This window comes from Facklamia lactis (genome assembly GCF_015863205.1).
Classification (GTDB): domain Bacteria; phylum Bacillota; class Bacilli; order Lactobacillales; family Aerococcaceae; genus Facklamia; species Facklamia lactis.
Genome location: NZ_JACBXQ010000006.1, coordinates 115,344 through 212,917 on the forward strand (window position 1 = coordinate 115,344; position 97,574 = coordinate 212,917).

Annotated in this window: 92 protein-coding genes, 1 tRNA gene, 1 pseudogene, 1 riboswitch and 1 other annotated feature (1 of these 96 only partly in view); of the genes and pseudogenes, 43 read left to right on the forward strand and 51 right to left on the reverse strand. The window is 34.9% G+C overall.

The window, feature by feature from the left end; genetic code table 11:
• From HZY91_RS09835 to cysS, 22 genes are all read right to left on the reverse strand, one after another.
• Positions 1 to 269: the beginning of an ABC transporter permease gene (locus tag HZY91_RS09835; protein ID WP_197116085.1), read on the reverse strand. The gene continues 661 nt to the left of window position 1, outside the view; the window shows 269 of its 930 coding nt (coding positions 1–269); its start codon is at positions 267 to 269; its stop codon lies beyond the left edge, outside the window.
• 61 nt (positions 270 to 330) lie between these two features.
• Positions 331 to 1,851 carry an ABC transporter substrate-binding protein gene (locus tag HZY91_RS09840; RefSeq protein ID WP_197116086.1) on the reverse strand — a complete coding sequence of 507 codons (1,521 nt, stop codon included), beginning with the start codon at positions 1,849 to 1,851 and terminating at the stop codon, positions 331 to 333.
• 410 nt (positions 1,852 to 2,261) lie between these two features.
• A complete protein-coding gene (accA, locus tag HZY91_RS09845) occupies positions 2,262 to 3,029 on the reverse strand; it encodes a carboxyltransferase subunit alpha (RefSeq protein ID WP_197116087.1) in 768 nt (255 codons plus the stop codon).
• On the reverse strand, positions 3,030 to 3,908 hold the full coding sequence (locus HZY91_RS09850; RefSeq protein WP_197116088.1) for an acetyl-CoA carboxylase carboxyltransferase subunit beta: 879 nt from the start codon (positions 3,906 to 3,908) through the stop codon (positions 3,030 to 3,032).
• A gap of 3 nt (positions 3,909 to 3,911) precedes the next feature.
• Complete coding sequence (locus tag HZY91_RS09855; protein ID WP_197116089.1) at positions 3,912 to 5,291, reverse strand: acetyl-CoA carboxylase biotin carboxylase subunit; 1,380 nt, start codon at positions 5,289 to 5,291, stop codon at positions 3,912 to 3,914.
• A 10-nt stretch (positions 5,292 to 5,301) separates the two neighbouring features.
• Complete coding sequence (gene fabZ, locus HZY91_RS09860; protein ID WP_197116090.1) at positions 5,302 to 5,766, reverse strand: 3-hydroxyacyl-ACP dehydratase FabZ; 465 nt, start codon at positions 5,764 to 5,766, stop codon at positions 5,302 to 5,304.
• A gap of 10 nt (positions 5,767 to 5,776) precedes the next feature.
• Entirely contained in the window at positions 5,777 to 6,241 is a 465-nt protein-coding gene (gene accB / locus HZY91_RS09865) for an acetyl-CoA carboxylase biotin carboxyl carrier protein (RefSeq protein ID WP_328752646.1), read from the reverse strand.
• 5 nt (positions 6,242 to 6,246) lie between these two features.
• Positions 6,247 to 7,479: a beta-ketoacyl-ACP synthase II gene (gene fabF, locus HZY91_RS09870; RefSeq protein WP_197116091.1), complete on the reverse strand. Its 1,233-nt coding sequence runs from the start codon at positions 7,477 to 7,479 to the stop codon at positions 6,247 to 6,249.
• A gap of 13 nt (positions 7,480 to 7,492) precedes the next feature.
• On the reverse strand, positions 7,493 to 8,215 hold the full coding sequence (gene fabG, locus HZY91_RS09875) for a 3-oxoacyl-[acyl-carrier-protein] reductase (protein ID WP_197116092.1): 723 nt from the start codon (positions 8,213 to 8,215) through the stop codon (positions 7,493 to 7,495).
• Entirely contained in the window at positions 8,212 to 9,159 is a 948-nt protein-coding gene (locus HZY91_RS09880; protein WP_197116093.1) for an ACP S-malonyltransferase, read from the reverse strand. Before HZY91_RS09880 ends, fabG begins: the two co-directional genes overlap by 4 nt.
• Positions 9,160 to 9,176: 17 nt before the next feature.
• Entirely contained in the window at positions 9,177 to 10,142 is a 966-nt protein-coding gene (gene fabK / locus HZY91_RS09885) for an enoyl-[acyl-carrier-protein] reductase FabK (protein ID WP_438940313.1), read from the reverse strand.
• 23 nt (positions 10,143 to 10,165) lie between these two features.
• The gene (locus HZY91_RS09890; RefSeq protein WP_197116095.1) at positions 10,166 to 10,390 is read right to left on the reverse strand and encodes an acyl carrier protein; all 225 of its coding nucleotides are present in this window, start codon (positions 10,388 to 10,390) and stop codon (positions 10,166 to 10,168) included.
• Positions 10,391 to 10,409: 19 nt separating this feature from the next.
• On the reverse strand, positions 10,410 to 11,345 hold the full coding sequence (locus HZY91_RS09895) for a beta-ketoacyl-ACP synthase 3 (protein WP_197116096.1): 936 nt from the start codon (positions 11,343 to 11,345) through the stop codon (positions 10,410 to 10,412).
• Positions 11,345 to 11,809, reverse strand: coding sequence for a MarR family winged helix-turn-helix transcriptional regulator (locus HZY91_RS09900; RefSeq protein ID WP_197116097.1), 465 nt, complete (start codon positions 11,807 to 11,809; stop codon positions 11,345 to 11,347). The genes HZY91_RS09895 and HZY91_RS09900 overlap by 1 nt, the downstream gene beginning before the upstream one ends.
• Positions 11,810 to 11,971: 162 nt before the next feature.
• A tRNA-Lys gene (locus HZY91_RS09905) sits at positions 11,972 to 12,044 on the reverse strand.
• Positions 12,045 to 12,118: 74 nt separating this feature from the next.
• Positions 12,119 to 12,688 (reverse strand): energy-coupled thiamine transporter ThiT, encoded by a 570-nt coding sequence (gene thiT, locus HZY91_RS09910; protein ID WP_197116098.1) that lies wholly within the window; start codon positions 12,686 to 12,688, stop codon positions 12,119 to 12,121.
• A gap of 47 nt (positions 12,689 to 12,735) precedes the next feature.
• Positions 12,736 to 12,835: riboswitch (TPP riboswitch) on the reverse strand.
• Between the two features lie 119 nt (positions 12,836 to 12,954).
• A complete protein-coding gene (locus HZY91_RS09915) occupies positions 12,955 to 13,482 on the reverse strand; it encodes a QueT transporter family protein (RefSeq protein WP_197116099.1) in 528 nt (175 codons plus the stop codon).
• A 144-nt stretch (positions 13,483 to 13,626) separates the two neighbouring features.
• Positions 13,627 to 14,238: a sigma-70 family RNA polymerase sigma factor gene (locus HZY91_RS09920; protein WP_197116100.1), complete on the reverse strand. Its 612-nt coding sequence runs from the start codon at positions 14,236 to 14,238 to the stop codon at positions 13,627 to 13,629.
• A 21-nt stretch (positions 14,239 to 14,259) separates the two neighbouring features.
• Positions 14,260 to 14,796: an NYN domain-containing protein gene (locus HZY91_RS09925; RefSeq protein WP_197116101.1), complete on the reverse strand. Its 537-nt coding sequence runs from the start codon at positions 14,794 to 14,796 to the stop codon at positions 14,260 to 14,262.
• A gap of 13 nt (positions 14,797 to 14,809) precedes the next feature.
• Positions 14,810 to 15,577 (reverse strand): 23S rRNA (guanosine(2251)-2'-O)-methyltransferase RlmB, encoded by a 768-nt coding sequence (gene rlmB / locus HZY91_RS09930; protein WP_438940312.1) that lies wholly within the window; start codon positions 15,575 to 15,577, stop codon positions 14,810 to 14,812.
• A gap of 47 nt (positions 15,578 to 15,624) precedes the next feature.
• Complete coding sequence (locus tag HZY91_RS09935) at positions 15,625 to 16,050, reverse strand: Mini-ribonuclease 3 (protein WP_197116102.1); 426 nt, start codon at positions 16,048 to 16,050, stop codon at positions 15,625 to 15,627.
• 3 nt (positions 16,051 to 16,053) lie between these two features.
• A complete protein-coding gene (gene cysS / locus HZY91_RS09940) occupies positions 16,054 to 17,481 on the reverse strand; it encodes a cysteine--tRNA ligase (RefSeq protein WP_197116103.1) in 1,428 nt (475 codons plus the stop codon).
• 167 nt (positions 17,482 to 17,648) lie between these two features.
• Here cysS and HZY91_RS09945 point away from each other — a divergent pair, with 167 nt between their 5' ends.
• On the forward strand, positions 17,649 to 17,867 hold the full coding sequence (locus HZY91_RS09945) for a hypothetical protein (RefSeq protein WP_197116104.1): 219 nt from the start codon (positions 17,649 to 17,651) through the stop codon (positions 17,865 to 17,867).
• Between the two features lie 87 nt (positions 17,868 to 17,954).
• A complete protein-coding gene (locus HZY91_RS09950) occupies positions 17,955 to 19,433 on the forward strand; it encodes an aldehyde dehydrogenase family protein (protein ID WP_438940309.1) in 1,479 nt (492 codons plus the stop codon).
• A gap of 56 nt (positions 19,434 to 19,489) precedes the next feature.
• On the opposite strand, the gene lplA is transcribed toward HZY91_RS09950, so the two are convergent.
• From lplA to HZY91_RS09995, 9 genes are all read right to left on the reverse strand, one after another.
• Complete coding sequence (gene lplA / locus HZY91_RS09955) at positions 19,490 to 20,497, reverse strand: lipoate--protein ligase (protein ID WP_197116105.1); 1,008 nt, start codon at positions 20,495 to 20,497, stop codon at positions 19,490 to 19,492.
• 105 nt (positions 20,498 to 20,602) lie between these two features.
• Entirely contained in the window at positions 20,603 to 21,799 is a 1,197-nt protein-coding gene (locus tag HZY91_RS09960; protein WP_197116106.1) for a dicarboxylate/amino acid:cation symporter, read from the reverse strand.
• A gap of 227 nt (positions 21,800 to 22,026) precedes the next feature.
• The gene (gene gltX / locus HZY91_RS09965; RefSeq protein ID WP_197116107.1) at positions 22,027 to 23,502 is read right to left on the reverse strand and encodes a glutamate--tRNA ligase; all 1,476 of its coding nucleotides are present in this window, start codon (positions 23,500 to 23,502) and stop codon (positions 22,027 to 22,029) included.
• An 82-nt stretch (positions 23,503 to 23,584) separates the two neighbouring features.
• Entirely contained in the window at positions 23,585 to 24,685 is a 1,101-nt protein-coding gene (locus HZY91_RS09970; protein WP_197116108.1) for a PIN/TRAM domain-containing protein, read from the reverse strand.
• Positions 24,686 to 24,714: 29 nt separating this feature from the next.
• Positions 24,715 to 26,097 carry a DNA repair protein RadA gene (gene radA / locus HZY91_RS09975; protein ID WP_197116109.1) on the reverse strand — a complete coding sequence of 461 codons (1,383 nt, stop codon included), beginning with the start codon at positions 26,095 to 26,097 and terminating at the stop codon, positions 24,715 to 24,717.
• On the reverse strand, positions 26,097 to 26,675 hold the full coding sequence (locus HZY91_RS09980; RefSeq protein WP_197116110.1) for a dCTP deaminase/dUTPase family protein: 579 nt from the start codon (positions 26,673 to 26,675) through the stop codon (positions 26,097 to 26,099). The genes radA and HZY91_RS09980 overlap by 1 nt, the downstream gene beginning before the upstream one ends.
• Before the next feature lie 316 nt (positions 26,676 to 26,991).
• The gene (locus HZY91_RS09985) at positions 26,992 to 28,455 is read right to left on the reverse strand and encodes an alpha-amylase (RefSeq protein ID WP_197116111.1); all 1,464 of its coding nucleotides are present in this window, start codon (positions 28,453 to 28,455) and stop codon (positions 26,992 to 26,994) included.
• Between the two features lie 86 nt (positions 28,456 to 28,541).
• A complete protein-coding gene (gene glnA, locus HZY91_RS09990) occupies positions 28,542 to 29,882 on the reverse strand; it encodes a type I glutamate--ammonia ligase (protein ID WP_197116112.1) in 1,341 nt (446 codons plus the stop codon).
• A gap of 34 nt (positions 29,883 to 29,916) precedes the next feature.
• On the reverse strand, positions 29,917 to 30,282 hold the full coding sequence (locus HZY91_RS09995; protein ID WP_197116113.1) for a MerR family transcriptional regulator: 366 nt from the start codon (positions 30,280 to 30,282) through the stop codon (positions 29,917 to 29,919).
• Between the two features lie 206 nt (positions 30,283 to 30,488).
• On the opposite strand from HZY91_RS09995, the gene HZY91_RS10000 reads away from it, so the two are divergent.
• The 4 genes and pseudogenes from HZY91_RS10000 to HZY91_RS10010 all read left to right on the forward strand — a co-directional run.
• Complete coding sequence (locus tag HZY91_RS10000) at positions 30,489 to 31,493, forward strand: C39 family peptidase (protein WP_197116114.1); 1,005 nt, start codon at positions 30,489 to 30,491, stop codon at positions 31,491 to 31,493.
• A gap of 63 nt (positions 31,494 to 31,556) precedes the next feature.
• Positions 31,557 to 32,429, forward strand: a complete 873-nt coding sequence (locus tag HZY91_RS10005; protein WP_197116115.1) for a cation diffusion facilitator family transporter — start codon at positions 31,557 to 31,559, stop codon at positions 32,427 to 32,429.
• Positions 32,430 to 32,478: 49 nt separating this feature from the next.
• A complete protein-coding gene (locus HZY91_RS11235; RefSeq protein WP_438940308.1) occupies positions 32,479 to 32,634 on the forward strand; it encodes an adenylosuccinate synthetase in 156 nt (51 codons plus the stop codon).
• Positions 32,635 to 33,049 (forward strand): annotated as a pseudogene (locus HZY91_RS10010) (adenylosuccinate synthetase); the annotation flags it as partial.
• Between the two features lie 118 nt (positions 33,050 to 33,167).
• Here the strand turns inward: HZY91_RS10010 and HZY91_RS10015 are convergent.
• The 14 genes from HZY91_RS10015 to dnaA form a co-directional block, all read right to left on the reverse strand.
• Positions 33,168 to 34,352, reverse strand: a complete 1,185-nt coding sequence (locus HZY91_RS10015; RefSeq protein ID WP_197116116.1) for an acetyl-CoA C-acetyltransferase — start codon at positions 34,350 to 34,352, stop codon at positions 33,168 to 33,170.
• A 38-nt stretch (positions 34,353 to 34,390) separates the two neighbouring features.
• Positions 34,391 to 35,233 (reverse strand): DUF536 domain-containing protein, encoded by an 843-nt coding sequence (locus HZY91_RS10020; RefSeq protein WP_197116117.1) that lies wholly within the window; start codon positions 35,231 to 35,233, stop codon positions 34,391 to 34,393.
• 108 nt (positions 35,234 to 35,341) lie between these two features.
• The gene (gene dnaB / locus HZY91_RS10025; protein ID WP_197116118.1) at positions 35,342 to 36,715 is read right to left on the reverse strand and encodes a replicative DNA helicase; all 1,374 of its coding nucleotides are present in this window, start codon (positions 36,713 to 36,715) and stop codon (positions 35,342 to 35,344) included.
• Positions 36,716 to 36,729: 14 nt separating this feature from the next.
• Positions 36,730 to 37,188, reverse strand: a complete 459-nt coding sequence (gene rplI / locus HZY91_RS10030; RefSeq protein WP_197116119.1) for a 50S ribosomal protein L9 — start codon at positions 37,186 to 37,188, stop codon at positions 36,730 to 36,732.
• The gene (locus HZY91_RS10035) at positions 37,188 to 39,191 is read right to left on the reverse strand and encodes a GGDEF domain-containing protein (protein ID WP_197116120.1); all 2,004 of its coding nucleotides are present in this window, start codon (positions 39,189 to 39,191) and stop codon (positions 37,188 to 37,190) included. Before HZY91_RS10035 ends, rplI begins: the two co-directional genes overlap by 1 nt.
• 125 nt (positions 39,192 to 39,316) lie before the next feature.
• Positions 39,317 to 39,550 carry a 30S ribosomal protein S18 gene (rpsR, locus tag HZY91_RS10040; RefSeq protein WP_197116121.1) on the reverse strand — a complete coding sequence of 78 codons (234 nt, stop codon included), beginning with the start codon at positions 39,548 to 39,550 and terminating at the stop codon, positions 39,317 to 39,319.
• Between the two features lie 23 nt (positions 39,551 to 39,573).
• Positions 39,574 to 40,146 carry a single-stranded DNA-binding protein gene (gene ssb, locus HZY91_RS10045; RefSeq protein WP_197116183.1) on the reverse strand — a complete coding sequence of 191 codons (573 nt, stop codon included), beginning with the start codon at positions 40,144 to 40,146 and terminating at the stop codon, positions 39,574 to 39,576.
• 37 nt (positions 40,147 to 40,183) lie between these two features.
• Complete coding sequence (gene rpsF, locus HZY91_RS10050; protein WP_197116122.1) at positions 40,184 to 40,483, reverse strand: 30S ribosomal protein S6; 300 nt, start codon at positions 40,481 to 40,483, stop codon at positions 40,184 to 40,186.
• Positions 40,484 to 40,635: 152 nt separating this feature from the next.
• Positions 40,636 to 43,263 (reverse strand): DNA gyrase subunit A, encoded by a 2,628-nt coding sequence (gene gyrA, locus HZY91_RS10055; RefSeq protein WP_197116123.1) that lies wholly within the window; start codon positions 43,261 to 43,263, stop codon positions 40,636 to 40,638.
• 40 nt (positions 43,264 to 43,303) lie between these two features.
• Entirely contained in the window at positions 43,304 to 45,223 is a 1,920-nt protein-coding gene (gyrB, locus tag HZY91_RS10060; protein ID WP_197116124.1) for a DNA topoisomerase (ATP-hydrolyzing) subunit B, read from the reverse strand.
• A complete protein-coding gene (gene recF / locus HZY91_RS10065; protein ID WP_197116125.1) occupies positions 45,204 to 46,349 on the reverse strand; it encodes a DNA replication/repair protein RecF in 1,146 nt (381 codons plus the stop codon). Before recF ends, gyrB begins: the two co-directional genes overlap by 20 nt.
• A 10-nt stretch (positions 46,350 to 46,359) precedes the next feature.
• Complete coding sequence (yaaA, locus tag HZY91_RS10070; protein ID WP_197116126.1) at positions 46,360 to 46,590, reverse strand: S4 domain-containing protein YaaA; 231 nt, start codon at positions 46,588 to 46,590, stop codon at positions 46,360 to 46,362.
• 201 nt (positions 46,591 to 46,791) lie between these two features.
• Positions 46,792 to 47,940 carry a DNA polymerase III subunit beta gene (gene dnaN / locus HZY91_RS10075; protein ID WP_197116127.1) on the reverse strand — a complete coding sequence of 383 codons (1,149 nt, stop codon included), beginning with the start codon at positions 47,938 to 47,940 and terminating at the stop codon, positions 46,792 to 46,794.
• 157 nt (positions 47,941 to 48,097) lie between these two features.
• Positions 48,098 to 49,441 carry a chromosomal replication initiator protein DnaA gene (gene dnaA, locus HZY91_RS10080; protein WP_197116128.1) on the reverse strand — a complete coding sequence of 448 codons (1,344 nt, stop codon included), beginning with the start codon at positions 49,439 to 49,441 and terminating at the stop codon, positions 48,098 to 48,100.
• A gap of 520 nt (positions 49,442 to 49,961) precedes the next feature.
• On the opposite strand from dnaA, the gene rpmH reads away from it, so the two are divergent.
• The 7 genes from rpmH to HZY91_RS10115 all read left to right on the forward strand — a co-directional run bounded on the left by rpmH (position 49,962) and on the right by HZY91_RS10115 (position 57,119).
• Positions 49,962 to 50,099: a 50S ribosomal protein L34 gene (gene rpmH / locus HZY91_RS10085; protein ID WP_197116129.1), complete on the forward strand. Its 138-nt coding sequence runs from the start codon at positions 49,962 to 49,964 to the stop codon at positions 50,097 to 50,099.
• A gap of 127 nt (positions 50,100 to 50,226) precedes the next feature.
• Positions 50,227 to 50,574 carry a ribonuclease P protein component gene (gene rnpA / locus HZY91_RS10090; protein WP_197116130.1) on the forward strand — a complete coding sequence of 116 codons (348 nt, stop codon included), beginning with the start codon at positions 50,227 to 50,229 and terminating at the stop codon, positions 50,572 to 50,574.
• A gap of 17 nt (positions 50,575 to 50,591) precedes the next feature.
• Positions 50,592 to 51,425 carry a membrane protein insertase YidC gene (gene yidC, locus HZY91_RS10095; protein ID WP_197116131.1) on the forward strand — a complete coding sequence of 278 codons (834 nt, stop codon included), beginning with the start codon at positions 50,592 to 50,594 and terminating at the stop codon, positions 51,423 to 51,425.
• A 20-nt stretch (positions 51,426 to 51,445) separates the two neighbouring features.
• Positions 51,446 to 52,426: an RNA-binding cell elongation regulator Jag/EloR gene (gene jag, locus HZY91_RS10100; RefSeq protein WP_197116132.1), complete on the forward strand. Its 981-nt coding sequence runs from the start codon at positions 51,446 to 51,448 to the stop codon at positions 52,424 to 52,426.
• A 153-nt stretch (positions 52,427 to 52,579) separates the two neighbouring features.
• Positions 52,580 to 54,088, forward strand: coding sequence for a PTS system trehalose-specific EIIBC component (gene treP, locus HZY91_RS10105; RefSeq protein ID WP_197116133.1), 1,509 nt, complete (start codon positions 52,580 to 52,582; stop codon positions 54,086 to 54,088).
• A 16-nt stretch (positions 54,089 to 54,104) separates the two neighbouring features.
• Positions 54,105 to 55,775, forward strand: coding sequence for an alpha,alpha-phosphotrehalase (gene treC / locus HZY91_RS10110; protein WP_197116134.1), 1,671 nt, complete (start codon positions 54,105 to 54,107; stop codon positions 55,773 to 55,775).
• Positions 55,776 to 55,889: 114 nt separating this feature from the next.
• A complete protein-coding gene (locus HZY91_RS10115; RefSeq protein ID WP_197116135.1) occupies positions 55,890 to 57,119 on the forward strand; it encodes a GerMN domain-containing protein in 1,230 nt (409 codons plus the stop codon).
• A gap of 49 nt (positions 57,120 to 57,168) precedes the next feature.
• Here the strand turns inward: HZY91_RS10115 and treR are convergent, their stop codons facing one another.
• A complete protein-coding gene (treR, locus tag HZY91_RS10120; RefSeq protein WP_197116136.1) occupies positions 57,169 to 57,885 on the reverse strand; it encodes a trehalose operon repressor in 717 nt (238 codons plus the stop codon).
• 218 nt (positions 57,886 to 58,103) lie between these two features.
• Here treR and mnmE point away from each other — a divergent pair, with 218 nt between their 5' ends.
• Genes mnmE through mnmG form a run of 3 tightly spaced genes read left to right on the forward strand, consistent with a single transcriptional unit; the run spans position 58,104 to position 61,882 of the window.
• Positions 58,104 to 59,480 (forward strand): tRNA uridine-5-carboxymethylaminomethyl(34) synthesis GTPase MnmE, encoded by a 1,377-nt coding sequence (gene mnmE / locus HZY91_RS10125; RefSeq protein ID WP_197116137.1) that lies wholly within the window; start codon positions 58,104 to 58,106, stop codon positions 59,478 to 59,480.
• A gap of 9 nt (positions 59,481 to 59,489) precedes the next feature.
• On the forward strand, positions 59,490 to 59,981 hold the full coding sequence (locus HZY91_RS10130; RefSeq protein WP_197116138.1) for an NUDIX hydrolase: 492 nt from the start codon (positions 59,490 to 59,492) through the stop codon (positions 59,979 to 59,981).
• Positions 59,981 to 61,882 carry a tRNA uridine-5-carboxymethylaminomethyl(34) synthesis enzyme MnmG gene (gene mnmG / locus HZY91_RS10135; RefSeq protein WP_197116139.1) on the forward strand — a complete coding sequence of 634 codons (1,902 nt, stop codon included), beginning with the start codon at positions 59,981 to 59,983 and terminating at the stop codon, positions 61,880 to 61,882. The genes HZY91_RS10130 and mnmG overlap by 1 nt, the downstream gene beginning before the upstream one ends.
• A gap of 156 nt (positions 61,883 to 62,038) precedes the next feature.
• Here the strand turns inward: mnmG and HZY91_RS10140 are convergent, their stop codons facing one another.
• Positions 62,039 to 63,490 (reverse strand): AcpB/EbpR/MafR family transcriptional regulator, encoded by a 1,452-nt coding sequence (locus HZY91_RS10140; RefSeq protein WP_197116140.1) that lies wholly within the window; start codon positions 63,488 to 63,490, stop codon positions 62,039 to 62,041.
• A 724-nt stretch (positions 63,491 to 64,214) separates the two neighbouring features.
• Here HZY91_RS10140 and rsmG point away from each other — a divergent pair.
• The 8 genes from rsmG (at position 64,215) to HZY91_RS10180 (ending at position 72,060) form a co-directional block, all read left to right on the forward strand.
• Complete coding sequence (rsmG, locus tag HZY91_RS10145; protein WP_197116141.1) at positions 64,215 to 64,940, forward strand: 16S rRNA (guanine(527)-N(7))-methyltransferase RsmG; 726 nt, start codon at positions 64,215 to 64,217, stop codon at positions 64,938 to 64,940.
• Between the two features lie 11 nt (positions 64,941 to 64,951).
• Positions 64,952 to 65,716: a ParA family protein gene (locus tag HZY91_RS10150; RefSeq protein ID WP_197116142.1), complete on the forward strand. Its 765-nt coding sequence runs from the start codon at positions 64,952 to 64,954 to the stop codon at positions 65,714 to 65,716.
• A 28-nt stretch (positions 65,717 to 65,744) separates the two neighbouring features.
• A complete protein-coding gene (locus tag HZY91_RS10155) occupies positions 65,745 to 66,587 on the forward strand; it encodes a ParB/RepB/Spo0J family partition protein (protein WP_197116184.1) in 843 nt (280 codons plus the stop codon).
• Positions 66,588 to 66,611: 24 nt separating this feature from the next.
• Complete coding sequence (locus HZY91_RS10160) at positions 66,612 to 66,821, forward strand: DUF951 domain-containing protein (RefSeq protein WP_197116143.1); 210 nt, start codon at positions 66,612 to 66,614, stop codon at positions 66,819 to 66,821.
• A 17-nt stretch (positions 66,822 to 66,838) separates the two neighbouring features.
• Complete coding sequence (gene ychF / locus HZY91_RS10165) at positions 66,839 to 67,939, forward strand: redox-regulated ATPase YchF (protein WP_197116144.1); 1,101 nt, start codon at positions 66,839 to 66,841, stop codon at positions 67,937 to 67,939.
• A gap of 12 nt (positions 67,940 to 67,951) precedes the next feature.
• On the forward strand, positions 67,952 to 68,725 hold the full coding sequence (locus HZY91_RS10170) for a DUF1129 domain-containing protein (RefSeq protein ID WP_197116145.1): 774 nt from the start codon (positions 67,952 to 67,954) through the stop codon (positions 68,723 to 68,725).
• Positions 68,726 to 68,901: 176 nt separating this feature from the next.
• Positions 68,902 to 70,377 carry an IMP dehydrogenase gene (gene guaB, locus HZY91_RS10175; RefSeq protein ID WP_197116146.1) on the forward strand — a complete coding sequence of 492 codons (1,476 nt, stop codon included), beginning with the start codon at positions 68,902 to 68,904 and terminating at the stop codon, positions 70,375 to 70,377.
• A gap of 267 nt (positions 70,378 to 70,644) precedes the next feature.
• A complete protein-coding gene (locus HZY91_RS10180; RefSeq protein ID WP_218958251.1) occupies positions 70,645 to 72,060 on the forward strand; it encodes a serine hydrolase in 1,416 nt (471 codons plus the stop codon).
• A 36-nt stretch (positions 72,061 to 72,096) separates the two neighbouring features.
• On the opposite strand, the gene HZY91_RS10185 is transcribed toward HZY91_RS10180, so the two are convergent.
• Positions 72,097 to 72,897 carry a DUF4097 family beta strand repeat-containing protein gene (locus tag HZY91_RS10185; RefSeq protein WP_197116148.1) on the reverse strand — a complete coding sequence of 267 codons (801 nt, stop codon included), beginning with the start codon at positions 72,895 to 72,897 and terminating at the stop codon, positions 72,097 to 72,099.
• Between the two features lie 198 nt (positions 72,898 to 73,095).
• Here HZY91_RS10185 and msrA point away from each other — a divergent pair, with 198 nt between their 5' ends.
• From msrA to HZY91_RS10255, 14 genes are all read left to right on the forward strand, one after another.
• On the forward strand, positions 73,096 to 73,614 hold the full coding sequence (gene msrA, locus HZY91_RS10190) for a peptide-methionine (S)-S-oxide reductase MsrA (protein ID WP_197116149.1): 519 nt from the start codon (positions 73,096 to 73,098) through the stop codon (positions 73,612 to 73,614).
• Between the two features lie 180 nt (positions 73,615 to 73,794).
• Complete coding sequence (gene rpmG / locus HZY91_RS10195) at positions 73,795 to 73,947, forward strand: 50S ribosomal protein L33 (RefSeq protein ID WP_197116150.1); 153 nt, start codon at positions 73,795 to 73,797, stop codon at positions 73,945 to 73,947.
• A gap of 20 nt (positions 73,948 to 73,967) precedes the next feature.
• Entirely contained in the window at positions 73,968 to 74,153 is a 186-nt protein-coding gene (secE, locus tag HZY91_RS10200) for a preprotein translocase subunit SecE (protein WP_197116151.1), read from the forward strand.
• A gap of 122 nt (positions 74,154 to 74,275) precedes the next feature.
• Positions 74,276 to 74,809 carry a transcription termination/antitermination protein NusG gene (gene nusG, locus HZY91_RS10205; RefSeq protein WP_197116152.1) on the forward strand — a complete coding sequence of 178 codons (534 nt, stop codon included), beginning with the start codon at positions 74,276 to 74,278 and terminating at the stop codon, positions 74,807 to 74,809.
• 23 nt (positions 74,810 to 74,832) lie between these two features.
• A complete protein-coding gene (locus tag HZY91_RS10210; protein WP_197116153.1) occupies positions 74,833 to 75,615 on the forward strand; it encodes a TspO-related membrane protein in 783 nt (260 codons plus the stop codon).
• 162 nt (positions 75,616 to 75,777) lie between these two features.
• On the forward strand, positions 75,778 to 78,009 hold the full coding sequence (gene nrdD, locus HZY91_RS10215; protein WP_197116154.1) for an anaerobic ribonucleoside-triphosphate reductase: 2,232 nt from the start codon (positions 75,778 to 75,780) through the stop codon (positions 78,007 to 78,009).
• Positions 77,991 to 78,560: an anaerobic ribonucleoside-triphosphate reductase activating protein gene (nrdG, locus tag HZY91_RS10220; RefSeq protein WP_197116155.1), complete on the forward strand. Its 570-nt coding sequence runs from the start codon at positions 77,991 to 77,993 to the stop codon at positions 78,558 to 78,560. The genes nrdD and nrdG overlap by 19 nt, the downstream gene beginning before the upstream one ends.
• A 109-nt stretch (positions 78,561 to 78,669) precedes the next feature.
• Positions 78,670 to 79,602: a CPBP family intramembrane glutamic endopeptidase gene (locus HZY91_RS10225; protein WP_197116156.1), complete on the forward strand. Its 933-nt coding sequence runs from the start codon at positions 78,670 to 78,672 to the stop codon at positions 79,600 to 79,602.
• Between the two features lie 214 nt (positions 79,603 to 79,816).
• Entirely contained in the window at positions 79,817 to 80,242 is a 426-nt protein-coding gene (rplK, locus tag HZY91_RS10230; protein WP_197116157.1) for a 50S ribosomal protein L11, read from the forward strand.
• A gap of 81 nt (positions 80,243 to 80,323) precedes the next feature.
• A complete protein-coding gene (gene rplA / locus HZY91_RS10235; protein WP_197116158.1) occupies positions 80,324 to 81,013 on the forward strand; it encodes a 50S ribosomal protein L1 in 690 nt (229 codons plus the stop codon).
• A gap of 47 nt (positions 81,014 to 81,060) precedes the next feature.
• Positions 81,061 to 81,184: a sequence feature (ribosomal protein L10 leader region), on the forward strand.
• Between the two features lie 37 nt (positions 81,185 to 81,221).
• Entirely contained in the window at positions 81,222 to 81,758 is a 537-nt protein-coding gene (gene rplJ / locus HZY91_RS10240; RefSeq protein ID WP_197116185.1) for a 50S ribosomal protein L10, read from the forward strand.
• Positions 81,759 to 81,821: 63 nt separating this feature from the next.
• The gene (rplL, locus tag HZY91_RS10245; RefSeq protein WP_197116159.1) at positions 81,822 to 82,199 is read left to right on the forward strand and encodes a 50S ribosomal protein L7/L12; all 378 of its coding nucleotides are present in this window, start codon (positions 81,822 to 81,824) and stop codon (positions 82,197 to 82,199) included.
• 283 nt (positions 82,200 to 82,482) lie between these two features.
• On the forward strand, positions 82,483 to 83,595 hold the full coding sequence (locus tag HZY91_RS10250) for a hypothetical protein (RefSeq protein ID WP_197116160.1): 1,113 nt from the start codon (positions 82,483 to 82,485) through the stop codon (positions 83,593 to 83,595).
• Positions 83,596 to 83,610: 15 nt separating this feature from the next.
• On the forward strand, positions 83,611 to 84,576 hold the full coding sequence (locus HZY91_RS10255; protein WP_197116161.1) for a hypothetical protein: 966 nt from the start codon (positions 83,611 to 83,613) through the stop codon (positions 84,574 to 84,576).
• Positions 84,577 to 84,613: 37 nt separating this feature from the next.
• Here the strand turns inward: HZY91_RS10255 and HZY91_RS10260 are convergent, their stop codons facing one another.
• The gene (locus HZY91_RS10260; protein WP_197116162.1) at positions 84,614 to 85,168 is read right to left on the reverse strand and encodes a thioredoxin family protein; all 555 of its coding nucleotides are present in this window, start codon (positions 85,166 to 85,168) and stop codon (positions 84,614 to 84,616) included.
• A 1-nt stretch (position 85,169) separates the two neighbouring features.
• Positions 85,170 to 86,027, reverse strand: a complete 858-nt coding sequence (locus HZY91_RS10265) for an HAD family hydrolase (protein ID WP_197116163.1) — start codon at positions 86,025 to 86,027, stop codon at positions 85,170 to 85,172.
• Positions 86,028 to 86,122: 95 nt separating this feature from the next.
• Between HZY91_RS10265 and HZY91_RS10270 the strand changes: the two genes are divergently transcribed.
• The 5 genes from HZY91_RS10270 to rpoC all read left to right on the forward strand — a co-directional run bounded on the left by HZY91_RS10270 (position 86,123) and on the right by rpoC (position 96,541).
• Complete coding sequence (locus tag HZY91_RS10270) at positions 86,123 to 86,740, forward strand: class I SAM-dependent methyltransferase (RefSeq protein WP_197116164.1); 618 nt, start codon at positions 86,123 to 86,125, stop codon at positions 86,738 to 86,740.
• A 117-nt stretch (positions 86,741 to 86,857) separates the two neighbouring features.
• A complete protein-coding gene (locus HZY91_RS10275) occupies positions 86,858 to 88,204 on the forward strand; it encodes a TrkH family potassium uptake protein (protein ID WP_197116165.1) in 1,347 nt (448 codons plus the stop codon).
• A gap of 18 nt (positions 88,205 to 88,222) precedes the next feature.
• Positions 88,223 to 88,885 carry a potassium channel family protein gene (locus tag HZY91_RS10280; RefSeq protein WP_197116166.1) on the forward strand — a complete coding sequence of 221 codons (663 nt, stop codon included), beginning with the start codon at positions 88,223 to 88,225 and terminating at the stop codon, positions 88,883 to 88,885.
• A 340-nt stretch (positions 88,886 to 89,225) separates the two neighbouring features.
• Positions 89,226 to 92,783 (forward strand): DNA-directed RNA polymerase subunit beta, encoded by a 3,558-nt coding sequence (gene rpoB, locus HZY91_RS10285; RefSeq protein ID WP_197116167.1) that lies wholly within the window; start codon positions 89,226 to 89,228, stop codon positions 92,781 to 92,783.
• 110 nt (positions 92,784 to 92,893) lie between these two features.
• A complete protein-coding gene (gene rpoC, locus HZY91_RS10290) occupies positions 92,894 to 96,541 on the forward strand; it encodes a DNA-directed RNA polymerase subunit beta' (protein WP_197116168.1) in 3,648 nt (1,215 codons plus the stop codon).
• A gap of 45 nt (positions 96,542 to 96,586) precedes the next feature.
• Here the strand turns inward: rpoC and HZY91_RS11215 are convergent, their stop codons facing one another.
• Entirely contained in the window at positions 96,587 to 97,270 is a 684-nt protein-coding gene (locus HZY91_RS11215) for a prepilin peptidase (protein WP_197116169.1), read from the reverse strand.
• Positions 97,271 to 97,574 lie beyond the last annotated feature (304 nt).

The window sequence follows — 97,574 nt, forward strand, 5'->3', positions numbered from 1 at the left end:
ATAGCTACCGACGATTTGGTGATATAAGAAGTTCCTAAATCGAACTTAGTAAAAATGTTTGTAATGTATCTTCCAAATTGAACCAAAAAAGGATCATCAAGTCCCATTTCAAGTCGAAGAGCTTTAACAGCTGCTTCTGATGCAGATGGACCTAATGCATTTCTAGCTGGATCTCCGGGAGTAATATATAAAAGGGCAAAAACAATAAAACTGACCCCGAGAATAACCGGAATTAAGTATAATAACCGCTTAATAATATATTTAATCATTCATTTACACCTTCTTTTATATTTAGAGGAGATGTTCCCATCTCCTCTACTAAAATTACTATTATTCGGCACTCTTAGTAACCGGTGCGAGTTGATACCAACCAAAAGGAGATAGTTTTAAATTTTGAATTTCCTTTTGAGCACCCACTGTTAATTCCTTATTATGTTCCGGAACCCAAGCCGTTATTTCCATTAACTTCTCTTGTACCTGCCGATATAAATCTTCCCGCTCTGAATCTTCTTTAGCAAAACGTGCTTCTTCCAGTAATTTATCAATTTCTGGATCATCTAAATAGATATAATTTCCACCTTCACCTGCAGAAGATGAATGGAAACATGGATAAAGGAAAGTATCTGGATCCGGTGAATCCGCCGTCCAAGCAATCTCAAACATTTCTTGTTCACCTTTTTTTAATAACTCATTAAATGCTGACCATTCCAATACATTAATCGATACATCGATTCCAACCTCCGCTAACTGTTCTTTCATAGCGGTTGCCATATCGATTCGGTCCTTATTCTCATTGGTTGAAATAGACGTTGAGAAGCCATCACCAAAACCAGCTTCCTCCAAAAGTTTTTTTGCTTTTTCTACATCTCTTGCTCTTGGTTGCATGCTATCCGAAATCGAATATTGTAAGGTTGGTGACATTACACCAGAAGCTGTTTTACCTAACCCTCGGAAAACAGCCGATACAATCGAATCTATATCAATTGCATAAGAAATAGCTTCACGAACTTTTGGATCGTTGAACGGCTCTTTTTGAGTATTAAATCCTAAATATGTTGTTCCATAGTCAAACGATTTAAGTAATTGTAGTTTTTCATTACCTTCTATTTTTTCCATATCATTAGCAGCAATATCATAGGCAATATCAACACCACCTGATTCTAATTCAATCACACGATTACTTGGTTCAGGAATGACACGGAATAATAAAGTTTTATAAGCCGTTTTTTCTCCGTGATAATCTTCATATCTTTCTAATTCAATGGAATCAGCTTTTGTCCATTTGACAAATTTTACAGCCCCTGTTCCAACTGGTTGACGAGTATAATCATCTCCAGCATCTGTAACAGCCTTCTCATTAACAATATATCCTCCTGGATGGCAAAGAGCTGCTAGTATCCCTGAAAAAGGTTCTGTTTGTTTAAACTCAACGGTATAATCATCCACTGCTTTTAAACTATTAATATCAATTGTTTCAAATAAATGTTTCACATTTGGTGCTTCAATAGCCCTCTTAAGTGAAAAAACGACATCTGAAGCCTTCAGTTCCTCACCATTATGAAATTTTATGCCTTGTTTTAATTTAAAAACATACGTTGAATCATCAGGTTGCTCAATACTCTCAGCTAAACTTGGCTCTGCCTCACCATTCTCATTAATTTTTACTAAACCTTCATATATTTGATTCATAATATGACTTGATTGATTATCGTTGGTAGCAACAGGATCTAAAGATATAGCGTCTCCAGAAGTTGCAACCGTTAAGGTCTCTCCACCACCTGCACCAGAGCATCCTGCAACATTGAATATAGCTAATACTAATAAGACTAATAGACCTAATTTTCTTTTCATCTGTCTCCTCCTAAAATTTTATAATCGATCAAAATTTTCAATAAAATGTTTTTTTACTCACCCTTTCCGCCTGTATTGTAACCGCATTCAACAAGCATATGTTACAATTAGCACAAGGTTTTGTCAACGCTTTCACAGCTAAACTAATCATATTCTAATACTATACGAATTTTAAAACTTTAAAATTTTATAAATTAGAAGCGAGTTAAAACTTGCACAAGATTGTCATGTTAATTTATTATAAATTAATATACATCAATAAGTTTTTATTTTCTTAAAAGGCAAACTAAAAAGAGGAGCCCTTATTTAAATAAGGACTCCTCTTTCTTTAATATTTTATTCTTACTGCTCATTCGATTTTATTTTCATTTAAATTAAAATCCCTCTAGTTTATAAAAGGCAATTCACATTTAAAATTTTCTAAAACGATCATATCGTTTAATAATTCGATCTTGTACGGAGATCTGCTTTAATGACGAAAACTTTTTGATGATTTCTACTGATAAATATTCAAGAAGTTGTTTCTTAGTATGGGCACTTTCTTGTATAATTCGATCAATCACTTTTAAATCAAGTAAATCTTCTGCGGTTAACTTCATAATTTCTGCTGCTTGAGGTGCTAGTGAGGAATCTTTCCATAGAATTGACGCAAAACCTTCAGGAGATAGAATCGAGTAAATTGATTTTTCTAACATCCATACCTCATCTGACAAGGCAAATGCAATAGCTCCACCAGACCCTCCCTCACCTAGAATAATAGCTAATGTCGGAACTGTCAGCTGAGCCATTAACTTAAGAGATCCAGCAATGGCTTCACCAATCCCAGCATTCTCAGATTCAGGAGTAGCATCTGCACCAGCAGTATTAATCAGGGTTAGTATGGGGCGATTGAACTTCTCAGCTTGTCGCATTAATCGTTGAGCTTTGCGATATCCAGCTGGTCTTGCCATACCAAAATTACGCTCCATATTATCGAAAAGATTCTCTCCCTTTTGAATACCAATAATCGTGATCGCTTGATCTTCTACCAGACCCACTCCTCCAACAACTGCTTGATCATCACCTGAGAGACGGTCTCCATGCAATTCGATAAAATAATCACATAGATGATCAATTATTTCTTTGGCATTAATTCGATCAGATTGTCGTGCTTGCAATACAATTGAATAAGCATCCATCTATTCCTCCTCCTTTATGTCAAGTGAATGAATAGTTAACAATTGCCTAATCACTTCTTTTTGAAGATCACGTGAAACAATCGAATCAATGAAACCATTCTTTAAAACCGTTTCACTCTCTTGAAAACCATGCGGCAGTTCGGCATGAATTGTTTGTTCAATAACCCGTTTCCCTGCAAACCCAATGGTTGCCTTTGGTTCAGCAAGTATAATATCTGCCTGGTTAGCAAAAGAAGCGGTCACCCCACCGGTTGTAGGCTGCGTCAAAACGGCCAAATAAAATAATCCAGCCGCATCATGCTTGGCTACAGCTTGAGATACTTTAGCCATCTGCATTAAAGAGATAATTCCTTCTTGCATTCTAGCTCCGCCCGATGCAATATATAAAACCACTGGTAATCGTTTCTCAATCGCTTTTTCAAATAAACGAGTCAGCTTCTCTCCCACAATATGGCCCATTGAAGCCATAATAAAACGGGAATCCATTACCCCTACAGCAATTGTTTGCCCTGCAATTTTTCCTAATCCCGTGACAACTGCTTCTTGTAAACCCGTATTCTCTTGTTTATCTTTCAATTTATCCATATAATCAGGAAAATTGATTGGATTCACTAAATCTATTTCGGCATCCAATTCTTCAAAAGTCTCCGAATCCAATAGCCAGTCAATTCGATCATAGGCAGGAAATTGTAAAGGATAATGGCATTTTCTACAAGTTCGATCTTCTGGGAGATCCTTTCTTACTAGTGCTTTCTTACATCCCGGACATGTAAAAGTAGCTCCATCAGGTATTTGTTTGATCCTTTGCTGGTAATTATCAGGCTGACTAGGGTTTAAACGGATACTATTTTTATATTTATTTTTTCGAAATAACGCCATCCGCTAGTCTCCCTTCTTTAAATCTGCTAACCACTGTTCTAGAAAATCATTTTCTAGCCACTGAGTATGAAATTCCCCACGTTGAACTTGTGGGTCTTGAGCAAGTGCCTCAAGTAAATCGACATTCGTTTCAACGCCTTCAATTACAAACTCCGTCAGCGCTCGATTTAATAGTGCCCAAGCCTGTTCTTCTGTTTGCTGATGAACAATAATTTTTGCAATCATCGAATCATAAAAAGGTGATAAATATGAAGGGGCATAAATACCTGTTTCCACTCGTAATCCTAGCCCTCCTGATGGTAAATTAAGAGCCTTAATCTGTCCACTAGAAGGTTGAAAGTGAGTGAAAGGGTTTTCGGCATTAAGCCTTGCCTCAATTGATACCCCTGAAAATTTTATATCCTCCTGTTGATAGGCTAATTTTTGATCCGCAGCAATCTTAATTTGCTCTTTGACAATATCAATTCCCGTAATCATCTCTGAGATAGGATGTTCTACTTGTAAACGAGTATTCATCTCCATAAAATAGAAGTTACCTGCTTGATCAAGTAAAAACTCTATCGTTCCAGCATTTCGATATCCAATTGTCTGAGCAGCCTTTACAGCAGCCTGACAAATTTGATACCGAATATCTTCACCAACAGATAAGGCAGGAGCTATTTCAATGACTTTTTGATGCTTTCTTTGTAAAGAACAATCCCTTTCCCCCAGATGGATCACATTTCCATAGTGATCAGCCAATAACTGCACTTCAATATGCTTAGCAGCATCAATTACCTTTTCAATATATATATCTTGATTCCCATAAATACTCTGAGTTTCATTTTGAGCTTGTTCAAATAAACGCTCAAAGTCATCAGCCTGATCGACCCTTCTCATTCCCTTACCGCCGCCTCCATCAGCAGCTTTAATCATCACAGGATAGCCGATTTGGTCAGCCAACTCTTTACCATTTTTTACAGAATAAATAAGTTCTTTAGATCCTGGCGTCACAGGAACCCCCGCTTCGATCATGGTTTGACGAGCATTATACTTATTACCCATTAATCGCATCACTTCACAACTAGGGCCAATAAAGGTAATACCAACTTGCTGACACATTTCCACAAAATCATATCTCTCCGATAGAAATCCATATCCCGGATGGATCGCATCTACTCCCGTTACAATTGCAGCACTCAATATCGCAACAGGATTTGCATAGGAATCGAGACTTTTTGCTGGACCAATACATATTGCTTCATCTGCCAATTCAGTATGCATCGCTTCACGATCTGCTTCACTAAAAATGGCCACTGACTCAATCCCTAATTCTCGTAATGCTCGGATAATTCGAACCGCAATTTCTCCACGATTGGCTACTAAGACTTTATGGAATCTCATCTTAACACTCCTATGCTTGATCTAAATCTGAAATGATAAAGGTCATTAAGGCTTCAGAGACTACTTCACCTCTTTGATTAGTAATAACCCCTTGTCCTTGTCCCATTCTTTTTTTCAGCTTAACGATATCGACTGTCACTGTTAAACAATCCCCAGGCACTACATTTTTACGGAATTTTACTCTATCCAACGCTGCTAAGAAAGCAATTTTCCCCTTAAAATTATCACTCTTGAGTAAAGGAATCGATCCGACTTGAGCCATTGTTTCAATCTGAAGAACTCCTGGCATAATCGGATTACCTGGAAAATGTCCTTGTAAGTAGGACTCATTTGCGGCTACATTCTTACGAGCCACAACCCGCTCCTCTGGAATTAATTCCTCTACACGATCCACAAAAAACATCGGATAACGATTTGGTATAATCTCCATCACTTCTTGGGCTGTCAATACTGGCTCTTTCATTACTTCGGTCATCTTTATCCTCCTAGGCTTGAATTCGAACTAGAACCTGTTGATACTCTACAACTTCTTCGTTCTCCACGCATATCTCTACCACTTGGCCTGAGATTGGGGCAGGTATTTCATTCATCATTTTCATCGCTTCAACAATACAAATAGTTTGCCCTGCTTCAACTTGATCTCCTACTTTAATAAAAGCTGGCTCTCCGGGCTTAGCTTGAAAATAAACAATTCCAACAATAGGTGAGGTGACTGCTTGCTCATTACTTGATTGAACCTCAACATCAAAAATCTCTTTTTCTCCATTGGTATTGTGAATTAAAGACGGTTCTTCAGTATGATAGGGTTCCACATTATTATCTGAATGACTCGTCAATTGAGGAACTTCTTTCGCTAAGATAAGCTCTGTTCCATCTTGTTTGAATGACAAATATGCTAAACTTGATTGATCAATTCTTTCTACTATTTCTAGTAATTCTTTCTGATCCACTCTACTTATTCCTCCCAGCGTTTAAAAATTAAGACCGCATTATGTCCACCAAATCCTAATGATGTAGACATTGCATAGCTCAACTCAGCTTGACGCCCTTGTTCAGGTACGTAATCCAAATCACATTCTGGATCAGCCTCTTTTAAACCTAGTGTAGCGGGTACAAAACCTTCTTGCAATGCTTTAATAACCGCAATAGCCTCTACACCCCCTGCAGCTCCTAATAAATGACCAAAATGGCCCTTAGAAGATGAAACAGGAATTTGATAAGCATGATCTCCTAAAGCATATTTTATTGCCACTGTTTCGCCAGAATCATTAGTGGGAGTAGACGTTCCATGAGCATTAATATAATCGATGTCTTCTGCAACAATTTCGGCTTGTTTCAGTGCCATCTTAATAGCTTCTCCGGCTCCGGAACCATCTGGACGTGGAGCCGTCATATGATAAGCATCTGAATTAGCGCCGTATCCCACCAATTCAGCTAATATTTTGGCACCTCGTGCTTTAGCGGATGTTAGTGATTCCATAAAAAGGACTCCTGCCCCTTCTCCCATGACAAAACCATCACGATCTTTATCAAAAGGACGAGAAGCCGTTTCTGGATCAGAGTTAGTCGAGAGAGCTGTTAATGCCGCAAAGCCCCCTAAACCAATTTCATTGATCGTCCCTTCTGTTCCGCCAGCAATGCAAGCATCAAGTAAACCACACTTAATTTTTAAGAAAGCTTCTCCAATTGAATTTGTTGCCGATGCACAGGCAGTAACAATATCTAAACTTAATCCTTGCGCTCCTAATTGCATCGAAATATTCCCTGCTGCCATATTTCCAATTGTCATCGGAACAAATAAAGGAGGTATCCGCTTATGTCCTTTCGCTAACATTTTAGTGATCCCATTTTGAATTTCAACTATCCCACCAATTCCAGACCCCACAATAACGCCAACTCGAGAAGCGTTTGCCTTAATATCATAAGCCGCCATTGCGGTAGCCTCATGAGCTGCAATAATTCCATATTGAGTAAACCAGTCCATTCTTTTCGCTTCTTTTCGACTAAGAATCGGCTCAGGATCAAACTCTTTTACTTCGGCAGCCACTTTGACCTCCCAATCAGAAACATCTATTTTTGTGATAAAATCAATTCCTGATTGGTTGTTTTTCATACTTTTCCAAAAATCATTCACACTATTGCCGATTGGTGAAACGGTTCCTAAACCCGTTATAACAACTCTTTCCATTTCGCTTATCTCCTTACATTCTCATGCCGCCGTTTACTTCAATTACTTGTCCTGTCACATAGGAACTTGATATTAAATAGTTAACCGCGATCACAATATCCTCAACGGTTCCTAATCTTTTTAAAGGTATATATTCAAGCATTTGATTTTTAACTTTCTCACTCAATTGATTAGTCATTTCTGTTTCAATATAACCTGGGGCAATACAATTTACACGAATAGTACGAGGAGCTAATTCCTTAGCTAATGATTTTGTCATTCCAATGATACCAGCTTTTGAGGCTGCATAGTTCGCCTGCCCTGCATTCCCTGTGAGGCCAACAATGCTCGCCATATTAATAATTAAGCCTGATTTTTGCTTAATCATTTTCTTTGCTGCGTGCTTAGCCATATTAAAGCTTCCATATAAATTTGTTTTGACAACACTGTCAAAATCCTCGGGAGTCATCTTTACAAACAATCCATCTCGGGTAATTCCCGCATTGTTAACCAAAAGATCTAACCGTCCGTATTTTTCATGTACCAAATTTATCATTTTTTCTGCTTCATCATAATTACTAACATCCCCTATTAAGTAGTCTATCGTTTTTTCTGCATCTTTAAATTCTTCTTTAACAGATGACTCAATAGGTTGAAGTCCGTTCATCACTACTTGATGACCCTGTTTAGCTAAAGACTTCGCAATCGCTAGACCGATCCCACGAGCGGATCCTGTTACCAAACAAACTAAACTCATTTTGATTGCTCCTCTTGTATAAATGCTTTGATTTTTGCTACATCCTCAATTTTATCAACTGTCAGAGTATTGATAGATACTCGATCACGGCTCAGCATTTTAACTAAAGTATCTCCTGGACCAATTTGTATCAAATGGGTAATTCCTTTACTGATCATTAAATCAATCGTTTGTTTCCATTGCACAGGAGACACTAAATGCTGTGTCAAAAGTTTTTTTACTTTATCAGGTTGGTGAATAGATAAATCTGTATTGGATATCACTGGAATTTGAGATGATTCAAAGTGATAGGTTTGGAGTATTTCGTGATATTCATTCTGTATTGGAGCCATCAGCGGAGAATGAAATGGTCCCTCAACCTTTAAAGGAATAACCCCTTTAATACCTGTTTTTTTAGCCACTTTTCTCAATACCTTTAAATGCTTCTGACTACCCGCTACAACAGTTTGTGTAGCAGCATTGAAATTTGCTAACCACAATTCATCACATTCTGTGTGATCCACAAGTCTCTGCACTAGCTCTGACTTTATACCCACAACTGCGACTAAGCCACTTGGATAGCTTTCTGCTATCTTTGAACAATGTGCAGACATTAGTTCTCCTCGCTTAACAAGCAGATCAATTCCCTGTTCAAAGGTCAGCATTCCACTAGCCATTAAAGCACTATATTCACCTAAACTTAAACCAGCCATATAAGAAACGGCTGGCAGTTGAGGTCTAATTGCTTGATAAATAGCCATGGAGACACTTGCTATCGCAGGTTGAGCATTTCTAGTTTCGGAAAGTACATTACCACCTTCCTTCAGCCAATTGATTAAAGGCAATTGACTAATGACTTGAGCTTTCTCAACAACCCTCAAGCTTTCAGGATATTCTTGTATAAAATCAAGCCCCATTCCCGGATAATGTGCTCCTTGACCATTAAAAATAATTCCTAAAGACATACACGTCCTCCAATTTATTAATCAGCAATATATTTTAAATAACAATCACTCATTGCTTCTTTACAACCTGCCATATAAAACTGGATCGTCTCCGCTACTGAGGCCTCTTCATTAATTAAACCTGCTATCTGGCCGGCCATCATCGAACCCCCGTCCACATCTCCTTCAACAACCGCCTTACGTAACGCCCCTTTACCTAATTCGGCTAAACGCTCTAGATCTGGGGAGACTTTACTTGTTTCTTCCTTCTCAGCTTGTAGATATGTTTTGGTTAAACGATTACGCAACACTCTAACAGGGTGCCCTGTAATATGACCTGTAATCACTGTATCTACATCTGAAGCTTTTAGAATAGCTCGCTTAAAATTTTGATGGGCATTCGATTCATGAGCCACCACAAATCGGGTTCCTATTTGAACAGCAGAAGCACCTAACATCATTGCGGCGGCCATTGCGCGACCATCGCCAATTCCACCAGCAGCAATGACGGGGATTGAGACAGCATCTACTACTTGCGGTAATAAGGCAAGTGTGGTGGTCTTCCCAATATGTCCTCCCGCTTCCATACCTTCAATAATTACAGCAGAAACACCTATACGCTCCATTCTTTTGGCCAAAGCTACTGACGCCACTACTGGAATCACCGATATCCCATGCTCTTTAAAACGCTGCATGTATTTCCCAGGATTTCCTGCCCCAGTTGTAATAATTTTTATACCAGAGCTCAGCAAATAATCAACTACTTCTTCAACATGTGGATTCAGTAGCATAACATTTACTGCAAAAGGTTGATCTGTTCTAGCAAACATTGCTTCAATTTTATCCTTTACACGTTCAACTGGATCATGACCTGTTCCAACGACTCCCAAGCCTCCGGCATTTGAAACAGCAGAAGCTAGATCAGCATCTGCCACCCAAGCCATCGCACCTTGAACAATTGGATATTTAATTCCTAATAGTTCTGTAATAGGTGTTTTCATTATTATTTCCTTTTCATTGCGATTAACTATTTTTGTGCTTCAATATAGTTGACAAGATCTGATACCGTTTGGATATTCTCATCGGTATCAATTGTGATATCTAACTCATCTTCAATCTCATTGATCACTTGGAACAAGTCTAAACTATCCGCATCCAGATCATTTTCAAAGTTTGTTTCCAATAAAATTTTATCTGCTTCTACTCCTAATTCCTCTACGATAATTCCTTTAATTGTTTCAAATGTTGACATCATATTTTCCTCCAAATTTTTATAATTTAAATGATTGGTGTCCCCAGGCGAGTCCTGCACCAAAGCCTGTAAGAACAACCTGTTGTTTTCCCTCTAAACGAACTTTCTTTTCTTGAACAAGTTTATCTAATAAAACAGGAATACTAGCTGCTGATAAATTGGCAACACTTGCTATATTAGAAGGGATTTTTTCTTTCTCGATAGACAGCTTCTGCTCCATCAAATCTAACAATCGTTGGTTCGCTTGATGAGCAATCAAATAGTCAAAACTAAGTTGATGTTCTTCTATAAAATCTTTCAAAGTTGGAATCACTTGTCGCATGACAAAATTAAAAACTTCGCGACCTTTCATTTCCATAACAGCATTATTTTGGCAATAACTTACATCTACAGTAATGGCTCTTTCAGAATCTGCTTGTGCCAATTGTTGACTACAAAATTCGGGTAAAGCTTTGCCATTATTTTCAATTAGCAAACCCCCCGCCCCATCGCCGAACAATATAATTGTGGATCGATCATCGGGATTAAGGATTTGACTCATTTTTTCAATTCCTAAGACAAGAGTATAACCTTCCGTATACTGCTGTGATAATGCGTTAGCTACTTCTAAAGCCATGACAAAACCACTACAGGCTCCATTAATATCAAACCCCCAAGCGTTCTCAGCACCTATTGCCGCAATCAATTGATTAGCAAGAGAAGGGGTCGGTAAATAAGACGACATAGAGGCTACAACCACTAATTTTATATCAGAAAGCTGGCTTGACTGAACAATCTTTTTAGCCGCATTAATTCCCAAACTAATGAGACTTTCTTCAGCCCAATAACGACTTTTGATTCCCGTTCGTTGCTGAATCCAATCATCATTAGAATCTATCTGAGTTCGTTGAATCAACTTATCATTAGTTATTTTGTTACCTGGTAAGAAAGAACCAGTCTGTATAATATGCCCCATTATTGAAGCTCCTCTTCAGCTTGAAGGTCTATTTCTTGTAGGAAGCTATATAAATTTTGCAACCCTTTAATTAAAACAGTTGCTTCTTCATTTTTCATTCCAGTAATGGATCGTTCGACCATTTTATGATGGAATTTAGCATGCAATCGATAAAGTAGTTTTCCCTTTTTTGTCAGCCTTAATGTTATCACTCTTCGATCTTTTGGATCAGCCTCTCTGATAACATAATCTTTTTTTACAAGATTACGAATTGAAACAGACACGGTTCCAGCAGTCACTCTCAGCTTTTTAGCTACTCCAGATGTTGTATTGCCGAACAGTCCAATTGCTTCAATAGTATGCATTTCTTTGACCGATAAATCTGAAAAATCACTCGATTGAAGAGAACTTTCTTCAATAATCAGTACCTGATTAAAAATATCTACTAGGTACAAATTGATTTCCCTAAGAAGGTCTTTTTCCAAAGCATCACCTCAATTTTGTTTGTTTGAACATCAAACTATTTGATAATCAAAATTCTACACCGGGATTTATTTTTTGTCAAATCATTTAATATTTTTATGATTTATAAATAAATTGTTATAAAAAAAAGCATCACATCCCAAAGGATATGATGCTTAAAATACTGACCCGTGCAGGATTCGAACCTGCGACCCACTGATTAAAAGTCAGTTGCTCTACCGACTGAGCTAACGAGTCTTTGCTGAATAAAATACAACAAAAAATATTATACAATGATCCATTAAATAAATCAATAAATAATCGATATTTCTTTAAATATTAGAGGGCTTTATTGTATCCTCTTTAAAAATGATAGGTGCCACCGCATAAATAATCACTAGAACAAGCGCCGAAATAATTGCAGTAAGAAGTGCGCTGGCTCCGTTCATCACAAATGAAAAATAAAGTGGCGACCATCCTTCTGGTGCATATTCGCCCCAATATACAACACCTGCTATAAAATGCCAAAAGAAACGAGCAAAGGTTCCAATTAAAACTGATAATATCAGATACAATGGTTTTCTTTTTGAACTTGAATGAAATTTATCAGCTATTAATCCTGCAAAGCCCGCAAACACAAAAGCAATAATATATTCAATAAAAGCTTGTAAAGCTCCGAGTATCATAACATTACCGGTTACAAAATGTAATAACCCCCAGATAAGTCCGGCTAGTAAACCAGCTTTTGTACCCGCTCGTAATGAAGTAATTGTCAAGGGAACCATTCCCAACGAAATTGTTAAAGATGTCCCGATCGTAGTCGGTAGCATAGAAAGTACCATTGCAACAGCTGCAAATATGGCCGCTTGAACCATTACCAAAACTCTTGTATTTTTTCCCATAAAAAAATCTCCTTACTTATTGGCAAAGTAAAGAGAGGCGGGCATAGTAATCCCACAAAAGTAATTCCTACGGACGCCTTAACGTCATCAGGTTCGAGGGTCAGGATCGAATCCACTCTCAGCCATCTGGCTCCCCTTTACTTAGCATTTATATTTATTTAATTTTACTATATCAAAGTTTTTATAATTTGTATAGTTGATTTCACAAAGTAATAGAACTCCTTTTCGATTAATAGTCCTCATACTAATCGTATTGTATCAGTTTATTATCTGGTTAAATCAACACGAAAACTCACAATATATATCAGACTACCGCCTGCGAGCAAACTAATGGCTTCCACTAAAACCATGCTCAAATAAATACTCCAAAAAGCCTGCCAACCTGCCCCTAACATGACAACTAATAAAGCAATCGTGAACATTGAAAGTGAGAAAACAATGCCCAACACGAAATACTGAATCAACATGGAGTTAATCTGATAAGAACATCGTTTCTTGATATAAGGAGTCAGCTTCTCTGCGATATAAGCTCCCATAAACAAAAAAACAAAACTTGATAACGACCCAACAATCATATCATAGACACCGTAAGAAAAAGAATTAACAATAAAAACACCCAACGTTATTCCATAAATATGACGTTTATTATATAAGGCTAAAAAATTTAAACCCTCACTAATTCTTAACCCCACTTTAAAAGACAGAGGCCCAAGAATCAGAGTTAGCACAATATAAAGACTAGCGACTAATGCAATCTTTGCCAGAGTAGAAACAGACGGACTTTCTTTTTTCATATACATTCTCCTTTATAGAATAAAATTCTATTAATAACTATGACCAAAGGACTTTTGGGTGGCTATATCCACCGAAGAATCATAGTGCTCCGAAGGAGCAAGAAGTAGTATATCACAGAAAGTCATCTCAGAGTATCCATTCAATTAATTATTAATAATTTTTTTAAGTTTATCTTTTGCTCGTCGAATGGCATGTCGCACTTGATTTCTATCCATTCCCTTTCTTTCGGCAATCTCTCGTGTTTTTAAGTTTTCATCTACATAATAATGCATGACTTCATATTCAAGTGGACTGAGGCTTTCTACAAAATGCTGAGAGTCTTCTTGAACAATAAATTGTGCTTCTGGGGATTCCTGCATCTGATAATTTGAACAGATAGAAGTATTTTTTGCATTTTTTGCTGCTTCTGACATACTTTCGTGTTGAAAAGAAGACTCTATCCATTCATTTCCTTTTTTTCGTCGCTTATCCGCACGGATTAAGTTATAAACATAGTTTCGATAAACACAAGCAAAATAAGGCGCAAAGTAAGGTCCCATCTTAGGGTCAAATCGTTGAATAGATAAATATAGCTGTAACATTCCCTCTTGTATAATGTCCTCAGGCGAACAACCCTCAATTGTTACAGAATAGGCAACTTTTTTAAATAACGGCATAAAGCGCTGAACCAGTAATCGAAAAATTATTTCATTGTGAATATCTTTTTGCAATGCTAGAATCAGCATTTCATTAGTATAATGATCAAATTTTTCCATTTCTTGCTCCATCTCCTTCATTTATTCATTCTTATTAAGCTGGTCTCTTAATTCATCTAACAACCTCATTTGCTCCACTTCCCATGGACTTCTCCTTCTAAGTCGAGCAGAATAATAATCCTTAACTTCTTGTCGGATCTGTTTCTTAGAATAATTAATTTCCAGCAACAGTTCCATCGCAGACATTCTTAATGCACCACGTTGAAAAATTAGCCATTGTTCGGCCATATCACTCGTTGCCACAACTACTCGATTCACTGGACTGATCCATTGACTTACTTCTCGTTCAATATAGGAATCCGCCGTTTCTCCTTCTTGAGTAAAAACAACTGACAGATGATATCGGTTATACGTTTTCGTAATACCTGGAACGAACTGGGCATCAAATACCACTATAATCGTAATATCTCGATACTTCCGATAATCAGAAAGTGCAAATAACAGCTGATCTCGTGCTTCAGCAATTTCATCTTTTTTCTGAAGTTGGGCTAGCTCTGGCCAAGCCCCGATCATATTATATCCATCCACAAACAATATTTCTCGACGCTTGTATTTCACTATATCACCTGCCTTACTTCAAACGATTTCTAGCCACTTCATACATCAGCACAGCTGCAGCCACTGAAGCATTCAAGCTTTGTACATGACCTATCATTGGAATTGTAACCTTTCCATCCGCTGTCTTAGCCACTAAATCTGAAACGCCTTGACCTTCATTTCCTATCACAAGCGCTAAAGGACCTGAACTATTCCACTTCCTCATATCCTCTCCAATCATATCGGTTGCGAAGACCCAAACCCCTTCACTCTGAAGCTTTTGGATTGTTTGCGAAAGATTAGTCACTCTTATGATCGGAACATGTTCAATAGCTCCGGTCGATGTTTTAGCTACTACATTGGTTAAGCCCACAGCCCTTCTTTTAGGAATAATGATGCCATGGACTCCGACTGCATCTGCAGTCCGAATAATTGAACCTAAATTATGTGGATCTTCAATACCATCTAAAATGATTAAAAACAAATCCTCATCTTGACTTCTAGCAAGATTAAATGCATCCTCAAGTTGAGAATATTCAAAAGGTGGTGTTGCTACCACTACTCCTTGGTGGTTCCCTCCATCTGACATTTCATCCAGCTTACTTTTAGGCACTTCTTGGAAAACGATTCCATTCCGCCGAACCAAATCCATTATACTCCCAATTTGTTCACCAGCAAGCCCTTTTTGCAAAAAAAGTTTATTTACCTGTTTACCAGAAGACAGATAACTTAAAACACTATGCTTACCATAAATAAACTCATCATTGAATTCAATGTTATCTCTTTTTTCGTGATTTAAAATTTGTTTTTCAGCAAATTTACCTTTTTGATGTTTAACTCTCTTCGGCACTATTCTTCACTCCCATGATCAATGTAATCAATCGCATATTTAATAAGCATAGCAATACGTTCTTCTTGATTAGTGATATGGAGCCAACCCAAGATGGCTTCAAAACCTGTAGCTTGTCTATATTCCCCAATAGAAGCATTTTTTGCCTTTGTATTTGCTTTATGATTTCTTCCTCGTTTATAAATCGCTATCTCCGCTTCAGTCAGAAAATCATCCCTTTTGATCCAACTTTGAATAACTCGCGCTTGTCCTTCAGCAGACACATATTTTACAGCTGCCTTATGTAATTTATTAACTTGAGTAAAACCTTGTTGAATAACATGTTGACGAATAGCCGTTTCATATACAGCATCACCCAGATAAGCGAGTGCTGCTCCATTTAGTAAAGTGAAAGGAGTCCTATTGATCTTTTTTTCTTCTGACACTCTTTAACCTCTCTTCCACGTAGTGCCTTGCGGTGTGTCATCTAGTAAGATATTTTGAGCTTTTAATTGTTCTCTTATTTCATCTGCTCTAGCAAAATCTTTATTTTTTCTAGCCTGATTGCGTTCCTCTATCATCGCTTCAACTTCAGCATCTAGAACCTCATTATCTTCTAAATCTAATCCAAAAATATCTAATAATTTTACTATTTCCAAGTAAAATCGATCTAGAATATTTCTTTCTACCTCTGAAGAATCCAAATATCGGTTCGCTATTTTTACCATTTCAAATATAGCTGTCATACCATTAGCAGCATTAAAGTCGTCATCCATTGCTTCTTCAAAGACCATCTTTTGCATTTCAAATTCTTTTATGACGTGAAGAGATAAATCATTAAATTCTGAATCTTCCTTTAAGTGTGCTTTTCGATTACTCAAACGTCTTAATACTTCTTTCAATCGACTAACAGATTGTTCCGCATTTATTAAGGCATTGCGGTCATAACGTAGCGGACGGCGATAATGAACGGTTGAAAGTAAGTATCGTACAACCATTGGATCAGTTTCTTCTAATAAGTCTCGTAGCAAAACAAAATTACCCAATGATTTGGACATTTTCTCATCGGTTTCTCCATAAGTCACAAAGCCATTATGCATCCAGTAATTAGCAAAAATATGGTCCGAATGCGCTTCTGATTGTGCAATTTCATTCTCATGATGGGGAAATTGTAAATCTTGTCCTCCTCCATGAATATCGAGTACTTCGCCTAAATACTTGGTTGACATCACAGAACACTCAATATGCCAACCGGGTCTCCCAAAACCCCAAGGAGATTCCCACGAAATTTCATTCTGATCCTTCGTCGCTTTCCAAAGCGCAAAATCTAAAGGACTCTCTTTACGTTGGTTTTCTTCATCATTTAATCGTTGACTTGCTCCTTGACGTAAGTCTGCTATCGATTGATCAGACAATTTACCGTAGGTTTCAAATTTGTCCGTACGAAAATAAACATCACCTTGGCTTTCATAAGCATAACCTTTTTCAATCAGGACTTTGATATATTGAATAATTTCTGGAATATTATCCATAACTCTCGGATGAATATTAGCAGGCTTGACATTAATCGCCTGCGTATCCTCTTGATAAGCAGCAATATATTTATCAGATAGCATTTTAGGCGTAAGCTTTTCTTCTTTGGCAGCTTTAATGATCTTATCATCCACATCTGTGAAATTACTTACATAATTCACTTCATAGCCTCTATATTCTAAATATCGGCGAATAATATCAAACGCAACAGCTGAACGTGCATTCCCTATATGAATATAATTATATACAGTCGGTCCACAGACATAGAAATTAACTTTTCCTGCTTGCTGAGGGATAAACTCTTCTTTCTGACGGGTTAAGGTATTAAAAATACTAAGTGCCATACTCGACCTTCTTTCTTCAAATAACTTGTGCTTTATTATAGCATCATTTAGCAGAGCTTTCGAATTATGGTCGAAAAAAGTGTTATTACAAGACCTTTTAATAAATCTTTGGTATATTAAAAATGTAACAAGTTGGTATTTATAGTTAATTTAAGGAGGATCTTATGATGAAAAATAAGCAGCTTCTATTTACCCCATTTGCTTCTCATGCTAACAAGTTAATAAATTATAATACACTAAGTCTTGATCAGGGCACAGCTTCCGCCTCTCATCAAGACTTATTATCTTTTTATAGAGGAAACAATTTAATAGCAAACCGCTTAATCAATTTCATTAAGCGTGGCTTTCCGCCGGAGGTGATCCTTTTATCTACACCCTTCCCCTAAAATTTAAAGGCCTTAAGCAAAGCGCTTTCAAAAAAATGAAAGATTCATTATAATATCATTAACTATTCTTAAGAAGGGATTGATATAGTGAACATTCGACAAATTATAGATGACAAATATCCTTTATATATTGATGGTAATTGGACTGAGGGGACGGGACAAGATTATATCACTGCCTATAATCCCGCTACCCATGAAGAGTTATCACAATTTATAGATGCAACGAATGAGGATGTTGATCAAGCGGTCGAAGCCGCAAGAAAAGCTTTTAGCACTTGGAGTATAACAAGTGTTAAGGAGAGAAGCTCTATTTTATTAGCGATTGCAGATCGTATCGAAGAGAATGCTGAACGTTTTGCTCAGATTGAAAGTTTAGATAATGGTAAACCTATTCGAGAAACATTAGGAGCCGATATCCCCTTAGCGATTGACCACTTCCGATATTTTGCTGGGGTCATTCGAGGCGAAGAGGATCAGGTTAAACTGTTAGACAATCAGACCATGTCGATGATTCTTAGAGAACCAATTGGAGTAGTCGCTCAAATAGTTCCTTGGAATTTTCCCTTTCTAATGGCCGCTTGGAAAATTGCCCCAGCTTTAGCAGCTGGAAATACAATCGTTTTTAGCCCATCTTCTTCAACCTCTCTTTCAATTCTTGAATTAACTAAAATTTTACATGAAATAGTACCAAAAGGTGTCTTTAATCTCGTAACAGGAAGAGGGTCCAAATCAGGCGATTACTTACAGCATCATAAAGGAATTGATAAGATTGCATTCACCGGATCAACTGAAGTCGGAAGAGGAATAGGGATTTCTGCCGCTGAAAATCTAATCCCTGCAACCTTAGAGTTAGGTGGAAAATCAGCCAATATATTCTTTGAAGATTGTGATATTGAGAAAGCAATTGAAGGAGTGCAATTAGGTATCTTGTTTAATCAGGGGCAAGTGTGCTCTGCAGGTTCAAGAATATTTGTCCAAGAAAGCTTCTATGACCAATTTATGGAAAAAATAATTACAGCTTTTAAAGAGGTTAAAGTTGGTAACCCAATTGAAAAAGAAACGCAAATGGGAGCTCAAATCAATGAGAAGCAAATTGAAACAATCGAAAAATATATTAAAATTGGACAAGAGGAAGGAGCTAAAATTCTTATTGGTGGCGAAAGATATCAGGAAGGGCCATTAGCTAAGGGAGCTTTCTTCCAACCAACCCTACTAGAAGCCACAAATGAGATGCAAGTAGCACAAGAGGAAATATTTGGTCCAGTAGGTACCATTATCAAATTTAAAGATGCTGATGACGTAATTCAAATGGCCAATGATAATGAATATGGACTCGGTGGTGGAGTATGGACATCTGATCTTAACACAGCTTTCAAAGTAGCACGAGAAGTTAGAACAGGGCGTGTATGGGTCAACACCTACACACAATTTGAGGCTGGCGCGCCTTTTGGTGGCTACAAAAATTCAGGTATTGGCCGCGAAACTCATAAAATGATTTTAGATGCCTATACGCAAACAAAAAATATTTATATCGATTTATCTGGTAAAGGTGCTGGACTCTATTAAATAGTATAAAAAAGGTAGGTTTAAAACCTACCTTTTTTTATTTTTTTGATTAGCCTTTATGAGAAGATCAACTCTACAAGCTCTTCAGCGGTCACATCGCCCAAATATTGTTTTAAATTAATGTTTGTCAAAACCTCTTTGACAGCATTTTTCTCAAATTTTACACCTCTTAAGGCATTTTCCACATCTTCGATTTCTCCCAGACCAAAGAAATCCCCATAAATTTTAACGTCTTCAATCATTACTTTATGCGTTTTAAAGCGCATATCAACAAAACCAAATGGAAATTTTTTAGCAACTTTGATATCGAACTTAGGCGAATGACCATAATTCCAGTCCCAATTACCAAAACGTTCTTCCCGAATTTTGTATACGGCTTTCCAATCTTCCTCTGTCAAATGATATTCTTTGACATTTTCACGCTTGTCAACTTTAAAAATTTCCAATAATAATTTATCTCGAAACTCTTCTGTTGTCATATCTTTATATTCATCATCCACATAAGGTTTCAAATTTGTCACGCGTGACCGAACAGATTTGACACCTTTTGATTCAAATTTTGCTTTGTTTGGTTTTAAGGCATTGTTAACTTCGTCTAAATCTGAGTCAAATAAAATCGTTCCATGAGCAGTCATACGTCCATTTTTTGCATACATTGCATTCCCTGAAAACTTTTTGCCATCTACTAACAAATCATTTCGGCCAAGCAATTCAGCAGTTCGGGCACCCATCTTATGTAAAGCCTCTATCACTGGTTGAGTAAATGCTTTGAAATCACGAAAAGATCCATCATCATCTTTGATAAAACAAAATGAAAAGTTTCCTAAATCATGATAAACGGCTCCCCCACCTGACATTCTTCGTACAACCGTTATATCTTTTTCCTCCACATAGGGTTGATTGATCTCTTCAAACGTATTCTGATTACGACCAATTATGATGGATGGAGAGTTAATATAGAATAGCAAAATAGGCTCATCAACTAAACGATTTTCAACTAAATAAGTCTCTAGAGCAATATTAACACTTGCATCATAATTATCACCATTATCAACAAAATACATACGCGTCCTCCTTTAATTTAATAATTATATTATGACATTTTTTTCTATTAACTCAAGAGACAAAAAAAGCCCTCTATAATATTCCTAGAGGGCTGGTTTACTAAATTATTTATTTATAATTTTATCTTGGTATATCTTATCAATGAAAACGGCAATCGCGTTATCACCTGAAACATTCGCTGCTGTACCAAAAGAATCTTGAGTTAAATATAAACTGATCATTAATTGCTGCATGGCATCCGTTGCAATTCCAACCATCGGCAAGAAAGGAAGAGCAGACATAATCGCTCCACCCGGAGCTCCTGGTGCTGCAACCATTGCAATTCCCAACATAGCAATAAATCCAAGAATCATTCCATATCCATGTGGTAAATCATACATTAACAACAATGCTGTAGAACAAGATGTAATTGTAATCATCGAACCAGCTAAATGGATTGTAGCACATAAAGGAACAACAAAATTACGAATTTGTTCTGAAACTCCATTATTCATTGCACATTCAATATTAACAGGAATTGTTGCAGCCGAAGATTGGGTTCCCACAGCTGTCATATAACCAGGAATCTGATTTTTTATTAAAGCAAATGGATTCTTCCCTGCGTAAGTCCCAAACACAATGAACATTAAAGATATATATAAGATATGCATGATAATTACAACTAGGAAAACTTTCCAGAAAATTGAAAGAACCGCAAATACTGAACCTGAACGAGACATATTTGCAAAGTTTCCTAAGATATAAAATGGTAATAAAGGAACAATGACCACTTCAAGAACTTTAACAATTATCTTTTCAAATTCATCAATTCCTTTATATAAAATTTCTCCTGATCCAATCCCACGTAACCACGAAATTGATAACCCCATCATAAATGCTAATACAATTGCAGCCGTTACATCAATAAAAGGCTCCAACGGAATTGTAAAAAGTGGCTCAACTCCTCCACCTGCTTCGGTGATTTTCTCTACTAAATCAACTGTAATAAAACTTGGAAATAAATTAATTGCTACAAAATAAGCAATGGTTCCTCCAATTAAAGTTGAAATGTAAGAGGTTAAAGCTGTAATTCCTAACAACTTACCTGCTCCATCCGTCAAATCAGCAATTCCTTTAGTAACTAATCCAATGATCATCAAAGGAATAAAGAAGCTTAAGAATGAACTAAATAAAGACGACAATGTCACTAAAATTCTAATAAACCATTCAGGTATAAATGATAATTGACCTATAATAATCCCGATAATTATTGCAATAATTAAACGGGGAACTAATCCGATTGTTATTTTCCTTTTTGACATATTTTTCTTCCTTCCATAACATTAGTATAACCGAAAGCGCTTTCCGAATATTATTATGGCATATTTTACAAATAAAAGGAAGCTCTTTTTAATAAAATTAACATTAAATTAAAAAGAGACTCATAAATTGTTAGTATATGTGATTCTTCTTCTAATATAAAAAAATCGTACTAGAATAACAAAGAACAGAAAATAGTATCTCTATTATTCTAATACGATTAATATTTTTAGATTTGATCAAGCACTTGTTTAATGTGATTAATCGCTTTATCTCGACCTAATACTTCAATCATTTCCGGTAGCTCAGGGCCATGCATTTGACCTGAAACCGCAATACGGATTGGCATAAATAGCTTTTTCCCTTTAATACCAGTAGCTTTTTGAATTTGCTTCGTCAAGGGCTTGATATTTTCGCTCATAAAGTCATCATTTGATAAAATGGTCAATTTATCCAGCATTGCTTCAATAACAACCGGTGCTGTCTCATCAGCTAAAATTTCTTTAGCTTCCTCACTCAACACCAACGTATCATTAAAGAATAAAGAAGAAGCCTCAACAATTTCCGCACCATAAGAGATTTGATCGTGGTATAAACTCACTAATTTTCGAACCCAGCTCAATTCAGACTGATTCGGTGAAGTACTTACTTTACCTGCTTCCTGCAAATGAGGTAATGCAAGCTCTACTACCTTGTCCAAATCAGCTGCTTTCATGTAAGTATTGTTAATCCACTCTAGTTTCTTTTTATCGAAAGAAGCAGGGGAAGTTGATAATCGATCTGGATCAAATTGTTCAATTAATTCAACTGGTAAAAAGATCTCTTCCTCACCTTTAGGTGACCACCCTAATAGTGCAATAAAATTAAACATCGCTTCTGGCAGATAGCCGAGATTACGATATTGCTCTATAAATTGTAAAATTCCACCATCGCGTTTAGAAAGTTTCTTATTAGTCTCTGCATTAATAATTAGAGTCATGTGCCCAAATTCTGGATAATCCCATCCGAAAGCATCATATATCATCATTTGCTTTGGAGTATTGGCGATATGGTCATCTCCTCGAAGCACATGGCTAATCTTCATGTAATGGTCATCAACCGCTACAGCAAAATTATATGTGGGCATCCCATCTTTCTTCTGAATCACCCAATCACCTGATATATTTTTTGATTCAAAAGTAACAGGCCCCTTAACAATATCGTTAAATTGATACGTCACATCTTTAGGTACTCTAAAGCGTATCGCTGCCTTTCTACCTTCAGCCTCAAATGCATCCTGCTCTTCCTTCGTTAAATGAGCGTGTTGCCCACCATAATGAGGCATTTCACCTCTAGCCTTTTGTTCCTCTCGTTCAGCTTCTAATTCTTCTTCAGTCATATAGCACTTATATGCAAGATTTTTTTCGATCAAACTATCAATTAAAGGCTGATAAATAGATAATCGCTCTGATTGGCGGTATGGTCCATATTCTCCTGGATTGACCGCTGATTCATCCCAATCAATTCCAAGCCAAGTTAAATTATCTAGTTGACTTTGTTCCCCACGTTCAATATTACGTTTAGTATCTGTATCTTCAGTACGTATGATAAATTCCCCACCTTGTGAACGGGCAAATAAATAATTAAATAAAGCAGTCCGAGCATTCCCTATATGCAATTCACCTGTTGGACTTGGGGCATAACGCACACGAATCTTATCACTCATCAAATACAATCTCCTTTAATCATAGTCTAGTCATTACCTACTCTATTGTAACGCTTTAAATATACTGATTCAATTGCTGTTCTTAGTCAATAATTTTAGCAAAGATCATTCGTCCTGCAGCTGTCTGTAAGGAAGAAGTAACAGTTACATTTAGCCATTCATTCATATGATCTAGTCCTTCTTCAACAACTACCATTGTGCCATCATCTAAATATGCTACACCTTGGCGACGTTCTGTACCGGATTTCAATATCTGAACACGTAAATCTTCACCCGGAATTAAGGCAGGTTTTACCGCATTTGCTAATTCATTAATATTAAGAACCGGCACATTTTGAAATTCACTCACTTTATTTAAATTATAATCATTAGTGATGAGTGATCCTTGTAATTCTTTAGCTAATCTAACGAGTTTTGCATCAACCTCTGGAACATCCTCATAATCTCCCTCGAATATTTGAATATTCACGGCTTTTTCTTTCTGCAACCCATTCAATATATCCAAACCTCTGCGACCTTTTGTTCTCTTTAAAGAATCGGAGGAATCTGCAATATGTTGTAATTCAGCAAGAACAAAATGAGGAACAATTAAAATACCTTCTAAGAATCCTGTTTTTAAAATATCTGCAATCCTTCCGTCAATGATAACACTTGTATCAAGAATTTTATAAGAACTTGCCACTACTTGTTCATGCTGATCTTCTTTTATACTGTGAACGATAGTCTCATTATTATTTTTAGCGACTTTTTGGTTAGATTTAGAGAAAAAACTTAAAATTTCGTCTCGCCGATTCATAGTAACCTGATAGCCTATTAAGCCCCCAGAAAGAGATAAAATAAGCGGAAGAATAGAGGAAAGAATAATAATATTCAAAGAAGCAATAGGGAGCGCAATTAAATACCCCACTAAGACTCCAAGCAATAATCCTATTCCTCCGATAATTAAATTGGAAGTTGGCTGTTTCTCAATGATTTTAACGACTCTTTGAATAAAGTGTTTAATGACAGGTGCCAAAAGAAAACCGAATAAAGTAAAAATAAGACCAAAAATTAAAGCATTCCACAATGGATTGGCCAATAGTTGATTATATACATTCAAACTACGCCATAGAGTCGGTCCTACAGTAAAACCAAAGCTTAACCCGATAATCACTGCAATCAATATTGTTATCTTTTTTATCATTGTATCACCTCCTTTAAATAAAATTTTGTTTATTTTGGAAAAATTAATCGAATTGCATTTTGAATAGTTTTAACCGGGATAATTTCAAGTTGTAATGCAAGGTCATTTAAGCCTTTTAAATTATTATACGGAATAAAAGCCCGTTTAAACCCAAGTTTATTAGCTTCTTTTAACCGATCTTCGATTTGAGAAACCCGCCGAATCTCACCAGTGAGTCCAATCTCCCCCATAAAAACATCATCCACTCTAGTTTCTCGATTCCAGTAACTTGACGCTATACTTACTGCAATCGCTAAATCAATCGCAGGCTCATCTAATCGAACTCCACCCGTTGTTTTAAAGAAAGCATCCTGATTCTGTACGAGTAAGCCACAATGTTTCTCCATTACTGCTAATAACAATGACACTCTTTGATACTCAATACCTGAAGCTGTTCTTTTGGCATTTCCATATACTGTAGGGGTCATTAACGATTGAATCTCCGCCAAAATTGTTCTCGTTCCTTCTAAAGCGGCTACAACTGTTGATCCAGTGGAACCAGATAACCTCTCCTCTAGAAAAAGTTCAGAAGGATTTACTACTTCTTTCAAACCCCTATCTTGCATTTCAAAAACCCCAATTTCATTAGTCGATCCAAAACGATTTTTGACGGCTCGCAGAATTCTAAAACGATTATGACGCTCTCCTTCAAAATATAATACCGAATCCACCATATGCTCAAGCATTCTAGGACCTGCTATGTTTCCCTCTTTCGTAACATGTCCAACAATAAAGATAGCGATTTGATTGTCTTTAGCAGCCCTCATCAAGACACTCGTTGCCCCTCGTAATTGTGAAACGGATCCAACAGTTCCTTGATTATCAGGCACTGACATCGTTTGAATGGAATCAATAATGACCACATCTGGCTTAATCACCGAAATCTCATGTGCAATCACTGCCAAATCAGTTTCTGACAGTAAATAAAAATCATCTCCATGTAATTCCAAACGTTCTGCTCTTAACTTAATCTGTGAAAGACTCTCTTCTCCAGACACATATAAAACGGTTTGCTCATGATTAGCTAGCTGCACTGATACCTGCAACAACAACGTTGATTTACCAATCCCTGGATCCCCACCAATTAAAACTAATGAACCTGGCACTACACCTCCACCTAGTACACGATCAAATTCATCAAATTTTGTCGATAACCTTTTTTCGATTTGAGTGGGAATCTGATTTAACTTATATGCCTTACCGTTTTGATGATTCCCTGAAGTTGTGACAGAAATCGAATTCTGAGATAAAACGGTTGGCGCGATCTGTTCTTCCATTTGATTCCAAGCTCCACAGTTCGGGCATTTTCCTAACCATTTAGGCGTTTCATAACCACAGGCTAGGCACTCATACATTGTTTTCATCTTTGCCATTACTCGACTCCATTTTCTTGAACATTCTCTTGATCTGAGGAACCAAAACCACCCACTCTTATATCTTGAGATGCTTGATCGTTATCCATTAATAAATATTTAGTAAAAATAGCTTGAGCTATCCGTTCTCCTTTTTTGATGGTTCTACTCTTAATCCCATAATTAATTAATTGAACATAAATATGTCCTTCGTTATTCGGATTACCATAATAATCTGCATCAATAATACCAATACCATTCGGTAAACTTGTAAAATGACGATAAGATCCAGAAGAACGGTTCACAATTTTTAAATATTCATCTTCTTGCATGTATGCTTTTAATCCTGTCGGAACTAATGTAGCATGCCAGATTTGGTCATCATATGCGTCTTCTAGAGCTTTTTCATCAGAAATAAGGGCTTTAACTCCTATTTTTTTCAAAAAATAGACCAACAATTTTTCCCAATAAGAAGGCAAGACGACCGTTTCTGCTGCAGCAAGATCATAACCGGCCGATAATCTAGTTTGTCGTTTTGGTAACTCTATATCGTGGTCTTGATAACTTGATATAATTTCAAAACCTCTCTTTTTATGCATCGAAGTCCTCCTCTTTAACATTAACTTCTTTATCATAGCAAATTTTTACTTGTAACCCTAGATAGTTTATGTTTTTCATAAAAAAATCATATATATTTATAATTAATTTGTAAGCGTTTCAATTATATTATACTTAGATTTCTGTAATAATACAGGGTAAATATCCACTTTATTTATTATTATTTATTAGACTTAATTGACCTATCAAATGAATGTAAAGATTATTCTTTTAATCATCCATTTTCACATCTAAAAAAAGAAACCGATTCTCAAAGTGAATTGGTTTCTCAATAAACAATAAAATTAATAGCTCTTATTAAATACTCTCCTGACTAACCCAAACAGATACTGATCCAGCTCTAACTGGAAAATTCGCGTTTCCATTTTCATCTAATTCAATTACTGCATCATGATTGCCCAAAAAATCAACAAATTTCTTATGGGCATTTAAACTTCCCATACTCATCGACTTAAATCCTTCTTCTCCATTTGTCATCACTACCGCTGAACCGTCAGGATGCTCATCAGTCCCTAACCGAGTCCAGCCAATTGTATTCCCATGATCGAAATAATCCACTTGATCTCCATAAGCATAACGAAGCCTTAGTTGTAAAAGTGGATCAAGTTGTTCTTGAAAGGCATCTTGGTGATCTCCATACCCTTCACCATAATAATCACCATAAAATAAAGTAGGAATGCCCCCCATTCGTAATAAAATCAAGGCATATGCATGTTGAATAAACCAATTTTCTACAGGTGATTGAAGTGATTGTCCTGATTGGGTATCATGATTATTTACAAAGGTAACAGCCACCATAGGATTATCTTTCACCAACGTGTTATCAAAAATTGTTCGCATATCATATGAATTACCACTTTTACTTGCTTCATACAGATTCATATGCAAAGAAACATCAAAAAGATCAAATTCATAGTCTATAGAAGCAAGATATTCCATATTGGCTGTAAAATCAGGATTCCAATACTCTCCAAAGACAAAAAAATCTGGACCAAATTCATTAATTAATGTTTCTATAAATTCACTGATAAAGGTTAAATCAATATGTTTAATCGCATCGAGTCTAAAGCCTTCAAAACCAGTCTCTTTAACAAACCAGCTTGACCATTCTTTCAAATGTTCAACAACTTCTGGATGATTAAAGTCAACATCCGCAAACATTAGATAGTCATAATTACCAAATTCACTATCAACAACTTCATTATCTGCCCAGCCTTTATTATCTCCTAAAATCATATAAATGCCCATCTCATCATTTCCCGCATCATAATCAATGCCTGAAAAATGATACCAATGCCACTCAAAATCATTATAGGTTTGTTGTCTTCCTGGAAAATTAAAATACGTCCATGCTTCAATGTCATACGGTTCTGAGACAGACTGCTGACGATTATTTGGATCCATTTTTAAAACTTTAAATTTTTCCTTACCGTCTGCATTTGCTTTATGATTTAAGACAATATCTGCAATAGGCCGAATTCCTTTTTCTTTTAGAGCTTTAATTGCGTGCAAGAGCTCCTCTTTATTTCCATACTTTGTCCGAATATCGCCTTTTTGTTCAAATTCGCCGAGGTCCCATAAATCATAAATACCATACCCGACATCATCAGTGGAAGTAGCCTTAAATACAGGTGGAAACCATACATTATTAACTCCAATTTGGCTTAAATGCTCTGCGTCATCTGCTAATCTTTTCCAATGCTGTCCATCATTAGGAAGATACCATTCAAAATATTGCATTATTAAGGAATTTTTTTCCATTCTAATTATCTCCTTTATCAGATACATCTATCTATATCAAAACACAAAAGCCCTCTTTTGTCATATAAAACAAAAAAGGGCTATTTTTAATATGTTTTAAAATACTTGTCCATTTCCCATTCTGAAACATGTTTTTGATAAGATTTGTATTCCATTGTTTTACTCGTAATAAAATTTTGAGCGATATGTTCACCAAGCGCTTCTAATATAATAGGAGCAGATTTCAACTCTTGTAAAGCTTCTCTTAAAGATCCCGGTAAATCTTCAATTCCTTCTTCTAACCTCTCCTCATGACTCATCGCATATATATTTCGATCAATTGGACGAGGGGGCTCAATTTTATTTTCTATCCCATCAAGCCCTGCTTGCAATAAAACAGCTAGAGCTAAATAAGGATTAGCAGATGGATCCACACTACGAATCTCAACACGAGTTGAATTTCCTCTTGAAGCTGGTATTCGTAATAATGGAGAACGATTTTGAGTTGACCATGCAATATACACAGGAGCCTCATAGCCAGGAACTAATCGTTTATAGGAATTAATAGTAGGATTGCAAATAGCCGTATATGCACGAGCGTACTTCATCATTCCACCTATAAAATAATGGGCAATTTCGGATAAGCCTGAGTCAGATGTTTCATCATAAAAAGCATTCCCATTCTGGTTAAACAACGATAGATTACAATGCATTCCTGAACCTGCTATACCATAGATTGGTTTAGGCATAAAAGTAGCATGTAAATGATGCCGTCTAGCTACAGACTTCACAATTAATTTAAAAGTTTGAATGCTATCGCAAGCCTGAACAGCATCCAGATACTTCCAATCAATCTCATGTTGACCTGGAGCTACTTCATGATGACTCGCTTCAATTTCAAAGCCATGATCTTCTAATTCTAATACGATATCACGTCGACAATTCTCTGCTAAATCGGTGGGTGCTAAATCAAAGTATCCGCCATTATCATTTAAAATTTTTGTCATATCACCACTGTCATCTAACTTAAATAAGAAAAATTCAGGTTCAGGTCCAAGATTAAAATGAGTAAAACCAAGTTCATACATCCTCTTTAACACACGCTTTAAATTCGAACGCGGATCTCCTGGAAAAGGTTGACGATGTGGTAACTCTACATCACAAATAAGTCGTGCAATTTTCGCGTCTTGTTCTGTTTCCTTCCAATCAAAAACTAGCCATGTATCGAGATCTGGCACTAAATACATATCACTTTCTTCAATACGAACAAAACCTTCTATCGATGAACCGTCGAACATCATATTATTATCCATTGCCTTATTTAATTGCGAAAAAGGTATTTCTACATTTTTTATCATTCCATTGATATCAGTAAACATTAAACGAATGAAACGCACATTCTGTTCCTTAGCATCTTTTAAAATTAATTCACGCGTCCATTTTTTCATCAATCTGTCCTTTCAATTCTTGGCTATCTAACGTTTATAAGTGCTGTTCAAGATCAACATCGTTCATAAAACGATTCTGAGCTTCCATCTCATCATGCAAAATCCTTCTCACATCCGCATCTGTCAATGGACTATTTAATTTTCCTTGACTCATTTGATTTTGAATCATTTTCTTTTGTACACCTTTTAATGTCATCCCCTCTTCCATCAAATCACTGATATCTAAAATTCGATCAATATCATTCAGTGAATACAATCGACGGTTCGTTTCACTTCTTTTAGGTTCAATTAAATTGTATTCTTCATAGTATCGAATTTGCCTTGCGGTCAACCCTGTAATTTCCATTACAGTCCCAATTGGAAAAACAGCCAATGATTTACGAATTTTCTTTGCTACCATACCCTCACTCCCTATGCATGTGTTTATATTATAAAAAAAATTAGGAAAAACCGTCAAACATTTAATTACATTGTATGTGACATAATCTAACATTTTTTTATAATTTGCTGTAACCTAACTTTAAAACTTTTTTTATGTGCTTTTTTTATAAGATATGCTATTATAGTTAAGAAATTCCTGAATTAGATCTTAATAGGAGGAAAGGTATGCGAAATAATCAACAACTCATCAATCGCATTGCAACAATCATTTCATTTGCAGTGATCATTGGCGGGGTGTTATTAATTATATATCTAGGGCGTTTAACCGCAGAGAATAATGCTATTATTACAGAGTATCAACATAATAATAATGAGAATCCTACTGTTAGTCATGACGATTCAACTGAACTTGCTCAAGAACAGATTAGTGAAGAATCGTCTGATCCAGATGAAGAGCTAAATAGCAACCACGCAATACCTAATCAAGCTCCACAAATCAAAGAGGACAATTTTCTTGCTTTATTAGAAAATGTAGACATAGAACAAGATTCACCTGCTGATCTTTCTGATTCTATTCAAGATATTCTCCAAACCAGATATAATAATGACCTCCTTGATGCTCAAAAAGATATTGTTCAGGCGATTGAATCAGAAAATTTAAATCCTGAAACAATGGGGGATTATTTCTTACCCACCAAACCAGCCGAATATACAAATGACAACGACGACCAATTAAATGTTCCTCTTTATCTACAAAACTCTCCCCAATGGGGAGAACTCCATTATGGATCTAACGGTAGTCAGTCACTAGCTGAAAATGGATGTGCGATCGTTTCCTTAGCTATGATGGATTCCTATTTAAGTAATAAAAAAATAGACCCAAAAGATGTGCTAGATTGGGCAGGGCAAGATTACTATGTCGATAACGAAGGTACCTCATGGCAAATTTTTCACGAGTATGCTGTAGACCATGGCTTAACCTTTGAAAATCATGGAAACGATTTTCATTCAGCAATAACCGCCCTTCAAAATGATCAAATCGTCATTGCTTCTGTTGAACCGGGATACTTTACCGAAGTGGGTCATATCTTGGTGATTCGTGGATATAAAGACGGTAACGTCTATGTCAATGATCCAAATGATGATCCTGAAAAAATGTATAGTATTCAAGCTATTCCTGAACAAGTCTTTCTTGAAGAGGGAGTTAATTACTGGTCATACTCAAAATAAATTTAAAGACATCTATCATGATGTCTTTTTTTATCATATTATATTCTATTTAGGAGGAAAATTATGAACAAACAATCCAACAATTCATTATCCTATGCATCTCATGGTGCTAGCTTAGGAATTTTTGTATACATAATACTTGCTATTAGTAAATTAATGGTTGGTTATCTATTCAAATCTACTTCACTACAAGCCGATGGTTTAAATAACTTTTCTGATATTATTGCTTCTGCTTCTGTTTGGATTGGCTTAAAGATTGCCCAGAAGCCTGCCGATCGGAACCATAAATTTGGCCATGAAAAATACGAAGTTTTATCTAGTTTTATTGTTGCTTTATTAATGTTGATCATAGGTATGCAAGTTATTTCCAATGGATTGATTCAGATCATCAACAATAATGCGAGTCAAACAAGTATTCTTGTGGTAACAGTGACGATTTTCTCCATTATCACTCTATTCTTTACTCAATCATTCCTTCATAAACTTGCCACAAAAACTAATTCTATTGGCTTAAGAGCAACTGCTAAAGATATGCGGAATGATATGCTTATCTCTATCGGTACTTTACTAGGCTCTATTGGTATCCATTATGGTTACCCCATCCTTGATACAATTATCTCTTTAGTTGTGGGTATCTTAATCCTATCTTCTGCAGTTGAAATTCTAAAAGCCTCTTCTTTTACACTTTCAGATGGTTTTAATCCGCAATTATTATTAGAATATGAAAAAACAATCCTCGAGCACTCTTCAGTCAAATCCATTAATAACATCCGAGCTAGAATGGGAGGGCAACAAATTTATCTTGATGTCACCATCGGTCTGGATCCAAACATGAGTGTGGCTGAATCTCATAAAGTCACTGAAGAATTAGAAAAAGCTCTTTTAATCAATCATCAATTAAGAGATATCGATGTTCACGTTGAACCCTTTGAATAACAATATCATAATGAATTATTGATAAAAATAATCAGAAAGAGGAAAACATATGAGTTCTGTAGTTGTTGTTGGAACCCAGTGGAGCGATGAAAGTAAAGTAAAAATCACTTATTTTCTCAGTGAAAATGTAGAAGTTATTGCACGTTATCAGGGTAGCGATAATGCAGGTCATACGATTAAATTTGATGAACAAACTTTTAAATAGATTCGCAATATTAGAAAAGAATATGGTACTACCATACGCCGTCCTCGTCGTGGTGGTTGATTTGATAGTGTGGTAATGCGTCATTCACAGAGGGACTCAGGTATTACTAATCTTTCATTGAACTCTATTGAAGCTCTTAGTGGCCTTGAAACTGTAAAAATCTGTACTTCTAGTGGAGATACGATTGAATATTACCCAGCTCGCTTAAAAATATAAAAGATTGTACCCCTCTATTTATGAGGAATTACCATGATAGACTGAAGAGATTACTAAAGCAACAACTTTTGTGGAGTTACCACAAAATGCCCAAAACTATGCTCGCCATATTAGTGAACTTGTAGGAGTAAAAAATTCTATCCTATCGGTTGAACCTGATCGCAATCAAACAATAATTCTGTCTGGAGTATTTAGATAATCACCGTATAAATATTTTAAAAACAGGGCTCTTAAAATTTATTTAAGAGCCCTGTTTTTTATGAATAAAATAAAAAGTCAAAATATATCATTCAACTTTCCATTATATTCGTTCTGATTTATCTTTTAATAATAATAGCATTTCCTTGGCCCCCACCTATACATAAAGTAGCAAGACCATAGTCAACCTGACGTTTAATCATCTCATGAACTAAACTAACTACTATCCGAGTGCCACTACATCCAATTGGATGGCCTAAAGCTATGGCTCCCCCATTTACATTTACTTTCTCTTCAGAGATTCCCAATTGATCTCGAACACAAATAGCCTGAGCCGCAAAAGCCTCATTAGCTTCCACTAAGTCCATATCTTCAATCGATAATTTCGCCTTTTCAAGTGCTTTCTTACTTGCTAATATAGGACCGATCCCCATTATTTCAGGATTTACTCCTGATTTTCCAGTTGAAATAATAGTAGCAAGTATATCAAGACCCAACTCTTTCGCTTTAGATCGTGTCATCATAATCAATATAGCTGCAGCATCATTTATTGTTGAAGAATTTCCAGCTGTTACCGTCCCATTTTGTTTAAAAGCTGGACGCATTTTTTCTAAGCTTTCGCTTGTTTGATTAAATCTTATTCCTTCATCTTCCTTAAAAACAATCTCTTCTCCTTTTCGTTGTGGTACTTTAATAGGAATAATTTCGTCTTTGAACTTTCCAGCATGAAAGGCTTGTTCTGCTTTATGCTGACTACGAAGCGCATATAAATCCTGACTTTCTCGACTAATATCATAACTTTCTGCAATATTTTCTGCCGTGATTCCCATATGATAGCCTTCAAAAGCGTCCGTTAGTCCATCTTGGATCATTGTATCTAAAAGTTGACTATGCCCCATTCGTGTTCCCCATCGAGCATTTTCTATAATGTAAGCAGCCTGACTCATATTCTCTGTTCCACCTACTGCTACTATCTGATTTTCGCCTGTTAAAATTGATTGATAACCTAGCATAATAGATTTCATTCCTGAGCCACAGACCTGACTAACAGTATATGCTGAAACTTGGTTAGGAATTCCGCTTTGAATCGCAATCTGTCTTGCAATATTTTGACCTAAACCGGCCGAAAGAACATTCCCAATAATGACTTCATCGATCATTGCAGGATCTAAACTTATTCTAGAATATGCTTCATAAAGAACTTTCGAACCTAATTCAACAGCAGAAATATCTTTTAAACTGCCACCAAATTTTCCGATAGAGGTGCGAAAAGCTGAAACAATCACAACATCTTTCCCAGGCATACAAACCTCCATAATTCTTAATATAATGATAATTAACTTTACTTTGAAAATAATCGCTGAAGCCATGTTTTATTAATAACAGGATTAATATTTTCAACCGTTTTTTCCTCTTCTTCTGTATTATCTTCACTCACTGGATTTTCAAAATTATGTATCATTTTATAATTCATTGTTTCCATTACCTTCAAATTTTTTCGCTCAGTCATTAACATTAGCTGTTGTTGTTGATCTAATAACTGATGCAATTCTGTTATTTGCTTATTTTTAGCATTCAATTCTTCAATTAATAAATTTCTTTCACTTTCATCTTGAATCCATTTTTCTTGTAATTGTTCTTGTACAATTTCTTTAATATATTCCTTGATCGCTTCCTCATTAGCCAAACTATTTTTTTCCTCCCCTGGCTCCTCATGTTCATAAGATTCTTCATTCATCTTTTCTATTTTATTTTGACCAGTGCTATCCTTGTCAGAATCTGTCAAATCTTTTACAGTCTCTTTCCCATCCACTTTAGCAAGCTTTTCATTTTGAAGAACGAGAGCAATTTGCTTTGCTAATTCTGGATCGTAGGTAAATTCTGGTTTTACAAGTTCAGATTCAGTGAGAATCTTGTTTTGATTTTCTTGATTATCAGCAAGTTGACTATCCTCTATTTGACTAGTCGCTCGTAAAGAAGATTCATTTGAATCCTTTTCTCTGTCAAGAGGTGTATCCGTCATAAAAGATTTTAAGAATTTCTGTTGATCTGGTGTAAAAACTAATTTTCTCTCATCATTATAAACTTTTGACTCAGGTGGAATCTTTTTGGCATGGTAATATATTAATTGGCGTGTCACATCTAATTCATCAGCAAACTGTTGAGCTGTCAAATCTTTTGACATATAACCCTCTCCACTTCTATTTCCTTTTCTGTAAAACCTTACTCTCTATATTACACTGTTCCCTTGATCGATAGCAAGTGTTTTGACAAAGAAAACCTTTTACAATTGCTACGTAAAAGGTTCTTTATTAAGTGATAAACTTGAAAATTTATTATATTCTTTTTTAAATAATAGCTTAATTGTATCTCGAGCACCCGCACGGTTTTTTGCTAAAATTACCTCAACAGTATTATCTGGTAAGTCATCCTCTCGTTCTTGTTGATCACCTTCTTGCTGATGATAATCTTCTCGGTATAGAAAAGCTACTATATCCGCATCTTGTTCAATAGAACCTGATTCTCTAATATCGCTTAAAATTGGTCGTTTATTCTGTCGCTGTTCTAGTCCCCTTGATAATTGTGATAAAGCGATCACAGGAACACCTAATTCTTTCGCTAATCGTTTCAATTGCCTTGAAATTTCTGACACTTCTTGCTGACGATTTTCTTTACCATTTCCGTCAATTAATTGTAGATAGTCAATCACAATTAATCCTAAATCAGGATTTTCTTGTTTTAATCTTCGGCATTTTGCTCGAATTTCTGAAACCTTAATTCCTGCTGAATCATCAATATAGATCGGTGCATCTTTTAAAATATCTGTCGCAACAGTAAAGCTTTTCCATTCATCATCAGTTAATTGACCTGTTCTAAGATTTGAAGCGTGTATATTTCCTTCTGCACATATCATACGATTGACTAAATCTAAAGCGCCCATTTCTAAAGAGAAAACAACAACGGGAACTTTAGATTTAGTCGCTACATTTTGAGCGATATTGAGCGCAAATGCTGTTTTCCCAACGGAAGGTCTCGCAGCAATAATAATGAGCTGATCCGGATGAAATCCATTGGTTGCTTTATCTAATTCAATATAACCCGTAGGTAAACCTACTATACTTCTTTTCTCTTCAGATAATTCTACAATTCTTTCAAAAGCTTCTACAATTAGTTTTCGCATCTCTTGAGGTCGATTGCTTTGTGATCCTTCTCCAATTGATAATATTAATTTTTCACTATTATCAACAATCGTTTCAATTTCATCAGATTCTTCATATGCTGCTTTTGATATTTGTTGCGAAGCTTGGATTAATTGTCTCAGAACCGACTTTTCTCTAATAATTTGAGCATATTGTTCGATATTAGCAGTTGTAGGAGTATAACTGACTAAATCAATTATGTTTTCAGAGCCTCCAATATTCTCTAGTTGACCATAAGCATCTAATTGATTGATCAGCATTACTGTATCAATTGTTCCATTTCGATCAAATATTTTTTCCATAGCAGAAAAGATTTGCTGGTGAGCCGCTGAATAAAAATCATCTTCCGTTATTATCGGCTGAATAGAAGCAAGCTTCACAGGATCAAGTAAAAGACCCCCTAATAATGACTTCTCTGCCTCTATATTGTGAGGTGGTTTTAATTGATTTATTTGTGAAAGCTCCATTAATTCACCCCTAATTATTTACTATTACTCTCTACTTTTACCCGAATATTAGCAACAACCTCGGGATGTAACTTAACTTCAACATTATAAAAACCTAAAGCAGATAAATTATTTTCAAGATCTATTTTTCTTTTATCAACCGATATTTTATATTGTTTATTTAACTCTTCTGCAATCTGTTTTGAAGGAATTGTTCCAAATAATCTTCCGTCTTCGCCTGTTTTAGCTTGAATTGTCACAATTGTACCTTCGTCCTCTATCTTTTGTTTAAGGATCTTTGCTTCTTCTAATTGTTCTGCTTCCATACGCTCTTTGGCTTTATTATGTGCTTTTAATTCACTGATTGCACCTGAATCGGCAGTTTTAGCCAAACCATTTTTTATTAAGTAATTATTAGCATAACCATCTGATACTTCTATTATTTGTCCCTTTTTTCCTTTTTTCCGAACATCTTCTAATAAAATAACTTTCATTATTTTTCCTCCTTTTGATTAATTACCTCTAATAATTGTTGTTTTGCCTCTTCAATAGATATATCAGAAAGCTGTGTGGCCGCATTAGAAAGGTGACCACCGCCACCAAGAGACTCCATGATGGTTTGAACATTTATTTTTCCTAAACTTCGAGCAGAAATTCCCACTTGTTTCTGACTTCTTCTATAAACGACAAATGATGCTTCTATACCTTCTATACCTAACATTTCATCTGCAGTTTGAGCAGCAGTCACATTATCTAAACTATTATCCTCTTCACCCAAAGTAATACCATAACCATCTGAAAAAATTTCTAATTTTTCAATTAAGCGATTTCTTTCTTTAATTGTTTCTAAACTTTCTTTTAATAAATACTGTATTTTCATAGTATCAGCTCCATTCGCTTTTAAGAAAGCAGCAGCTTCAAAGGTTCGAGAGCCAGTTCTTAATGAAAATTGATTAGTATCTACAACGATCCCAGCCATCAATGCAGTAGCAGTCATGGTATCCATTTTAAGATGTGAATCTTGTGCGTATACATAATAGTCTGTAACTAATTCTGAAGTGGAGGAGGCTGAAGGTTCTAAATAAGTCAATACAGTATTATTAGGAAACTCCTCAGATCTACGATGATGATCTATTACAACTTTATCATATTTTTCCATCATTTGTTCCGCTTCTGAAATAGAAGGGCGATGATGATCTACCAGAATAAACAAAGTTTTTTCTTTTAAAATTTCATCTAGATTCGGTTCTTGGATAAAAATTTCAACTTTTTCATTTTCAAAATAATCTGTTGCCAATAATTCTGTCACATCATGGTTGAGTTCTTCCTTATTAATTAAAATATGAACCTCTTTGCCATAATTTTTTATTATGTGATATATCCCTAGAGCGGATCCAATTGAATCAGTATCAGGAAAACGATGGCCGACAATGATTACATTCGATGCAGTGACAACTGCTGATTTCATAGCTTGAAAAAACATTTTTGCACGAATGTCAGATCTTTTCTCAGTGGAACTTGTTTTACCACCATAAAATTTTGCTTTTCCTTCAATTGGACGAACTACCACTTGGTCCCCGCCTCTACCTAAAGCTAAATCTAAATTTGCACGAACATGTTTGGCCACACCTAAAATATCTTGTTTAATATCGTTTGAATAAGATAATCCTAATGACATTGAAATTGGAATATTTTTGTCATAATATTTTTGTCTAATGCGTTCAAAAGAATTAAATTTTTCCTCCTCTAAAATTGATAATGATAAACGATTGAGAAGTAGAATAAACTGATCTTCATCAACTTGCTTAAGAAAAATTTGATATTGGTCAGCCCATCTATTCAATTCACTGATAAGATCAGATTCAAATTTTGCACTCGCTTCATCATCCATCGCATATAACAAATCATCATAATCATCCAATAACAGGTGCCCCATTACCACAATCGATTCACTTGTTACTTGTTGCATCTCAATGTCATGTGTAATGTCATATAAATATAATGCTCGATACTCTGAATGATGTAGTCCTCTGTAATAACCATTCGTTAAAGATATTTCCTGCCACTGTTCAGTACTCGTTTGTTTTAAAAGTGCTTGAAGTTTATGATCAAGATTATTTAAGTCTTCTCCAATCAATTCTTTTTCTGAAAAGATCACCTGCATAGTGGGATTCACCCAAGTAATTCGATCATTTGGATCATATAATAATACCCCAATGGGAGCATGATAAATAGCATATTCTTGAGCTAATGCAACATTTTTTGACATCTGACTTGCGATAAGTGTTAAATCTCTGATAAAACCTTTAATATTGAACGTAAAGAAAAAGACAATGGCTAACAACAAGAATAACAATAATAGACCTAATCGCCAATCAGAATAAAATGCCATGATGGTTATCGCTAAATAGACAATAAACAAGCTATAGATTTGCCATGATATTTCTAAAGAATGAAAATAATTAAAAAATTCTTTTATTTTTTTTGATTTAAACATGGCTCACCCCTTAATTCTATTAGTCTTTATTTTATCATACTTTTCTATGCAACAAAAATCAGCATCAAAATGTTTCACGTGAAACAAATTAAACAAAAGCCATCTCAAATGAGATGGCTTAAAATTTAATCTTGAACTGTAAATGGTAATAAAGCCATTATACGAGCACGTTTAATTGTTGCTGTTAAAGTACGTTGGTGCTTAGCACAAGTACCTGTTACTCGGCGTGGTAATATTTTACCCTTTTCTGAAATGAAACGTTTCAGTAATTCAGTATCCTTATAATCAGGATGATCAATATGATTTGCGCAGAAATAACATACTTTTCTTCTGCGTCTTCCGCCACGACGTTGGGCCATTCTATTTCCTCCTTAATATTAGATTAAAACGGTAAATCATCCTCTGATATATCTACCTTTTGGCTATCAGCACCAAAAGGATTTGTATCAGCTTGGCTGAAGTTTTGATTAAAATCAAAATTTGAATTATTAGATTGTTGATAATTTTGCTGATTCCGATTGCTATTGCTATTGCTATTAGAATATGGTTCTCGAGTGTCATTATTATCATTCTGATAGTGGCTACCAGAGTTGAATGAAGCTTGAGTATCTCCTACAGGTCTTTGATCGGTAACTGACTTAGGTTCCAACAAATGAAAATTATTTACAACAACCTCTGTCACATAAACTCGTTGACCTTGTTGATTCTCGTAATTTCGAGTTTGAATTCTTCCTTCAATTCCAATTTGTGATCCTTTACGTGTAAAGTTTGCTAAATTTTCAGCAGCTTTTCGCCAGATCACGCAATTTATAAAATCAGCTTCACGTTCACCTTGCTGATTAGTAAAACTACGATTAACGGCTAGAGTAAAGCTACCAACAGCTGTTCCAGAAGAAGTAAAACGTAAATCGACTTCCTTAGTTAATCGACCAACTAATTGTACAGTATTCATAATCCGCACCTCCTACAAGTGTTTCACGTGAAACAATCAACTAATCCTCAATTTTTGTTATCATATGGCGTAAGATATCACGGTTGATTCGCGCTAAACGATCAAACTCGTTAATTCCGTCAGCATTATCTGCGTTTACAGTGATTAAGTGGTATATACCTTCACGGTAATCATTGATTTCATATGCTAAACGTTTCTTAGCCCAGTCTTTTGATTCTACAACTTCAGAACCCTTATCCGTTAAAATTTGATCGAAACGAGCAATTAATTCTTGCTTAGCTTCATCGGTCATATCAGGACGAATAATGTATAAGATTTCATATTGTGTTGCTTGATTCATGACTGCACCTCCTTTTGGTCTATTGGCTCTTATGAGCAAGGAGTAAGTAGCAAAATGCTATTAACTCACATTGCTTTATTTTAACACTTAGCTCAAATATATGCAAGAAAATAATAAAAATGAGCGGTTTTAAAACCGCTCATTTTTATTCCTTAATTATTATTATTTTCTTCCTCAATATTTTCATTCATAGAACGATCTAATAATTTTTCAACTTGATCCTGCTGACTTTGTGACAAATCCTTTTCAGAATGTGTCATCAGCTCTTCCTCTTGGATATGGTTTGATATTTCCTTCTCGACAATAGCTTCTGTTTCTTCCGCTTCTTGAGAATTTTCTATAATAGCGATCTTACTCACGTAACTTTGACTATTTAATTTAATCACTTTTACTCCTAAAGTAGCACGTGCAGACACAGAAATAGATTTGACATGAATACGGATCATAATTCCTTCGTTTGTCATTACTAATAAGTCTTCATCACCTGATACGGAAACAAGACCGATTAGTTTACCACTTTTCTCGCTAACATTAACCGTTTTGACACCTTTTCCACCACGATTTTTAACAGTATATTGATCAGCATCTGTCCGTTTCCCATATCCATTTTCAGTTACAACTAATATTTGTTTATTATTATCTAGTATGCTGGCTCCAATTACGTCGTCTTGTTTACGTAACTTCATCCCTCGAACTCCGGATGCCGTTCTTCCCATCGATCTTGCATCAGTTTCTTTGAAAGTGACTGCATAACCATTAGAAGATCCAATAATTATATTTTGCAAGCCATCTGTCATCAAAACATTCATAAGTTCGTCTTCTTCGCGCAATTTGATTGCAATTAAGCCGTTTGTCCTAATATTAAAATATTCACTCGTCTTTGTTCGTTTAACGATGCCTTTTTTCGTCACAAAGAATAAATACTCTTCATCTTCTCCTGCTTCTCGTTTTACATTTACAATTTCACGAACATATTCATGTTCTTCAAGATTTAATAAATTCACAATCGGTAAACCTTTTGAAGTTCGACCAAACTGAGGAACATCATATCCTTTAGTACGATATACTTTTCCAAGATTAGTAAAGAAAAGCAAAGTATCATGAGTTGTAGCTGTCACTAAACTTTGAATAGAATCTTCGTCTGAAACTCCCATACCTTTAACCCCGCGCCCCCCACGATTTTGGACATGAAATTCATCCTCAGTAATTCGTTTAATATAACCTGAAGTAGTTAAAGCAATGATAATATCTTCTTCATCAATTAAATCTTCATCCTCTAAACTTTGTATTTCTCCCGCTTGAATTTCTGTACGTCTAGGATCATTGAAACGTTTTTGAATATCTCTTAACTCATCATAAATTATTTCATAAATACGCTCTTTCGAACCTAATATTTCAGTTAATCGAGCAATCAACTCTTTCAAATCAGATAGTTCTTGATCGATCTTTTCTCTTTCAAGTCCTGTCAATCTTACTAAACGCATATCAAGGATTGATTGAGCTTGAACATCTGTGAATTGATATTGACTAATTAACTCTTGCTTAGCCATTTCAGAATCTCTAGACGAACGAATAATACTAATAATTTCATCGATAACATCTAAAGCTTTCTGTAATCCCTCAAGAATATGAGCCCGATCTTCTGCCTTTCTCTTTTCAAATTTTGTTCTTCTTGTTATAACCGTTACTTGATGAGCCAAATATTTTTCAAGAATTTCTTTTAAATTGAGAATTTTTGGCACTCCAAAATCAATTGCTAACATATTAATTCCAAAATTTGTCTGTAAGGCTGTTTGTTTATATAAATTATTAAGCACGACATGCGCAGATGTATCCCGTCTTATTTCAACAACAACCCTCATACCTTCACGACCAGATTCATCAGCAATATAAGTAATACCTTCAATTCTTTTATCTCTTGCTAATTCTGCAATTCTTTCTACTAATTTAGCTTTATTAACACCATAAGGTAATTCCTTAATTAAAATTCTTTCTCGATCCATGTTTTGACCAAAATTCTCAATTTCAACTTTTCCACGAACAATAACTTTCCCTTTACCTGTTTTATATGCTCGACGAATGCCAGATTTACCAACAATAATACCTCCTGTTGGAAAATCTGGACCAGGTAAGACTTCCATTAATTCTTCAACAGGTGCCTCTGGATCCTTCATTAAAATTTGCAATGCATCAATTACTTCCTTGAGATTATGAGGTGGGATATTTGTCGTCATTCCTACAGCAATTCCCGATGCACCGTTTATTAAAATATTAGGAAAACGACTTGGTAAAACAACCGGTTCTCTTTCTTCTTGAGAATAATTATCTTGAAAATCAATCGTATCTTTATTGATATCTCTAAGCATTTCTAAAGTAATTTTTGCCATTCTAGCTTCCGTGTAACGCATTGCTGCCGCACCATCACCATCCACAGAACCAAAATTTCCATGCCCATCCACCAACATTTGACGATAAGAAAAAGGTTGAGCCATTCTAACCATTGCTTCATAAATTGCAGAGTCACCATGCGGATGGTATTTCCCCATAACATCTCCAACAATACGTGCTGATTTTTTGTGTGGTTTTTCAGGAGTTACTCCTAACTCATTCATTCCATACAGAATTCTTCTATGAACAGGCTTTAATCCATCCCTTACATCTGGTAAAGCTCTTGCTACAATAACAGACATCGCATAATCTAAGAAAGAGGTACGCATCTCATCTGGTAAATTAATTTCCTCAAAAGTTTGATTTTCTATATCAAAATTATCTTTTGTCATTTTAATATCCTTTCTAAAACTATCTCTTAATTATTCTTATCTATACATCAAGATTGCGTACATATACTGCATTTTGTTCAATAAATTCTCTACGAGGTTCAACCTCTTCCCCCATAAGCATTTCCATTATTTGATCTGCTTCAGCAGCATCCTCGACAGTCACTCTTTGCATTCTTCTATTTATGGGATTCATAGTCGTCTCCCACAGTTGATCATGATTCATTTCTCCTAGACCTTTATATCGTTGCAAAGAAAATCTTGTATCGGGATTTTGCGTTTGCCATTCTAATAGCTCTTCATCCGTATCTAAATAAAACTCTTTCTTACCAACTTTAATTTTATATAAAGGAGGTAAAGCTATATATACGTATCCTGCTTCAAGTAATGGGCGCATATATCTAAAAATTAAAGTTAACAGTAAAGTTCTAATATGAGCCCCATCTACATCAGCATCTGTCATTAAAATTAATTTATGATATCTAGCTTTGGAAATATCAAGATCTTCACCAAAACCAATCCCCATAGCTGTAAAAAGAGATCTAATCTCAATATTATTTAAAATCTTATCCATTGAAGCTTTTTCAACATTTAAAATTTTACCTCGAATCGGTAATATAGCTTGATACATTCGTGAACGGCCCTGTTTTGCTGAACCTCCTGCCGAATCCCCTTCAACAATATATAATTCACATTTTTCTGCATCTTTAGAAGAACAGTCAGCTAATTTACCAGGTAAATTGGCAATTTCTAAGCCAGATTTTCGACGTGTCATTTCTCGCGCACGTTTAGCTGCCATTCTAGCCTTAGCCGCTAAAATACCCTTTTCAATAATTAAGCGTGCGACTTTTGGATTTTCTAAAAGAAATTTTTCAAAATGTGCAGTAAATAATCGATCTGTCACAGTTCTTACTTCTGAATTTCCTAATTTTGTCTTGGTTTGACCCTCAAATTGTGGATCAGGATGCTTTACTGAAATTATGGCGGTCAATCCTTCTCGCGTATCTTCACCAGTAAGATTATCATCATTATCCTTAATAATATGAGTTTTACGACTATATTCATTAATAACACGAGTTAATCCTGTTTTAAATCCAGATTCATGAGTTCCACCTTCATGAGTATGAATATTATTTGCAAAAGACACAATATTTGTATGATAAGAATCGGTATATTGTATAGCTATTTCAACTGATATCCCATCTTGTTCTCCTTCGATATAAATGGGGTCCTCAAAGAGAGATTTTTTATTTTCGTTTAAGTAAGAGACATAGGATTTAATACCACCCTCAAATTGATAAGTATCTTTAGCTAATCTTTCTTCACGTAAATCCTCTAAAGTAATTTTAAGTCCTTTATTTAAAAAAGCTAATTCTCGAATTCTTTCATTTAATATTTCATATTTATAATCTGTAGTTTCTGTGAAGATAGTCGGGTCAGGAACAAAATTCACTTTAGTTCCTGTCTCCTCATTTTCTCCGATAACTGATAATTCTTTAACGATAGCTCCACGTTCAAACTTGATTTGGTGGATTTCTCCATTACGTGATACTTCTACAGTCAATTCAGAAGATAAAGCATTTACTACAGAAGCTCCTACACCATGAAGTCCTCCTGAAACTTTATAACCACCACCACCAAATTTTCCCCCTGCATGTAAAACAGTATAAACGGTTTCAACAGCAGGACGTCCTGTTTTAGATTGGATATCAATTGGAATTCCTCTACCATTATCCGTTACCGAAATTGAGCCGTTTTTTTCAATTGTTACTTCAATATGCGTACAATATCCAGCTAATGCTTCATCAATTGAGTTATCCACAATTTCCCATACTAAATGATGCAATCCAAGACTAGAAGTGGAGCCGATATACATACCTGGTCGTTTTCTAACTGCTTCTAGTCCTTCTAAAACTTGAATTTGATCTGCATTATATTGTGAATTATTTGGTTTTTCTAACATTCTGAATCGACTCCTTCTTTAATGTCCCTTGATTGATGCATATAATTTCTGAATTATTTAGATTTTGTAAATTTATATTTTCAATAGTTGCAGTTGTTAAAATGGTTTGAACCTTATTTTCAATCTGTTCCATTAAAATATTTTGACGATGATCATCTAGTTCAGAAAGAACATCATCCAATAATAAAACGGGATATTCTCCTGTTGATTTTTCAATAAGATGTAATTCTGCTAACTTAATACTTAATACAATTGTTCTTTGTTGACCTTGTGAAGCAAACTGTTGGGCTAAGTTATTATTGACATAAAATAATATATCATCACGATGAGGCCCATATAAAGTAACTGCTTGATCAATTTCTCTTGCTTTTACTTGATTAAATAATATTTCTAACTGTCTTTTTAAATTATCAAGTTCTGAGTAATCTAATTTAGAAGAGGAAGCTTTATATTCAATTCGTAATTCATCACGTTGATTTGAGAGAGAAAAATGAAGAGGGCGAGAAAATTCTTGTAATTCCTTAATAAAATTTATTCGATAATGAATAATTGAAGTAGCAGTTTCAATCAATTGTTCCGTAATAATATCAAAATAAACAGAGTCATATTTTATATTTTTTTGTTTAATTTGTTTCAAATAAGTATTTCTTTGCTTTAATATTTGATTATACTTTAATAGTTTTTGAAGATAAACAGGATGAAACTGTCCTAATTCACTGTCTATAAATTTTCTACGAATCCCTGGGGAACCTTTGACTAATTGCATATCTTCAGGAGAAAATAAAACCACATTTAATTTTCCAATAAATTGACTTAATTTTGATTGGTCAATATAATTATATTTCGCTATTTTACCTTTTGAACTTAAAATGATTTCTAAAGGAAATGTGAAAAGATTATTTTCTATTTCAGCAGAAATTTTTGCAAACTCCTGAGTCCATTGAATCATTTCTTGATCATGATTAGTTCGATGACTTTTAGCTAAGGATAACAAAAAAATCGCCTCAAGGAGATTCGTTTTTCCTTGGGCATTCTCACCAGTTACAATTGTTAAACCTGGGTGTAAATCAAGTGAAAGGGTATGATAATTTCTAAAATGAGTCAGTTCTAAATGCTTTATTTGCATATCCTATCACTTAGCCATCCTGTGCCAAAATTTTTACCTCAAGTTCCTCATTTGGGAATAAAATAACATCATTTGGATATAATTTTCTTCCTCTTCTTTGTTCTTCTTCTTCATTGACAAATACAAAAAACTCATTTAAATACCATTTAGCCATACCACCACTAGAAATTAGATTCACATTTTTTAACAATTGACCAAGTGTTATGAAATCTTCTTCAATTGTGACATCTATTTTTTGCATAGGTCACCTCTTACCTTAATTATTTCATATTAATTATACCCTTCTTAAGCTAGAAACTCAAATTTTTGAAGAATTTTAGCACTTTTAACGTTTTTAATTTATTTTAAGGTAAAAAGATACTTATACAAAAAAAGAGCTTAGAATTAATTTATTGGTTAAATAGAAAATCCTCTTAGGAATAAAAACCTAAGAGGATCTATCTTAATGTGTTCTAACAGGGGTTAATAGTTGTATTAATTCATTATGAGCACTTTCATTTTTTTCTAAACTAGATAAAAGCATCGGTCTAACTGGAGAATTAAATTGAATTTTAACTAAGATATCGCCAAAAGATCTCAAAGCATCTTTCATATAATCAGGATTAAACGAAATTTTAAGAGCTTCTCCATCAGCAGATTCATAATTAATTTCCTCTGCAACATTTCCAATTTCATTTCCTTTTACAGATAATTCAACTTTATTATTATCTATTTCTAAATGTACAATATTATTTTTTCCTTCATGTGATAATAACGATGCACGATCAATAGCTTGTAAAAAATCAGAGGCATTCACAACTAATTCTGTTTCGGTAGTAGTAGGTATTAATCGATCTGTTGCTGGATAATTACCTTCTAATAAACGAGAATATATAGTTATTTGGTCAAAATGAAAGATAATTTGTTGGTTTGCTACGCTCATGGTAAGTTCACTTTCATCTGGAACAATTTTTGCTAATTCACTCATTGTTTTTTTAGGAATGGTAATTGCTTCAAAACAAGTTTGTTCTTTTTCTAATTGGAGAGGTATTTGTCTTTGACTAAGACGATGGCTATCCGTTGCAACTGCTGTCAAAAAGTTCTCCCCTAAAACCAGATGTATACCTGTTAATACTGGTCTAGATTCTTGATTAGATGCTGCAAAAATAGTTTGATTAATCATTTTTTTAAAGGTTAAAGTCGGTAAAACAATTTGATTCTCAATATCAATTTCAGGTAATCGTGGGTATTCATTTCCATTAATTCCAATAATTTGAAATTCGGCATTACCTGAAGTAATAGTGGCAGTAAAGCGTTCATCGACATCAATTTCTACTTCATCTGTTGGTAATTTTTTTACGATTTCACTTAATAAACGAGCTGGTAAAACAATTTCACCTGTTTTTTCAATATTTAATTTAGCAATATCATCTGAAGTAGCTATAAATGATTCAATAGAAATATCAGCATCACTTCCAATTAAAGTAATACCTTGTTCAGATACAGCTAATTTAATTCCATATAAAATATTAATAGTTGTTTTTGAAGGTATAGCTCGTTGAACATTATTTATTTGTTGAGTGAAAATTGTTCGATTAATTGTAAATTTCATTGATGTACTCCTTTATAAATAATTATTTTATATATAAGTAATAATAGTAGGGGCTGTTAATTCTGGTGAAAAATCATTTAAAGTTATGAGGTAATGGGATTTATCTTGTTCTTAACCAGTTAATAAAAATGATATTTTGTTGAAAGTTATTAACAGGTTATCTGTTTAGTGATTTTTTCAAAATTTGTAAATCATGATTAAGAGCTGAATTTTCATTTTTTTCATCTGAAATTTTCTCATAGGCATGAATGACTGTTGTGTGGTTTTTGTTCCCAAAAGCTTCACCGATTTTAGGAAAAGAGAGTTCGGTTAATTCTCTCGTTAAATACATGGCAACTTGTCTTGCATGAACGATTTCTTTATTTCGTTTTTTTCCTTTAATTTCATCAATTGAAACACTATAAAATTGACTTGCAGTTTCAATAATATTATCCGCCGTAATGATACGCTCAGTATTATTTCCAAAAATACTTGATAAAGCTTCTGAGGCTAAATTACTTGTTATTTCTTTACCTTCAATTGCTGCGAAAGCAATAACTCGCATTAAGGCTCCTTCTAATTCTCGAATATTACTGTCAATATTACTAGCAATATAAGTAAGGGTTTCAGAATCAATATCTAACCGATCATTTGCAGCTTTTTTGCGTAAGATAGCAATTCGTGTTTCGAGATCTGGAGGAGTAATATCTGTGGATAATCCCCATTTAAATCTAGAAATTAATCGTTCTTCTAGATTATCAATATTATTGGGTAAACGATCAGAAGTTAATACAATTTGTTTATTATTGTTATATAGTTCATTAAAAGTGTGAAAAAATTCTTCCTGAGTAGCATCTTTCTTTGAAAGAAATTGAATATCGTCAATAAGCAAGACATCAATTTCTCGATACATTTCTCTAAATTGTTTTTGAGATCCATTCTGAATACTGGTAATAAAATCATTTACAAAGGACTCACTGGTGGCATATTTAATTTTAATGGAAGGATCTTTTCTATAAATTTCATTTCCTATTGCTTGCATTAAGTGAGTTTTACCTAAGCCTACACCTCCATAAATCAGAAATGGGTTATAGGTTTTTCCTGGACCATCACTTACGGCTAATGCCGCACCTGCTGCCATTTTATTATCTTCTCCAATAACAAAGTTCTCAAAAGTATAAGATGGATTCAGTTTTGAATCACTAAATTCTGGCAATTCAAGATCTGGTTCTTCATTAATATTTTTAGTAAGTGTTGATGAATTAAATTCTTCATCTTGATAAATTACAAAAATAGGTTCGTATTCCATTCCATAATGATCCCGACTGTATTGAAGCATATAATTTGCTAAATGGTTTTCCCAGTATTTTTTAGTCATGGGATTAGGGACAGCAATTGTTATCGATTGATTTCCAATACGAGTAGGTTTTGCTGGTTCAACCCAAGAATGATAAGAAGATGCAGAAAGAATATCTTTAAAATAACTGAGAGCTCCCTGCCAGAAGAGGTCTTTTTCATCCATTTGATCACCTCTTTAATATTTATTTGGTTAAAATTATTGTAGCATAAAGAAAGTTTTCCACAAACTTAAAATTGTGCAAGAGATATAATTCACATTTACTCATTTAACTTATAAACAAGTTTAAAAAAACAGTGGATAACTGGTTTCTAAAATAATAATTGACAATATTCTGTTGATGATTAGATAACCTTAAACATTATTATAAAGCTGTCTATAAAAGTTATCAACAATTAAATTATTGCTTGTTGATTACTATATAAACAAGGGGTAAACTGTTTATAAGTATTATTTTTTTTTGTGATTAACTAAAATCTTCAAAATTTATATAAACAGACTTTTTGTAACTTGTGGATATCTTGGGGAAGAATAAAATACTTCTATTTTAACTTATCCACAAAATAAAATGGAGTTGTGGATAAGTAAATAAATGTTCAATCCAAATAATACTTGACTTTATCTATCAAAGTCTTATAAACTATTCTAGTATTGTTTATATACAGTGAATGAGGAGGTGTATTGCATGTCTAAGAGAACATATCAACCAAAGAAACGTCAACGTAGTAAAGAGCACGGATTTCGCAAGCGCATGAGCACTAAGAATGGTCGTCGAGTTTTAAGCAAACGCCGTCTTAAAGGGCGCAAAAAATTATCTGCATAATTTACTTAAATAAGGGTTTCCGAGAGGAAGCCTTTATTTTTTATATTATTTTATTTATCAATTTCATTTCACTTGTTTTTTGATATAATGTAATGAGTGACTTTATCAAGTTAAATGAGGTATAGTATTGAAAAAGGAATATCGAGTAAAAAAAGAAGCTGAATTTCAACGCGTTTTTCATCAAGGAAATTCTGTGGCTAATCGTCAGCTTATTCTATATGTGTATTCAAAACCTGGACAGGATCATTTTAGGGTCGGATTATCAGTAGGTAAAAAGTTAGGAAATGCTGTTCATCGTAATCAGGTTAAACGTTATTTGAGACAAGCTCTACATGAATTGGAGAATAATATTAGATCTGATATTGATTTTTTGTTAATCGCCAGAAAAGATATCAATGATAAGTCATTTGAAGAAGTTAAAAAATCTATGATTCATGTCATGAAACTTGCAGGAATTATTAATTTTATTGAGTAATATTTAGGGAGGTCATAATGAAGAAAAAAATTAAATTGAATCGAATAGTAATATTAGCTTTTTTGATGGTATTATTAAGCGCATGCGGTAATATTAATGAACCTATTACAAGTGACTCTACAGGTATTTGGGATGGTATAATTCTGTATAATTTGTCACAGTTTATTATTTGGTTAAGTAATCTATTTGGTGGAAATTTTGCTTTAGGTATTATTTTATTTACAATTATTATTAGACTTTTATTACTTCCTTTAAATATTATGCAAATGAAGTCTCAGCGTAAAATGATGGAAATACAGCCTGAAATAGAAGCTATAAAGAAAAAATACCCAAATAAAGATAAAGATTCTTTAGAGAGAATGCAGGTTGAGCAACAAGCCTTAATGGAAGAACGAGGTGTTAATCAATTTGCAGGTTGTATTCCTTTATTATTACAATTTCCAATTTTAATGGCTTTATATCAGGCCATATCAAGAAATGAAACAATTCGACAAGGCCATTTTTTATGGATGAACTTAGGGGAACCGGATAAATTTTTTGTTTTACCAGTATTAGCAGCTCTTTTGACTTACTGGAATTCTTATTTAAATATGAAAGCTAATCCTCAGCAAAATATTAGTACTAAATCGATGTTATATATGATGCCAATTATGATTTTTTTCATTTCATTAGGTTTACCAAGTGCCGTTTCATTATATTGGGTGATCTCAAATTTACTTTCAGTTCTTACTACTTATGCGTTTAATAATCCAAATAAAATTATTGAAGAAAGACAATTAAAGCAGCAAGTAGAAAAAGAGAAAGAACGTCAATTGAAAAAAGCATTGAAAAAAGTAAAAAGTCGTCGTTAAAATCGAGAAGGAGTGTCAAAATGTTAGACCGTACATTAACTGTAAGAGCAGAAAGCGTGGATAAAGCGATTCAACAAGGTTTGCAACAATTAAATATTAGTGAACAAGATGCAGAGATTCGTATTATTAGTGAGGGGAAAAAAGGCTTTTTTGGCTTTGGAAAACAAGAAGCAGTCGTAAATATTACTGCAAAAACGGAATTATCAATGAAAGAAATTACTCAACAGTTGGAAAAGGAAGCAGGAATTTCTTCTGATTTACCTAAAGCAAAAAAACAATCTAAAACAGCTGATTACATTAGAAAAAATAATGAACAAGAAGCGTTAGAAAGTGTATCTGAAGTGAATGAAATTGAAGAAGTTGAAACATTCAATCAAGAAGCTGATATAAAGCAGAGTAATGAAAAAAATAATTTAGAAATAGAAGAAAAAAAGAAACAAGATGACGTTCAGAATTCTCTTGATCAAAAAGAAGCAACTAATTTGGTTAATAATATACAAAATTCAACAATGGAGCCAGTAAAAAACGAAGTAGTTAGTGAAAGTGAGCTAGATCAGGAACGAAATGCAATTTGTAGGTATTTAGAAAATGTTATTCGGGAATACGGTGCAGAAGCAGAAGTAAATTATGAAATGAAAGGTAATCAAATTATCTTCAATATTGAAACGGATAAATCTGGTCTTGTTATTGGTAAACACGGCAAAATTATTAATGCTCTGCAAACATTAGTTCAAGTTATGATTCATCGCCGTAATCGTCGTCGGATTTCTGTGATGTTGAATGTTGGAGACTATCGGGATCGTCGATTAAATGTATTAGAACAAATGGCACAGCGAACAGCTGAACAAGTATTAAAAACTAAGCAAACAGTTATTTTAGATCCTTTACCTGCTTATGAACGAAAGCAAATTCATGCTTATTTAAGTAAAATTGAGCATATTTCCACTCATTCTGAAGGAAAAGACCCTAATCGTTATTTAGTCGTAGATTACGAAGCATAATGAAAAACCAGCCAAATTGGCTGGTTTTTTAATTTTTTAATTAAATGAAAGAAATAAAAAATGTGAATATGTAAGCGTTGCATTAAAACCGGTTTCATGATAATATGCATTTAACAAGTTGTATAGACATGATCTAGAAATAGGAGGGATTTAATGGCGAATTTTGAGAAAGATGCTAAAGATCTGTTAGAGCTGATTGGTGGCGAAGAAAATATTAATGCGATGACTCATTGTGCAACTCGTATGCGTTTTGCTTTAAAAGATCCAGAAAAAGCAGATGTAAAAAATATTGAAGCGATACCATCAATTAAGGGGACTTTTACACAGGCAGGCCAGTTTCAAGTCATTGTGGGTAATCAAGTTTCAGAATTTTATAAAGAGTTTGCAAAAAACACATCGATTACTGAGTCCAGTAAAGAAGATGTAAAAGCTGCTTCTGAGACGAATCAGTCATGGTGGCAAAAAATTATGACATTTTTAGCAGAAGTGTTTGCACCTATAATTCCAGCTATCATTGTGGGAGGCCTTATCCTCGGTTTCCGTAACATATTAGAAGGTGTTGGTTTTGAAGCTTTAGGACAAAAAGTTGTTGAAGGGGTAGCTCAGACTAATGCAGATGGAAGTCCAGTTTGGAATACGATTGTAGATGTGTCAACTTTCTGGAATGGTGTTAATCATTTCTTATGGTTACCTGCTGAAGCGATTTTTCACTTTTTACCAGTTGGAATTACTTGGTCTGTAACGCGTAAGATGGGGACCACTCAAATTCTTGGAATTATATTGGGGCTTACTTTAGTTTCACCACAATTATTAAATGCTTATGGTGCAGCTGAAGCTTTAGCGGATGGAACAGTTCCTCAGTGGGATTTTGGTTTTGTTAAATTAGATATGATAGGGTATCAGGCTCAAGTTCTCCCTGCGATGTTTGCAGGAATTACTTTATCTTGGTTTGAAAAGTTCTGGAGAAAGCATGTACCAGAATATTTATCGATGATTTTAGTACCTTTCTTAGCCTTATTGCCGGCTGTTATATTAGCTCATACGGTTTTAGGTCCTGTGGGCTGGTGGATTGGTGATTTAATTGCTAAAGGTGTTACATGGGGGTTAACAGGTCCATTAAAAGCTATTTTTGGTTTCTTATTTGGTGCCTTGTATTCGCCACTTGTGATTACAGGTTTACACCATATGACCAATGCGATCGATACTCAATTAATTGCGTCAAATGGTGGAACGGTTCTTTGGCCGATGATCGCTTTGTCAAATATTGCTCAAGCCTCAGCAGTAGTGGCGTATTGGTGGATGACACGCCAAGATGATGAAGAATCACAAATTACGGTTCCTTCTTATATTTCAGCTTTTTTAGGTGTGACTGAACCTGCCATGTTCGGAGTCACTTTAAAATATGTTTATCCTTTTGTTGCAGCAATGATTGGCTCTGGAATTGCTGGATTTATTTCCACAGTTACAAATATTACAGCTAATTCTATTGGTGTTGGTGGCTTACCAGGATTTTTAGTGATTCAACAACAATCAATGCTTTGGTTTTTTATTGCGATGTTTGTAGCGATCGTGGTACCAATTATTTTAACTTTATCTTTTAAGAAAGCTAATTTCTTAACAGAAGCAGGCCTAGATTTTGATATTCCATTTTTTAATAAGTAAAGATTAGGGAGGATTTATGGACTTAAGCCAACGTGTTATTTATCAAATATATCCTCGATCATTTCAGGATAGTAATAAGGATGGAATCGGAGACTTACCTGGTATTATCAAACGTCTAGATTATTTAAAAGAATTAGGGATTGATATGATTTGGTTAAGTCCTTTTTATCCTTCTCCACAAAATGATAATGGATATGATGTAAGTAATTATTTAGAGATAGATCCAATGTTTGGAAATATGAATGATTTTGATTGCCTAGTGGCTGAAGCACAAACTCGTGGAATAGATCTGATGTTAGATATGGTATTTAACCATACATCGATCGAACACGAATGGTTTCGAAAAGCGTTAGCAGGTGATCCAAAGTATCAAGATTTTTATTATTTAAGATCTTTAAAAGAAGATGGATCATTACCGACTAATTGGGAATCTAAATTTGGTGGTCCTGCATGGGCACAATTTGGTGAAACAGACCTATATTATCTGCATCTATATGATAAAACACAAGCAGATTTAAATTGGTATAATCCTAGGGTTAGAAAAGAACTACATGAGATTGTAAAGTTTTGGATGAAAAAAGGGGTTAAAGGCTTTCGATTTGACGTTTTAAATGTTATTGGAAAATCGGAAGTATTAATTGATAGTCCGGAACCAGGTTCAAAAGAGGAGAAAGCTCTTTATACAGATACTCCGATTGTCCATGAATGGATTAAAGAATTAAATCAGGCAACTTTTGGACAGGATCAAGATTTTGTGACGGTAGGCGAAATGTCTTCTACTTCTGTTCCCTCAGGAATTCTTTATACTAATCCATGTCAAAATCAACTTTCTATGATTTTTTCTTTTCATCATTTAAAAGTAGATTATGAAAATGGAGAGAAATGGTCTAACCCACCTTTTGATTTTATTGAATTAAAAAGAATTTTAAATGAATGGCAACAGGGAATGTCTGATGGCAATGGCTGGAATGCTCTATTCTTAAATAACCATGATCAGCCAAGAGCAAATAGTCGTTTCGGTGATCCAGAGAACTATCCTTTTGAAACTGCAAGTATGCTGGCACAAACGATTCATTTTTTAAGAGGAACTCCCTATGTTTATCAAGGTGAAGAGATTGGTATGTCTAATCCTAATTTTGAATCTATTGAGCAATATCATGACGTTGAAACCCATAATTATTATCATATTATGAAAGAGAAAGGTTATACTAAAAATAAAATTATGGCAATTATTCAAGCTAAATCTAGGGATAATAGTCGAACGCCTATTCAATGGGATAGAAGTCAAAATGCAGGATTTAGTAAGGTAGAACCTTGGATTAATGTAGCAGATAATTATTTACAAGTAAATGTTGAAGATGAGCTAAAAAAAGGGAAAATATTTCGATATTATCAAAAAATAATTGAATTAAGAAAAAATAATGAATTGATTCAAAAAGGTCACTATCGTGGTTTAATGTTAGATGATCCTAATTTTATGGTATACGTAAGAGAATCGAAGAATTCTAAAAAATTATTGGTTGTTAGCCATTTTTATGAAGCAGACTGTGAATTTAGAATGCCTGAAGAGTTTACCCATTGTAAGGCTACTAAATTAATCGGCAACGGTAAATTGTCTAATATATATGAGGGACAAGAAACATTAATTTTTGGTCCGTATGAAACGGTTGCTTACCTATTTGAATAATTATTTGAAAGGATTTCGATTTTTTAAAAACGAAATCCTTTTTATTAACTAATTTATTGTTATATGACTGCTGAACTGTGCTATAATTGATTTTATCGTGGGGAGGTGGCTAAAATGTTTGTCGTTAAAAAGTTGTTATTTTTGGGTGTTATTTTTATATTAGTAGGTTGCAGTAGAGAACCAATGATTCAACTAAGTGAAGAAAATCGAATAAAAATAGAGTCTAAAATAGCAGAAAAAACAACTACGGAAGAGAAAATAGAGTCTAGCATAGAAACTCAGCCAAACGAATCCACTAAAGAGACTCAGGCATCGCCAAATAAAGAAAATCCTAACATTACTATTGATACTTCTAAATGGGAGCAAGCAGCTGAAGGAACGGAATATTCGATTATGGATTTTATTCCTTTTAGAGCAAATCAGATTAAAAAATTTTCAGATGATATGATTAGTTATGTGGACCATTATGATGAGAGTAGTGGGCAAATGCAAGTCCGTCAAATCAAAGATAATAAAACTATGTCTAGTCTTTACCAGTGGGATGGTAATCAAATCAAACAATTCGCTTCTTTTCAGCCAGAGAATGTTTTACGGAACTATTTAGATTCGGAACAATATGATAATACCCTTTCTCAACCTCTTGTTTTATTAGCAGCACCGATAGTAACAGGTAACCGATGGACGTATGATGGACAGAATCAAAGTGAGATTACTGCAATATATGAAAATGTTGAAATTGATAATAAACAATTCAGTCAAGTGGTTGAAGTGACGACGGATACTAATGACAAGCAAGTTCATCAATTATATGCTAAAGATTATGGCTTAATCGCTACTTGGGATGAGCAAAATAAACTGTCTAGCTATTTAAAAGAATACTCTACTGATGTGATGCTGGTTTATAATATTGATATATATGTTCCAGTTGAAAATGAAAATGGTTCTTTAATTGAAAAACAAGTTGTTCCATTTTCTTGGCAGACAGATGACACGCTAGCCAGTGCTCTTAAACGACTATTCCAGGAACAAAAATGGATAGGGCAAGAAATAGATATATTAGATATCTCAAAAGAAGAAGACATTGGAGAGGTTGATTTTACATCAGGAGTTGTTGCTGATCTCAATAAACACCCTGCAGGAGAACAAGCAGTTATAGCTGCTTTAGTATCAACAACTGCAGAATTTTTAAAAGTGGATAAAGTACGATTGGAAGTTTATGGTAATGGAATGCTTCCGGCTACGATTGATTATCCACCTAATGGAATATACACGATTGACCCTACGTGGTTGAATCAGACAAATTCGACTCCTTCTACGGAGGAGATAACAGAGACCACTATGTAGATAGAGATAAAGAAAGCGGATGATGGGGAATTTCCATCATTCGCTTTCTTTATCTATGCTGACGGCGATGCGCAATTTCTTTAAAACGAAATTTGTCAATACGATGTCTAGATTTAGTTAATTGAAAAAAAGAAGTGTCAGCGAGAAAAACATGACTAGCAACCATCATAATGTAATCTGTCTCTGAGATGTTCATCCATTGTCGATCCAATTCATTAGATAAATCAGCATAAAATTCTTTAATAGCATAACCTATTTCTAAATGAAGTTCTTCTTCAAAGTATTGATAAATAGAAGATAATGCTTTATCGCTGGGTATTTCATTGACATACTTAGTGCGAATATACTCTTCATCAATAATTAAAATTTCACTGTCAATTTGACGGGCTCGTATTAAATGAATAAATTTTTCATCATCATTAATATCATAGAGTCCAATTAATTCTTTAGGAACATCAGTAGTTTGATTTAAAATAATATGTGAATGACTGTTTAAATTTTGATCATGTATGAGTTCCTTATATGAAACTAGACCAGAAATTGGAAGCGAAAATTGTTCATAGTCTAAAACGATAGCTCCTTTTCCTTTTTGTTTATGGATAAATCCTTCATCAATTAAACGTTTTTGAGCTTTTCTGACTGTTTCACGAGATACATGATAATATATAGCAAGGTCAGGCTCACTAGGAATTAATGATCCGATTGGATAATAACCATTTTTAATTTTATTTTTTAGATCATGATAGATTTGTTCAAATTTATGCATTAAATCACATCCTATTCCTATGTATTTTACCATTTTTTATCAAGCTAACGTAACTAAAAATTGTTTAATAACTTTTTCAAAAATCTTGCTCTTCCACTATGTATTTGATACAATACCATCGATAATAGGTAGCAGTCAAAGTGCTTACGAAAAAATAACCTTTTATGAGGTTTTTTCGTTGGGCACTTTTTTTATGAAATTTTTGAAAGGGGAAAACAATGTATCTAACGGACACAATTGCTGCTATTTCAACAGCATTAGGTGAAGGTGCTATTGGTATTGTAAGATTAAGCGGTCCAGAATCACTTAATATTGCTTCGGAAATGTTTAGAGGAAAAAATCTTTTGGAAGTTAATAGTCACACTATTCATTATGGCCATATCATTGACCGCCAAGATAATATTATTGATGAGGTGATGGTGACAGTATTGAAAGCACCCAAAACATATACACGTGAAGATGTAATAGAAATAAATTGTCATGGGGGTGTCATGGCAGTTCAAAGAATTCTTGAAGAATGTCTATTGCTTGGAGCAAGAATGGCTGAACCAGGTGAATTTACTAAACGTGCGTTTCTGAATGGTAGGATTGATTTATCACAAGCAGAAGCACTAATGGATCTGATACAAGCAAAAACTAGTCGAGCGATGGATGCTTCAATTAATCAATTACAAGGTTCTCTTTCAGTAAAAATTCGAGAATTGCGGCAAGAAATGTTAAATACCTTAGCACAAGTAGAGGTGACGATTGATTATCCAGAATATGATGATGTTGAGGAAATTTCAACAAACGAATTGGTGCTAACAGCGAAGAATGTCAAATCAAAAATAGAGGACATTTTACAAATGGCGCAAAATGGACGTTTATTTAGGGATGGGATAAAAACTGCTATTGTGGGTCGCCCCAATGTAGGGAAATCAAGCCTTTTAAATCGTTTGACAGGTTTTGACAAAGCAATTGTGACTGATATTGCCGGAACTACTCGAGATACCATTGAAGAGTACATTAATATTCAGGGTGTACCGCTTCATTTAGTAGACACAGCAGGTATTCGCGAAACAAATGAGTTGGTCGAACGAATTGGTGTGACAAAAAGTCGTGAATTAATTGACAAATCAGATTTAATTATACTTGTTTTAAATCAAACAGAATCTTTGACAGAGATCGATATAGAACTATTAGAATTGACGCAAGGTAAAAAGCGAATAATTTTATTTAATAAAGAAGATTTGGTCGCTAAAATTGTTCCTCATGATATTTCTAATTATGCTGAAGAAAATGAAGTGATTTTGACGTCTATGTTAACAGAAAATGGTATTCGCCAATTAGAAGAGAAAATAGTAAATCTTTTTTATGCTGGCAATCTACAGTCGACAGATGTCAACTATTTATTAAACTCTCGTCATACAAATTTATTACGACAAGCAATTAAATTACTCGATGAGGTAATAGTAGCAAGTTATGATCAAGTACCAGTAGATTTGATTCAAATTGATTATACAAGAGCTTGGGAAATATTGGGAGAAATTATTGGAGACAGTTTTCAAGATGAGCTATTAGATAAATTATTTAGCCAATTTTGTTTAGGAAAATAGGTGAAAAAAATGCAACAGTTATCAACAATTTGCTATTTAGATAATGGTAAACAATTTTTGCTTTTACATAGAAATAAAAAAGAAAATGATATACATGAAGGTAAGTGGGTAAGCGTAGGAGGTAAATTTGAGCCTGGTGAGACTCCTGAGGAATGTGCAAAGCGAGAAATAAAAGAAGAGACAGGATTGAATGCAAAGAATTTAATTCCAGTTGGTTTTATTAGTTTTCCAGATTTTACTCATAATTCAATCGATTGGTATTCATTTGTCTATCGTGTCAAAGATTTTGATGGAGAAATAATTGAGGATTGTGATGAGGGAACATTAGAGTGGGTTGATTATGATCAAATTATGGATAAACCTACTTGGGAGGGTGATTATGTTTACTTAGACTGGATCTTATCTGATAAGCCTTTTTTTTGGGCAAAATTTGAATATGATGTTAAGGGTAAGTTATTCCATCATTCTGTAAAATTTATGGAAGATAGAGGAGGAAAGTGATGCATACATACGAAGCAGGAAATTATGATGTGATTGTTGTAGGGGCAGGACACGCGGGAAGTGAGGCAGCACTTGCTTCCGCTCGCATTGGTTGTCGAACATTACTCATCACAATGAATTTAGAAATGATTGCTTATATGCCTTGTAACCCTTCTATTGGGGGACCAGCAAAAGGTGTGGTAGTAAGAGAAATTGATGCCTTAGGGGGAGAAATGGGTCGTAACATTGATCGTAGTTATATTCAAATGCGATTGTTAAATACTGGAAAAGGTCCAGCGGTTCAAGCCCTAAGAGCTCAGGCAGATAAACATTACTATTCAAACTCGATGAAAAATACTTTGGAAGCCGAAAAAATGTTGGATTTAAAACAGGCAATGGTCGAGCAACTTTTAATTGAAGAGGGACAGTGTCAAGGAGTGATAACCAATTCGGGGGCGACTTATCGAGCTAAATCTGTTGTTTTGACAGCAGGAACTTATTCTAGAGGACGAATCATAATTGGAGAATTAGATTATTCATCAGGCCCCAATAATACTTTGCCTTCGGTAAAATTATCAGAACATTTATTAGAATTAGGAGTAGAATTAGCACGGTTTAAGACAGGAACACCACCAAGAGTTCATGAAAGTTCTGTTGATTTTGAGGAGACAGAGGAACAACCAGGTGATTTAAATCCTAATCATTTTTCTTTTTCTACTTCTGATGAAAGCTATATTACTGATCCTATTTCTTGTTGGCTAACTCATACAAATAGTTTAACCCATGAAATTATTGAAAATAATCTACATCGTGCTCCCATGTTTTCTGGGATTGTGGAAGGGGTAGGTGCTCGATATTGTCCTTCTATCGAAGATAAGATTGTTCGATTCAGTGACAAACCTCGTCATCAAGTTTTTATTGAACCAGAAGGGCGAAATACAAAGGAGATGTATATTCAGGGTTTGTCAACATCATTACCAGAAGATGTTCAAATAGAGATGTTACATAGTGTAAAAGGTTTAGAGAGAGCAGAACTTATGAGACCAGGGTATGCGATTGAATATGATGTGGTGGTTCCTCATCAATTAACTTTAAGTTTAGAGGTTAGACAAATACCTGGACTCTTTACTGCAGGACAAATGAATGGAACCAGTGGTTATGAAGAAGCAGCTGGACAAGGAATTATTGCTGGGATTAATGCTGCTCATAAAGCATTAGGTAGAGAAGCATTTGTTTTACAACGATCTGAGGCATATATTGGGGTAATGATTGATGATTTAGTGACAAAGGGAACAACAGAACCCTATCGTTTGTTAACTTCTCGTGCAGAATATCGTTTACTCTTAAGACATGATAATGCTGATTTACGTTTGACAGAAAAAGGCTACCAACTTGGGCTAGTATCAGAAGAAGCATATCAAAAATATAGAACAAAGCAAAATATGATTGACAAAGAATTGGATCGTTTAACAAAAATACGTTTGACACCTAAAACATCTGGATTAGCTGAATACTTTTCAAAAGTCGGTTCTACTCCTTTAAAAGATGGTATTTTAGCTAGTGAATTACTCAAGCGACCTGAAATTAAATATAAGGATTTGCAACAAGTGTTACCTGAATCTAATTTGTCAATTGATCGTCAAGTAGCAGAACAGGTTGAAATTCAAATAAAATATGCAGGTTATATTAAAAAAGCTCTGCAAAAAGTAGATAAAGTGAAGGCAATGGAAGAGAAAAAAATTCCTGAAAATATTGATTATGATGCAGTTGATAGTTTAGCAACGGAGGCTCGTGAACGCTTAAAATTAATCCAGCCTTCAAACATTGGGCAAGCTAGTCGTATTTCAGGAGTGAATCCTGCGGATATTGCTATTTTATCCGTCTATATACAACAAGGAAAAATTGTGCGAATTCAAGAATAACCTATTTTGTTTTAATTTAAGTAAGTATAGCGAAAAAATTTCTTAATTATTTACTATTTAACGCTTGTAAAGTGTTAGATAAATAGAATTTGAGGAATTTTATAGTTTATACATACAATGGAAAACACGTCTCTAATCATTAGAGACGTGTTATTTTTAAAATTCTAGTTGACTGATCATTTTTGTTAAGGATTGATAATTTTGTGGAGTGGGATAATCTTCAATCCAAAGAATATGCTTATCTGCAATATCTTCTATATAAAAATTACTAATTAAAATTTGTGAATCAAGGGAATTGAGTCTTTCTATGCAAATAGAACTTTCTTCATAGATGTCGAGCTCTAAAATGGGACCAACTCGTTGTTTAATCCAATTATAAACAAAAACTGCATGTTCATATTCTAAATCTGTAATAATTGTAGCTTTTAATTTAGCTTTTTTATTTTGAAGCTGTTCTAGAATATTATCGAATTTAAGGAAGAAAGTATAAACAAATTGATCAACAACTGATTGGTTATTTTCAGTGTGAAAATTTAAATAGAAATTAGTCATTCGCTCATTGATATAATGATATTCTTTCGGAAAATTCTTTTTAAGAAATTTGATGAAATTTCCCTTTCGATTAACATGGATTGTATTAACCGTAATTTTTTTGTTGATCAGCAAAGTATCATGTAGTTCAAAAAGGAGTGTATCTCTATTAGTTAAAATAACATCAAACTCTTGGATAAAGTCATCAATAATTGTATTAAGATATAAGATCGATTTTCTTTCATTATCTTGATTCAAATCATTGCTTATAAAATGTGATAAACTTGCGATGTAGTTCTCTTGGACAAAAGGATAGAAAAGTTGTTGAAGGCTATCCTTGCTAAATTCAAAACCAGTTGCCTGATGAAAAAGAGATTTAAACGATGAGTGCTCAGGGCTGTCAAACATTTGATAATAATAATTTGCTTTATCTGAATTTGGTAATTTATTGCCTAACCGGGTTCTAATCATGTTAATGGCAATAATATTGGCCCAATAATGTTTGTTTCCAAAATTTAACTTGAAGTCAAAGATTTGTGCAATTAATTGTAAGAACTCTTCTAATTTATACAAATCAATTTCAAAAGGCCAGTCCATCACATTACCTGCTTCTGAAAATAATTGATTATAAAATGTACGGATATTGGCTTCTTCTCCAATTAATTTGACAGGTGTTAGTTTAATTTCAAGATCATATTGTTCAAGCAGTTCCATATTAATTTGATGGACTAGACGATACAGTGTGGATTGACTAATATCAATTTTTTTAATGATTTCAGACCGTTCAAATTCATTGTAAAGAAAGAGTGATTCTAACAAATCGAAAGCAACAGATTCCCGAATCATGTAGGTATAAAAATAATCAATTCGTATATTATCTGGTAATCGTAAATAGACGGTATCGGAATCGGTTTGAATTACCATGTCTGGGAACTTACCTCTTAAATAATTTAAATCTTCATAGATTGATCTTCGGTTCGTGTTAAACTTTTTTGCTACTTCTCGATAGCTTTTAGCTTGTAACTCATTATGTAAATATTCAATTAACTTGATTCGCCTAAATTTGGCTTTTGACATAAAAACAGAAATGGAAGTCCCTCCTAGCAAGAATAAATTTTAATCGACTTTTTTTACTATAGCAATCCTATCCTTAATCTGCAAGCATCCATAAGAAATTAAACGAAATTTTTATTAATAAAATTTATATAAAGTTAAAATGGATTCGCTGATTATTCAAGGAATTCGTTCTAATTTAAAATTAAGTTAATACAGAAATGCTATTAAATAGTATTGGGTCAGCAGACATAAGAGAAACAATAACGTATAATATTGATAAGAAGGACTGGTATTTGAAAATAGCTATGTTTACGATTCTTATTTTCATTTCTCTCTTAAATTTGAAAAGAATATATGAAGTAACCGAAGCTAAAGAATATTCTGATAAATTTATTGAGAGGGTGCTAGAGATTAATATTTAAAAAGAAATAGAGTCAGAGCAAAAAGAAAAAATTAATTCAATAGAGGTAACCGTATTCCACTCTTTTACCCATGTGAACTAGTTGGAGTCCTTTTATCAAGAATTTTATTAGAAGAAAAGGCTTTGAGTTATCTATCCCATAGTTTAACCATAAAGGAATATGGTAAAAATTAGGTAAATTAAGTTTAAATGATCCAGATCTTATCTTAATTAAGAGCAGCAATTTTATAGATAGAAAGATTGATAATTGTAGGAATTTTTAGTAAAGTAAGAGAGCTGTGAAACAATTGTTTCACAATTTTTTTAAGATAAAGGAGCATTTAGATGACCGTTGAAGAATTTGTACAAAGTCTAGCTCAATATGGTATTATTCTTAATTCTAAACAAATACAACAGTTTGAACGTTATTTTGAGTTATTAATAGAATGGAATAGTAAAATTAATTTAACGGCAATTACAGACAAGCAGGAAGTTTACCTTAAACATTTTTACGATAGTATTTTACCTCTTTGGGAAGTCCCCTTAGAAAATTACGATATTAAAGTGTGCGATGTAGGTGCTGGGGCAGGATTTCCTAGTATTCCGATGAAAATAATACATCCTGAACTTAATTTAACTATCATTGATTCACTGAATAAACGAATCAAGTTTTTAGATACTCTGAGAGGTGAGTTAGAATTGGATTCAATTCAATTGGTTCATTCAAGAGCAGAAGATGCGGGTCAGAATTTTAACTATCGTGGCCAGTTTGATTTAGTAATGGCAAGGGCAGTGGCCCCTTTAAATGTGTTAGCAGAATTTTGTTTACCCCTCTTAGGAAAAGGTGGGAGTTTTTGGGTTTTAAAAGGTGGCCATAAACAAACCGAGGAAGAATTGCGTATTGCTCAAAAAGCGGTTAATGTTCTGGGCGCAAAAATTGTAGAAGTGAAAAAAACGAAACTCCCTTTTGATGAAGGGGAAAGAACAATTATTTTGATGAAGAAGACTTTAGATACTCCAAAAAAATATCCAAGAAAAGCAGGAAAACCTGCAAAATCACCAATAGAATAAGGAGGTATATGATGGGGAAAATGATTGCTGTCGGTAATCAAAAAGGCGGAGTAGGAAAAACAACAACTACTGTCAACCTTGGAGCAGCTTTAGCTTTTCTGAATAAGAAAGTTTTAATTATTGATTCAGATTCTCAAGGAAATGCTACTTCGGGATTGGGAATTGAAAGAGGAGATGTCAAAAATAGCCTTTATGAAGTTTTAGTAAATGAAATACCAATTGAAGAAAGTATTTTATCTACTTCTCGTGATAATTTGGACATAGTTCCTTCTACAATTTCTTTAGCTGCTGCAGAGATAGAGTTGGTTAGTATTGAGCAACGAGAATTTCGGTTAAGGAAAGCAATTGAACCAGTGATTGAAGAATATGATTATATCCTAGTAGACTGTCCTCCTTCACTTGGTCAGTTATCTATCAATGCTTTTACAGCCTCTGATACGATCTTAATACCTGTTCAAGCAGAATATTATGCTTTGGAAGGCTTGAGTCAGTTATTAAATACGATTCGACTTGTTCAAAAGAGCTATAATCCTCAGTTCCGAATAGAAGGTGTTTTGATTACGATGCTAGATGCTAGAACAAACCTTGGCTATGAAGTAGTAGATGAGGTTAGGAAATATTTCCAAGAAAAAGTTTATAATACTGTTATTTCAAGAAATATTCGTCTTTCTGAAGCGCCTTCTTATGGTTTGTCAGTGATTGACTATGATCCAAAATCTAGAGGCGCTATCATGTATATGGATTTAGCAAAGGAAGTGGTGGGAAGTGACGAATAGAAACAAAAAAGGTGGGCTTGGAAGAGGAATGGAAGCACTCTTTTCAAGCGTATATGAAGAAAATCCTTCTGATAGCGAGGTTGTATCTGAAATTAATTTATCAGAAATTAGACCTAATCCATATCAACCTAGAAAGCATTTTGATGAGTCTGCATTAAATGAATTAGCAGAATCGATTAAGCAATCTGGTGTATTCCAGCCGATTATTATCAGGAAGTCTTCAATCAAGGGTTATGAGCTAATTGCAGGTGAGCGGAGAGTTAGGGCCTCAAGGCTCGCAGGAAAAACAACGATACCAGCAATAGTGAGAGATCTTGATGAAGAGGCTATGATTGAAATAGCTGTCATTGAAAACTTACAGCGTGAAGATCTTAGTCCATTGGAAGAGGCTGAAGCCTATAGTATGTTAATGGAAAATTTGAATTTAACTCAAGCTGAAGTTGCTGATCGTATAGGTAAAAGTCGTCCCTATATTGCTAATTATTTGAGATTATTGCAATTACCAGACAAAATCAAAAATTTTGTTAATCAAGAAAAGTTATCGATGGGTCAAGCTCGAACGATACTTGGATTAAAAGATAAAACACAAATGGTGAAAATAGCTGAGCAGGTAATCCGAGAACATTTGACAGTCAGACAATTAGAAGATTTGGTCCAACAAACTAATCAAAGCCAAGTTGTAAAACCACCAAAGAAGAAGAAAAATAATCAGAAACCTCCTTACTTCAAGGCCCTTGAAGAACAAATGGAGGAGAAATTTGGGACAACAACTAATATTATAAGCAAAGGTGACAAAGGAAAAATTGAAATTGAATATTTTAGTGATTCTGATTTGACACGTATTTTAGATTTATTAGGTATTCAGTTATAACGTGTAAAAGAAGGAGGACTTATTTTGAATACAAAAGCCTATGATAAATATGATATTGTCGAAATGCGTAAACCTCACGCTTGCCAAACAAATCGTTGGCAAATTATCAGAATGGGAATGGATATTCGAATAAGATGTGAACACTGTCAGCATATTGTCACAATGACACGACGAGATTTTGATAAGAAATTAAAAAAAGTATTAGAGCATCAATCAGAAAAAAATGATTTATAAGAAAAGAGTGTGAAAGTATGGCATTAACAGCAGGAATTGTGGGATTACCTAATGTAGGGAAATCTACACTTTTTAACGCAATTACTAAAGCAGGGGTAGAGGCAGCTAACTACCCTTTTGCGACGATTGATCCAAATGTGGGGGTAGTAGAAGTTCCTGACAAAAGGTTATCGGATATTACTCAGTTAATTCAACCGAAGAAGACCATACCCACTACTATTGAATTTACTGATATAGCAGGGATTGTCAAAGGAGCTAGTAAAGGAGAAGGGTTAGGAAACAAATTTTTAGCCAATATTCGACAGGTAGATGCAATTTGTCATGTGGTTAGATGTTTTGAAGATTCAAATATTACACATGTCTCTGGAAAAGTTGATCCTATTGACGATATAGAAACGATTAATTTGGAATTAATTTTAGCTGATTTGGAAACGATTGATAAAAGAATTTCAAGAGTTGAAAAATTAGCTAAGTCAAAAGACAAAGAGGCTGTTGCAGAATATGAAGTATTATTAAAATTGAAAGAAGGATTAGAAAATAATCAGTTAGCTAATTCTATTGAATTTTATGAAGAACAATTGCCAATGGTTAATAATTTATTTTTGTTAACACGTAAAAAAATGCTATATGTTGCTAATATAGGTGAAGAAGAAGTAAGTGACTCAGAATCTAATCCATATTTAAAGCAGGTGAGAGCTTTGGCTTCAGAACAAGGCGCAGAAGTTGTACCTGTTTCAGCAAGATTAGAAGAAGAGATCGCAGAATTAGATGACGAAGAAAAAGCAATCTTTCTTGAAGATTATGGGATGGCGGAATCGGGCTTAGACCGTTTAATTCAGCATGTCTACTCTTTGTTAGGCTTAGCTACCTATTTTACAGCGGGTGAAAAGGAAGTTCGAGCATGGACTTTTCGTCAAGGGATGAAAGCTCCTCAAGCAGCAGGTGTTATTCATTCTGATTTTGAAAGAGGGTTTATTAGGGCTGAAACAATGTCTTATAATGATTTAATGCAATATGGATCCGAAGCGGCTGTAAAAGAACATGGAAGATATCGTTCTGAAGGTAAAGATTATATAGTACAAGATGGCGATATAATGCTGTTTCGTTTTAATGTTTAAAGGAGAATTCTAATGGGTAATCATGAACAAAATGAAAAATTAAAGGAAGAAAGAATGGCAAATGAAAGCAATAATCAGATGCCATTTGATCAAGATGAAAATCAAAATACTGTTATAGCGGGGGTAACTAATACCGAATGGGATCAGTTAACAAAACGTAATCGCCAGTTTTTATTTGATATTGATAAACATCTTTCAACAGAAAATATTGATGCTAGTGTGAAATCAATGGCTTTTTCAGAGATGGCTCAGACGCTTATTGAAGGGCAAAGAACGGGTCACACTGCACGTCAAATTTATGGAACTCCCACTGAGACTGCTGATGCTATTAGACAAACTCATAGTACGAAGAGTGAGGAACTTGAAAAATCTCCTGATTGGCAAATTGCAATTGATGGAGGGCTAATGCTTGGTTCAATCTTTACCATAATTACGGGATTTACAGTAATGATGGGAAAATCAGGAACAGCTCAGCAAGGATTTTTAATGGGTGGACTGACCTTAATCATTAATTATTTGGTTGCTGGTTATGCAATGATGGAGACTGCTAAAGTATTGCCAAACCCAGATGCGCCTAAAGGTGAGAAAGGATATGCTAAGTACTTTTTAGTATCAACTGCTACGATGGTTTTATGGATTGGACTTGTAATGTTCAGCCAGTATTTTTTACCAAGGATTATTAATCCTATTTTGCCAGCATTAGTCTATCTTATTATCGGGGGAATATCATTATTACTGCGTTTTTATTTAAAAAATAAGTGGAAAATTGAAGGCGGCCTCTTTTAGGTGAATTGGCACCTGAACACTCAGATGTTTTTATTTCCGAATGAATAGTAAATAATTTTTTTATTATTCAGGATTTACTTGCTTAAGGTACTTTGTCATGATAAATTAGGTGGAAATTATCTGCTTATCTAACTTATAATAAGTATGAAATATATAATTAATATAGGAGGATGTTTATGTCGTCTTGGGAAACAAAATTTACTCGTGAAGGATATACTTTTGATGATGTCCTATTGGTACCGGCTCATAGTGAAGTTTTGCCTAATGATGTTGACTTATCTGTTGAATTAGCTCCAAATTTAAAATTAAATATTCCAATTATTTCGGCAAGTATGGATACTGTCACTGATGCAAATATGGCAATTGCAATGGCTCGTCAAGGTGGGTTGGGTGTCATTCATAAGAATATGAGTATAGAAGACCAAGCCGGCGAAGTGCGTAAGGTAAAACGTTCGGAAAACGGAGTGATTTTAGATCCTTTCTATTTAACTCCTGATAATTTATTACAAGAAGCGGAAGAGTTAATGGCACGTTATCGCATTTCAGGTGTTCCGATTATTAAAAGTGAAGATGATCGTACGTTAGTGGGAATTATTACTAATCGTGATATGCGTTTTATCGAAGATTATTCAGGTAAAATTGAAGATCATATGACCAGTAAAAATTTAATAACGGCTTCGATTGGAACTTCTTTAGAAGAAGCAGAAGCTATTCTATATAAGAATAGAATAGAAAAGTTACCCCTTGTAGATGACAATGGTCATTTATCTGGTTTAATAACAATTAAAGATATAGAAAAAGTGATTCAATATCCATCTGCTGCAAAAGACTCTCACGGCCGATTATTAGTGGCTGCAGCGATTGGAATTACAAATGATAGTTTTGAGCGTGCTGAGGCTTTAATTAAAGAACAAGTTGATGCCCTAGTGGTTGATACAGCTCATGGACATTCAGAAGGGGTTATCCGAAAAATTACTGAAATTAGGCAAAAATACCCAGATGTGACAATCATTGCGGGAAATGTAGCGACTGCAGAGGCAACACGAGCATTATTCGAAACAGGAGTAGATATAGTAAAAGTGGGAATTGGGCCAGGTTCTATTTGTACAACTCGAGTGGTAGCAGGAGTTGGCGTTCCTCAATTAACAGCTACTTATGAATGTGCATCGGTTGCAAGAGAATTTAATAAAGCGATTATTTCTGATGGGGGCATAAAATATTCAGGTGATATAGTGAAGGCCTTAGCTGCTGGTGGGCATGCGGTGATGTTGGGATCTATGTTGGCTGGAACAGATGAGTCTCCAGGAGAGATGGAAATATATCAAGGACGTAAATATAAATCTTATCGTGGAATGGGATCACTTGCAGCAATGAAAAAAGGATCAAGTGATCGTTACTTCCAATCAAAATCCGAAGCCAATAAATTAGTTCCTGAAGGAATTGAAGGGCGCGTTCCATACAAAGGAAGTGTTTCTGATATTATTTTCCAAATGGTGGGCGGAATTAGATCTGGTATGGGTTATACAGGTTCTGCTAATCTTAAGGATTTACGTGAAGAGGCACAGTTTGTGCGAATGTCCGGAGCAGGACTAATTGAGTCTCATCCACATGACATTCACATCACTAAGGAAGCTCCAAATTATTCTCGTTAATAAAATAGCCTCGTATTTAAAGTGACCCCAAAGGTGAGTTTTACTCTAACTTTTGGGGTTCATATCAGTTTTAGCGAGGCTTTTTTATTTGGATATAAGGTAACCGATCTACGGGAACAAGAGATCAAAAATTAATCTATTTTGTGACTCTTTTAATGATTGGCTCTACATCAATATTCTCTAACCTACAAAAGATTGAGGTTATTAGGTATAATAAAAAATGCGTGATTTATGAAGTGAATGAAAAATAATTAATAGGTGAGGACAATGAAGAGATTAATGAAAATATTGATAAGCAGTGTATTGATACTGTTGATTTTAGCAATTTGCTATAAAGGAGTCCGAGCCCAAGTAAATTCATTTAACGATCCTAGTTCTATCTATCCTGAAGAAGCTGAAGATGAAGGGAATAAAAATATACCGGAGACCCTTTTAGCAGGGATGCCAGTATTGGAAAAAGCAAAAGGTGCTTTTATCATTGATGGTGAAAATGGACAAATTCTTTATTCTCATTTATCAGATCAGGAGGTAGAAGTCGCTGCCGTAAGTAAATTATTAACGATTTATCTTGTTTATCAAGCGCTTGATCAAAATAAGATTGAACTGAGTCAAGAGGTTTGGATATCTGATCGGGTTTATGAAATGAGTCAAGATTACGATATTCCGAATGTTCCTCTTAGACAAGATATCCCTTATAAAATAGAGGATCTATTACAAGCAGCGACCGTTTCATCCGCAAATAGTGCCACTTTAGCTTTGGCGGAGTTGGTCGGAGGGACAGAAAAAAACTTTGTTAAGATCATGCGAGATCAACTTGATAAGTGGCAAATAGAAAGTTATAACATTGTCAATGCAACGGGCTTATCTTCCCAATATGATCCTAATGATAAAGACTCAAATTTAGCAGGTGAATTTAACCGTTTAAATGCAGAAGCTGTGGCGACAATTGCTTATCACTTAAGTGTCGATTACCCACAATTTATTGAAAATAGTAGTATCGCAAAAATGTTATTTCAAGAAGGAAGCTCGGATGAATTTGAAATCAATAATCCTAATAAAATGATTAGCGAGGCAGACTCTAAGTACGCATATGATATTATCGATGGTATGGTACTGGGTTCTTCACCTAAGGATGGCTATAGTTCGGTTATCAGTGCAAAAAGAGGTAATTTTCGAACCATTGTAGTGATACTAGGGGTAGATGAAGAATCAGCTATTTATCAGAAAAATAAGCATTTAGTCGATTACAGTTTTAATGCATATCGTGTTGAAACAGTTATCAAAAAAAATAATTCTGCTAGCCAAGTAGATGCGATTTTAGTAGAAAATGGAACAAAGGACCACGTAGATTTAGAATATAAACGAGACTTAAATCTTGTGGTACCTATTATTGATACAGCACCTCGTCTTACTTATACATTTGACCCTAATGAAGATGTTAAAGAATCTGGGTATATTTCGGCACCTGTTTCTTCTGGAATAGAAGTAGGAAAAGTTCAAGTAAATATAGCGGATTATACCTTACCCGTTATTCCGTCAGGCTCAGGAAATGCAGTAACGGTAATGACTGGAGAAGATATTGAAGTTGCTACGAAAGTTAATCAGATGTGGCACGCAGTTCAAGAAAACATAGGGAAATTTTGGGATTCAACAAGAAGGTATTTTACAGACTTATTTAATTAGAAAGGAAGGCCTAGATTTAGGCCTTCCTTTTTTAATTTATTTGCTAAAATTTAGTGTGACGTTTCCCATATCCACTTCAAGAGTGATTGTTGAAGGATCTTCTGTAATAATTGATGATTGAGCATCTAAAGTTTCATCAGTCTTGAAGGACCCTAATGATACATCTGAATTGACAGTAGTAAGAGATTTTTTTTGTAGCAAGTCTAATTCAATATTACCCATTGAAACATCTAAATTATGTTGTCCTATTAATGTTGCCGTTCCTGTAAAGTTTCCCATATCTAATTGAATGTCTGATCCTTTGGCTGTGAGTTGTTTAGCTTTTAGATTTCCCATATTTAAATTAGCCGTTAAATTTTCAAATTCAGAATTTGTCAGAGAAAGTTCCCCCATATCAAGATGAATAGTTGCTTCTTGAATTTTAATATCAGTTAAAGAAACACTGTCTAGGTTAGAATGAACAGTCAAGTTTTTTAAAACAAAATTTTGGGGTAAAGTAATACGGATGGGCTGACTTTTGGTATTAAACAAGTTAAAGGAATCAAAAGAAATCAAGTTTTTAATGGGGGAACTTGTAAGAGTAAGGATACCATCTTCTATTGTATAGTTTATTTCTATTTTTTCTTTGACTTTTTGAGGTAACTCAGGAATATCGATTTGAATTTCTTTTTGAGATGAAGAGCTAATTTCTAAGGGAAAAATAGCCAAATCGGCTGAAATTGTATGGATCGGGTCATTGATGGTTTCATTGGTAGCAATAATCTCCGAAGAATTTGACGATAAAGAGAACACGAGTAAAGTCATTAGAAAACAAAATAAGTGTTTATATTTTTTCATTAATATTCCTCCTATGTCATCATCTATATTATTTATGCTTTATTATATATTATAATATTCAAAAAATCTCGGGACTAAAGCTGTATGATTTCTATATAGTTAGGAGTAGTCTGTTAGAGTTCTTAAGCTAAGGAGGCAGAGCATATTGCTAACATTAGCTTAAAAATACCTATAATATTAGGATAGAGGAGTGATAATATGTTACAAGAGATTGCAATATTTGCAGGGGGTTGTTTTTGGTGTATGGTTCATCCTTTTGACCAATGGGAAGGAGTTATTTCCGTTCAATCCGGCTACACAGGTGGTCATATGAAGGATCCAACTTATAGGGAAGTATGTACGGGAGAAACAGGACATACCGAAGCTGTAAAAATTATCTATGATGTAGAAAAAATTTCATATGATCAATTATTAGATATATTTTGGTCATCCATTGATCCAACTGATGCTGAGGGTCAATTTGGTGATCGAGGATCTTCTTATCGGCCAGAAATATTCTATACTAATAAAGAACAAAAGGAAAAAGCAGAATTATCTAAAAAATTATTAGATCAATCTGCTAGGTTTTCGAAACCTATTGTGGTTCCTATTACACCTGCACAAGAATTTTATAGAGCTGAAGAATACCATCAAGATTTTTATCGAACTAACCCAGACCATTATCAAAATTATGCAAGAGCTTCAGGTCGCATTGATTTTATTAATAAGCATAGATAATTTTTGAGAGCAAGTCGTTATCTTGCTTTTTGTTGGTATTCAAAGGTTTAAAAAGGTGTAAAATATTATTTTGATAAAAGATCAATGTTTTAAAGAACCATTTGTATTATAGAAATAAGCTTGACAAGCAATAGGTGAAAATTTATGATTAGATTTGACGTCTATTAAAGGGGGAATATCATGGCTCAAAAAAAAGCGGCGTTGGCTTGTAGTGTTTGTGGCAATCGCAATTATCAGATGACACCCACACAAATGGGCCAAAGTACCCGACTTGAAATTAAGAAATTTTGTAAAAATTGTAATCAACATACGGTTCATAAGCAAACGAAATAAAGATCGAAAGAAGGATAATGATGAATTATTTTAGTGGAGTAGCTTCTGAAATGAAAAAGGTCACTTGGCCTTCAATTAAAGATACGAATAAATTTACATGGACAGTTATATCAATGGTGGTTTTCTTTTCATTATATTTTGCAGTGACAGATTTTGCTTTTAATGAATTTGTTAATTGGATTGTTAGATTAGGGGCAAAAGGATAAAATTGTTTAATATTTTGGTATTCGTGGTATAATTAGCTCAGTAGAAGCAGACCTACTTTTATTATAGGTAGGTTTTTTATTTTGATTAAAAATATTGATTAGTAAAAGGGAGAGGAAGAAATATGGAAAAAGAATGGTTTGTATTACACACATATTCAGGCTATGAAAATAAGGTCAAAGAAAATATTATGATGCGAGCAGAAAGTATGAATATGGAAGATTATATTTTTAATGTTGCGGTTCCTGAGAAAGAAATAACAGAGATGCATGATGGGGAAAAGAAAACTAAAATTCAAAAAACGTTTCCGGGCTATGTATTAGTCGAAATGATTATGACTGATGAATCGTGGTTTATCGTTAGAAATACACCTGGTGTAACCGGGTTTGTCGGTTCACATGGAGCAGGTTCTAAACCAGCCCCTTTATTGGAGGATGAAATTGCTAGTATTTTAGGTGAGACTCCTGTTGAAAAAGTTAAATTAGAAGTTGAAGTTGGGGATCATGTGGAAATAACTGATGGAGCCTTTTCAGGAATGACGGGTGAAATTGAAGAAATTAATGAAGACACTCAAAAATTAAAAGTTGTGATTGAAATGTTTGGACGGGAAACCGTTGCAGAATTAGAATTTTCTCAGGTCAATAAGGCTAATTACTAATCATTGATGAGAGGATTGGTTTTATGGGGGGAAAGAAATATCCTCTATATTATTATGTAGCACAGATCATGTATGTTATTACGACTATTTTTCATTTATCAATGATAATAGTTCCAAAGCTTCGAATGAATTTATTTGAAAGTATATTTAAAAATTCTCACATATTAGTTCCGTCATCTTATGTATTGATACTATGGCCCATTATTTTTATTTGGCTTTCTGCTTGTATCTTCATTGGATGCCATTCCCTTGGGTCAGATCGAATGATTACTTCTTATAAAAATCTAGTAGCACCACGATACGTTGAGTTGTTTTTATATCATCTTGTATTGGTGATGTTATGGGGTAGAGGCTCTCATCTTTTTTCGATGATATTGAGCTTAATTTATTTGAGAAAGTTGATTGATTTAATGAAATTAGTATCCTCAAATTTGACATTGAGAGATAATGTATGGATATTAAAATACCCGGTAGGCCTCTATACAGGATGGATACTGGTTGTAAGCTTAGTGACTTTTTATAGTTACTTGGTGAGTCTTGGGTTCGCACCTACTAGAGCGGGGATGTTCTTAACAGGTATTGGAGTTTTATTGAGTATTCTGGCGTTTGCTTGTTATTTGTTTATAATGTATGGCAATCATATGATTATGATAGCACCTCTTATTTATTTTATGGGTCTATTAACCCAGCATCATCCAAGTTCCAATTTTAGTTTGCGACATCCTATTTTTTATATGGTGGTTGCATTAATTTTTTTGTTAGCACTAGCATTATATATTCGTCTTTTACGTTATCAACGTAAATAGCGACATGGAGAAGGGCAGTCTGAGAGGTAAGAGGCTGCTTTTTTTTATTTTGTAATTATTTAAAAATTAAATAATTAAAATTTTTGTTTACAACCTTGACTAACACAATATATATGTATAATATTCATTTGTAGCACAACATATTGTGTAGGAGGCAGAAGAATGTTAAAAAAATATCAAATGATAAATGAATCTTTAAAAGGACTTAAAGTCATTAAAAGAGATGGAAGGGAAGTCTTATTTAATCGTCATAAAATTAGAGAAGCGATTAATAAGGCAACTTTAGCGAGTGTAGGTTCTATTAAGAAACCTTTAGAAAAAGTTTTGAATGATGTTGAACAAGCAATTATAGAAGAAATTTATCAGCGCCATGTTGAGGATGTAAAAATATATGAAATCCAAAGTATTGTAGAGCACTATTTAATAGAGGCAAATCTCATTTCAATTGCAGAAGCTTATATTTCATATCGGGTCTACCGTGATTTAGAAAGATCTCAGCAAACTAATATTAATTTTAGGATTCAGCAGTTATTAAAGAAAGATCGTCAAATTGTTAATGAAAATGCTAATAAGGATAGTCGAGTTTATAATACTCAACGAGATTTAACAGCGGGCATTGTTGCTAAGTCAATAGGTTTAAAGATGTTGCCTGCTCATGTTGCCAATGCTCATAGTAAAGGTGAAATTCATGTCCATGATTTAGACTATAATCCATACTCTCCGATGACAAATTGCTCATTGATTGATTTTAAAGAAATGTTTGCTAATGGATTTGAAATTGGAAATGCTCAGGTAGAATCTCCTCAATCGATTAATACAGCAACGGCTCAAATGGCACAAATTATTGCCAATGTAGCGAGTAGCCAATATGGAGGGACATCGGCTAATCGAATTGATGAGGTATTAGCCCCTTTTGCTGAAAAAAATTTACAAAAAAATCTTCAAATAGCTGAAGAGTGGATAGAAAATGAGGAAGAAAGAAACAAGTTTGCGATTCAACAAACGAAGAAACAAATTTATGATGCAATGCAAAGCCTTGAATATGAAATTAATACGTTGTATACCTCGCAAGGGCAAACACCTTTTACTACTTTAGGCTTCGGTTTGGGCCAATCTTGGATTGAACGTGAAATTCAACAAGCCATTTTAAAAGTAAGATTAGAAGGACTAGGTAGAGAAAAAAGAACGGCTATCTTTCCTAAGTTGGTTTTTACTTTGAAAAGAGGTGTGAATCTTACGAAAAAGGATCCGAATTATGATATTAAGCAGTTAGCTTTACAGTGTGCAACTAAGAGAATGTATCCCGACGTTTTGATGTATGATCGTATCATTGATTTGACAGGTTCATTTAAGGTTCCAATGGGTTGTCGTTCTTTTCTACAAGGCTGGCAGGATGAAAATGGAGATGAAGTAAATGATGGAAGGATGAATCTTGGAGTGGTGAGTTTAAATCTTCCTCGTATTGCTTTAGAAGCTGAAAAAGACCCGTCAAAATTTTGGCAGATTCTCTCAGAACGATTGAAGATTGTGGGGGATGCCTTAGTTTATCGTGTTAATCGCGCGAAAGAAGCCGATCCTAATCAAGCCCCCATTCTTTTTAAACATGGAGCATTTGGAATTCGATTAAAAGAGGGAGAGGAAGTTAATCAGGTTTTTAAAAATAAACGAGCAACTGTTTCGCTAGGTTATATTGGATTGTACGAGGTAGCGTGCCACTTTTATGGACCTGAATGGGAAATTAATCCAAAGGCGAAAGCATTTACTTTGGAAATTATGCAAAGATTAAAAGAAAAAGCAGATGATTTAAGCAATGAATATGGCTACCATTTTAGTGTTTATTCAACACCTTCAGAAAGTCTGACTGATCGATTTTGTCGATTAGACTGCAAGAAATTTGGTCGTATTGATCATATAACAGCTAAAGGGTACTATACTAATTCTTTTCATTATGATGTGAGAAAAAGTCCAACACCTTTTGAAAAGATTGACTTTGAAAAAGCCTATCCTAAGTTTTGTTCTGGAGGGTTTATACATTATTGTGAGTATCCTAATATGCAACAAAATCCCAAAGCTTTAGAAGCTGTTTGGGACTATGCCTATGATCGAATCGGTTATTTAGGCACGAATACTCCCATTGATAAATGTTATAAATGTACTTTTTCAGGGGAATTTGAAGCAACGGATAGAGGATTTATGTGTCCTGAGTGTGGGAATAATGATCCAGAAACTTGTGATGTTGTTAAAAGAACTTGTGGCTATTTAGGCAATCCTCAATTAAGACCGATGGTGGAAGGAAGGCATAAGGAGATTAGTGCTCGTGTTAAACATTTTAAACGGTCTATAAGTCATTCAGACTTTGAAAAGGATGAGGGTAAATGGACAGTAGACGAATAATTGGACCTAAAAACCCGATGGCTAAAGAGTGGTTGGCGAAAGATTGGTCTTGCAATAAAGTAGCGGATTATAAGCCTTATAATTTTGTGGATGGAGAAGGAGTACGGTGTTCTTTATATGTTAGCGGTTGTCTATTTGCCTGTCCAGGTTGTTATAATAAAAAAATACAAAATTTTAATTACGGAATAGACTATACTGAGGAGCTGGAAAATCGGATTATCTCTGATTTATCTGCAGACTATTGCCAGGGCTTAACTTTATTAGGAGGAGAACCCATGCTGAATACAACTATCCTAATACCGCTATGTCAGAAGGTTAGAAAAATGTATGGAGCTGATAAGGATATTTGGACTTGGACAGGTTATACTTGGGAAGAGTTATTGAAAGAATCAGATGATAAAAAAGAATTACTTTCTTTAATCGATATTTTAGTAGATGGTCGGTATCTTCAAGAAAAAAGAAATCTGTCTCTTAGATTTCGGGGGTCTAATAATCAAAGAATCATTAAGGTAGCTGAAAGTATTGAAAAGGGAAGGGTCTGTTTATGGTAGAAAGTAGAGGAGAATTTTATTCAAATAGGGACTTTTAAATATTTACAATTTTTTATGAATTCGCTAAGATTAACTTATAACAATTAATAAATTAAGTGGAGGTAATTTTATGAAGTGGCCTTTAAATCATTCGATGCTATTAACAAAAGAACAAGCAGACTCCAGTCCTTGGATGACAATACTTTTAACGTTCATCATGTATATTGCCAATATATTTGTAACTGCAATTGTATCTATTCCTTTTATTTTTCAATTTATGGGTAAAGAAAACATTGACTTCACGGATCCATCGGCTAGTTCACAAATTCAAGAACAGATGAGCCTAAGCTCATCAATGACTTATGTTAGCCTGTTTCTAACCCTAATTATGATTATAATAGCCTTGCTATTTGCACGTTGGTTTCAAGGTCGGAAGAGTAATTCTTTTGGTTTTACTTCAGAAGATTTCTTTAGGAAATATGGGATCGGCATTCTCGTAGCGGCTGTAACCATGGGGTTGACCTACCTTATTAATTTATTGTTAGGCACCATTTCAAGCCAGATGAATCCTGAACAAAATGGGATGGCTTTTATGCTTTTATTAATCGGTTTTATGATTCAAGGTTTGTCTGAGGAAGTATTATTAAGAGGCTATATGATGAATGGAATTGCTGTTCGCTGGGGGGTTCTTGCCGCAATATTAATTAATTCTATTTTATTTGGTTTAATGCATTTAGCAAACCCAGGAATTTCTTGGATAGCCATTGTCAACTTGATTCTTGCGGGCATATTTTTTTCACTACTATTTTATATCACGGACAATCTTTGGTTAACTGGCGCTGCACATTCTTTCTGGAACTTTATTATGGGAGTAATTTTTGGAGTGCAAGTAAGTGGCCTTGTGCTTCCGGGTTCTATTTTGGTGACTAAGGCGCATGAGCAACATGCCTTAATTAATGGAGCTGAGTTTGGATTTGAAGGGGGACTTGTCGTCACAGTCATCTTGGTTATTTCGTGTTTCTTCTTTCTTTCGAAAGTGAAACATTTGAAGCCGGTAAAATAGATTAGATAAATATTTTTAGATTCTAAAGCTTCTTATTTGAAACTATTAAAATAAGAAGCTTTATTTTTAAATAGTTATTACCAAAACAGCTTGCATTTCAAATGGACTTCCTCTATAATATCACGGTGCATGTAAAAGATTATGTGCATTGGGTGGGAGGAGTCTGATTACTCCAATTACCACATCACGAAAAATGAAATAAGGAGGAATCTTCGTGGCTAAAAAAGTTATTACTCAAGTTAAATTACAAATTCCTGCAGGACAAGCAAGTCCAGCTCCACCAGTGGGGCCTGCATTAGGTCAAGCCGGTGTGAATATTATGTCCTTTACTAAGGAGTTTAATGCTCGGACACAAGAACAACAAGGAATGATCATTCCAGTTGTAATCGATGTATATGAAGACCGTTCTTTTAGTTTTATAACTAAAACACCGCCAGCTCCAGTTTTACTTAAAAAAGCAGCGGGTATTCAAAAAGCTTCAGGTGAACCTAATAAAAATAAGGTAGCATCTGTGACTCGTGACCAAGTTCGCGAAATTGCTGAAATTAAAATGCAAGATTTAAACGCAGCCGATGTAGAAGCTGCAATGCGTATGGTTGAAGGTACTGCCCGTTCAATGGGAATTACCGTACAAGACTAATCGTAAACGTAGCTTCTCGCCCCGTTTCTATCGGGTGTGGGAGGGAAACCCCGAATAACCACAAATATAGGAGGAAATTTAATGGCTAAAAAAAGCAAAAACTATGTAGCGGCTAAAGAAAAAGTAGATCGTACAAAAAAATATGATGCAACAGAAGCAATTGCCTTAGCAAAAGAAATTGATTTTGCTAAATTTGATGCATCCGTAGAAGTATCATACAATTTAAATATTGATGTTAAAAAAGCAGACCAACAAATCCGTGGAGCAATGGTATTACCACATGGAACAGGTAAAACTCAAACAGTTGTGGTCATAGCTAAGGGTGAAAAAGCAGCTGAAGCTGAAGCAGCTGGAGCTGATTTTGTTGGTGAAGAGGAACTCATTAATAAAATTAATGATGGATGGTTAGAATTCGATGTGATGGTTGCAACACCTGATATGATGGGACAAGTTGGACGTTTAGGTCGTGTGTTAGGACCTAAAGGTTTAATGCCTAACCCTAAAACAGGGACTGTTACAATGGATGTTACGAAAGCAGTTAATGATATTAAAGCCGGACAAGTAACATATCGTGCTGACAAAGCTGGTATTGTGAATGTTCCAATCGGAAAAGTATCTTTTGATGATCAGAAATTGCTTGAAAACTTTAAAGCTTTACACGAACAAATTATGCGAATCAAGCCTTCAACTGCCAAGGGTGAATATATTACTAATTTGGCATTATCTACTACCTTTGGACCAGGTATCAAAATTAATGTAGATAGTTTATAAAAATAGTTATTTTTAAGTTGACAAACAAAAAAATAACTCATATTATATATAAGTATTTTAAACGACCTAAGACAGTAAGTGGTGTAAGCCTTAATTTCTTACCGAGGAAGTTCCAGTTATTTAGGAATCTATCTCTATGTCTAGGTGACATAGAGGTTTTTTTATAAAAAAATCTCTATATCATTCTTATGGAGGTGAAATGATAAGTATGGTTAAAGAAGCTGTAATTAATGCAAAAGCACAGGAAGTTTCTCAAGTAGCAGAGCAATTAAAAAACGCTGCAACCACAGTTGTAGTAGACTATATTGGTTTGACAGTTGAAGAAGTAACTGATTTGCGTAAACAATTGCGTGATGCAGGTGTTCAAATGAAAGTTGTTAAGAACACAATGCTACGTCGTGCGGTTGCTGAAGCAGACATTGAAGTACCGGAAGATTTATTTAAAGGTCCTTCTGCAATTATTTTTTCAGATGATGTAGTAGCTCCAGCTAAGATTGCTGTTGAATTTGCTAAGAATAATGAAACTCTTGAAATACGTGGTGGAATCGTAGAAGGTGTTGCAACCTCTAAAGAAACAATTGAACAAGTTGCAAAAATGCCTGGCCGCGAAGAACTACTTTCAATGTTACTATCTGTATTACAAGCACCAATGCGCAATGTTGCTTCAGTTCTTTCTCAAGCAAACCCTGCTCAACAAATGGTGTATGCACTAAACGGAGTCATCGATCAAAAAGGCGCTGCTTAAGTCCTTTAAAAAGATGGGTCTCATAAAACAAACTAAAATAAAAAAATTTGGAGGAAACAAAAAATGGCATTAAATATTGAACAAATTATTGAAGATATCAAATCAGCAACTGTTGTAGAATTGAACGATTTAGTAAAAGCAATTGAAGAAGAATTCGGTGTTTCTGCTGCTGCTCCTGTTGCAGTAGCTGCTGGACCTGCTGCTGGTGGAGAAGCTGCAGCGGAAGAAAAAACTTCATTTGACGTAGAGTTGACATCAGTAGGAGACGCTAAGATTAAAGTTATCAAGGCAGTACGTGAAGCAACTGGTTTAGGCTTGAAGGAAGCTAAAGAATTAGTTGATAACGCTCCTAAGATGATTAAAGAAGGATTATCTAAAGAAGATGCTGAAGAATTAAAAGCTAAGATTGAAGAAGTTGGCGGTTCAGTAGAAGTTAAATAATCTTTTTATCTAAATAAAAGTTTAAATCCTAATCAGTTATTTGACTGGTTAGGATTTTTTTATCTATAATAAAGGTATATTAGGCAAATATGTTGCTAAACTTTTACATTTATTCTTAAAATTCGGTATAATATAAGAGGTTTGACTTGATAAAAATCTTTATTATAAGTTTTTGAATAACAGTGAGGGGATTTAGTAAAATATTCCTTTAATTTTGAACAATTTAATGTACAATTTATAAATAGAGAACAGTTTAAATAATAAAAACTTTGGGAGATAAGCGATGAAAGATTTAATGAAAAGCGTTAGTAGTATAGTAGTAATATTATCTTTATTAGGAGTTTCAATGCAATCAATTTCGGGACAGGAAGAAGAATCGATTTATGTTCCGCGTCCTGCTAGACCTTCAGAATTAAGTTCGCAGACTGATGAGTCAGAAGAGACAAGCGAGGGTGAAGTTACTGATGAAGAAAGAGGGCAGCAAGTTGAAGAAAGGGAAGGGAGCTTAGAAGATACAGAAGAAGAGAGTAAAGAATCTGAAGAATCTGAGGATCCTGAGTCTCGAAGTAATAAAGAAAAACGTGATGAATCTGCCGGACTTTTTGAAACACCAATTGTTGTTTATCCTGTTAATGAATTTAGTAGTAAGAAAGATTTAAAGGCTTTTGTAGAGTATCTTGAAATTGAAAAATCGACTAAAGACCAATTTGTGACTGAAGATATTTCTACTGATGAGCGTTTTTTATTAAATGTTAGTTATTCAGATACCGCTAAAGAATCGGGTCAGCCAATTGTCTTATATGCTCCTTTTGAGTTTGAAAGTGAAGCAGCAGCAGAGGAGTTTATTGAGCATAACTTATCTATTTATCCAGACCTATTCTTTACAGGAGAGCCCTATTTAATTGAAGGGGATCAGAAACAACTTTATGATGTTGCTTTTGGTATTAGACCACATGTTAACACTTTAGCTTTTGTTAATGATCGTGAAGCAAAAAAAATCTATTATAGTGAAGAACGATCAGACTATACCTATGAAATAGAGATTGGAGAAGAAGATCCTTATCAGGAAGCCATTGAGAAAGCATTTCCTGGGCAATTTAACTTTGAACAAAAAAAAGATGGAAATGTTACGAAAGTAACGATGAAGCAAATTGCAGAAAATCCGGAACAAGAAACTATTAAAAAGAAAGCAGAAGAAACAAAAAAAGAAAGACAGTCATCAGGTATTTTTGGTAAGATAAAGACAGCTTCTAGTAATTTGATGGATAAAGTTAAATTAAAAGATCGTATGGTAGCTGTAGGAATTCCTCAGGAAAATGTAGGGATTGTAGGAATTGGTTTAGTGATGAGTATTATATTATTAGTTTTACTATTAATAGTGTTGAGTAGACGATAAAAGGAGGATTTATAAATGAAAACCCAAAAAAATGTTTTAATGTTATTTACAGCTTTGACTTTAGGAAGCTCTTGCTCAGTATTGAAAACGGCTACGGCCACTGAAGATCCTACCACCACCACCACTACCACCACCACTACTACTACTGTGGAAACAACCTATACAACTGAAGAAACATGGGAAACTACAGAAGATAATTGGTATACCTCTACTACTTATGAAGAATCTACCTATACAGAGGAAACAACGATTGAACCAACAACCACGACGATTTCTAATGATCCAGAAGATTTGGAAGTGGTTTCTACCGAGGAAGTTCTAGAAGATGAAGATATGATTGATTTATTAGAGGGAGATTTTATTACTTTTAATGCGAATGTCTTCACCTCAGAAAAGGATGCGGATGAATTTATCGAAATGATCGAGAATGATGAAGCAACCAAGGATCGGTTTAAAACAGAAAAAGAAATCGTAGAGGATGATTTTGTTCTTGTTCGAGTAACTTATGCGGAAGATGTTGAGGAAGATGGACGTTATATTCTTTTTTATGTGGCAGGTGAATTTAGTAATCAGGATGAAGCCAGAGAATATATAGATCATTACTTAAATATTTATCCTGATATTTTTGTAGCGGGTGAAACGATAACGGTGGATGGTAAATTTGATATTATTTTTGGTATTCGACCTGGAGCCGATACTCAAGCTGTTACCTATGATGAAGAGACACTTGAAATTGAATATGAAGCTGATCGTAAAGAATATACCTATATTGTTGAAGCAGATCCAGTCACTGGAGAATTTATTGACCCAATTCAGCCAGCTGTTGAGGCTGAATTTCCAGGAGAGTTTACCTTTACATCGGAAGAAATTAGTGAAAATGAAATAGAAGTAACAATGACGCCTGTGAAAACAGAAGACGATTCTTCATCTGAAAGTGAAGAGTCAGTTGATGAAACTGAATCAGATGAGACGGTAAACTAAAGCTATAAAACCCCTTAGCATTGAGCTAAGGGGTTATTTATTTTTTGCTGGCTATTTTAATAAAATTTTCTATCTCTTCCATAGAAGAAGAATTATCAATTGTTGCAATAATTTTTTCGTTCTTAATGACAAAGGCATGAGGAACCGTTGTAATATTTAAAAAGTCATTGATAACGGAAGAAAAGTTCATATCTTTAGCTCGTAGATCAGTATTATAGTAATGATAGTTGACTTTATATGAAGAAGCTAGTAAATCTAATTTTGGAAGAAAAGCTCTACAGTAGGGACAATCATTAAAGCCGACATAGATCACTTGAGCTTCTTGATTGGAAGTTTCAATGATCTCTTCATATTGATCTTGTGTGTCAATTTCTTGTAACTGTGACATTTGAGAGGGAGAGGAAAAGTCCTTTCCGTTTTGAATTTCAATTTGATCGTAACTTTCATAAAGACTTTCCTTTTCGTCTTTCTCCATTTTGTTAACGTCTGTTACTTGGTTAGTTTGATTATTTTCTTCAGTGTGATTTATGCAAGAAGTAAGGAATAAACTAGAGAATCCCCAAAAAAAGATAAAATAAATTAGCCGCTTCATCTTAATACTCCTTATTATTTTCTAGGATCGATTCAATAATTTGAGCAACTCCTTCTTCATCATTAGGAGGGGCAATAAATTTTGCTAGCTTTTTTACCTGGTCACTGGCATTGGACATGGCATAAGAGTAGCCAGCCATTTGTAACATGGATCGATCATTAAGAGAATCCCCTATGGCAGCCACTTCATTCATTGAAAATCCTTTTTCTTGAATGTACTTTTGAATAGCCATTCCTTTTTGAGCTTTTTTGTGAGTGATCTCTATGTTATCTTTTCCAGAAGAGGTAATATCGATAGTGGGATTTTTTTCCCAAACTTTTTTAAAATTGGATAATTCATGTGGTTGAGTAGACATTGCCATGATTTTATAGATAGTTTCTTCTGCTGGATTGAGGTCAGCGAGACTCTTGATATTCCCAAATTGATCAGCTAGTTGAGCGTTAGTGATATCTTCGCCATTAGATTTGTGCCCTTTTTTGCTAATATAGTGGCTTACTCGTTCATAGAACGCTTGGACATCAGCGACATAGAAGCTATGTTCTCCCATAATGGAATACTCCATCTTTCTTTGATTGAGGTCTTCTAGTATGATGTTTTGACTATCTGGATCAAGAGGCTGACTAAAAATTATTTCTCCTGATAAATTATAAATAGCACCGCCATTGTGGTTAATGGTGTAGCATTTTATTTTAGCAGCTTCTAGTATTTTTTGAGTGGAATAACGGTCACGCCCAGTCGCTACAATAAATTCAATGCCGTTATTTTGCATGTTTGTAATAGCTTGGGCTGTTCTTGGACTGATTTGGTGATTGGCGTCCAACAGTGTGCCATCTAAGTCTGATGCAAAGAGTTTAATCATGGAAAAACCTCCTCATAGAATTAACACTAGTGTATCACTTTTTTCTTAATAATGATAAGATATGAAATGAAATTTAAGGATGGGGGAATGATCAGATGTCAGATCATTATTTCAGTGAAGTACCTAATAGTCAGCATCAGGAGCAGTTAGTTGAAACACAAATCTGTGGGAAAAAATTTAGTTTTTATACGGACGCAGGTGTCTTTTCAAAAGGGCGGGTTGATTTTGGTTCTCGCTTATTAATTGAGAGTTTTAGTGAAAGATATTCGTCGATTAATTCTTCTAGTACGATTGTTGAATTAGGTTCGGGATACGGGCCAATTAGTATCATTCTCGGAAGTCTATATCCAAGTATATCCGTGCAAGGCTATGAGTTGAATGGTAGGGCCGTTAGTTTGGCTAAACAAAATGCACGATTAAATCAGACGCCGAATGTTGAATTCATCCAGCAAGATGTTACTAGTATAGATTCTATCCCTGATTCTCAGTTTGTATTGACGAATCCTCCTATCAGAGCGGGGAAGGGAGTCATTCAGACCTTTGTTGATAAGGCCAAAGATAGTTTGGCAAGTGATGGGGAATTATGGCTAGTGATTCAAAAAAAACAGGGAGCGCCTTCAATGGAAAAGTATATGGAGTCAGTTTTTGACAATGTGGAAATGGTGACAAGGTCTAAAGGCTATTGGATTTTAAGATCGATAAGAATGAAATAATTTTTCATTTTAACAGGTCTGTTAAGAATAAATTGATTGATAGTCGTAAATGGATATGCTAAATTACATTTATTATTTTGAGATTTATTTTGATTCAGGAGAGGAAGCGACCCATAGTTGTTAACAAAACTTAAGAAGTTCAGAAATCGGTTAACGGCTCCTTTTGTTATTATTGGAATGTTTTCATTGATTTCTTTGTTAGGTGGTTTAGTGTTGCAGAGCTCGTTTGTGACTAATTCAGGGCAAGAAACACCATTTATCGATGCGTTATTTACAGCTGTTTCTGCTGTATGTGTGACAGGGAATGTTACAGTCAATACGATGGAACATTGGAATTATTGGGGTTGGACGCTGATTTTAATTTTAATTGAAATTGGAGGTTTAGGCTTTATGACTCTATGGGTGACTATCTTTTTACTGTTAGGTAAAAAGATTAATTTAAGATCCCATAAAGTCCTTTTGGAATCTTTAAATATCTCAGATATTTCACAAGTTAAATATATTTTGATCCATATTATACGTTTTTCATTTATCATTCAATTGTTTGGAGCGATCTTCTTATCGTATGATTTTATTCCACGTATGGGATGGTTAAAAGGGATATATTTTGCTGTTTTTCATAGTGTTTCTGCTTTTTGTAATGCAGGCTTTGATCTTTTTGGTGACTCATTAATTGGCCATCAAGGTAACCCAATCGTATTATTAACGATTAGTAGTTTAATTATAACAGGTGGTTTAGGATTTATTGTGTGGCGTGATCTATTGACTTATCACCGCTCGCGCAAATTATTATGGCATACAAAAATTGTGGTGATGATGACTGTGATCTTAATAGTAGGGGGAACCTTACTATTTGCGGTAACAGAACGCAATATGGGATTGTTTTCTGATCAGCCTACGGTAATGCGCTGGTTAAATTATTTCTTTTTATCTGTGACTCCTAGAACTGCCGGTTATGCCAATATTGATTATACGTTGTTATCACCTGCAGGGATTTTTTTAACTTTAGTTTTAATGTTTATTGGGGCTTCTTCCGGTTCTACGGGGGGTGGCGTTAAGACAACTACTTTAGCTGTTGTGATCATACAAGCTTTATCGGCAATTCGTCGTAAAGGGACCGTCATTTTCAGACGCACAATTTCGCAAGAAGCAGTTGTCAAATCTATTTTTATTATGATTTCAGGTATGTTATTAATTACAAGTGTAACGTTTATTTTATTAAACACTGAAACAATCCCAGAAGGTTATGGAGTGGAATATATTTTAGTTGATGTGATCTCTTGTTTTTCAACGGTTGGATTAACCATGGGTTTAACTCCTAATTTATCAATTGTAGGAAAAATGGTTTTGATTTTATTGATGTTAATTGGTCGTATAGGTTTATTAACCGTTTTTTGGTCAGCAAATATGAATCGTAAACCTTCTAAAATTAAATTCCCAACTGGCCAGATGATGATCGGATAGTGGAAAGAGGAAGAAATTATGTCAAAAGAAATTATTGCTGTTTTGGGTTTAGGACTATTTGGAACTGCATTGGCCCGTACTTTGGCTGAAAATCACCAACAAGTAATAGCCATTGATCGTGAGATGGAGTTGGTTGAAGCAATTGCAGATGATGTTGATTTTGCTGTACAAGGAGACTTTACTAAGTATGAAGTGTTAGCTGAAGCAGGAGTAGGAGAAGCGGATATTGCAATTATCGCTTCATCAGCAAAGTTTGATAATACGATCACTACATTAATTGCTTTGCAGAAGCTAAATATCCCCATGATTATTGCTAAAACTCGGAAAGCTGAATATAAAGAAATCCTACTTAAGTTAGGTGTTGATCGAGTGATATTACCAGAAGCGGATATGGGTGTACGGTTTGGGAATGAATTGACGAGTGACTCAGTATTAGACTTAATCCAGTTAGATGAGTCGAGTCATATTGTGGAATTCAGCGCTCGTAAACACTGGATTGGTAAAACCATTGAAGAAGTAGATTTTCGTAAAAATTATGATATTAATCTTATTGCAGTTAAAAACAGAAAAATGGAAGGTTTTAATGTAAATATTGAACCCCATCTTAAAATAGAAGAAGGAAATTTGTTTGTTGGCCTGACTCATAGTAATGAAGCCAAATATTTATTAGAGCCAAAATAAGGAACCGAGCAGCTTTGTGTAAAGCTGCTTTTTTAGTAATAATCATTGACAGGAGATAATTTGTGTTATATAGTATATGAACGCATAGAGTGGATATTGAATTCAAAATAGCGCCGAAATATTGTCCGGTTCGCAATTTTGGCAATTAAAACAAAAGATTGAGATAGCTGAGGCTGAATGAAATCAATTCTTTTGTCTTTTTTTTGCCCAAAATAACGAAAAAAAACAAAATGTTATCGAAAAGTAATTTTTGTAACAAAACGTTAATGTTATTCCTTGGTTTAAAGACGTCCACTAGAATTATCATTTCCTGCGTTAATAATATAGAGGGGTGAACCGCTTGAGTCAAAATCATCATGTTGTAAAATACGGTAAAAAAGCAGAACGTCGTAGTTATGCTCGTATCGATGAAGTTTTAGAATTACCCAACTTAATTGAAATCCAAACGGATTCTTATCAATGGTTTCTTGATGAGGGATTAAAGACAATGTTCGAAGATATTTCACCGATTGTCGATCATAGTGAAAATTTAGAACTTTATTTTCACGATTATTCATTTAAGGAGGCGAAGTATACAGTAGAAGAGGCGCGTGCACATGATGCGAATTATTCGAAGCCTATTTATGTAAGTTTACGTTTGGTTAATAAGGAAACAGGAGAAGTAAAGGAACAAGAAGTGTTCTTTGGCGATTTCCCTATCATGACCAGCATGGGAACTTTTATTATAAATGGTGCAGAACGAGTAATTGTTTCTCAGCTTGTTCGTTCGCCTGGTGTTTACTTCCACGATAAGGTTGATAAAAAATCACGTCATACTTTTACCTCGACAGTTATTCCAAATCGCGGGGCATGGTTAGAGTTTGAGACAGATGCTAAAGGTATTGCGTATGTAAGAATTGATCGTACGCGTAAAATTCCTATTACTGCCTTAATGCGCGCACTTGGTTTTGGGGAAGATGATGAAATAGTTGAGATTCTTTCTGAAACCAGTTTGTTAAATGATACTTTGACAAAAGACGTTCATAAAAATATTTCTGATTCACGTACAGAAGAAGCGCTGAAGGATATTTATGAACGACTCCGCCCCGGAGAACCAAAAACAGCGGATTCTTCACGTAATTTATTGACAGCACGTTTTTTTGATCCACGTCGCTATGACTTAGCGCCAGTAGGACGTTATAAATTAAATAAAAAACTACATTTGAAGAATCGTTTATTAGGACTGACATTAGCAGAGACATTGGCGGATCCAGAAACAGGAGAAGTCATCTTTACTGAAGGAACAGAGCTAACCAATGAGAATTTAGAAGTTTTGATCCCGCATTTAAATAATGGTTTAAATGTCTTTACTTACACCCCATCTCCAGAAGGGGTTGTAGGAGATCCGATTGATTTGCAAGTAATTAAAGTTTATTCACCGGCAGATTCTGAACGGGTGGTAAACATTGTAGGAAATGCTAATCTTGAAGGAGTACACAACTTAACTCCTGCGGATATTATTGCCTCAATGAATTATTATCTATTGCTGGATGATGGAATAGGAGTTACTGATGATATCGATCACTTAGGTAATCGTCGTATTCGGTCTGTAGGAGAGCTCTTACAAAATCAATTTAGAATTGGGCTATCTAGAATGGAACGTGTGGTTCGTGAAAGAATGTCTTTACAAGATATTTCAACCATGACACCTCAACAATTGATTAATATTCGACCTGTGGTAGCATCTATCAAAGAATTTTTTGGTTCGTCTCAATTATCACAGTTTATGGATCAAACTAATCCACTGGGAGAACTTACGCATAAACGACGCCTGTCTGCTCTAGGGCCGGGTGGTTTGACTCGAGATCGCGCTGGGTATGAAGTTCGTGATGTTCACTATTCTCACTACGGTCGGATGTGTCCAATTGAGACACCAGAAGGGCCAAATATTGGCTTAATTAACTCCTTATCGTCTTATGCAAAGATTAACCGCTTTGGTTTTATTGAAACTCCTTATCGTAAGGTAGATAAAGAAAATAAAGTTGTAACTAAAGATATTGTATATTTATCAGCAGATGAAGAAGATTTATATACGATTGCACAAGCAAACTCTCGCCTAAATGAGGATGGAAGCTTTGTAAATGATACTGTTATGGCTCGTTATAAGGATCAAAACTTAGAAGTTGCTGTTGAAACGGTTGATTATATGGATGTATCACCAAAACAAGTTGTAGCGGTTGCGACCGCTTCTATTCCTTTCTTAGAAAATGATGACTCTAACCGTGCTCTGATGGGAGCTAATATGCAACGGCAAGCAGTACCACTTATTAAGCCGCAGTCTCCGATCATTGGGACTGGCATTGAATATAAAGCGGCTCATGACTCTGGAGCGGCGTTAATCTGCCAACGTCCTGGTCGAGTGACTTATGTAGATTCGAATAAGATAAAAGTCCAATTAGAAGATGGGACAACAGATGAATATCGTTTGACAAAGTTTGCTCGTTCAAATGCGGGAACGTGTTATAATCAGCGTCCAATCGTTGAATTAGGTGATATAGTGGATGCTCAAGAAATTTTAGCGGATGGTCCATCCATGCAGAATGGTGAAATGGCACTAGGGCAAAATCCTCTTGTAGCATTTATGACTTGGGAAGGCTTTAACTATGAAGATGCGATCATTATGTCGGAGCGTTTAGTTAAAGATGATGTGTATACTTCTATTCACATTGAAGAATACGAGTCTGAATCGCGTGATACCAAATTAGGTCCTGAAGAAATTACTCGCGAAATTCCTAATGTTGGGGAAGATGCTCTTAAGTTCTTAGATAAGGATGGCATTATTTCAATTGGAGCAGAAGTAAGAGACGGAGATATCTTGGTAGGTAAGGTAACACCGAAAGGGGTAACTGAACTTTCTGCTGAAGAACGCTTATTACATGCTATTTTTGGAGAGAAAGCTCGAGAAGTTCGTGATACTTCCTTAAGAGTTCCGCACGGTGGAGGAGGAATCGTCCATGATGTTAAAGTGTTTACTCGTGAGAATGGAGATGAACTGGCTCCAGGTGTTAATAAATTAGTCCGCGTATATATTGTTCAAAAACGTAAGATTCAAGTTGGAGATAAAATGGCTGGTCGTCATGGTAACAAAGGGGTCGTCTCTTTAATTATGCCAGAAGAGGATATGCCGTTTATGCCGGATGGCACGCCTGTAGATATCATGTTAAATCCATTAGGTGTCCCTTCAAGGATGAATATAGGACAAGTGTTTGAGCTTCATCTGGGAATGGCGGGCAGACAACTTGGAATTAAAATTGCCACTCCTGTATTTGACGGAGCAAATGAAACAGATGTTTGGTCAACAGTCAAAGAGGCTGGTATGGAGCAAGATGCAAAAACAATCTTATATGATGGTCGAACAGGAGAACCGTTTGATCGTAAAGTATCAGTTGGCGTTATGTACATGCTGAAATTAGCTCACATGGTAGATGATAAATTACATGCTCGTTCGACAGGTCCATATTCATTGGTTACTCAACAGCCTTTGGGTGGTAAAGCTCAATTTGGAGGACAGCGTTTTGGTGAGATGGAAGTTTGGGCATTAGAAGCTTATGGTGCGGCCTATACATTACAAGAAATTTTGACCTATAAATCAGATGATGTAGTAGGACGTGTCAAAACTTATGAATCAATTGTCAAAGGAGAAGGAATCCCTCAACCAGGAGTACCAGAGTCTTTCCGTGTACTTGTAAAAGAGCTACAAGCTTTGGGCTTAGATTTAAAGGTACTAGACATTGATGACAAAGAAATTGAACTATTAGATGATGATGATGATGATGATGTAGTCAACTTCAATGCTCTTGAAAAGTACAAAGAAGATCAAAAAGCAGCTGAACAAAAAGAAAGTTCAGCTAGTAAATAGCATAAAAATAATAGTATAAAAGGACTAAATGCCTTGGAGCCAATGGAGAAAAGGCACTCCATAGAAGGCTAGAAGTTCTCTAGCTTTAAATCAAGAAGGAGGTCGGCCCCTTGATAGATGTTAATAAATTTGATTCCATGAAAATTGGTTTGGCATCCCCAGAAAAAATTCGTAGCTGGTCCTATGGTGAAGTGAAGAAACCAGAAACTATTAACTACCGAACTTTAAAACCAGAAAAAGACGGATTATTCTGTGAACGTATTTTTGGACCATCGAAAGATTGGGAATGCGCTTGTGGTAAGTTGAAGCGTGTACGCTATAAAGGTCGTGTGTGTGATCGATGCGGTGTGGAAGTGACCCGTTCAAAAGTTCGTCGTGAACGAATGGGACATATTGAATTAGCTGCTCCTGTTACACATGTTTGGTATTTTAAAGGGATTCCAAGTCGAATTGGGTTAGTGCTAGACATGAGTCCCCGTCTGTTAGAAGAAATTATTTATTTTGCTTCTTATGTAGTCATCGATCCAGGAGATACAGGGCTAGAAACAAAATCGCTTTTGACAGAAACAGAATATCGAGAGAAAAAGCGAGAATTTGGCGATCGATTTTATGCCAAAATGGGAGCAGAAGCCATTAAGGAATTGTTACAGGCTGTCGATGTAAAAGGCGAAATCGAAATGTTGCGAGAGGAATTAAAAACCTCTACAGGCCAAAAACGTACAAGAGCTATTCGTCGGTTGGATATTTTAGACTCGTTCAATGAATCAGGAAATAATCCTGAGTGGATGGTTATGGATGTTTTACCGGTCATTCCGCCTGACTTACGGCCAATGGTCCAGCTTGAAGGAGGACGTTTTGCAACTTCCGACTTAAATGATTTATATCGACGAGTTATTAATCGTAATAATCGTTTGAAAAGATTACTGGATCTTGGAGCACCTAGTATTATTGTTCAAAACGAAAAGCGCATGTTACAAGAAGCTGTAGATGCTCTGATCGATAATGGTCGTCGTGGACGAGCAGTGACGGGACCGGGTAATCGCCCATTAAAATCTTTATCACATATGCTGAAAGGGAAGCAAGGTCGTTTCCGTCAAAACCTATTAGGGAAACGTGTCGATTATTCTGGCCGTTCAGTAATTGTGGTTGGCCCTTCGTTAAAAATGTATCAATGTGGAATTCCGAAAGAAATGGCGATAGAGCTTTTTAAACCTTTTGTGATGAAAGAACTTGTGGAACGTGAAATAGCTGGTAACGTTAAAAATGCAAAGAGAATGATTGAAACACAAAATGATGCTATTTGGCCAGTGATTGAAGAAGTTATTCGTGAACACCCAGTATTACTTAACCGAGCACCTACTCTTCACCGTTTAGGAATTCAAGCATTTGAACCGGTATTAATTGAAGGGAAAGCAATCCGTCTTCATCCTCTAGTTTGCGAGGCTTATAATGCTGACTTTGACGGGGACCAAATGGCTGTCCATGTGCCCCTTTCTGAAGAAGCGCAAGCTGAGGCGAGACTTTTAATGCTTGGGGCGCAAAACATTTTGAATCCAAAAGATGGGAAACCTGTGGTAACTCCATCGCAAGATATGGTCTTGGGTAATTACTATTTAACTATTGAAGAACCAGGACGAGTTGGAGAAGGCATGATCATGAGTTCTGCTTCAGAAGCTGAACTGGCTTATCAAAACGGCTATGTTCATTTACATTCTAGGATAGCGATTCCTGCTAAAGTTTTGGGGAACAAACCATTTACTAATTGGCAAAAGGAACGTTTAATGGTTACGACGGTAGGGAAATTGATTTTTAATGGTATAATGCCAGAAGAGTTTCCTTATCTAAATGAATCATCTAACGAAAACTTAACTCAGAAGACTCCAGATAAGTATTTTCTAGAACCGGGAGTAAATGTGGCTGAAGCGATTGCTGCTATGGATCCTGTCCCTCCTTTTAAGAAAAAGCATTTTGGAAATATTATTGCAGAAGTTTTCAAGCTATTTCAAATTACTGAAACTTCTATGATGCTAGATAAACTTAAAGATTTAGGTTATAAATATTCAACCCGTGCCGGTATTACTGTCGGTGTGGCAGATGTTCTCCGTTTAGATAGTAAACCTGGAATCTTGGAGAAAGCTCATAACAAAGTTGATGAAATTACGCGCTTGCGTAGACGTGGACTTTTAACGGAAGATGAACGATATGAAAGTGTTATTCGTACTTGGGAACAAGCAAAAGATCAAATTCAATCTGATCTTCAAGAGAGTTTACCTAGATTGAATCCGATTTTCATGATGTCTGATTCAGGAGCGAGGGGTAACATTTCAAACTTTACGCAATTGGCTGGTATGCGTGGGAATATGGCCGCACCATCTGGTAAAATTATAGAATTACCAATTACGTCAAATTTCCGAGAAGGTCTAAATGTTATGGAAATGTTTATTTCAACTCATGGTGCTCGTAAAGGGATGACCGATACGGCTTTAAAAACGGCAGACTCAGGATATCTTACTCGTCGTCTAGTGGACGTGGCACAAGATGTTATTATTCGTGAAGAGGACTGTGGAACTGACCGTGGAGTCGAAATTTATGAAATTGCGGATGGAAATTCTGTTATTGAGTCCTTGGAAGAACGTTTGCAAGGGCGGTATGCGCATAAAACGGTTCTACATCCTGAAACCGGAGAATTTATTGTTAAAGCACAGGAGTTAATTACAGATACTAAAGCAGCAGAAATAGTAAAAGCAGGTGTAGAGTCTGTTACTATTCGCTCTGTCTTTACATGCAACACTGATCATGGCGTGTGTAAACACTGTTATGGACGTAATCTTGCAACAGGTACAGAAGTTGAAGTTGGTGAAGCGGTTGGAACCATCGCAGCTCAATCTATTGGAGAACCTGGTACTCAGTTAACCATGCGTACTTTCCATACTGGTGGAGTTGCAGGTGGGGGTGATATCACCCAAGGTTTACCGCGTATTCAAGAGATATTTGAAGCAAGAAATCCTAAAGGACAAGCGACAATTACAGAGGTAGCAGGGACAGTTACTTCAATAGAAGAAAAACAAAGTGAGCGGATTAAAGAGATTACTGTAAGTGGTGTAACTGATGAACGTACCTATAAGGTAGCTTATGCTGCTCGACTCAAAGTTAATGAAGGTGATACTGTCAAGAGGGGACAAGCTTTAACAGAAGGTTCGATTGACCCTAAAGAATTGTTGGCAGTTACAGATGTATTAACTGTTCAGAAGTATTTAATGCGTGAAGTTCAAGCGGTTTATCGCGGACAAGGGGTAGAAATTGGTGATAAGCACGTTGAGGTGATGGTTCGTCAAATGCTCAGAAAAGTGAGAGTTATGGACCCAGCATCGACGGAAATTTTACCAGGTGCTTTAATGGATATTGCAGATTTTGCTAAAGCAAATCAGCAAGCTATTACAAGCGGGGAAACTCCAGCAACAGCAAGACCTGTTTTATTAGGAATAACTAAGGCGGCCTTAGAGACTAAATCATTCATTTCAGCTGCTTCCTTCCAAGAAACAACTAGGGTTCTTACGGATGCTGCCATTCGTGGAGATCGAGATTATTTAATTGGACTGAAAGAGAACGTTATTATTGGAAAACTGATTCCTGCAGGAACCGGTATGAACTATTATCGTGACCTAGAAATTGAAACAACACAAGATACAGTTCCATCACCAGTAGATGATTTAATAGGTAACGAAACAACGGTAGAAGAACCGCAACAGATGAAATAATATTTAAAAAGCAAGCTCGTATATTGTATATACGTAGCTTGCTTTTTAAATATAATAGATAAGTGAAAAACAAAGAAAAGGAATAAAAGGAATTTGTCGATTTTTATTATTATGGAGCGAGGAAAAGATAAATAAGATTGCTAAGCTAGAAGCCATAAAAATAAATTCTGGAAACTTGATTAAGGGCAAGTACAATAGTGAGATACAAATAAATTTAATATCAGCTCCTCCAATCCAAGGATTGTCTAAGAATAATAGTACTAGAGACAAAGAAGCACACATGAAAAAGTGAGACCAATAGGTCGTACCATTTATGTGGTTATACAATATTCCTATTATAAGAAAACAAAATTGCAAAAAGTCAGGTACATACAAGTACAAATAGTCAAAAAAAGACATTAGTAGGAGGATAAGATATATAATTAGGTATATGAATATGTCACTGATCGATAAACAACTGTGATGAATATATAGTACTACTAAATTAATAGAAGCAAACAGTTCAGCACAAAATAAATAAAAAGGTAATTTACGCTGACAATAGAAGCAATGACCTTTTAGAATGATATAGGAAAATAAAGGTATTAAATGCCAAAAAGCAAGTTTATGTTGACAAGCGCTGCAAACAGACCGAGAATTTCTTGATAAAATTGGGGTATGATATCTGTCAACAGAACAAAGTAAGAAACTTCCGATAATAGATCCTATAATAAAGACAAAAAAATACATCAACTAATCACCTCACACTATAAATAGTAGAATAATTTCTGATTGCGTCAAAAAATGTATTAAAAAAGATAAAAAAATTACTTGACCGAGAAAGAGTTAGATGCTATAGTATAGTTCCTGTCAACAAAGCGTTAAAAACTTAATAGAAATTTTTTGAGGAAACTTAAAAAAACATTCAAAAAGTTCTTGACAACTTAAGCAGGTACATGGTAGTATATAGAAGTTGTCGCTGAGACAGCGGAAAGCGTTTCAGGCAACGAAGCTCATTGAAAACTGAACAAAGACAAACACCAAAATGTGTAAG

Coding starts and splice junctions, on each gene's coding strand:
- HZY91_RS09840 (WP_197116086.1), bottom strand. CDS start 1,851: ATGAAAAGAAAATTAGGTCTATTAGTCTTATTAGTATTAGCTATATTC.
- accA (WP_197116087.1), bottom strand. CDS start 3,029: ATGGATGCTTATTCAATTGTATTGCAAGCACGACAATCTGATCGAATT.
- HZY91_RS09850 (WP_197116088.1), bottom strand. CDS start 3,908: ATGGCGTTATTTCGAAAAAATAAATATAAAAATAGTATCCGTTTAAAC.
- HZY91_RS09855 (WP_197116089.1), bottom strand. CDS start 5,291: ATGAGATTCCATAAAGTCTTAGTAGCCAATCGTGGAGAAATTGCGGTT.
- fabZ (WP_197116090.1), bottom strand. CDS start 5,766: ATGACCGAAGTAATGAAAGAGCCAGTATTGACAGCCCAAGAAGTGATG.
- fabF (WP_197116091.1), bottom strand. CDS start 7,479: ATGGAAAGAGTTGTTATAACGGGTTTAGGAACCGTTTCACCAATCGGC.
- fabG (WP_197116092.1), bottom strand. CDS start 8,215: ATGAGTTTAGTTTGTTTGGTAACAGGATCCGCTCGTGGGATCGGTCTA.
- HZY91_RS09880 (WP_197116093.1), bottom strand. CDS start 9,159: ATGTCTTTAGGAATTATTTTTAATGGTCAAGGAGCACATTATCCGGGA.
- HZY91_RS09890 (WP_197116095.1), bottom strand. CDS start 10,390: ATGTCAACATTTGAAACAATTAAAGGAATTATCGTAGAGGAATTAGGA.
- HZY91_RS09895 (WP_197116096.1), bottom strand. CDS start 11,345: ATGGGGCATATTATACAGACTGGTTCTTTCTTACCAGGTAACAAAATA.
- thiT (WP_197116098.1), bottom strand. CDS start 12,688: ATGGGAAAAAATACAAGAGTTTTGGTAATGGTTCAAGCGGCCATATTT.
- HZY91_RS09915 (WP_197116099.1), bottom strand. CDS start 13,482: ATGAAAAAAGAAAGTCCGTCTGTTTCTACTCTGGCAAAGATTGCATTA.
- HZY91_RS09920 (WP_197116100.1), bottom strand. CDS start 14,238: ATGGAAAAATTTGATCATTATACTAATGAAATGCTGATTCTAGCATTG.
- cysS (WP_197116103.1), bottom strand. CDS start 17,481: ATGGCACTTAGTATTTTTAATACCTTAACCCGTCAGAAAGAAGAGTTT.
- HZY91_RS09945 (WP_197116104.1), top strand. CDS start 17,649: ATGAAAAATAAGCAGCTTCTATTTACCCCATTTGCTTCTCATGCTAAC.
- lplA (WP_197116105.1), bottom strand. CDS start 20,497: ATGTATTTTGTTGATAATGGTGATAATTATGATGCAAGTGTTAATATT.
- HZY91_RS09960 (WP_197116106.1), bottom strand. CDS start 21,799: ATGTCAAAAAGGAAAATAACAATCGGATTAGTTCCCCGTTTAATTATT.
- gltX (WP_197116107.1), bottom strand. CDS start 23,502: ATGAGTGATAAGATTCGTGTGCGTTATGCCCCAAGTCCAACAGGTGAA.
- HZY91_RS09970 (WP_197116108.1), bottom strand. CDS start 24,685: ATGATAAAAAAGATAACAATATTGATTGCAGTGATTATCGGGTTAAGC.
- radA (WP_197116109.1), bottom strand. CDS start 26,097: ATGGCAAAGATGAAAACAATGTATGAGTGCCTAGCCTGTGGTTATGAA.
- HZY91_RS09980 (WP_197116110.1), bottom strand. CDS start 26,675: ATGCATAAAAAGAGAGGTTTTGAAATTATATCAAGTTATCAAGACCAC.
- HZY91_RS09985 (WP_197116111.1), bottom strand. CDS start 28,455: ATGGAAAAAAATTCCTTAATAATGCAATATTTTGAATGGTATCTTCCT.
- glnA (WP_197116112.1), bottom strand. CDS start 29,882: ATGAAAAAATGGACGCGTGAATTAATTTTAAAAGATGCTAAGGAACAG.
- HZY91_RS09995 (WP_197116113.1), bottom strand. CDS start 30,282: ATGGTAGCAAAGAAAATTCGTAAATCATTGGCTGTTTTTCCAATTGGG.
- HZY91_RS10000 (WP_197116114.1), top strand. CDS start 30,489: ATGCGAAATAATCAACAACTCATCAATCGCATTGCAACAATCATTTCA.
- HZY91_RS10005 (WP_197116115.1), top strand. CDS start 31,557: ATGAACAAACAATCCAACAATTCATTATCCTATGCATCTCATGGTGCT.
- HZY91_RS11235 (WP_438940308.1), top strand. CDS start 32,479: ATGAGTTCTGTAGTTGTTGTTGGAACCCAGTGGAGCGATGAAAGTAAA.
- HZY91_RS10015 (WP_197116116.1), bottom strand. CDS start 34,352: ATGCCTGGGAAAGATGTTGTGATTGTTTCAGCTTTTCGCACCTCTATC.
- HZY91_RS10020 (WP_197116117.1), bottom strand. CDS start 35,233: ATGTCAAAAGATTTGACAGCTCAACAGTTTGCTGATGAATTAGATGTG.
- dnaB (WP_197116118.1), bottom strand. CDS start 36,715: ATGGAGCTTTCACAAATAAATCAATTAAAACCACCTCACAATATAGAG.
- rplI (WP_197116119.1), bottom strand. CDS start 37,188: ATGAAAGTTATTTTATTAGAAGATGTTCGGAAAAAAGGAAAAAAGGGA.
- HZY91_RS10035 (WP_197116120.1), bottom strand. CDS start 39,191: ATGTTTAAATCAAAAAAAATAAAAGAATTTTTTAATTATTTTCATTCT.
- rpsR (WP_197116121.1), bottom strand. CDS start 39,550: ATGGCCCAACGTCGTGGCGGAAGACGCAGAAGAAAAGTATGTTATTTC.
- rpsF (WP_197116122.1), bottom strand. CDS start 40,483: ATGAATCAAGCAACACAATATGAAATCTTATACATTATTCGTCCTGAT.
- gyrA (WP_197116123.1), bottom strand. CDS start 43,263: ATGACAAAAGATAATTTTGATATAGAAAATCAAACTTTTGAGGAAATT.
- gyrB (WP_197116124.1), bottom strand. CDS start 45,223: ATGTTAGAAAAACCAAATAATTCACAATATAATGCAGATCAAATTCAA.
- recF (WP_197116125.1), bottom strand. CDS start 46,349: ATGCAAATAAAGCATTTAGAACTGACTCATTTTAGAAATTATCATACC.
- yaaA (WP_197116126.1), bottom strand. CDS start 46,590: ATGCAAAAAATAGATGTCACAATTGAAGAAGATTTCATAACACTTGGT.
- dnaN (WP_197116127.1), bottom strand. CDS start 47,940: ATGAAATTTACAATTAATCGAACAATTTTCACTCAACAAATAAATAAT.
- dnaA (WP_197116128.1), bottom strand. CDS start 49,441: ATGGATGAAAAAGACCTCTTCTGGCAGGGAGCTCTCAGTTATTTTAAA.
- rpmH (WP_197116129.1), top strand. CDS start 49,962: ATGTCTAAGAGAACATATCAACCAAAGAAACGTCAACGTAGTAAAGAG.
- yidC (WP_197116131.1), top strand. CDS start 50,592: ATGAAGAAAAAAATTAAATTGAATCGAATAGTAATATTAGCTTTTTTG.
- jag (WP_197116132.1), top strand. CDS start 51,446: ATGTTAGACCGTACATTAACTGTAAGAGCAGAAAGCGTGGATAAAGCG.
- treP (WP_197116133.1), top strand. CDS start 52,580: ATGGCGAATTTTGAGAAAGATGCTAAAGATCTGTTAGAGCTGATTGGT.
- treC (WP_197116134.1), top strand. CDS start 54,105: ATGGACTTAAGCCAACGTGTTATTTATCAAATATATCCTCGATCATTT.
- HZY91_RS10115 (WP_197116135.1), top strand. CDS start 55,890: ATGTTTGTCGTTAAAAAGTTGTTATTTTTGGGTGTTATTTTTATATTA.
- treR (WP_197116136.1), bottom strand. CDS start 57,885: ATGCATAAATTTGAACAAATCTATCATGATCTAAAAAATAAAATTAAA.
- mnmE (WP_197116137.1), top strand. CDS start 58,104: ATGTATCTAACGGACACAATTGCTGCTATTTCAACAGCATTAGGTGAA.
- HZY91_RS10130 (WP_197116138.1), top strand. CDS start 59,490: ATGCAACAGTTATCAACAATTTGCTATTTAGATAATGGTAAACAATTT.
- mnmG (WP_197116139.1), top strand. CDS start 59,981: ATGCATACATACGAAGCAGGAAATTATGATGTGATTGTTGTAGGGGCA.
- HZY91_RS10140 (WP_197116140.1), bottom strand. CDS start 63,490: ATGTCAAAAGCCAAATTTAGGCGAATCAAGTTAATTGAATATTTACAT.
- rsmG (WP_197116141.1), top strand. CDS start 64,215: ATGACCGTTGAAGAATTTGTACAAAGTCTAGCTCAATATGGTATTATT.
- HZY91_RS10150 (WP_197116142.1), top strand. CDS start 64,952: ATGGGGAAAATGATTGCTGTCGGTAATCAAAAAGGCGGAGTAGGAAAA.
- HZY91_RS10155 (WP_197116184.1), top strand. CDS start 65,745: ATGGAAGCACTCTTTTCAAGCGTATATGAAGAAAATCCTTCTGATAGC.
- ychF (WP_197116144.1), top strand. CDS start 66,839: ATGGCATTAACAGCAGGAATTGTGGGATTACCTAATGTAGGGAAATCT.
- HZY91_RS10170 (WP_197116145.1), top strand. CDS start 67,952: ATGGGTAATCATGAACAAAATGAAAAATTAAAGGAAGAAAGAATGGCA.
- guaB (WP_197116146.1), top strand. CDS start 68,902: ATGTCGTCTTGGGAAACAAAATTTACTCGTGAAGGATATACTTTTGAT.
- HZY91_RS10180 (WP_218958251.1), top strand. CDS start 70,645: ATGAAGAGATTAATGAAAATATTGATAAGCAGTGTATTGATACTGTTG.
- HZY91_RS10185 (WP_197116148.1), bottom strand. CDS start 72,897: ATGAAAAAATATAAACACTTATTTTGTTTTCTAATGACTTTACTCGTG.
- msrA (WP_197116149.1), top strand. CDS start 73,096: ATGTTACAAGAGATTGCAATATTTGCAGGGGGTTGTTTTTGGTGTATG.
- rpmG (WP_197116150.1), top strand. CDS start 73,795: ATGGCTCAAAAAAAAGCGGCGTTGGCTTGTAGTGTTTGTGGCAATCGC.
- secE (WP_197116151.1), top strand. CDS start 73,968: ATGAATTATTTTAGTGGAGTAGCTTCTGAAATGAAAAAGGTCACTTGG.
- nusG (WP_197116152.1), top strand. CDS start 74,276: ATGGAAAAAGAATGGTTTGTATTACACACATATTCAGGCTATGAAAAT.
- HZY91_RS10210 (WP_197116153.1), top strand. CDS start 74,833: ATGGGGGGAAAGAAATATCCTCTATATTATTATGTAGCACAGATCATG.
- nrdD (WP_197116154.1), top strand. CDS start 75,778: ATGTTAAAAAAATATCAAATGATAAATGAATCTTTAAAAGGACTTAAA.
- nrdG (WP_197116155.1), top strand. CDS start 77,991: ATGGACAGTAGACGAATAATTGGACCTAAAAACCCGATGGCTAAAGAG.
- HZY91_RS10225 (WP_197116156.1), top strand. CDS start 78,670: ATGAAGTGGCCTTTAAATCATTCGATGCTATTAACAAAAGAACAAGCA.
- rplA (WP_197116158.1), top strand. CDS start 80,324: ATGGCTAAAAAAAGCAAAAACTATGTAGCGGCTAAAGAAAAAGTAGAT.
- rplJ (WP_197116185.1), top strand. CDS start 81,222: ATGGTTAAAGAAGCTGTAATTAATGCAAAAGCACAGGAAGTTTCTCAA.
- rplL (WP_197116159.1), top strand. CDS start 81,822: ATGGCATTAAATATTGAACAAATTATTGAAGATATCAAATCAGCAACT.
- HZY91_RS10250 (WP_197116160.1), top strand. CDS start 82,483: ATGAAAGATTTAATGAAAAGCGTTAGTAGTATAGTAGTAATATTATCT.
- HZY91_RS10255 (WP_197116161.1), top strand. CDS start 83,611: ATGAAAACCCAAAAAAATGTTTTAATGTTATTTACAGCTTTGACTTTA.
- HZY91_RS10260 (WP_197116162.1), bottom strand. CDS start 85,168: ATGAAGCGGCTAATTTATTTTATCTTTTTTTGGGGATTCTCTAGTTTA.
- HZY91_RS10265 (WP_197116163.1), bottom strand. CDS start 86,027: ATGATTAAACTCTTTGCATCAGACTTAGATGGCACACTGTTGGACGCC.
- HZY91_RS10270 (WP_197116164.1), top strand. CDS start 86,123: ATGTCAGATCATTATTTCAGTGAAGTACCTAATAGTCAGCATCAGGAG.
- HZY91_RS10280 (WP_197116166.1), top strand. CDS start 88,223: ATGTCAAAAGAAATTATTGCTGTTTTGGGTTTAGGACTATTTGGAACT.
- HZY91_RS11215 (WP_197116169.1), bottom strand. CDS start 97,270: ATGTATTTTTTTGTCTTTATTATAGGATCTATTATCGGAAGTTTCTTA.